The sequence below is a fragment of the Rhizobium sp. 01T437 genome, from assembly GCF_056398505.1.
This window is the reverse complement of sequence record NZ_JBFTPM010000019.1, coordinates 1-115343: the sequence shown is the minus strand read 5'-3', so window position 1 is coordinate 115343 and position 115343 is coordinate 1. Positions and strand designations below refer to the sequence as shown.

102 protein-coding genes (1 of these 102 running past the window's edge) are annotated in these 115343 nt (G+C 60.8%); 57 read left to right on the top strand and 45 right to left on the bottom strand.

The window, feature by feature from the left end:
• On the bottom strand, nt 1-648 hold the 5' portion of the coding sequence (locus AC1DM5_RS28990; protein ID WP_477976313.1) for an IclR family transcriptional regulator. The gene continues 165 nt to the left of window position 1, outside the view; the window shows 648 of its 813 coding nt (coding positions 1-648); the start codon lies at nt 646-648; its stop codon lies beyond the left edge, outside the window.
• Between the two features lie 392 nt (nt 649-1040).
• Between AC1DM5_RS28990 and AC1DM5_RS28985 the strand changes: the two genes are divergently transcribed.
• The 7 genes from AC1DM5_RS28985 (at nt 1041) to AC1DM5_RS28955 (ending at nt 10740) form a co-directional block, all read left to right on the top strand.
• The gene (locus tag AC1DM5_RS28985; RefSeq protein ID WP_477819681.1) at nt 1041-2348 is read left to right on the top strand and encodes an ABC transporter substrate-binding protein; all 1308 of its coding nucleotides are present in this window, start codon (nt 1041-1043) and stop codon (nt 2346-2348) included.
• Nucleotides 2348-3307, top strand: a complete 960-nt coding sequence (locus AC1DM5_RS28980) for a carbohydrate ABC transporter permease (protein ID WP_477976311.1) — start codon at nt 2348-2350, stop codon at nt 3305-3307. Before AC1DM5_RS28985 ends, AC1DM5_RS28980 begins: the two co-directional genes overlap by 1 nt.
• Nucleotides 3304-4125 carry a carbohydrate ABC transporter permease gene (locus AC1DM5_RS28975; RefSeq protein WP_477819679.1) on the top strand — a complete coding sequence of 274 codons (822 nt, stop codon included), beginning with the start codon at nt 3304-3306 and terminating at the stop codon, nt 4123-4125. The genes AC1DM5_RS28980 and AC1DM5_RS28975 overlap by 4 nt, the downstream gene beginning before the upstream one ends.
• A gap of 4 nt (nt 4126-4129) precedes the next feature.
• The gene (locus AC1DM5_RS28970) at nt 4130-6181 is read left to right on the top strand and encodes an alpha-amylase family protein (protein ID WP_477819678.1); all 2052 of its coding nucleotides are present in this window, start codon (nt 4130-4132) and stop codon (nt 6179-6181) included.
• Nucleotides 6182-6321: 140 nt separating this feature from the next.
• Nucleotides 6322-7356, top strand: a complete 1035-nt coding sequence (locus AC1DM5_RS28965; RefSeq protein WP_477819677.1) for a LacI family DNA-binding transcriptional regulator — start codon at nt 6322-6324, stop codon at nt 7354-7356.
• Between the two features lie 37 nt (nt 7357-7393).
• Complete coding sequence (locus tag AC1DM5_RS28960) at nt 7394-8491, top strand: ABC transporter ATP-binding protein (RefSeq protein WP_477819676.1); 1098 nt, start codon at nt 7394-7396, stop codon at nt 8489-8491.
• A gap of 2 nt (nt 8492-8493) precedes the next feature.
• Nucleotides 8494-10740 carry a glycoside hydrolase family 95 protein gene (locus tag AC1DM5_RS28955; protein ID WP_477976309.1) on the top strand — a complete coding sequence of 749 codons (2247 nt, stop codon included), beginning with the start codon at nt 8494-8496 and terminating at the stop codon, nt 10738-10740.
• Nucleotides 10741-10943: 203 nt separating this feature from the next.
• On the opposite strand, the gene AC1DM5_RS28950 is transcribed toward AC1DM5_RS28955, so the two are convergent.
• A complete protein-coding gene (locus AC1DM5_RS28950) occupies nt 10944-12533 on the bottom strand; it encodes a right-handed parallel beta-helix repeat-containing protein (RefSeq protein WP_477819674.1) in 1590 nt (529 codons plus the stop codon).
• A gap of 327 nt (nt 12534-12860) precedes the next feature.
• Here AC1DM5_RS28950 and AC1DM5_RS28945 point away from each other — a divergent pair, with 327 nt between their 5' ends.
• The 8 genes from AC1DM5_RS28945 to AC1DM5_RS28910 all read left to right on the top strand — a co-directional run bounded on the left by AC1DM5_RS28945 (nt 12861) and on the right by AC1DM5_RS28910 (nt 22258).
• Entirely contained in the window at nt 12861-13994 is a 1134-nt protein-coding gene (locus tag AC1DM5_RS28945) for a transporter substrate-binding protein (protein WP_477819673.1), read from the top strand.
• Complete coding sequence (locus AC1DM5_RS28940) at nt 13991-14572, top strand: ANTAR domain-containing response regulator (protein WP_477819672.1); 582 nt, start codon at nt 13991-13993, stop codon at nt 14570-14572. Before AC1DM5_RS28945 ends, AC1DM5_RS28940 begins: the two co-directional genes overlap by 4 nt.
• Nucleotides 14573-15421 carry an ABC transporter permease gene (locus AC1DM5_RS28935; protein WP_477819671.1) on the top strand — a complete coding sequence of 283 codons (849 nt, stop codon included), beginning with the start codon at nt 14573-14575 and terminating at the stop codon, nt 15419-15421.
• Nucleotides 15421-16341, top strand: coding sequence for an ABC transporter permease (locus AC1DM5_RS28930; RefSeq protein WP_477819670.1), 921 nt, complete (start codon nt 15421-15423; stop codon nt 16339-16341). The genes AC1DM5_RS28935 and AC1DM5_RS28930 overlap by 1 nt, the downstream gene beginning before the upstream one ends.
• Before the next feature lie 25 nt (nt 16342-16366).
• Nucleotides 16367-17986, top strand: a complete 1620-nt coding sequence (locus tag AC1DM5_RS28925) for an ABC transporter substrate-binding protein (RefSeq protein ID WP_477819669.1) — start codon at nt 16367-16369, stop codon at nt 17984-17986.
• Nucleotides 17987-18051: 65 nt separating this feature from the next.
• Nucleotides 18052-18996 carry an acetamidase/formamidase family protein gene (locus AC1DM5_RS28920; RefSeq protein WP_477819668.1) on the top strand — a complete coding sequence of 315 codons (945 nt, stop codon included), beginning with the start codon at nt 18052-18054 and terminating at the stop codon, nt 18994-18996.
• Nucleotides 18993-20669: an ABC transporter ATP-binding protein gene (locus tag AC1DM5_RS28915; protein ID WP_477819667.1), complete on the top strand. Its 1677-nt coding sequence runs from the start codon at nt 18993-18995 to the stop codon at nt 20667-20669. Before AC1DM5_RS28920 ends, AC1DM5_RS28915 begins: the two co-directional genes overlap by 4 nt.
• A gap of 512 nt (nt 20670-21181) precedes the next feature.
• Complete coding sequence (locus AC1DM5_RS28910; protein ID WP_477819666.1) at nt 21182-22258, top strand: porin; 1077 nt, start codon at nt 21182-21184, stop codon at nt 22256-22258.
• Nucleotides 22259-22655: 397 nt separating this feature from the next.
• Here AC1DM5_RS28910 and AC1DM5_RS28905 read toward each other — a convergent pair whose 3' ends face one another.
• Nucleotides 22656-23030, bottom strand: a complete 375-nt coding sequence (locus AC1DM5_RS28905; protein WP_477819665.1) for a DoxX family protein — start codon at nt 23028-23030, stop codon at nt 22656-22658.
• Nucleotides 23031-23186: 156 nt separating this feature from the next.
• Entirely contained in the window at nt 23187-23903 is a 717-nt protein-coding gene (locus tag AC1DM5_RS28900; RefSeq protein ID WP_477819664.1) for a GntR family transcriptional regulator, read from the bottom strand.
• 293 nt (nt 23904-24196) lie between these two features.
• Between AC1DM5_RS28900 and AC1DM5_RS28895 the strand changes: the two genes are divergently transcribed.
• Genes AC1DM5_RS28895 through AC1DM5_RS28860 form a run of 8 tightly spaced genes read left to right on the top strand, consistent with a single transcriptional unit; the run spans nt 24197 to nt 31712 of the window.
• Nucleotides 24197-25324, top strand: coding sequence for a BMP family ABC transporter substrate-binding protein (locus tag AC1DM5_RS28895; RefSeq protein ID WP_477819663.1), 1128 nt, complete (start codon nt 24197-24199; stop codon nt 25322-25324).
• A 20-nt stretch (nt 25325-25344) separates the two neighbouring features.
• Complete coding sequence (locus AC1DM5_RS28890) at nt 25345-26475, top strand: ABC transporter permease (RefSeq protein WP_477819662.1); 1131 nt, start codon at nt 25345-25347, stop codon at nt 26473-26475.
• Nucleotides 26475-27401 carry an ABC transporter permease gene (locus tag AC1DM5_RS28885; protein ID WP_477819661.1) on the top strand — a complete coding sequence of 309 codons (927 nt, stop codon included), beginning with the start codon at nt 26475-26477 and terminating at the stop codon, nt 27399-27401. Before AC1DM5_RS28890 ends, AC1DM5_RS28885 begins: the two co-directional genes overlap by 1 nt.
• Before the next feature lie 19 nt (nt 27402-27420).
• Entirely contained in the window at nt 27421-28437 is a 1017-nt protein-coding gene (locus tag AC1DM5_RS28880; RefSeq protein WP_477819660.1) for a formamidase, read from the top strand.
• Between the two features lie 12 nt (nt 28438-28449).
• Nucleotides 28450-29151: a biuret amidohydrolase gene (gene biuH / locus AC1DM5_RS28875; RefSeq protein ID WP_477819659.1), complete on the top strand. Its 702-nt coding sequence runs from the start codon at nt 28450-28452 to the stop codon at nt 29149-29151.
• On the top strand, nt 29148-30698 hold the full coding sequence (locus AC1DM5_RS28870) for an ABC transporter ATP-binding protein (RefSeq protein WP_477976307.1): 1551 nt from the start codon (nt 29148-29150) through the stop codon (nt 30696-30698). The genes biuH and AC1DM5_RS28870 overlap by 4 nt, the downstream gene beginning before the upstream one ends.
• Nucleotides 30698-31366, top strand: coding sequence for a cysteine hydrolase family protein (locus AC1DM5_RS28865; protein ID WP_477819657.1), 669 nt, complete (start codon nt 30698-30700; stop codon nt 31364-31366). Before AC1DM5_RS28870 ends, AC1DM5_RS28865 begins: the two co-directional genes overlap by 1 nt.
• Nucleotides 31359-31712 carry a cupin domain-containing protein gene (locus AC1DM5_RS28860; RefSeq protein ID WP_477819656.1) on the top strand — a complete coding sequence of 118 codons (354 nt, stop codon included), beginning with the start codon at nt 31359-31361 and terminating at the stop codon, nt 31710-31712. The genes AC1DM5_RS28865 and AC1DM5_RS28860 overlap by 8 nt, the downstream gene beginning before the upstream one ends.
• 77 nt (nt 31713-31789) lie before the next feature.
• On the opposite strand, the gene AC1DM5_RS28855 is transcribed toward AC1DM5_RS28860, so the two are convergent.
• The 4 genes from AC1DM5_RS28855 to AC1DM5_RS28840 are packed head-to-tail and all read right to left on the bottom strand — an operon-like array spanning nt 31790 to nt 36646.
• Entirely contained in the window at nt 31790-32788 is a 999-nt protein-coding gene (locus tag AC1DM5_RS28855; protein WP_477819655.1) for a TRAP transporter substrate-binding protein, read from the bottom strand.
• A 17-nt stretch (nt 32789-32805) separates the two neighbouring features.
• Nucleotides 32806-34635, bottom strand: a complete 1830-nt coding sequence (locus tag AC1DM5_RS28850; protein WP_477819654.1) for a TRAP transporter large permease — start codon at nt 34633-34635, stop codon at nt 32806-32808.
• A gap of 24 nt (nt 34636-34659) precedes the next feature.
• Nucleotides 34660-35790 (bottom strand): LLM class flavin-dependent oxidoreductase, encoded by a 1131-nt coding sequence (locus tag AC1DM5_RS28845; RefSeq protein WP_477819653.1) that lies wholly within the window; start codon nt 35788-35790, stop codon nt 34660-34662.
• A 10-nt stretch (nt 35791-35800) separates the two neighbouring features.
• Nucleotides 35801-36646, bottom strand: coding sequence for an ABC transporter substrate-binding protein (locus AC1DM5_RS28840; RefSeq protein WP_477819652.1), 846 nt, complete (start codon nt 36644-36646; stop codon nt 35801-35803).
• Between the two features lie 214 nt (nt 36647-36860).
• On the opposite strand from AC1DM5_RS28840, the gene AC1DM5_RS28835 reads away from it, so the two are divergent.
• Complete coding sequence (locus AC1DM5_RS28835) at nt 36861-37226, top strand: ArsR/SmtB family transcription factor (protein ID WP_477819651.1); 366 nt, start codon at nt 36861-36863, stop codon at nt 37224-37226.
• Nucleotides 37227-37229: 3 nt separating this feature from the next.
• Nucleotides 37230-37868 carry a glutathione S-transferase N-terminal domain-containing protein gene (locus AC1DM5_RS28830; protein ID WP_477819650.1) on the top strand — a complete coding sequence of 213 codons (639 nt, stop codon included), beginning with the start codon at nt 37230-37232 and terminating at the stop codon, nt 37866-37868.
• A 26-nt stretch (nt 37869-37894) separates the two neighbouring features.
• Here the strand turns inward: AC1DM5_RS28830 and AC1DM5_RS28825 are convergent, their stop codons facing one another.
• The 7 genes from AC1DM5_RS28825 to AC1DM5_RS28795 all read right to left on the bottom strand — a co-directional run bounded on the left by AC1DM5_RS28825 (nt 37895) and on the right by AC1DM5_RS28795 (nt 48412).
• Nucleotides 37895-38326 carry a hypothetical protein gene (locus AC1DM5_RS28825; RefSeq protein WP_477819649.1) on the bottom strand — a complete coding sequence of 144 codons (432 nt, stop codon included), beginning with the start codon at nt 38324-38326 and terminating at the stop codon, nt 37895-37897.
• Nucleotides 38327-38448: 122 nt separating this feature from the next.
• Nucleotides 38449-40014: a SpoVR family protein gene (locus AC1DM5_RS28820; RefSeq protein ID WP_477819648.1), complete on the bottom strand. Its 1566-nt coding sequence runs from the start codon at nt 40012-40014 to the stop codon at nt 38449-38451.
• The gene (locus AC1DM5_RS28815) at nt 40011-41288 is read right to left on the bottom strand and encodes a YeaH/YhbH family protein (protein ID WP_477819647.1); all 1278 of its coding nucleotides are present in this window, start codon (nt 41286-41288) and stop codon (nt 40011-40013) included. Before AC1DM5_RS28815 ends, AC1DM5_RS28820 begins: the two co-directional genes overlap by 4 nt.
• 35 nt (nt 41289-41323) lie before the next feature.
• Nucleotides 41324-43267 carry a PrkA family serine protein kinase gene (locus AC1DM5_RS28810; protein ID WP_477819646.1) on the bottom strand — a complete coding sequence of 648 codons (1944 nt, stop codon included), beginning with the start codon at nt 43265-43267 and terminating at the stop codon, nt 41324-41326.
• Nucleotides 43268-43690: 423 nt separating this feature from the next.
• Entirely contained in the window at nt 43691-45040 is a 1350-nt protein-coding gene (locus AC1DM5_RS28805) for an FAD/NAD(P)-binding protein (RefSeq protein ID WP_477819645.1), read from the bottom strand.
• Nucleotides 45041-45170: 130 nt separating this feature from the next.
• Nucleotides 45171-46538, bottom strand: coding sequence for a sigma-54-dependent transcriptional regulator (locus AC1DM5_RS28800; RefSeq protein WP_477819644.1), 1368 nt, complete (start codon nt 46536-46538; stop codon nt 45171-45173).
• Entirely contained in the window at nt 46535-48412 is a 1878-nt protein-coding gene (locus AC1DM5_RS28795) for a sensor histidine kinase (RefSeq protein WP_477819643.1), read from the bottom strand. Before AC1DM5_RS28795 ends, AC1DM5_RS28800 begins: the two co-directional genes overlap by 4 nt.
• A gap of 207 nt (nt 48413-48619) precedes the next feature.
• Here AC1DM5_RS28795 and AC1DM5_RS28790 point away from each other — a divergent pair, with 207 nt between their 5' ends.
• Nucleotides 48620-49954, top strand: a complete 1335-nt coding sequence (locus AC1DM5_RS28790) for a dicarboxylate/amino acid:cation symporter (protein ID WP_477976305.1) — start codon at nt 48620-48622, stop codon at nt 49952-49954.
• A gap of 102 nt (nt 49955-50056) precedes the next feature.
• On the opposite strand, the gene AC1DM5_RS28785 is transcribed toward AC1DM5_RS28790, so the two are convergent.
• From AC1DM5_RS28785 to AC1DM5_RS28770, 4 genes are all read right to left on the bottom strand, one after another.
• A complete protein-coding gene (locus AC1DM5_RS28785; RefSeq protein ID WP_477819641.1) occupies nt 50057-51130 on the bottom strand; it encodes an ABC transporter ATP-binding protein in 1074 nt (357 codons plus the stop codon).
• Between the two features lie 21 nt (nt 51131-51151).
• Nucleotides 51152-51949 (bottom strand): carbohydrate ABC transporter permease, encoded by a 798-nt coding sequence (locus AC1DM5_RS28780; protein ID WP_477819692.1) that lies wholly within the window; start codon nt 51947-51949, stop codon nt 51152-51154.
• 79 nt (nt 51950-52028) lie between these two features.
• Nucleotides 52029-52967 (bottom strand): carbohydrate ABC transporter permease, encoded by a 939-nt coding sequence (locus AC1DM5_RS28775; protein WP_162748019.1) that lies wholly within the window; start codon nt 52965-52967, stop codon nt 52029-52031.
• An 85-nt stretch (nt 52968-53052) separates the two neighbouring features.
• A complete protein-coding gene (locus AC1DM5_RS28770; protein ID WP_477976319.1) occupies nt 53053-54321 on the bottom strand; it encodes an ABC transporter substrate-binding protein in 1269 nt (422 codons plus the stop codon).
• A 258-nt stretch (nt 54322-54579) separates the two neighbouring features.
• On the opposite strand from AC1DM5_RS28770, the gene AC1DM5_RS28765 reads away from it, so the two are divergent.
• The 5 genes from AC1DM5_RS28765 (at nt 54580) to AC1DM5_RS28745 (ending at nt 58209) form a co-directional block, all read left to right on the top strand.
• Nucleotides 54580-55779, top strand: a complete 1200-nt coding sequence (locus tag AC1DM5_RS28765) for an ROK family protein (RefSeq protein WP_113322991.1) — start codon at nt 54580-54582, stop codon at nt 55777-55779.
• 30 nt (nt 55780-55809) lie between these two features.
• Nucleotides 55810-56913, top strand: coding sequence for a Gfo/Idh/MocA family protein (locus AC1DM5_RS28760; protein ID WP_477819640.1), 1104 nt, complete (start codon nt 55810-55812; stop codon nt 56911-56913).
• 19 nt (nt 56914-56932) lie between these two features.
• Nucleotides 56933-57574, top strand: a complete 642-nt coding sequence (locus tag AC1DM5_RS28755) for a ThuA domain-containing protein (protein ID WP_477976303.1) — start codon at nt 56933-56935, stop codon at nt 57572-57574.
• 133 nt (nt 57575-57707) lie between these two features.
• Nucleotides 57708-57860 (top strand): hypothetical protein, encoded by a 153-nt coding sequence (locus AC1DM5_RS28750; RefSeq protein WP_477976301.1) that lies wholly within the window; start codon nt 57708-57710, stop codon nt 57858-57860.
• Nucleotides 57861-57879: 19 nt separating this feature from the next.
• A complete protein-coding gene (locus AC1DM5_RS28745; protein WP_477819638.1) occupies nt 57880-58209 on the top strand; it encodes a DUF6665 family protein in 330 nt (109 codons plus the stop codon).
• Here the strand turns inward: AC1DM5_RS28745 and AC1DM5_RS28740 are convergent.
• Nucleotides 58199-59113: a LysR family transcriptional regulator gene (locus tag AC1DM5_RS28740; RefSeq protein WP_477819637.1), complete on the bottom strand. Its 915-nt coding sequence runs from the start codon at nt 59111-59113 to the stop codon at nt 58199-58201. The two genes, AC1DM5_RS28745 and AC1DM5_RS28740, sit on opposite strands and share 11 nt — an antisense overlap.
• A gap of 174 nt (nt 59114-59287) precedes the next feature.
• Between AC1DM5_RS28740 and AC1DM5_RS28735 the strand changes: the two genes are divergently transcribed.
• A complete protein-coding gene (locus tag AC1DM5_RS28735; protein ID WP_477976299.1) occupies nt 59288-60064 on the top strand; it encodes a class I SAM-dependent methyltransferase in 777 nt (258 codons plus the stop codon).
• On the opposite strand, the gene AC1DM5_RS28730 is transcribed toward AC1DM5_RS28735, so the two are convergent.
• Nucleotides 60061-61389: an LLM class flavin-dependent oxidoreductase gene (locus AC1DM5_RS28730; protein WP_477819635.1), complete on the bottom strand. Its 1329-nt coding sequence runs from the start codon at nt 61387-61389 to the stop codon at nt 60061-60063. The two genes, AC1DM5_RS28735 and AC1DM5_RS28730, sit on opposite strands and share 4 nt — an antisense overlap.
• Before the next feature lie 309 nt (nt 61390-61698).
• On the opposite strand from AC1DM5_RS28730, the gene AC1DM5_RS28725 reads away from it, so the two are divergent.
• Nucleotides 61699-62916: an SfnB family sulfur acquisition oxidoreductase gene (locus AC1DM5_RS28725; RefSeq protein ID WP_477819634.1), complete on the top strand. Its 1218-nt coding sequence runs from the start codon at nt 61699-61701 to the stop codon at nt 62914-62916.
• Nucleotides 62917-62987: 71 nt separating this feature from the next.
• Here the strand turns inward: AC1DM5_RS28725 and AC1DM5_RS28720 are convergent, their stop codons facing one another.
• Both AC1DM5_RS28720 and AC1DM5_RS28715 read right to left on the bottom strand, forming a co-directional pair.
• Nucleotides 62988-64196, bottom strand: a complete 1209-nt coding sequence (locus AC1DM5_RS28720; protein WP_477819633.1) for an acyl-CoA dehydrogenase family protein — start codon at nt 64194-64196, stop codon at nt 62988-62990.
• 77 nt (nt 64197-64273) lie between these two features.
• Nucleotides 64274-65320, bottom strand: coding sequence for a substrate-binding domain-containing protein (locus tag AC1DM5_RS28715; protein WP_477819632.1), 1047 nt, complete (start codon nt 65318-65320; stop codon nt 64274-64276).
• 234 nt (nt 65321-65554) lie between these two features.
• On the opposite strand from AC1DM5_RS28715, the gene AC1DM5_RS28710 reads away from it, so the two are divergent.
• From AC1DM5_RS28710 to AC1DM5_RS28650, 13 genes are all read left to right on the top strand, one after another.
• A complete protein-coding gene (locus tag AC1DM5_RS28710; RefSeq protein ID WP_477819631.1) occupies nt 65555-67039 on the top strand; it encodes a sugar ABC transporter ATP-binding protein in 1485 nt (494 codons plus the stop codon).
• On the top strand, nt 67036-68094 hold the full coding sequence (locus AC1DM5_RS28705; RefSeq protein ID WP_477819630.1) for an ABC transporter permease: 1059 nt from the start codon (nt 67036-67038) through the stop codon (nt 68092-68094). The genes AC1DM5_RS28710 and AC1DM5_RS28705 overlap by 4 nt, the downstream gene beginning before the upstream one ends.
• 115 nt (nt 68095-68209) lie before the next feature.
• Nucleotides 68210-69220, top strand: a complete 1011-nt coding sequence (locus AC1DM5_RS28700; RefSeq protein WP_477819629.1) for a sugar ABC transporter substrate-binding protein — start codon at nt 68210-68212, stop codon at nt 69218-69220.
• Between the two features lie 60 nt (nt 69221-69280).
• On the top strand, nt 69281-70831 hold the full coding sequence (locus AC1DM5_RS28695; protein WP_477819628.1) for a sugar ABC transporter ATP-binding protein: 1551 nt from the start codon (nt 69281-69283) through the stop codon (nt 70829-70831).
• A complete protein-coding gene (locus tag AC1DM5_RS28690) occupies nt 70821-71840 on the top strand; it encodes an ABC transporter permease (protein ID WP_477819627.1) in 1020 nt (339 codons plus the stop codon). Before AC1DM5_RS28695 ends, AC1DM5_RS28690 begins: the two co-directional genes overlap by 11 nt.
• A 1-nt stretch (nt 71841) precedes the next feature.
• The gene (locus tag AC1DM5_RS28685) at nt 71842-72819 is read left to right on the top strand and encodes an ABC transporter permease (RefSeq protein ID WP_477819626.1); all 978 of its coding nucleotides are present in this window, start codon (nt 71842-71844) and stop codon (nt 72817-72819) included.
• Between the two features lie 34 nt (nt 72820-72853).
• On the top strand, nt 72854-74254 hold the full coding sequence (locus AC1DM5_RS28680) for an LLM class flavin-dependent oxidoreductase (protein WP_477976297.1): 1401 nt from the start codon (nt 72854-72856) through the stop codon (nt 74252-74254).
• Nucleotides 74255-74377: 123 nt separating this feature from the next.
• Nucleotides 74378-75988 (top strand): ABC transporter substrate-binding protein, encoded by a 1611-nt coding sequence (locus AC1DM5_RS28675; RefSeq protein ID WP_477819624.1) that lies wholly within the window; start codon nt 74378-74380, stop codon nt 75986-75988.
• A 40-nt stretch (nt 75989-76028) separates the two neighbouring features.
• Nucleotides 76029-77018: an ABC transporter permease gene (locus tag AC1DM5_RS28670; RefSeq protein WP_477819623.1), complete on the top strand. Its 990-nt coding sequence runs from the start codon at nt 76029-76031 to the stop codon at nt 77016-77018.
• Nucleotides 77015-77845, top strand: coding sequence for an ABC transporter permease (locus AC1DM5_RS28665; RefSeq protein WP_477819622.1), 831 nt, complete (start codon nt 77015-77017; stop codon nt 77843-77845). Before AC1DM5_RS28670 ends, AC1DM5_RS28665 begins: the two co-directional genes overlap by 4 nt.
• A complete protein-coding gene (locus AC1DM5_RS28660; RefSeq protein ID WP_477819621.1) occupies nt 77842-78624 on the top strand; it encodes an ABC transporter ATP-binding protein in 783 nt (260 codons plus the stop codon). Before AC1DM5_RS28665 ends, AC1DM5_RS28660 begins: the two co-directional genes overlap by 4 nt.
• Nucleotides 78621-79400, top strand: coding sequence for an ABC transporter ATP-binding protein (locus tag AC1DM5_RS28655; protein WP_477819620.1), 780 nt, complete (start codon nt 78621-78623; stop codon nt 79398-79400). The genes AC1DM5_RS28660 and AC1DM5_RS28655 overlap by 4 nt, the downstream gene beginning before the upstream one ends.
• A gap of 11 nt (nt 79401-79411) precedes the next feature.
• Complete coding sequence (locus tag AC1DM5_RS28650) at nt 79412-80506, top strand: pyridoxal-phosphate-dependent aminotransferase family protein (protein WP_477819619.1); 1095 nt, start codon at nt 79412-79414, stop codon at nt 80504-80506.
• Nucleotides 80507-80510: 4 nt separating this feature from the next.
• On the opposite strand, the gene AC1DM5_RS28645 is transcribed toward AC1DM5_RS28650, so the two are convergent.
• Nucleotides 80511-80678, bottom strand: coding sequence for a hypothetical protein (locus tag AC1DM5_RS28645; protein ID WP_477819618.1), 168 nt, complete (start codon nt 80676-80678; stop codon nt 80511-80513).
• 260 nt (nt 80679-80938) lie between these two features.
• On the opposite strand from AC1DM5_RS28645, the gene AC1DM5_RS28640 reads away from it, so the two are divergent.
• Nucleotides 80939-81793, top strand: coding sequence for a glycerophosphodiester phosphodiesterase (locus AC1DM5_RS28640; protein WP_477819617.1), 855 nt, complete (start codon nt 80939-80941; stop codon nt 81791-81793).
• On the opposite strand, the gene AC1DM5_RS28635 is transcribed toward AC1DM5_RS28640, so the two are convergent.
• The 13 genes from AC1DM5_RS28635 to AC1DM5_RS28575 form a co-directional block, all read right to left on the bottom strand.
• Complete coding sequence (locus tag AC1DM5_RS28635) at nt 81794-82609, bottom strand: inositol monophosphatase family protein (RefSeq protein WP_477819616.1); 816 nt, start codon at nt 82607-82609, stop codon at nt 81794-81796. It lies immediately after the preceding gene.
• Nucleotides 82609-83616, bottom strand: a complete 1008-nt coding sequence (locus AC1DM5_RS28630) for a LacI family DNA-binding transcriptional regulator (RefSeq protein WP_477819615.1) — start codon at nt 83614-83616, stop codon at nt 82609-82611. The genes AC1DM5_RS28635 and AC1DM5_RS28630 overlap by 1 nt, the downstream gene beginning before the upstream one ends.
• On the bottom strand, nt 83600-84373 hold the full coding sequence (locus AC1DM5_RS28625) for a glycerophosphodiester phosphodiesterase (protein WP_477819614.1): 774 nt from the start codon (nt 84371-84373) through the stop codon (nt 83600-83602). Before AC1DM5_RS28625 ends, AC1DM5_RS28630 begins: the two co-directional genes overlap by 17 nt.
• 3 nt (nt 84374-84376) lie before the next feature.
• Nucleotides 84377-85426 (bottom strand): ABC transporter ATP-binding protein, encoded by a 1050-nt coding sequence (locus tag AC1DM5_RS28620; protein WP_477819613.1) that lies wholly within the window; start codon nt 85424-85426, stop codon nt 84377-84379.
• Complete coding sequence (locus AC1DM5_RS28615; RefSeq protein WP_477819612.1) at nt 85426-86268, bottom strand: carbohydrate ABC transporter permease; 843 nt, start codon at nt 86266-86268, stop codon at nt 85426-85428. Before AC1DM5_RS28615 ends, AC1DM5_RS28620 begins: the two co-directional genes overlap by 1 nt.
• A 3-nt stretch (nt 86269-86271) precedes the next feature.
• A complete protein-coding gene (locus tag AC1DM5_RS28610; protein ID WP_477819611.1) occupies nt 86272-87573 on the bottom strand; it encodes a carbohydrate ABC transporter permease in 1302 nt (433 codons plus the stop codon).
• 69 nt (nt 87574-87642) lie between these two features.
• Nucleotides 87643-88989 (bottom strand): extracellular solute-binding protein, encoded by a 1347-nt coding sequence (locus AC1DM5_RS28605; RefSeq protein WP_477819610.1) that lies wholly within the window; start codon nt 88987-88989, stop codon nt 87643-87645.
• A gap of 868 nt (nt 88990-89857) precedes the next feature.
• Nucleotides 89858-90688, bottom strand: coding sequence for a sugar phosphate isomerase/epimerase family protein (locus AC1DM5_RS28600; RefSeq protein WP_477819609.1), 831 nt, complete (start codon nt 90686-90688; stop codon nt 89858-89860).
• Nucleotides 90685-91890: an NAD(P)/FAD-dependent oxidoreductase gene (locus tag AC1DM5_RS28595; protein ID WP_477819608.1), complete on the bottom strand. Its 1206-nt coding sequence runs from the start codon at nt 91888-91890 to the stop codon at nt 90685-90687. The genes AC1DM5_RS28600 and AC1DM5_RS28595 overlap by 4 nt, the downstream gene beginning before the upstream one ends.
• Before the next feature lie 60 nt (nt 91891-91950).
• Nucleotides 91951-92898, bottom strand: a complete 948-nt coding sequence (locus tag AC1DM5_RS28590; protein WP_477819607.1) for a substrate-binding domain-containing protein — start codon at nt 92896-92898, stop codon at nt 91951-91953.
• 72 nt (nt 92899-92970) lie between these two features.
• Nucleotides 92971-93282, bottom strand: coding sequence for a MocE family 2Fe-2S type ferredoxin (locus tag AC1DM5_RS28585; RefSeq protein WP_477976295.1), 312 nt, complete (start codon nt 93280-93282; stop codon nt 92971-92973).
• Nucleotides 93279-94313, bottom strand: coding sequence for a sterol desaturase family protein (locus AC1DM5_RS28580; RefSeq protein ID WP_477819605.1), 1035 nt, complete (start codon nt 94311-94313; stop codon nt 93279-93281). The genes AC1DM5_RS28585 and AC1DM5_RS28580 overlap by 4 nt, the downstream gene beginning before the upstream one ends.
• Before the next feature lie 169 nt (nt 94314-94482).
• Nucleotides 94483-95484 (bottom strand): LacI family DNA-binding transcriptional regulator, encoded by a 1002-nt coding sequence (locus AC1DM5_RS28575; protein WP_477819604.1) that lies wholly within the window; start codon nt 95482-95484, stop codon nt 94483-94485.
• A 225-nt stretch (nt 95485-95709) separates the two neighbouring features.
• Here AC1DM5_RS28575 and AC1DM5_RS28570 point away from each other — a divergent pair, with 225 nt between their 5' ends.
• Together AC1DM5_RS28570 and AC1DM5_RS28565 are read left to right on the top strand one after the other, a co-directional pair.
• The gene (locus AC1DM5_RS28570; protein ID WP_477819603.1) at nt 95710-96168 is read left to right on the top strand and encodes a YbaK/EbsC family protein; all 459 of its coding nucleotides are present in this window, start codon (nt 95710-95712) and stop codon (nt 96166-96168) included.
• A gap of 80 nt (nt 96169-96248) precedes the next feature.
• On the top strand, nt 96249-97262 hold the full coding sequence (locus AC1DM5_RS28565) for a Tim44 domain-containing protein (RefSeq protein ID WP_477819602.1): 1014 nt from the start codon (nt 96249-96251) through the stop codon (nt 97260-97262).
• Here the strand turns inward: AC1DM5_RS28565 and AC1DM5_RS28560 are convergent.
• On the bottom strand, nt 97259-98290 hold the full coding sequence (locus AC1DM5_RS28560) for a hydroxyacid dehydrogenase (RefSeq protein WP_477976293.1): 1032 nt from the start codon (nt 98288-98290) through the stop codon (nt 97259-97261). The two genes, AC1DM5_RS28565 and AC1DM5_RS28560, sit on opposite strands and share 4 nt — an antisense overlap.
• A gap of 245 nt (nt 98291-98535) precedes the next feature.
• Between AC1DM5_RS28560 and AC1DM5_RS28555 the strand changes: the two genes are divergently transcribed.
• The 7 genes from AC1DM5_RS28555 (at nt 98536) to cydX (ending at nt 106311) form a co-directional block, all read left to right on the top strand.
• Complete coding sequence (locus AC1DM5_RS28555) at nt 98536-99135, top strand: HupE/UreJ family protein (protein ID WP_477819600.1); 600 nt, start codon at nt 98536-98538, stop codon at nt 99133-99135.
• Nucleotides 99136-99384: 249 nt separating this feature from the next.
• A complete protein-coding gene (locus AC1DM5_RS28550) occupies nt 99385-99960 on the top strand; it encodes a GbsR/MarR family transcriptional regulator (RefSeq protein ID WP_007815869.1) in 576 nt (191 codons plus the stop codon).
• Between the two features lie 4 nt (nt 99961-99964).
• On the top strand, nt 99965-101671 hold the full coding sequence (gene cydD, locus AC1DM5_RS28545) for a thiol reductant ABC exporter subunit CydD (RefSeq protein ID WP_477976291.1): 1707 nt from the start codon (nt 99965-99967) through the stop codon (nt 101669-101671).
• On the top strand, nt 101668-103359 hold the full coding sequence (locus tag AC1DM5_RS28540) for an amino acid ABC transporter ATP-binding/permease protein (RefSeq protein ID WP_477976289.1): 1692 nt from the start codon (nt 101668-101670) through the stop codon (nt 103357-103359). The genes cydD and AC1DM5_RS28540 overlap by 4 nt, the downstream gene beginning before the upstream one ends.
• A 78-nt stretch (nt 103360-103437) precedes the next feature.
• The gene (locus tag AC1DM5_RS28535) at nt 103438-105015 is read left to right on the top strand and encodes a cytochrome ubiquinol oxidase subunit I (protein ID WP_477976287.1); all 1578 of its coding nucleotides are present in this window, start codon (nt 103438-103440) and stop codon (nt 105013-105015) included.
• Between the two features lie 6 nt (nt 105016-105021).
• A complete protein-coding gene (gene cydB / locus AC1DM5_RS28530; RefSeq protein ID WP_477819596.1) occupies nt 105022-106176 on the top strand; it encodes a cytochrome d ubiquinol oxidase subunit II in 1155 nt (384 codons plus the stop codon).
• Between the two features lie 12 nt (nt 106177-106188).
• Nucleotides 106189-106311 carry a cytochrome bd-I oxidase subunit CydX gene (gene cydX, locus AC1DM5_RS28525; RefSeq protein ID WP_007815879.1) on the top strand — a complete coding sequence of 41 codons (123 nt, stop codon included), beginning with the start codon at nt 106189-106191 and terminating at the stop codon, nt 106309-106311.
• 61 nt (nt 106312-106372) lie between these two features.
• On the opposite strand, the gene AC1DM5_RS28520 is transcribed toward cydX, so the two are convergent.
• From AC1DM5_RS28520 to AC1DM5_RS28510, 3 genes are read right to left on the bottom strand one after another with little or no spacing between them, the layout of a single operon-like run.
• Entirely contained in the window at nt 106373-106783 is a 411-nt protein-coding gene (locus AC1DM5_RS28520) for a VOC family protein (RefSeq protein WP_113319651.1), read from the bottom strand.
• 10 nt (nt 106784-106793) lie between these two features.
• Complete coding sequence (locus AC1DM5_RS28515; protein ID WP_477976285.1) at nt 106794-107891, bottom strand: Gfo/Idh/MocA family protein; 1098 nt, start codon at nt 107889-107891, stop codon at nt 106794-106796.
• Between the two features lie 10 nt (nt 107892-107901).
• Nucleotides 107902-108912, bottom strand: a complete 1011-nt coding sequence (locus AC1DM5_RS28510) for a Gfo/Idh/MocA family protein (RefSeq protein WP_477976283.1) — start codon at nt 108910-108912, stop codon at nt 107902-107904.
• A 368-nt stretch (nt 108913-109280) separates the two neighbouring features.
• On the opposite strand from AC1DM5_RS28510, the gene AC1DM5_RS28505 reads away from it, so the two are divergent.
• Nucleotides 109281-110441, top strand: coding sequence for a fumarylacetoacetate hydrolase family protein (locus tag AC1DM5_RS28505; protein WP_477819594.1), 1161 nt, complete (start codon nt 109281-109283; stop codon nt 110439-110441).
• 1 nt (nt 110442) lies between these two features.
• On the opposite strand, the gene scpA is transcribed toward AC1DM5_RS28505, so the two are convergent.
• From scpA to tauA, 4 genes are all read right to left on the bottom strand, one after another.
• Entirely contained in the window at nt 110443-112578 is a 2136-nt protein-coding gene (gene scpA / locus AC1DM5_RS28500; protein ID WP_477819593.1) for a methylmalonyl-CoA mutase, read from the bottom strand.
• 99 nt (nt 112579-112677) lie between these two features.
• Nucleotides 112678-113508 (bottom strand): ABC transporter permease subunit, encoded by an 831-nt coding sequence (locus AC1DM5_RS28495; protein WP_477819592.1) that lies wholly within the window; start codon nt 113506-113508, stop codon nt 112678-112680.
• Entirely contained in the window at nt 113505-114299 is a 795-nt protein-coding gene (locus AC1DM5_RS28490; RefSeq protein ID WP_477976281.1) for a taurine ABC transporter ATP-binding protein, read from the bottom strand. Before AC1DM5_RS28490 ends, AC1DM5_RS28495 begins: the two co-directional genes overlap by 4 nt.
• A 64-nt stretch (nt 114300-114363) precedes the next feature.
• Nucleotides 114364-115314 carry a taurine ABC transporter substrate-binding protein gene (gene tauA / locus AC1DM5_RS28485; protein WP_477976317.1) on the bottom strand — a complete coding sequence of 317 codons (951 nt, stop codon included), beginning with the start codon at nt 115312-115314 and terminating at the stop codon, nt 114364-114366.
• Nucleotides 115315-115343 lie beyond the last annotated feature (29 nt).

The window sequence follows — 115343 nt, the reverse complement described above, 5'->3', positions numbered from 1 at the left end:
ATAGACAGCAGAGGCCACACAACGCAGGCCGGAAACCAGCTCCTCATCATCGATAGCATAACCATCCGTCCGGATTCTTTCGAGATCGGCGCGAAGTGCCGATTGCCTGGTGAGCGTATTGGCCGTGAAGCGCCGGCTTCCCTCCCGTGACAGGATCGTCTCCAGATCTTCCTGCGAATAGGTTGCCAGGATCGCCTTGCCCATGGCTGAGGCCGTCATCGGCACCCTACTGCCGACCCGGGTGACGCTGCGGGTGATATCGCGGCTCTCAACTCGATCGACACAGACCACCTCGCCGTCCTGAACGAAGCCGAGATTGGCAGTTTCGCGCGTCTGATCGCGTAAGCGCCTGAGATAGGGGAGCGCGGTCGCAACAAGGTTGCTCTGACGGGTGAACACGGAACCGATGGCAAACGCCTGCCGGCCGATATGCCACATGCGATCATTCGGATTGTACTGGATGAATTGCCACTGCTCCAGCGTCGTCAGAATGCGATGGACCGTCGAGGGCGCCAGACCCGTACGGGTGGCTAGATCGACCAGACGGTTGCCGTCCTCGTCCATTCCCATCGCTTCGAGCAGCATCATGGCGCGGTCGATCGATTGAACGCGCCCGTGAAGACTTTTCTCCTCCACACGCTCTCCCATGCGTCTCCTCCATTGCGATTATTCAGCATCTCTTGGCGCCGTCGATGCCTATGGTAACGCTACCATGCGTAAGCGTCAACGCAGGAAAGATGAACGCATCGACCGAAAAATGATTGTTCACGAGATCGTGCGCCACGCCGACGCTAGGTCGAGCAAGGCCACCGCAATCCTGCGGAGACGACCTGGATTCTTAGCCCCTTTTTGCGAACACCTCGCTTTAGAAAGCCGGTTTTAAATCATCATACATGCTTGAATTTATGATTTTATTATAATGGCTTAAGCGCACGTCGTTTATTTATCGATAAAAACACTTGTTCGAGGCAAAATAGATGATAACGTTTCAATTAAATTGAATGCCGGATGGCAGCAGTCAACGTTTGGGAGGACTTGACATGACCGACAGCAATAAATTTATGCCTGAAATCCGCCGCCGCACGCTGCTCGCAGGAGCAGGCAGCACCGCCTTGCTGGCCATATCAGGCGCAGCACGGGCTCAGGATCCAATCAGCGGCGAACTCGTCGTTCTGAACTGGCTCGGTGGTTCAGAACTCGACATGATGCATTCGATCCAGAAGGCCTTTCTGGCGAAATATCCCAATGTCACGATCCGCGAAGTCGCCATCACCGGCCAAGGTGACATGCGCGGCGGCATCCGCACCGCGCTGATGGGCGGCGAGGTCGTCGACGTGCTCTTCAACACATGGCCGGCCTTCCGCAAGGAACTCGCCGACGCCGGCATGCTCCGGCCGATCGACGACCCGTGGAAATCCTTCGGTTGGGACAAGCTCATCAGCCAGTCGTGGAAGGATCTCGGATCTATCGGCGACAAGACCTACGGTCTGACCTACACCTTCGGTGACCGCTCCGGCATCTGGTACAAGAAGGAGCATCTCGCCAAGGCCGGCATTGCCGAACCGCCGAAGACCTGGGACGAGTTTGTCGCCTCTTTCGCGAAACTCACCAAGGCCGGCTATGCGGCCCCGGTCGCGATCCCCGGCAAATACTGGGCGCATGCCGAATGGTTCGAAACGCTATTGCTCAGGACCGCAGGCGTCGAGACGGCGACGAAGCTTGCCGCCCATGAAATTCCGTGGACCGATCCCGCTGTGAAGACGGCGCTGACAAAATACGCCGAGATGCTAACGGGCGGCTGTTGCGGCGCGCCGAACATCATGCTTGCCAATGACTGGGACGGTGAGGCCGACCAGGTCTTCCAGGCCAACGCCAAGAACTATCTGCTGATCGGCATGTGGATGAACAATCGCGCCAAGAACGACTACAAGCTGGTCGAAGGCAAGGATTACGGTCTCTTCCAGTTCCCGTCTCTCGGCATGGGCCATGACGATACATCGAGCGTCGACGCCAAGGAGCTGCTGGTGACGACGAATGGCCCCAATCCGAAGGCCGCTGACGCCTTCCTCGATTTCTGGACGAGTGCCGAGGCCGCCAACATTCTCGCCAAGGCCGGTTATGCTTCGCCAAGCAGCAACGTCGATGCTTCGCTCTATGGCGAGGTACAGAAAGTGGCGACGCAGGCCGTTGCGAGCTCGAAGCTGCAATTTGTGCTCGGCGACCTGCTGCCCGGCGATCTCGTCGACGAGTATCGCGTGCAGTTGCAGAAATTCCTGCAGGATCCGTCTGGCGCCAATATCGACACGGTTCTTGCGGCTATCGAAACCAAGGCCCAGGGTTCCTACTGATGGCTAGCACCTCCGCTTCCCCGGTGCGGGAAGCGGCGGGCGTGATGCAGGGTTCTCCGCTGGCGGCTGGCATCAAAGGCCGTCGGCGTCTGCTCAGGGACACGCCCGCCGCACTGATCCTGATTGCGCCGGTTCTCGTGTTGTTTGCGATTGCCGTGATCTACCCGCTGGTGGAGACGATCCGGCTGAGCTTCTGGGATATCCAGGGGCTGAGAAAGCCTGTTTTCATCGGCTTCGGAAATTACGCGCGGCTGTTTGCCGATGCGGCATTTCGCAACACGCTGCTGACGACCTTAATCTTCACCATCGGCACGACTGTCATCTCAGTGGCGATCGGCTGGATTCTGGCAATGCTGTGCGCTTTTGCGCCGCAGCAGACCCTGCCCTTCCGAGTGATGATCTTCGCGGCTTTCGGCATTTCGGAAGCGGTTTCCGGCTATATGTGGATCGGCATTTACAGGGCGGATGCCGGCGGCCTGCTCAATTCGCTGATCCAACTCCTGGGCTTTCCGGGCTTTGCACATGCCTGGTTGGGGGATGCCAACACGGCCCTCTGGGCTCTGATCGTCGCGGCTTCCTGGAGCGGCGTCGGTCTGCCCCTCATGCTGATCTTTGCGGCCATCCAGGCGATCCCGAAATCTGTGCTCGAAGCCGCCTATATGGATGGCGCCAAGCCGGTCTCGACCATGCGGCATATCATGATGCCGCTGTCGATGCCGGGCGTGCGCGTCGCCGTCTTCATCAACCTGCTCACGGCACTGCGCGCCTTCGACATCATCTATATCCTGACCGGCGGCGGCCCCGTGCGCTCGGCGGAAACAGTCGGTTACTTCATGTACCGGGAATCCATGACCCAGTTCAAACTGGGCTATGGGGCGGCCGCGACCGTCATCCTGCTGCTGGCGGTCCTTATCATCTCCATCCCCGCCATCATCCAACGAACGGCAGGTGCGAAATGATCGGCAAGGCTCCTCGTTGGATTATCGTCGTCGTCGGCATCGTCGCCTTCATCTGGGTGATCCCGATCATGGGCATTGTCGTCACCTCGTTCCGCCCGCCCGAGGGTGTCTCGCTCGGCTGGTGGCGCTTCGATCATTTCGATCTCACGCTCGATGCCTGGCGCCGCGTCTGGGACAAATATCCGCTCGCAGACTCCATGTGGGTCACGATGAAGACAGCTGGCATTGCGACGGCACTCACCATGCTGCTGACACCGGCGGCAGCCTATGCCTTCCACTTCCTGACATTCCCGTTCCGCCGGGTGCTGCTGATCATCATCATCAATGCATTCGTGTTGCCACAGCAGGTCGTCATCATTCCGCTCTTCACGCTCTGGCGCGACATGGGGCTGATCGACAACATCCTGTCGGTGCTGATCCCCTATGTCGGGCTCTCCTTCGCCTGGTCGATCTTCCTCGTTAAAAACTTCTTCGAGGATTTCCCGCGCGAACTGGTAGAGGCTGCCAAGATCGACGGCTGCGGGCCGCTGGCGACCTTCCGCCACGTGGTGTTGCCGAATAGCCTTTCGCCGATCTTTGCCGTCGGCATCCTGCAGTTCCTTTGGACATGGAATGCCCTGCTGCTGCCCATGCTCTTCCTGCGCAGCGATGTGCCTCTTCCCGTACTGCTTGCCCGCATTTCCGGCAGCTACGAGATCAACTGGGACCTGAGATCGGTGGCGGCCATCATCACCACCCTCGTTCCCCTGCTCGTCTTCCTCATTTTCCAACGTCAGTTCGCCGCCGGCTCGCAAACCCGCACCGGCGCAAAGGAATAGGACCATGCCCAAGACCACAAACAAGCCGCTGCGCTACCGCCAGATCCATCTCGATTTCCATACGTCAGAGCATATTCCCGGCATCGGCGCCGATTTCGATCCGGATGCCTTCGTCTCGACGCTGAAGGCAGCACATGTCGATTCCATCACCATCTTCGCCAAGTGCCATCATGGCTGGTCCTACTATCCGACCAAGGTCGGCAAGCCGCATCCGCAGCTTGCCCGCCCGGATCTGCTCGGCGACATGGTGAAGGCGCTGTCTGCCGCCGATATCGAAAGCCCGATCTACATCTCCGTGCAGTGGGACGAGCTGACGGCGCGCGAACATCCCGAATGGCGGGCCATGAGCGCCTCGAACCGCTATCATCACGACAGGCCAGCAGACCCTTCAGCCGGCAAGCAACTGAGCCCAGCATGGCACACGCTCTGCCTCAATCATGCGGGCCTGCGGCACTACATCCTTGAACAGGCGCGCGAAGTTGCCCAGAACTATCCGACACAGGGGCTCTTCTTCGATATCATCCTGACACCGGATTGCGTCTGCCCGGCCTGCATCGAGCGCATGCAATGCGAGGGCCTTGACCCGGAAGATCCGGCCGACCGCCTGAAGAATGACGAGGCGGTCAACGAGCAGTTCCGTCGCGAGACCAGCGAGGCATTGTTCTCAGAGTTTCCGGGCCTGCGCGTGTTCTACAATTGCGGCCATATTCATAAGCAGGGGCCGGAACGCTTTTCGACCTATTCGCATCTCGAGCTCGAAAGCCTGCCGACCGGCGGCTGGGGCTACGACCATTTCCCATCGAGCGCCCGTTATGCGGCCACGCTCGGCATGGATTTCCTCGCTCATACCGGCAAGTTCCACACATCCTGGGGCGAATTCGGCGGCTTCAAGCATCCGGACGCGCTGGAATATGAATGCGCCCAGATGATCGCGCTCGGCTCCAAATGCCTGGTCGGCGACCAGCTTCATCCGAACGGAGCAATAAACCCCGACACCTATGCGTCGATCGCACCGGCCTATCATCGCGTCGAAAAGCTCGAACCCTTCCTGGAAGGCGCAAAGCAGATCTCCGAGATCGCCATCCTCTCGGCCGAACATATGAACCCCAAGGGGTCACGCAACCATCCAAGCGATGATGGTGCGGCGCAGATGCTGCAGGAGCTGAAGCGCCCCTTCGATGTCCTCGATATATCCGGCCGCTTCGAACAATACCGCCTGCTGGTTCTGCCGGACGAAATCCCCGTCGATGCGACGCTCGCTGCACGGCTGAAGTCCTATCTGGCCGGCGGTGGCAAGATCATCGCCTCCTGGCATTCGGGGCTCGATGAGAGCGGTAAATTCGCGATCGACCTCGGCATCGAAAGAGGCGTGGCACCCGTCGCTTTCAAGCCGAGCTATGTAAGGGCTGGCAAAGATCTCGACGCCTCCATGCCGGAAACGGCTTTTGTTTTCTACGATGACGCTGAAACCGTCCGCTCAGCCGGTGCGACTGTCCTGGCGGGTATTTTCCCATCCTACTTCAATCGCTCGTACAAACATTTCTGCTCGCACCAGCATGCGCCCGACGACACAAATGCCGAGATGGTCGGCGCTGCTGTGACCGAGCATAAGGGGGCGGCCTATATAGCCTACCCGATCTTCCGGCTCTACCGTGCGATGGGTCAGCCGCTCTACAAATATGTCGTTCGCGGTCTTATCGACCGGCTCGTTCCCAATCCGGCGATGGTCACCGACCTGCCCTCCTCCGGGCGGGCGACGTTGACGCGTCAGATCGAGCACGATCGCCATATCCTGCATCTCCTCTACGGTCCGCCGCAGATCCGCGGCAAAGACGTGCGCGGCGATGACGGCTCGACGCGTGTGATGGAAATGATCGAGGACATTCCGGCGATCGGCCCTGTCAATGCCACAGTGCGTCTGCCGGCAAAACCGAAACGCGTCTTCGATGCTATGACCGGCGAGGATCTCGCCTGGAATGCCGGCGACGACGGCGCCATCAACATTACCGTGCCACGCCTGCACATCCACAGCGCAGTAGTGTTCGAAGGCGCCTGATGCAGGTTGAGGTAAGGGAACCGTCGGACTTTGCTCTTGCCGCCCGCAATACTGGTGGGCGGCGGGGCGCTGGGCTATACGACGGAAAGGCGCCTGACCAGGCGCCATTTCCCATGAATGAGTGCAGGAGCCCACTCGAAATGCGACAGACGGACCAGACGGCCGCAAGAAGGCGCGGAGCCACGATCATCGACGTTGCCAGGGTGGCAAACGTCGCAGTCGGCACCGTGTCCCGCTATCTCAACGGCCAGACGATCCGCCGGTCCAACCGCGAGCAAATCGAGCAGGCGATCCAGGATCTCGGCTATCGGCGCAATGCCGCCGCCGCCTCGATCCGCACCGACCTCACCCATATGATCGGCTTCCTGGTGCCGACCTTCGACGAATTCCATGCCCGCATGCTGGAGCATCTCGCCCATTCGGTGCGCCCAACCGGACGCGCACTTCTGACTTATTGCCATGGCGGCGATCCGCGGGTGGTCGCAGAAGCCTTGGATTTCTTCGCCGCGCAGCGTGTCGATGCGCTGGTCATGGACGGCACAGCGGAGGTTTACGACCGCGTCGACGACCTGATTCATCACGACATTCCGATCATCTTCTACAACAACGACGTCCGCGGGCTGGCGGCGGACCGGGTCATGGTGGAGAACCACCGCGCAAGCTATCGCATCGTCAGCCACCTTATCGATCTCGGTCACAGCCGCATCGGCATTTTGACAGGCGACCCGCGCAATTCTTCAGGTATCGAGCGGCTGGCGGGCTATGAGCAGGCGCTGCGCGACCGGGGCATCACAATCGATCCGACGCTCGCGGCGCGTGGAAACTGGCGCATGGATGGCGGTTATGAGGCGACCAAGCGATTGATGTCGCTCGAAAATCCACCCACCGCGATCTTTTCCGCCAATTACGGCATGGCAGTCGGAGGGCTGAGTTGGTTGAAGGAGAACGGCCGGCATGTGCCCGAGGATATTTCGCTCGCCAGCTTCGACGACGTGGCAATCTTCCGGCTCTACGAAGCCGGCATTACGGCCGTCGCCCAACCAGTGGCAAGCATTGCAGAAACCATCACAGACATTCTCGTGGAACGCCTGACGGAACCGTCAGGCGGAGCGACGCGCAGCGTCGTCCTTGAATGCGACATCATCCTGCGAGGCTCGACGCGACGGATCACCTGACGCGCTCTGCCCGCCAAGCGGTAAAAGGGAGGAAGCTTTGGCCAGCGTAGAATTGCACGATATCGACAAATCCTATGGCAGCTTTCAAGCAATAGAGGGCCTCAATCTGAGCGTCGATGACGGTTCATTCACGGTCTTCGTCGGTCCCTCCGGCTGTGGAAAATCGACGCTGCTGCGTATGATCGCCGGCCTTGAGAAGATCACCGCCGGCGACCTCGCGATCGACGGGCGGCGCATGAACGAGGCCGATCCGATCGAACGCGGCGTCGCCATGGTCTTCCAGAACTACGCGCTTTATCCGCATATGACGGTGGAGCAGAATATCGGCTTCTCGCTGCGCATGGCCGGCATGGGCAAGGCCGATATCGACAGGAGCGTTGCCGCCGCCGCTGCAACCTTGCAGATCGAGTCGCTGCTCAAGCGCAAACCCGCACAGCTCTCCGGAGGCCAGCGTCAGCGCGTCGCGATCGGCCGGGCGATCGTGCGCAACCCTGCCGTCTTCCTGTTCGACGAGCCCTTGTCGAACCTCGATGCGGAACTCCGCGTCTCCATGCGCGTCGAGATCGCGAAGCTGCACCGGCGCATCGGCGCGACGATGATCTATGTCACGCATGACCAGACGGAAGCGATGACACTTGCCGATAAGATCGTCGTCATGCGCGCCGGCAAGATCGAGCAGGCCGGCACGCCGGACACGCTCTATGCCGATCCCGACAATTTCTTCGTCGCCGGCTTCATCGGCTCGCCACGGATGAATTTCCTCGATGGCAAGCTCGGCGCGGATGGGGTGATCAAGCTCGATTGCGGCGCGGTTTTTAGAGCCGGCATCGTCGGCCCGGGCAAGGAAATGCCGGTCAAGGTCGGCATCCGCCCGGAACATTTCACCGGACAGGACGAAGGCGGTGGCGCGATCGACGTCAAGGTCGACGTGGTGGAGAACCTCGGCGGAACCCGGTTCATCTACGGAACTCTCGCTTCGGGCCAATCCGTGATCATCGAGGACCGCTCGGAAAGGACCCTGCGCCCGGGCGAAACGGTCGCCGCCGGCTTTTCCGCGAGAAAGGCGCTGCTCTTCAGTGTCGACGGCCTGCGGATCCGCGATATCAGGCCGGCAAACAACATCCCGGCGGAATGACGATGGCGGACGATCTTCTCTGGTACGATGCCCCTGCCCGGCTCTGGACGGATGCGCTGCCGCTCGGCAATGGTCGGCTCGGCGCCATGGTCTTCGGCGACCCCGTTTCCGAGAGGCTGCAGATCAACGAGTCCACCTTCTGGGCCGGCGGGCCTTACCGGCCGGCCAATCCCGATGCCCATGGCCACTTGGAGAAAATACGGGAACTGATCTTCGCCGGGCACTATGCGGAAGCGGAAGCAGTGGCCGAAGAACATCTGATGGCGCGGCCGATCAAGCAGATGTCCTATCAGCCGATCGGCGATCTCCATATCGATTTCCTCCATTCGCAAACTGTCGGCAGCTACCGTCGCACGCTCGATCTCGACACGGCGATCGCCACGACCTCCTATGTTGCCGACGGCATCACCTTCTTTCGCGAGGCTTTTGTTTCGGCGGTTGATGGCGTGCTTGTCCTGCGCCTTTCAGCGGATCGGCCCGGAGCCATCAGATGCCGGATATCGCTCGACAGCCCGCAACAGGGGCAACTCGTCGACCCGGACGCTGCAGGACTGACCTTCTCCGGCACCGGCAAGGCGGAATGGGGCATTGCCGCCGCCCTTCGCTTTGCCTTCGGCATTCAGGTGATCAATACAGGAGGGAGTTCGATCTCCTCCGACGGCATCATCTCCGTAGACAGTGCCGACGAGCTTGTGATTCTGCTCGATGCCGCCACGAGTTTCCGTCGTTTTGACGATGTTTCCGGCGATCCGGATGGCACTATCACCGGGCGTCTTTCGAAAGCCGGCGGCCGCAGCATCGAGGCCATGCGCCGTGACCATATCACCGAGCATCAAAGGCTGTTCCGCACTTTCGCGATCGATCTCGGCACGACGCAGGCAGCCTCGCAGCCGACCGATCGCCGGATTGCGGGCTTTGCCGACGGAGAGGATCCCGGGCTTGGGGCACTCTATGTGCAATTCGGCCGCTACCTGATGATCGCCTCGTCCCGCCCGGGCACGCAGCCTGCAAACCTGCAGGGCATCTGGAACGAGGAGGTCGATCCGCCCTGGGGCAGCAAATATACAGCCAACATCAATCTGCAGATGAATTACTGGCTGCCGACGCCGGCCAATCTGCCCCAATGCATCGAGCCGCTCGTCGAGATGGCGGAGGAACTTGCTGAAGCCGGACGCGAGACGGCACAGATACACTATCGCGCCCGCGGCTGGGTCATGCACCACAATACCGATCTCTGGCGCGCGACCGGGCCGATCGACGGCGCCAAATGGGGCCTCTGGCCGACCGGTGGCGCCTGGCTCATGACACAGTTGCTTGATCTCAGCGATTACCTCGACGACGCCGATGGTCTGCGCAGGCGGCTTTTCCCGGTTGCCAAGGCTGCGGCAGAGTTTGTCTTCGATGTGCTGGTGTCGCTTCCGGGCACAAACTATCTCGTGACAAACCCYTCGCTTTCACCCGAGAATGTCCACCCGCACGGCGCCTCGATCTGCGCCGGGCCTGCCATGGACAGCCAGATTATCCGGGATTTCCTCAATCTGCTTCGTCCCGTCGCCACTTCCATCGGCGGCGAGGATGAGTTCGTCTCGGAGATCGATCGCGTCCTGCCGCGCCTTCCGCCCGACAGGATCGGATCGGCGGGCCAGCTCCAGGAATGGCTTGAAGACTGGGACTTGCAAGCGCCGGAAATGCACCACCGGCATGTCTCGCATCTCTACGGCCTCTATCCGAGCTGGCAGATCGACATGGACAACACGCCTGCACTTGCGGCCGCTGCCCGTCGCTCGCTGGAAATCCGCGGTGACGGCGCGACGGGCTGGGGCATCGGCTGGCGCATCAATCTCTGGGCACGGCTTCGTGACGGCGATCACGCGCTCGATGTGGTCAAACTGCTGATCAGTCCTGAGCGGACCTATACCAATCTGTTCGACGCCCATCCTCCCTTCCAGATCGACGGCAATTTCGGTGGGGCCGCCGGCATTCTGGAAATGCTGGTGCAGTCTCGCCCAGGCGAAATTCACCTGCTACCGGCCCTGCCCAAAGCGTGGCCGCGCGGCTCATTGCGCGGTTTGCGGGTGCGCGGCGGCATGCTTCTCGACCTCGACTGGGAGAATAGCAGGCCGGTGAAGATTGCGATTTCGGCAGCACGGGATATTCGCACGGCCGTCCGTTTTGCGGACGGCCGGTTCAGCGTCGCCCTTGCCGCTGGACAGACTTTCATGGCGAGCAAAGACGATCTCTTCGCATAGAGGTCGGGCCTCTATGCGAACTCAGCTTTTAACGGCCTACATTGGCGATCAGACGATAGCGGCTTGATCGAGTGCATCATTTGCCCGCACGATATTCAGCCAGTGCGCGTTGAACTTTTGACGGCCGCAGACGCTTGATCGCAAGCGTTCGTATTGCCGCTGTCCTTGCTCTTCCCTTCCTAAGACTGATCTCCCTCAAAATATCATGCTGGTGTAGGCCATATGACTGCGAATAACGGATCAAAGGCATCGATCCGGCCGGTTTCTTGCCAGGCGCCAACACAATAGTTGGATGGCGCCAACAGAAGGCGCGATTTATCCGGCAACTCGATGGAGAAGGCTATTGCCGCCGGAGCCTTGGTTATCTTCAATCCGGAAGGCAGACCGATGGTCTGATCCTGGAATTGGACGTCCGCGTACCTGGCATTTTTGCCGATATCATAATGCGCCTGCCGCAATCGATCGGGAAAATCCCGGTGCGAGATCACATCGCCGTCAAAGACGATGCCAAGAGATCCCCAGGAACGTGTGAAGCACCCCCCCTCAAAGCGGATGAGGTCATCCAGTTCGGTCAAGGGATAGGAGTCGAAGCTCCAGCCTGATCCGAAGGGAGAACAAGCCTCCCACTTGAACTTATCGGCGTCAGTCGCATAGCCAATAAGGTTGTTGCGATGCTCCAGCTTCGCAAATCTCTTCTTCTTGGCAATCGGCGCGCGAAGGAGCCAGGTATTGTTGAAGACGTAATGCGGTCCATCCGCAATATGCGTCTCGGGAAACTTGAAAAGCACGCCCTTGGTATGCTTGTCGTCTTCGGGTCCGGGAATGTGAACGTTCCAGCCAAGATTGCCGTAGACATAGAAGTAGCCGGAGCGCTGCATTTCGAAGGAAAACGGCATGTAGCAATCGACGAATTGGTTCCGGCGGATCGTCCAGTTCCATGCGAAATTCTCCGGTTCGACGGCGTTATCCTTTATCCGCACGAACCAGTTATCTTCGATGAGAACGTTCCGAGCGAAGGCTTCCTTGGTGGACTCCGATGCCTGATTGAAGAAATGGACGCCATTGAATGCGTCTGTGATGACGTTGTCGCGGATGATGACATATCCGGCAATGGTCCAGGCGCGGAAGAAGTCGCCGTCATAGGCGCGTGCATCGCCAACGGGGTCAACGGGACCATCTTCGTCGCCCGATCCGTGCACCTGCTTCCAGGGGATATCGCTCCAAAGCCTGCAATCTCCTAGGGATAAGTCGGCACGAACATAGCCATCGTCCCGGATCGACAGGACGTCGTCTTCACCGTGGCTTTTCGTATCCTGCACCCAGCTGCATTTTTCGATGAGCAGATGACGCGTGTAGGGACCGGCCGCACCGATCGCAATGCACCCTCCCCTGAAATCGACGCGGCGTATGAAAATGTGTTGGCAGTTGTCGAGGTATATTGCTGTCGGCCAACAGTTCCTGAAAACCAGTTCGTCGATGATAACCCATTGGCAATCCCGCAATGTCAAAGCCGCATTGTCAGCCATGAAATAGATGCCGGGAAACGAACCGCCTTTCTGGTGAGCCGCGGCCAGTTTGTTCGCAGTTTCCCGATAGGCGTCGAAGTCCATATCAGAGCCGAGGATTGCTCCCGGACCGGTGATGTATATAGGGCAATCCTCAGAGCCTCGTTTACCTGTTATCGTTATTGGATCGGGATAACGGCCCTTTTTCAGGTAGAGTTCGCCACCCGGTTCCAGCCGGTTGAGCTTCCTATGAATATCTTCGGCATTGACCTTTATTTGCGCTTTCATTCAATGCCGCCCCAATAAAAACACCTCATCGATACTATCGCCCGAGTTGATATTTTTGCCAACACTCCCAAACGGTACCCGGCACGGCGCGAGAGCTACATCTTCAGGCCTTCCGCCTCAGTTGTGATCTTACCGCATCGTCCCGGATTTCGCCTGCCGCGCGCTTGACAAAACCGGACTGCCTGTATTTTATTCAAGCCTGCGGATTAGGCAGAGAGCGCCTCCGCATTCTTACATGACTTCGATAGTCGCTGGGCAGTTTCGCCCCATGATGGCCCCGTCGCGGATGGGACGCCCTCATGGGGTTTTTGGTTTTTTGGCTTGCAGATGAACGACGCGTTAAAAATTGGCATTCTTTACTCCACCACCGGCCCTTACGGCTCGATGGGGCGCGACGCGCGCGACGGCGCGAAATTCGCGATCGCCGAATTTGCTGCGGCGAGTGACCGGCCCGTTGAGCCCATCTTCTTCGATCCGCAGGCCGATCTTGCCGCCTATCTTGAAGGCGCGCGCCATCTGCTGCGCGCCGGCTGCCGTCATATCGTCGGCACCATTACCTCGGCCGCCCGCAAGGAAGTCATCCCGCTCATTGAAAAACATGACGGGCTGCTCTGGTATATGTGCCCCTACGAAGGGTTCGAGGCGAACGAAAACGTCATCTATGTCGGCGGCTGCCCGAACCAGCATCTGCTGCCGCTCTTCGAATATCTGATCCCCCGCTACGGCAACCGGCCCTATCTCGTCGGCGCCAACTACGTCTGGGGCTGGGAGATGAACCGGCTCGCCCGCGAACTCACCACCAATGCCGGCGGCGAGGTTTTGGGTGAGCGTTACCTGCCGCTCGAGGAAACCGCAGTCGAGCGCATCGTCGCGGATATCGAGCAGCGTCGCCCGAGCTTCATCCTCAACAATCTTATCGGCCCGTCGAGTTATGCCTTTCACGAGGCGATCCGCCAGCTTGCCGATCGCGACGCGGCCTTCCGGCCCGAGAATTGCCCTGTTGTCAGCTGCGACCTGATGGAATGCGAGCTCGACGATATCGCCCCGGGCGCCGCCACCGGCCAGCTTTGTGCGGCATCCTATTTCGACAGCGTCGCGACATCGGAAAACGCCGAATTCAAGCAGCGGATCGTCGCCCATTTTGGCGCCGAGCGCCGTATCTCCAGCGTCTTTGCGAGCGCCTATACGGCCGTGCGTCTCTGCGTCGATGCGATCGTGGCGGCCGGCGGAGACGAGCCTTCCGCGGTGCGCCAGGAATTGTACGGCAAGAGCTGGGCGACGCCCTTCGGTGCGCTCAACATCGACCGCGAGACGAATCACGCCGCCCTGCCCTTCCATCTCGGCCGCATCAATCCTCAGAACGGCTTCGATGTGATCGCCTCGCGCCCGCCGCTTGCCGCCGATCCCTATCTGACGGGCCGCAACAAACCGGCTTCGCCCAAATTGCGGGTGGTGTCATGAAGGAAACACCCAATTTCACTGGCTGGCATGCTGTCGTCCTGCACCGCGAGGACGGCAATACGGAAAAGCTGATCCGTCAGTTGCGTCTTCTCGGCCTTTCGGCAACGCTGCAATGGGCGCCTCTTTCGGCCGCAGGCGTACCCGATCTCGTCATCGTCGATGCCGACCAGGGCTTTGACGATCTCCTGCCCTGGAGTGGTGCCGCTCCGACATGCCCGGTCGTCGCACTGCTCGGCTCGGAAGCGCCGGGCCGTATCGCCTGGGCGCTCGGCCAGAGTGCCGGCGCTGTTATCGCCAAGCCGATTGCCGCCTCCGCCGTCTATCCGGCCCTCGTCATGGCCGTCTCCATTCATCAGGAGCGCAAGGGTGTCACCGAGCGCCTGCAATATCTCGAAGAGCGCGTGCGCCTGCGCCCGCTCGTCCATGCCGCCGTCGAGAAGCTGATGAAGGCGCATGGGGTCGATGAGGAGCGCGCCTATTCGATCCTGCGCAACTGCGCCATGCGCCGCCGCCTGCCGATGGAACAAATCGCCGCCTTCATTATCGGCGGCATAGAACCCCTGCCGGAGGCGGGTTGAATGCGTGTATTGAAAGCCATTTTGCGGCAGCCGACCGCTCTCTTCGGCCTTGTTGTCGTGCTTGTTGTAATCGGCCTTGCCGTGGCCGCACCCTGGATCGCGCCCTTCAATCCCGATGAGCAGATGTTCGACGGATTGTCGCTGGAAGGTGCGCCTTTGCCGCCCGGCGGCCCCTATCTGCTCGGCACCGATACGCTCGGTCGCGATCTCTTTTCGCGCATGCTCTTCGGCGCACGCACCTCGCTCGTCATCGGCCTCGTCGCCAATGGTATCGCGGTCGCGATCGGCCTCCTCATCGGTATCCTCGCCGGCTACCTGCGCGGCATCGTCGGCAATATACTGATGCGCTTCACCGATCTGATGATGGCTTTCCCGGCGTTGCTGCTGGCAATCGTGCTTGCTGCCTTGCTGCGACCGAGCCTCTGGATCGTCGCCATGGTGATCGCGCTCGTCAACTGGGTGCAGGTCGCCCGCATCGTCTATACCGAGACGCGCGGGTTGGTGGAGCGTGATTTCATCATGGCCGAGCGCTCGCTCGGTGCCGGCCATATGCGCGTGCTTTTCCTGCATATCCTGCCGCATCTCGTGCCGACGGCGATCGTGTGGGGCACACTCGGCATCGCCACCACCGTGTTGCTCGAAGCAACGCTCTCCTTCCTCGGCATCGGCGTGCAGCCGCCGCAGCCTTCCTGGGGCAATATCATTTTCGAAAGCCAGAGTTACTTCCAGGCCGCTCCGTGGCTCGTCTTCTTCCCTGGCGCAATCATCTTGCTGACGGCACTGTCCTTCAATCTTGTCGGAGATGCGCTGCGCGACATCCTTGATCCGACCCAGCGTGGGAGAGGTTGATGATCTTCCTCATCCTTCGCCGGCTCGTTCAGGCCGCCCTCATTCTTCTCGGTGTTGCCGCCATTACCTTCGTGCTGCTCTACGCGCTGCCTGCCGACCCGGCGCGCATGATCGCCGGCCGCAGCGCCACGGCGCAGACGGTTGCCAATATCCGCCACGAACTCGGCCTCGACCAACCGCTGCTCGCCCAGTTCAGCACCTATCTCTCCAATCTGCTGCACGGCAATCTCGGCCGTTCCTATGCCCAGAAGACCGAGGTCTGGACGCTGATCGCCGCCCGTCTGCCGGCAACGCTCGTCCTGATGCTGGCCGGCATCCTGGTGGAAGTTGCTCTCGGGCTGACGCTCGGCACGATCGCCGCCGTGCGCCGCGGCGGTTTCGTCGACCGGCTAGTCATGACGGCTTCCTTCGTCGGCGTTTCGGCACCGCAATTCGTCGTCGCCCTGCTGCTTCTTTATGTATTTGCCGTAACGCTCGGATGGCTACCCATGAGCGGCTACGGCACGTTCGCCCATGTTGTGCTGCCAGCCTCCACCCTCGGCGTCCTTGGCGCCGGCTGGTATGCACGCATGGTCCGATCAGCCATGATCGATGTGCTCAATCAGGACTACGTGCGCACGGCGCGGGCCAAGGGCCTGTCGTCGCGCCGCATCATCTTCCGCCACGCGCTGCCGAACGCCATTCTGCCAATCATCGCCATGATCGGCATCGATATCGGCCAGTTTATGGGCGGCGTGGTCGTGGTCGAGGCCGTCTATGGCTGGCCGGGCATCGGCCAGCTCGCCTGGCAGGCCATCCAGCAGGTCGACATACCCATCATCATGGGCGTCACGCTGACCTCAGCGCTTGCCATCGTCATCGGCAATCTGCTCGCCGATCTGGTGGCGCCGCTCATCGATCCACGCATCCGTACACGTTGACAGCAACCAAAGAAGGGGAACCCGAATGTTCAAACGCTGGCTTCGACATACAACCATGGCGACGATGGTGGCGCTTGCCCCCCTCGCCGCCAAGGCGCAGGAAACGCCAAAGCAGGGCGGCGATATCGTCGTTACCTATAAGGACGACATCACCACGCTCGACCCGGCCATCGGTTACGATTGGGTCAACTGGTCGATGATCAAGAGCCTCTATTCGCGCCTCATGGACTATGCGCCCGGCACGCCTAACCCGGTGCCGTCGCTCGCTGAAAGCTTCACGGTGTCGCCTGACGGACTCACCTATACATTCAAGCTGCACAAGGGCGTGAAATTTTCGAATGGCCGTGAAGTCGTCGCTTCCGACGTGAAATATTCGATCGAACGCGCCGTCAACCCGAAGACACAGGGTCCGGGCGCCGGCTTCTTCGGCGCTATCCAGGGCTTCGAGGACGAGACCGGCGGCAAGACCGAGACGCTTTCTGGTATCGAGACGCCCGACGAGAGCACTGTCATCTTCCATCTGTCGCGTCCCGACGCGACCTTCCTGCACGTACTCGCTATCAACTTCGCTTCGGTCGTGCCGAAGGAAGCCGTCGAGGCCGCCGCCGGCGATTTCGGCAAGAAGCCCGTCGGTTCCGGCACCTTCATCCTGAAGGACTGGACGATCGGCCAGCAGCTCGTTTTCGAGCGCAACAAGGATTATTTCGTCAAGGGCGTGCCTTATCTTGACAGCTTCAAGGTCGAGGTCGGCCAGGAGCCGCTGGTGGCACTGCTGCGCCTGCAGAAGGGTGAAGTCGATATTGCCGGCGACGGCATCCCGCCGGCAAAATTCCTTGAGATCAAGAACTCTGCCGACGGTGCACAGATGATCGTCGATGGCGAGCAACTGCATACCGGCTACATCACGCTCAACACCAAGGTGAAGCCCTTCGACAACGTCAAGGTTCGCCAGGCCATTAACATGGCCGTCAACAAGGATCGCATCGTGCGCATCCTGAACGGCCGCGCAACGCTTGCCAATCAGCCGCTGCCGCCGCTGATGCCGGGTTACGACAAATCCTTCACCGGCTATGCGTATGACGTTGCCAAGGCCAAGGCGCTGCTTGTCGAAGCGGGCTTCCCAGGCGGCTTCGAAACGGTGCTCTACTCCACCAATACCGATCCACAGCCGCGCATCGCCCAAGCGATCCAGCAGGATCTCGCAGCCATCGGTGTCAAGGCGGAAGTTCGTGCTCTCGCACAGGCTAACGTTATTGCGGCCGGCGGCACGGAAGGCGAAGCGCCGATGATCTGGTCGGGCGGCATGGCCTGGATCGCCGACTTCCCGGATCCGTCCAACTTCTATGGCCCGATCCTCGGCTGCGCCGGCGCTGTTCAGGGCGGCTGGAACTGGTCCTGGTATTGCAATGCCGATCTCGACAAGCGCGCGGTTGCCGCCGACTCCATGTCCGATCCGGCAAAGTCTGCCGAGCGCACCGCCGCCTGGGGCAAGGTCTTCACCGACATCATGGCCGATGCCCCGTGGGTTCCCGTCATCAACGAACGCCGCGTCGTTGCCAAGTCGCTGCGCATGGGCGGTGCCGACAATATCTACATCGACCCCACCCGCGTCATCAACTACGACGCGATCTACGTGAAGCAGTAAGCCCTAGGAAATAACGCCTTCCCGGTCCGACCGGGAAGGCCTCATAAAATCGAGGGAGACACCTTATGTGCATTGCCTGCACCCACACCATTCACCGCGCCCAGCATAATTTCGGCTGGAACAAGGATTTCGCACCGGCTGTCGTCGCCAAGCCCGGCGAGACCATCCATTTCGAATGCCTGGATTCCTCCGGCGGCCAGCTCGGCAGCGACGCGACGCTGGATACGCTGAACAATCTCGATTTCGGCAAGATCAACCCGGTTTCCGGCCCGATCTACGTGGAGGGCGCACAGCCCGGCGACGCGCTGAAGGTGACGCTGCGCAAGTTCATTCCCTCGGGCACCGGCTGGACAGCCAATATTCCAGGCTTCGGCCTGCTCGCCGACCAGTTCAAGGAACCGGCCCTGCATGTCTGGTCCTACGACGCCAACAGCATGACGCCGGCCCTCTACGGCCCCGGCGGTCGCGTGCCGCTCAAACCCTTTGCAGGCACAATCGGCGTTGCCCCGGCAGAACCCGGCACGCATTCCGTCGTGCCGCCGCGCCGCGTCGGCGGCAATATGGATATTCGCGACCTGACCGCCGGTGTCACTCTCTATCTGCCGATCGAGGTCGAAGGCGCGCTCTTCTCCATCGGCGACACGCATGCCGCCCAGGGGGATGGCGAAGTCTGCGGTACGGCGATCGAGAGCCAGATGAATGTCGAGGCGACGATCGAGCTCGTCAAGGATGCGCGCCTCCAGACGCCGCGTTTCACGACGACCGAGCCTGTCACCCGCCATCTCGACGGCGCCGGCTATGAAGTCACCACCGGCATTGGCCCCGACCTGATGACGGGCGCGCGCGAAAGCGTCATGCGCATGATCGATCTTCTGACTGCGGAGCATGGCATGAGCGCCGTCGACGCCTATCTGCTCTGCTCGGTCTGCGGCGATCTACGCATCAGCGAAATCGTCGATATGCCGAACTGGGTCGTTTCCTTCTACTTCCCGAGGATCGTATTCGCGTGATTGAAGCAATGCCCGCCGCGCCCATCCTCAGCGTCCGCAATCTCAATGTCGATGCGCGAACGCCGGAGGGCCGTAAACCGGTTCTGAAAGATATCAGCTTTGACCTCTCGAGCGGCGAAACGCTTTGCCTCGCCGGAGAATCCGGTTCGGGCAAATCGGTGACGTCATTGTCGATCATGGGATTGCTGCCGAAGGCTTCGCTCCAGGTGGCCTCCGGGAACATCTTGCTCGGCGATCGCGATCTGCTGAAACTCTCCGACCGGGCCATGCGCAGCGTGCGCGGCGGCGATATCGCCATGGTCTTCCAGGAGCCGATGACCTCGCTCAATCCAGTCATGTCGATCGGCGCTCAGTTGACCGAGGCGATCCGCGAGCATCAGGGCAGCGAGAATGCCGAGGCGATCGCGCTGCAGATGCTCGATGCCGTGCAGATCATCGATCCGGCAAAACGTTTGAAGCAATATCCGCATGAGCTTTCGGGCGGTATGCGCCAGCGCGTGATGATCGCCATGGCGCTATCCTGTCGTCCCAAGGTGCTGATTGCGGATGAGCCGACCACGGCGCTCGACGTGACGGTGCAGGCGCAGATCCTCAAACTGATGCGCGAACTAAAGTCGGAATTCGGCACATCCATTATTCTTATCACCCATGACATGGGCGTCGTCGCCGAAATGGCGGATCGCGTCATTATCATGCAGAACGGCGGCATCGTCGAAGAAGGTCCGGCAGTCGGCATTTTCCGCGCGCCACGCCAGACTTATACGCAGCAATTGCTCTCGGCCGTGCCGCGCCTTGGCGCTTTTGCCGGCACCGACGCTCCGCCGCGCATCACATCACGCAGAGTCGAGACCCTGCATCCCGACCGCACCCCGGTCCTAAATGTACGCGGCCTCAACGTCACCTATGGCGGGGCAGCGAGCTTTCTCTTCAAGGGCAAGGCGCCTGCTGCGGCCGTCAGCGACGTTTCCTTCGATATCCTGCCGGGCGAAACGCTTGGCCTCGTCGGCGAAAGCGGATCGGGAAAATCGACAACCGGCAAGGCGGTGCTCGGCCTTATCCCCTTTACCGGCGATGTGATCATCGATGGCCGCACCATTGCCGGGCTCAGCCATCGCGAGATGCAGCCCATACGCCGCACGGCGCAGATGATCTTCCAGGACCCCTATGCCTCGCTCGACCCGCGCATGGCAGTCGGCTCCGCGATTGCCGAGCCGCTGGTCATCCATGGCATCGCCAACAAGGCCGAGCGGCAGGACAGGGTTGCGGAACTTCTGCGCCGTGTCGGCCTGACGGCGGATGCCGCCACGCGCTATCCGCACGAATTTTCCGGCGGCCAGCGCCAGCGCATCTGCATTGCGCGTGCACTGACGCTCGAGCCGAAGCTGATCGTTGCCGATGAGAGCGTTGCGGCGCTCGACGTATCCGTGCGCGCTCGCGTGCTCGACCTGATGCTGGAACTGCAGGAAAGCATGGGGCTCTCCTACCTTTTCATCTCGCATGACATGGCGGTTGTCGAACGCATGTCCCATAAGGTCGCCGTCATGCGCGGCGGCAAGATTGTCGAAACCGGCACCCGCCGCCAGATCTTCGAACACCCGGCAGAGGATTACACCAAGGCCCTGATGGCTGCCGTTCCGATCCCCGATCCGGAAGCGCGGCGCGCACAGGTCTGAGATTCCTAGATCAGGAGCAGAAGCGCCTCCTTTGGAGCCGTGTACGCTTCCGCGAGGCTTGCCCTCGGCCGCCACGAATCACCGCTTAAAATCGACTTGCGGCATGATCGAACGGCGGCCGCGCCTGCCAGCTAAATCCCACTCGCCAGCCACATTTTCTTTCGACAGCCCGTTCAGATGGGCAAATACAGGCTCGCGGCTGCTGGATTTTAGATAAATTCAGCATTCACCGACAACTCCCCGCGCCCCTTTGCGCGTGGCCAATCCGGCTAAGTCGTCCTAATATAGCAATATTTCGTCATTCTATTTTACCTCTTGTTAATACCCGCGTAAGGACTGTTGTACATCTGTCACACACATCAAGGTTTAGTTAGAATTCTCTACAAAATGAGAGCATTCGTTGTTGAGCCCTCTCCCCTTTCGGTTATTTTAGGTCTTACCGAATTAATCGGGTTTTATCAGAGGGGACGTTCTTTCGTGGAACGCACTCGAACTTAGGAGATTGGCTTTCCATGAACATTCGTATGATGTTGCTTGGTTCTGCAGCTGCCCTCATCGCTGCACCGGCATTCGCAGCAGACGCAATCGTTGCTGCCGAGCCGGAACCGGTTGAATACGTTCGCGTCTGCGACGCCTACGGCACCGGCTACTTCTACATCCCTGGCACGGAAACCTGCCTGAAGATCGAAGGTTACATCCGTTTCCAGGTTAACGTCGGCCCGAACGCCGGCGGCACCCCCGCCACCAACGACTCGAGCTGGGATGCTGTAACCCGTGGTCAGGTTCAGTTCACGGCCAAGAGCGACACCGAATACGGTCCGCTCACCGGCGTGATCGTTCTCCAGGCCAATGCTGACAACGCAACGGTCAACTCGACGAAGCTCGACTCCGCTTACCTCGACATCGCGGGCTTCCGCGCTGGTCTCTTCTACTCCTGGTGGGACGATGGTCTCTCCGGCGAGACGGACGATATCGGTTCTGTCGTAACGCTGCATAACTCCATCCGTTATCAGTACGAAACCGGTACCTTCTACGCTGGCCTCAGCGTCGACGAACTGGAAGACGGCGTCTACCAGGGTGACGTGGATCCCGTCACGGGCGACCTCGTTGCGAACGATGGTCCGAACAATGTCGGCGTTGCCTTCGGCATCGGCGGCACGGCTGGCGCCTTCAGCTACCAGGTCACCGGCGGCTGGGACTTCGACAACGAAGACGGCGCAATCCGCGCTATGGGTACGGTTGAAGTCGGCCCGGGCACATTCGGCCTCGCTGCTGTCTACTCCAGCGGCCCGAACTCCTACTACTCGACGGCTGAATGGGCAGTTGCTGCCGAATACGCCATCAAGGCAACTGACAAGCTGAAGATCACTCCTGGTGTTCAGTACTATGGCAACTACATCGGCAGTGCCAACGCGTTCGGCACCGTTCCGGACGACTTCAGCGGTACCGGCGATGCCTGGAAGGCTGGCGTAACGATCGACTACCAGATCGTCGACAACTTCTACGCCAAGGCTTCCGTCCAGTGGCTGGATCCGGAAGATGGCGACGACACCACGACGGGTTACTTCCGCCTGCAGCGTTCGTTCTAATCTGAACATTGAAGACCCCGGGATCGTATCTCGGGGTTTTTCATCACAGGCTTCTGGTTTGGTGACCTCCAATTCAGAAGAAAGAGGTCGGTCCGGTTCCCTGCCGGGTCGGCCTCACCCATCGATACAGAAATCCACTCCTGTAGATGGTTCTGGCTCGCCCTCATCCGAGGGCGAGCTTTTTCCCTTGAGGGGACTGGATTGTCCGACGGACGGGGTCTCTGTCGGCGGCTGAGAGTCTGAAGAACCCAGCCGCCGATTTTCCTTCGAGAAAAAATGCAGCCGATAAACGCAACGGTGGTTCTGGTCGCAGATCGCGATCGCGCGCCTGTTCTTGTACAAGGACGGCGGCGATTGCCTGCCCGCTTTCATACTCCGGGATGAGATCGCTACGCGCTTAAACCATATTCAGCGGTATCAACTGGCGCAGTCTTGGGTCGCGCAGATACAGGCCACTCCAGGCGGCAATGCCGAGAAGCAGGCAGATGATCTGGGGAGGCGTAAAAAACTCACCCAGGCGGAAGTGCGTGCAGATAGCGCCACCGAGAAAACCGGTTACCAGTATCGCACCAAGGAAGGCTGTTTTCGGAACAGCATAAAGGATCGCGCAGATCGCAATGATAATGCCGAGCGCCGGGGCAAGATTGACAGGGAAACCGGTTGCTTCCATTTCCGCCCCTATGAAATCAGGTGCAAAAAGGTTGGTGGCCGCATCAGCAAGAAGCAGAACAACAACTGTCGCTGACAGAATTCGCCCAATCCAGATCGACACTATCGCTGCCTCTTCAATTGCCGGTCACAACCCGGCTTATGGTGTGGTCTGGATGTTGTCAATTCGGCAGCAACCGCTCCGCGTTCGATTACGTCTGCAGTTCCAAGCGTTACGCTCATGATTGCAGCCTTGCGCAGTCTGTGCTGGCCGTGGCAACTATTTCTCTCTCGCCGAGGCAAAAACGACGCTGGCATCGCTGACGATTTCCACATGCGAATAGGCGGCCTTTGCAGCGGCTGCACCATCTGCCCGCATGATCGCAGTCACGATCATGTCGTGCTCGTCATAGGATTTCGCAAGCCGACCCGGCAGCCGGAACTGCGCCCGGCGGAAAGGCGCAAGCCGGGCCCGGCTCTGGGTTACCAGCTCATAGATATGCTCGTTATGCGCACCGCGATAGAGCCGCGTGTGGAACTCGGTATTGTGAACAGCATAGTCCTCTTCCGCACCCTGATGCACGAGGCGAGCGGAAGCGCGATGTTCGATTTCCAGCATGCGCCGCTCGTCAACCGTCATCCGCTCGGCGGCTAAACGCGCGCAGACACCTTCGAGCTCCGCCATCGCCTCGAACATCGAATGCAGATAGGTCTCGGTTACGTTGGTGACGAGAGCGCTGCGGTTCGGCTCGCGATCAACGAGCCCCATTGCGCCGAGTTCGCGAAGCGCCTCGCGCACCGGCGTGCGCGACACTTCGAAACGGGCCGCCAACGAGATCTCGTCAAGCTTGTCGCCCGGCAGCATCTGCCCGGTCACGATCATATCGGCAATAGCCCGAACCATCTGCTCGACAGTCGTTCCTGCCCTGATGATCTCTCTGCGCCTGACCTGCTTCAAGGAATGATTCTGCCCATTGACTAATGCATACACATGCATTGTTGACGCCGCAAAGTCAAATATAGCAGCAAATCATTGTTTTAATAACGAAAAGCAACGGCCCATACGCCGCGACATAGTACACAGAAGCATCTGACGCCGAAATTAGCTGATTTTATAGACTCTGCATAGTTTTTGATCTTGCATGGCTAAAAATTGCATACACTTTTCTACAGTGTTTTGCAGACCCCTGAATATTACCAATGTATTCAATGGAATAAAATCTGGCACGGCCATTGCATACACTTTTCCGTAACCGATTGAACCGGCAAAACGCCGCAAGGGAGCATTCGATGACCAAACTCCTTTCCATGAACCGCCGCCATTTCCTCCAGGCTTCTGCTGCCACCGCCGTGGTCGGCGCAACTCCCGGCTTCCTCTTCTCGCGCGCTCTTGCGCAGACTGCGCTGACCGTCGGCTTCATCTATGTCGGCCCGAAGGATGACTATGGCTACAACCAGTCGCACGCCGAGGGCGCTGCCGTCGTCAAGGCACTGCCGGGCATTACCGTCGTCGAGGAAGAGAATGTGCCGGAGACGGTCGATGTCCAGAAGACGATGGAATCGATGATCAACCTCGATGGCGCCACCCTGCTCTTCCCGACCTCCTTTGGATATTTCGACCCGCATATGCTGGCCATGGCCGCCAAATATCCGGATATCCAGTTCCGCCACTGCGGCGGCCTCTGGCAGGAAGGCAAGAACCCGGCCAATACCGGCTCCTATTTCGGCTATATTTTCCAGGGCCAGTATCTGAATGGCATTGCCGCCGGCCACGCGACGAAAAGCAAGAAGCTCGGCTTCGTCGCCGCCAAGCCGATCCCGCAGGTTCTGCAGAACATCAACGCCTTCCTGCTCGGCGCCCGCACTGTCGATCCGACCATCACCTGCCAGGTAATCTTCACCGGTGAATGGTCGCTCGCCGTCAAGGAAGCGGAAGCAACCAACGCGCTGGTCGATCAGGGCGCTGACGTCATCACCTGCCACGTTGACAGCCCGAAGGTCGTCGTCGAGACGGCCGCTGGCCGCGGCGCCTTCGTCTGCGGTTATCACGCCAACCAGAGCCCGCTTGCTCCCGAGAAGTACCTCACCGGCGCCGAATGGGCCTGGGGCAATGTCTACGGCGATTTCGTCAAGAAGGCCCAGGCTGGTGAAAAGCTCGGCAATTTCGTTCGTGGGGGTCTGAAGGACGGTTTCGTCAAGATGAGCGCTCTCGGCCCAGGCGTCCCCGAGGCAGGCAGCAAGGCTTTCGAAGCGACCCATGCCGAGATGATGAAGGGCGGCTTCTCGGTCTTCAAGGGGCCGCTGAAGGACAACAAGGGTAACGCCGTCGTCACAGCCGACAAGAGCTACGCCGAAGACGCGATCGAGCTCGAGAGCATGAACTATCTGGTTGAGGGTGTCGTCGGGTCCACGGCGTAAACCGAAAAGGGAGAAGCGCCATGACTGCCCAGGCCAATGATCCCGCAATCTCAGTCGCTTCCGAAAAGCCGGTGTCCCTGCGCCCCGTCCTCGAATGGATCGCGCGACGCGCCGAACCTGTCGTCATCGGCCTTGCGGCCATCCTGATCGGTCTTGCGCTCTTCTCCCTATTCATCCTGGCGATTGGCAAATCGCCGGCGATGCTCTTTCAGCTTATGTATACCGGCGGCTTCGGCAGCTGGTTTTCGGTGCAAAACAGCTTAAGCCGTGCCGCACCCCTTCTCCTGACGGCACTCTGCGTCGCCCTGCCCGCCCGCCTCGGCCTCGTCATCATCGGCGGGGAAGGAGCGGTCGTGCTGGGCGGCGTTGCCGCCGCGGCCATGGCAATACCGCTTGCCGGCACTGCACCTGTGTTCCTGACCCTCATTCTCATGGGCATTGCCGCCATGGTGGTCGGCGGCATCTGGATCGGCCTAGCCGGTTTCCTGCGTCACTATCGCGGCGTCAACGAGACGATCTCGTCTCTGCTGCTTTCCTATATCGCCATCGCCCTGATGAACCAGTTCGTTGAGGGTCCGCTACGTGATCCCGCCAGCCTCAACAAACCTTCGACCACGCCGCTGCCGCCAGAATATATGCTTGGCAACATCCCGGGCATGGACGTGCATTGGGGCCTCGTCATCGGTATCGTCGCCTGTATCCTCTCCTGGATCCTGATCGAGGTGACGAGCTTCGGCTTTGCCGCCCGCATCGCCGGCGGCAATGTGCGCGCCGCCCAGATCCAGGGGCTTCCGGTAGGCCGCCTGATCGTCGGCTTCACCGCGATTGCCGGCAGCTTTGCGGGCCTCGCCGGCATGGTCGAAGTCGCCGCCGTCCAGGGCAGCGCCAATGCATCGCTTGCCGCAGGTTACGGCTACACCGGCATCCTCGTCGCCTTCCTCGCTCGTCACAATCCGCTGGCGATCATTCCGGTGGCGGTCCTGCTCGGCGGCATCGATGCTTCCGGCGGCCTCATCCAGCGCCGCATGGGCCTGCCCGATGCCACCGTTCTGGTGCTGCAGGGCACGCTCTTCATCGTCATCCTCTTCTGCGAGACCTTTTACGGCCGCTTCAAGATCTTCAATCCCGACCTCTGGAAAAGGAGCCTCTGATGGAAGAGACAGGCATCGGCATCTGGGGCGTGCCTCTCGGCATCCTCGCAGGCGCAATCCGCGTTTCCACGCCCTTCATCTTCGTCAGCCTCGGCGAGACGATCACCGAGCGCTCCGGCCGCATCAATCTCGGCCTTGAAGGTACGCTCGTCTTCGGTGCGATGACGGCCTATGCCGTCGCCGTCATGACCAATTCGCCCTGGCTGGGCGTGCTCGCAGCCATGGCGACGGGTGCGGTTTTCGGCCTCGTGCATGGCTGGATCTGCAAATGGCCGAAGGTCAACGATATCGCGATCGGCATCGCCATGATGCAGTTCGGGCTCGGGCTCGCCTTCTTTCTCGGCAAGCCCTTCATCCAGCCGGCAGCGCCGCATCTACCGGCCATTCCGCTGGGTTTCTGGTCCAGCCTGCCGCAGATCCAGGCGGCGCTAAACATCAATGTGCTCTTTTTGCTTGGCGCGACACTCGCCTTCATACTCTGGTGGGCCTTCAAGAACACCCGCGTCGGCCTGATCCTGCGCGTCGTCGGGGACAGCACCGATGCAGCGCGCGCCATGGGCATCAATCCGGATCGTGTACGCCTGCTGGCAACAGCTGTCGGCGGTTCGCTGGCAGCAATCGGCGGCGCCTATCTCTCACTCTATTATCCGGGCTCCTGGAACGAGGGCATTTCTTCCGGCCAGGGGCTGATGGCCGTGGCACTCGTCATCTTCGCCCGCTGGAACCCGATCGGCTGCTTCCTCGCCGCCCTGCTCTTCGGGGGTGCCGGCGCACTAGGGCCGGCGCTGCAATCCGTCGGCGTCACGCAGGGATACTATCTCTTCTACGCCGCTCCTTACGTGCTGACGCTGGTCATCATGATCGCGACGTCCTCGCCGACACGTTCGCTCGCCGGTGCACCCGGCGCGCTTTCCCTGACGAAGTAAGCATGAAAGGAGCCAAGCCATGAACGGTCTCGGCGGATTGAACAAGTCGGAACATGGCGTCGGCATCGGCCTTGTGCAGCTGCAGCTTCCCGTCACCGTCACAAGGGAAGACCTTACGCACCAGACGCGGCTGATCGTCGATCTCGTCGGCAAGGCGCGGCGTAACCAGCCGGGCATGGATCTGGTCGTCTTTCCGGAATATGCCCTTCACGGCCTGTCGATGGATATCAATCCGGAGATCATGTGCACGCTCGACGGGCCGGAGGTCACAGCCTTCAAGAAGGCCTGCAGGGAGAATGCGATCTGGGGCTGCTTCTCGATCATGGAGCTGAACCCTGATGGCATGCCCTATAATTCCGGCATCGTCATCGACGACAGGGGCGAGCTGAAGCTCTATTATCGCAAGATGCACCCCTGGGTGCCCGTCGAACCCTGGGAGCCCGGCAACTTCGGCATTCCCGTCATCGACGGGCCGATGGGCGCGAAGCTCGCGCTCATCATTTGCCATGACGGCATGTTCCCGGAGATGGCCCGCGAATGCGCCTATAAGGGCGCGGAAATCATGATCCGCACGGCCGGCTACACGGCGCCAATCCGCGAAAGCTGGAAATTCACCAACCAGTCGAACGCCTTCTGCAATCTCATGGTCACGGCCAGCGTCTGCATGTGCGGCTCGGACGGCACCTTCGATTCGATGGGCGAAGGCATGATCTGCAATTTCGACGGCTCGATCATCGCCCACGGTACGTCCGGCCGCGTCAACGAGATCATCACCGCCGAGGTGCGTCCCGATCTCGTGCGCGAGGCCCGCCTCGGCTGGGGCGTAGAAAACAACATCTACCAGTTCGGTCATCGCGGCTATGTGGCTGTGGCCGGCGGCGCTGATGATGCGCCCTATACCTACATGCACGACCTCATCGCCGGCAAATACCGCCTTCCCTGGGAAGATCAGGTGAAGGTCACGGATGGCACATCCTGCGGCTTCGACAAGCCGGCGCGCCGCTACGGCGAAACATTCAAACTCGCGGGTGAATAGGAGAAGAAGACGATGGACGCCATGGTCGAAACCAAAGGATATTATATCGACGCCGATCCCTATGCCTGGCCCTATAATGGCGCCCTGCGGCCGGATAATACCGCGCTCATCATCATCGACATGCAGACGGATTTCTGCGGTAAGGGCGGCTATGTCGACCACATGGGCTACGACCTGTCGCTGGTTCAGGCGCCGATCGAGCCGATCAAGAAGGTGCTCGCCGCCATGCGCGCCAAAGGCTACCACATCATCCACACCCGCGAAGGCCATCGCCCTGATCTTGCCGACCTGCCGGCCAACAAGCGCTGGCGCTCACAGCGCATCGGCGCTGGTATCGGCGATCCGGGCCCGTGCGGGCGCATTCTGACCCGTGGCGAACCCGGCTGGGACATCATTCCAGAACTCTATCCGATCGAAGGCGAGGCGATCATCGACAAGCCCGGCAAGGGTTCCTTCTGCGCGACCGATCTGGAGCTGATCCTCAACCAGAAGCGCATCGAGAATATCATCCTGACCGGCATCACCACCGACGTCTGCGTCTCCACCACCATGCGCGAGGCAAATGACCGCGGCTATGAATGCCTGCTTCTGGAAGACTGCTGCGGCGCGACCGACTACGGCAACCACCTCGCCGCCATCAAGATGGTCAAGATGCAGGGCGGCGTCTTCGGCTCCGTCTCCAATTCTGAAACCCTTGTGAGCCAGCTGCCATGAGTACGGTCCGCGACACTCCCCTCCCGCAAGCCGGCAAGGCCGTCGGCATCGACACGATCGACATGACGATGCGCTTCGGCAGTTTCACCGCGCTCGACCATGTCTCGATAAAGGTGCCATCGGGCAGCTTCCATGCGCTGCTCGGTGAAAACGGCGCCGGCAAGTCGACGCTCGTCAAATGCATCATGGGCTTCTACCACGCCACATCGGGCGCGCTTTCCGTCGATGGCCGCGAAGTGGCGATCGCGTCGCCGAAGGACGCCGCGACCTACGGGCTCGGCATGGTCTACCAGCATTTCACGCTGGTCCCTTCGCTGACGGGTGCCGAAAACCTCGTCATCAGCCGCGCCGAAGTGCCCGCCATCATCAACTGGGCGAAGGAGCGTAAGGATCTTGCTGCCTTCATGGAGCGTATGCCCTTCAAGATCCCGCTCGACCGGCCGGTGAGCGAGCTTGCCGCCGGCGAAAAACAGAAGCTGGAGATCGTCAAGCAGCTCTATCTCGGCCGCTCCTTCCTGGTGCTTGACGAGCCGACCTCGGTACTGACGCCTGCCGAAGCCGATGAGATGCTCGGCCTCGTGCGCGCCATGACGCAACGTGGCGAACTGACCGTGCTGATGATCTCCCACAAATTCCACGAGGTCACGAAATTCGCCGATGCCGTCTCCATCCTGCGGCGCGGCAAGCTGGTCGGTACCGGCAGGGTGGGCGAACTCTCCACCGCCGACATGGCGGCGATGATGATCGGCGACGTCAAGCTGGCCGAACTCGACACCCGCGTTCCGATCTCCGACAATGCGAGGTCGGTGCTGACGGTCGAGCAGGTCAAGGCGCCGGATCGTTCAGGCCTCAAGACAATCGAGATCGACAATCTCACGGTCCGCTCCGGCGAGATCGTCGGCATTGCCGGCATATCGGGCAACGGCCAGAAGGAGCTGACGGAAATCCTCGCCGGCCAGCGGCCGACCGATACCGGCCGCGTCAGCGTCAAGGGCGAGACCTATGGCGCGACACGTCCGGAGACCCGCAAAAACAATGTCCGCTTCATCCCCGAGGAGCCGCTGCAGAATGCCTGCGCACCGCGCATGACGGTCAGCGAAAATCTCGCCTTCCGCACTTTCGATCTGAAGGCTGATGGCAAGGATGCGATCTGGCTGAACAAGGGCAAGATGAAGAGACGCGCCAGCGACCTGATTTCCGATTTCAAGGTGAAGACGGCCTCCTCCTCGTCGCCGATCGCAGCGCTTTCGGGCGGCAATGTGCAGCGTGCCGTGCTCGCCCGCGAACTGACCGGCGAGGTCGATCTGCTGATCGTCTCCAACCCCTGTTTCGGCCTCGATTTCTCGGCCGTCGCCGAGATCCGTGCCCGCATCATGAAAGCCCGCAATTCCGGCGCAGCCGTGCTGTTGCTGTCGGAAGATCTCGATGAACTACTCGAAATGTCCGACCGCATCATGGTGATTTCCGAAGGCAAGCTGGTCTACGAGACACCGGCGCGGTCTGCCGATATCGGCGTCATCGGCGCACATATGGCGGGGCATCACTGATGGCAGCGATCAAGGCAGAACCCTTCGCGTTCCCGGCGAAGCACGACCAGCTCGCGCTTATCGTCATCGACATGCAGCGCGACTTTGCTGAGCCCGGCGGTTTCGGCGCCAGCCTCGGCAATGATGTCAGCCGCATCACCAGGATCGTGCCGGATGTCAAACGTCTCATTCAGGGCTTCCGCAATGCCGGTCTGCCGGTCATCCATACGATGGAATGCCACCGGCCCGATCTCTCGGACTTGCCGCCGGCAAAACGTGACCGCGGTAATCCAGCGCTTCGCATCGGCGATAAAGGACCGATGGGACGTATCCTGATCGCAGGCGAGCCCGGCACGGCAATCCTTCCGGAACTTGCGCCGCTCAAGGGCGAAGTGGTGATCGAAAAGCCCGGCAAGGGCGCCTTCTATGCCACCGAGCTTGGCGACGTGCTGCAGGAGAAGGGCATAAAACAACTCGTCTTCGCCGGTGTGACAACGGAAGTCTGTGTTCAGACGACAATGCGCGAGGCGAATGATCGCGGCTATGAATGCCTGCTCGCCGAGGAGGCGACGGAAAGCTATTTCCCCGAATTCAAAGCGGCTGCCATTGCCATGATCCGTGCCCAGGGCGCGATCGTCGGCTGGACTGCCCATGTCGACGATATCCTGGAGAGCATCGCCCATGCCTGAAACCACCCGAGAACTCTTGACGTCTGGCGGCTGGAAGGAGCTGGAATTCGGCGCCTTTCGCGACGAGGTAACGATCCATTGGATCCGCCCCTTCGAAGACGATCAGCCCGGCGTGGCGCTGCTGAAATACGAGGCCGGCGCCCGCGTGCCCCGTCATCGCCATGAGGGGCTGGAAACCATCCTCGTCCTCGACGGTGTGCAATCGGACGAAGCGGGCGATTACGGTCGCGGCAGCTATATCGTCAATGCTCCCGGCACCGAACATTCGGTCTGGAGCGATACCGGCTGCGTGGTTCTGATTCAGTGGGACCGGCCAGTGAGAATACTGGAAGAGGAAGCAGCGTAAATTCAAAAATACCTGCTTCGTCAGCCCAGCGACTGAGTGAGGCTGGCTGACAGGCCAGCCTCACGTTCACAGCTGTCTCAGGCCGATTGGACGGCCTTGATGCGGTCGAGGCCACCAACGACAGGGGCGAAATCGTCCCACACGCCCTGAGCGCCCTTCTGCCATTCGTCGAAGGCTTCGGGCTTCAGCAGCTTGCCGCCATTCTTCAGCGAGATTTCGACCGATGCGACCTCGTCATCGACAATCAGCTGGTTGAAATAAGCTGCACCTTCCGTGGAGGCCTGCTGGAAAACAGCCTTCTGCTCGTCGTTCAGACCGCCCCAGAAGGTCGAGGAATAATAGATGATGCCCGACGCCCAGATATGGCCGGTCTCGGTCATGTAAGGCACGACTTCATAGAGCTTGAAGCCGGCATAGGCCGATTTGGTGAGGTCCATCGCGTCGGCAACACCGGTTGCCAGTGCATTATAGGTCTCGGTGATCGGGATGCCGATCGGCGTCGTGCCGAAGGCGCTCCAGAGCTTGGTGTGCAGCGGGCTCTGGATGACGCGGATGCGCTTGCCCTTCAGCTGTTCCGGACGCGTCACCGGCTCCTTGGTGAGCAGATGACGGGCGCCGTAATTGATGAAATCGCCGACGACGAAATTCTGCGCCTGCAGCTTAGTCTTCAGATCGGCGCCGACATCGCCGCTGACGGTACGGCGGACATGGTCGGCATCGCGGAACAGAAAGGGAAGGTCAAGGATCTGCAGCTCAGGCGCCCAGCCAGACAGCGAGGAAACCGTCGAAAGGCTGGCATGGATGGAGCCGAGGCGAACACCTTCCGCCACTTCCTTTTCGCCGCCGAGCGCACCGCTCTTGACGATGTTGAACTTGAACTGGCCCGGCAGCTTGGCTTCGACCAGCTCGCTGATCTTTACCCAGATCTTCGTCTCCGGCTTATCGTCGCCGAGCAGCGAGGCGATCGTGATCGTCGTCGTGCGGGCAGCCGCCGTGCGAACGAAAGCCGGGGCGGCAAGGGCAGTGCCGGCAATTGCGGCGGTCTTCAGGAAATTGCGTCGGTTGAAGTTGTCCATGAATAAGGTCCTGTCGGTTAGAAGATGATCGCCCAGGCGCAAAGGATTGCGAGGGAAACGAGAAGTGCAAGCAGATAGGGAACGACCGCCTTGAACAGGGCGGAGGCTGGAATGCGGGTCACGCCGCTGACGACGAAGATCAGCATGCCGAGCGGCGGCGTCAGGCCGTGGATCATCAGGTTGACGACGATGATGACGCCGAAATGGATCGGATCGATGCCTGCGGCGACGGCGGCCGGCAGCAGGATCGGCCCGAAGAGCAGGATCGCCGCGCCGATGTCGAGAACAAGGCCAACAACCAGCAGGATGACGTTGGACAGAAGGATTACGGCTAGCGCGCTGCCGCCGAGCACCGTCGTCAGATGAGAGATCAGGCCCGAGACATCATCGACAGCCAGGAGGAAGGCGAAGGGACCAGCCGTGCCAATCAACAGGCCGATCGCCGCGGCTTCGACGGCGGCCTGGCGGAAGGCAGCGTAAAGCGAATACACGCCAAGCCGTGCACCGACGCCCAGCAGGAAGGTGTAGAAGGCGGCCAGGGCGGCGGCCTCCGTCGTCGTGACGATGCCGATGCGGATGCCGACGACGACGATGACGCCGAGACCGAAAGCCGGAATTGCCTGGACAGCCGATTGCCAGCGCTGCGCCGATGTGGCCCGTGGCAGAGGCGCCTGATCGCGGACCGTCAGATGAATGGCGACGGCAAGGCAGATCGCCATCAGCCCGCCGGCGAAGAAGCCTCCTACCAGCAGCGAGCCAACCGAAAGATTGGTAGCAGTCGCGAGGATCAGGAAGGCGATCGAGGGCGGGATGACATTGTCGAGCACCGAGGTCGCCGCGATGATCGCCGCGGCTTTTGCCGGCGGGTAGCCGTGACGAACAAGTTCCGGCTGGAAGGTGGATGCGCCGAAAGCTGCATTGGCAACCGAGGAGCCGGAGGCACCCGAAAAGAGCACGCTCGTCAGCAGCGTCGTCTGGGCAAGACCGGCGCGGCGATGGCCGACCATGGCGGCAGCGAAGCGCACGAGCTGGTTTGCAACACCCGATGCCGTCAGCAGACCGCCGGCAAGCAGGAAGAAGGGGATGGCCAGCAGCAGGAATTTCGAGATGCCGGTTACGGTCGATGAAACGATCGCCGGTTCCGGCAAGCTGCTGCCGAAAGCGATCACCACATAGGCGGCGGCCAGGAAGGCATGCGGCAAGGGCGCTGCAAGCACGAGGCCAATGGCGGCAATCAGGCCAAGGAAGATGCTGGGCGGCCAGTCGAGCTCGATGGAGACGAAGGGAATGCCGGCATAGAGTGCCGCGCCGACTGCGAAGGAGAGCAGGCCCGGCCAGAGCTTTCCTTCGGTTATGCGCTGCAGCAGAAGAACGACGAGGATGAGAGCGCCGCCGGCACCGAGAAAGCCGAAGCGGATCCATTCCGGCACGCCGAGCGTCGGAGAGATGCCGCCAAGCATGGTCATGATCTCGCTGCCGCCGAAACTCAGGATGAGACCGGAAAGCACAGTGAACACATCCGCCGCCACCTGCGTTGCCGGGTAGAGGCGCTCCGGCATCATCTTGACGAAGACGTCGAGACGCATGGCAAGCGCACTGTTGAGACTGAGCGGCGCGCCGAGCGCGATCAGTAGTACGTGCAGCCAGATGCCGAGATCTTCAGCGCCGATGAAGCCGGCGGCGAAGAAATAGCGCATGCAGACCGTCACCAGCACCATGACGAGCAGCACGGCAAGCACTGACGCGGCGGCAACGCCAAGGATGCCTTCGATCGCCTTGAGGATGCGGGCGGCGAGCCCGTCCCCTGTCGTCTCTTGTTCGGCTGGATCGAATTCGCTTGCTGCCACGGAACTTGCTTTCTCGCCGGAGGATCAGGCGCTCTTGACGGTGGAAAGGTCGCGATCGAAGAGCGTCGACCAAGTATAGTTGCGCGCCTTCGACACTTCCCTGCTGACATCGAGACGCGGCAGAACCTTTTCGCCGAAACGATAGGCTTCCTCAAGCAGCGGCATGCCGGAAAGAATGAAGGTTTCGACGCCGGCCTTCTGATAGGCCTCCAGCGTGCGCAGCACCGTATCGGGCGAGCCGACGATTGCCGTCCCGGGACCGGGCCGTACCAGGCCGATGCCGGCCCAAAGATTGGGAGCGACTTCGAGATCGCGCAGGTTGGCCGGCTTCAAGCCGCCATGCAGCGCCGTCATTCGCTGCTGGCCGACGGAATCACTGCGGGCAACGAAACGCTGGTTGGCGGCAATCGCCGCATCGTCCATGCGGCCGTAAAGGTCGGCTGCGGCTTCCCACGCCTTCTCGTCCGTTTCACGCACGATCACATAAAGGCGGATGCCATATTCGAGCTCACGTTCGTATTGGGCGGCACGCGCCTTTACTGCGTCGACCTTGCCTTTGATCTGCTCCGGCGTTTCACCCCAGGAAAGGTAGGTATCGACGTGCTTTGCCGCGACATCGAGCGCCTTGTCGGAGGAACCGCCGAACCAGAGCGGCGGCGGGGTTATACTTTCGCCGACCGGAAGGGCGAGCTTGGCGCCGTCAGTGGAGAAATACTTGCCTTGATAGGTGACGCTCTTGCCGGCGAAGAGCCGATGCCAGAGCTGTAGATATTCATCCGCCATGTCGTAACGTTCGTCATGCGGCAGCATCATGCCATAGGCGCCGAGCATTTTGGCATCGCCTGAGACGACGTTGATCAGCAGGCGGTCGCGAGCAAATTCCTGAAAGGTCGCGGCCATTTTGGCCAGCAGCGTCGGTGCGACGAGGCCCGGATGGATGGCGACGAGGAACCGCAGCCGCTCGGTATAGGAAAGCAGTGCACTTGCCAGCACCCAGACATCGTGAGCGCCGGTCGCAAAGAGTGCGCCTGTATAACCAAGATGGTCATAGGCCTGGGCGAGCTGCTTGTAATAACCGTAATCGACCTGACGCGAGCCTTCCGGCTGCCACGGATAGGGGCCGTCAGGAGCACACATATACCAGAAGACGTTCATTCCCGGCTCCTCACTTCGTTGCTTCCAGCGGTCCGCCAATGGCGACCGCGCGATCAAAATGGCCGTGGCGGAAGAGCGTGTCGGCTTCTTCCTCCTGCTCGGCCAGCACTGCTGCATCGATCGGCACCACCGAGAAATCGCGTGAGCGCACTACCCTCTCCCAAGCCTCGGCGTCGGTACCGCTATGGTCGTTTTCCGCCAGAAGATGAGCTGCCCTTACAGGATCGGCGGCGATCTCGCTGCCGACACGGACAAGCTCCGAGGCAATGCCGGCGATTTCGCTTGGGGAAAGTCCGATGCGCGCAAGGCTCCAGAATAGCGACCGGTTGGGGATGGTGGCGCCACAGCGGACGATGAGACGAAGATCCGTCCGGCCGATCGCCTTCTCCAGCCGCGGCGACATGGCAACCCAGGCATCGACCCTGCCCTCCAGCAGTTCCGTCAGGGAATCCCGCGTGCCGCTTTCGATGCGCTCGACGTCACCAAGCGCGAGATCCTCACCCTCCAGGCTGCGAGCGAGCAGATAGGTGTGAAACGAACCGTCGATCAGCGAGATTTTTCGGCCGGCAAGATCAGCTACCGAGCCGATATCACTGTCGGCGCGCACGAAGATCGCGCCATTGGCTGGCCGCGGCGCCGATGCAGCGACATATTCGACATGAAGGCCACGCGCATCCGCCTCGATCGGCGGCGTCGAGCCGGTTCCGCCGACATGGATCGCGCCGCCTTCCAGCAGCGAGGCCGTGTCACGGCCTTCAGCATAGGGAACGAAGATCGGATCGAGCCCGGCAAAGGCACCCGGCCATACGCTGGCGAGCCGCAAGTGGAGATTGTTGGGATGAACGCCGATTCTCATCTTCATTCCGGTCAGGATGGTCATTGCGATCAATTTACTTTTTTATAAATTGAAAGCGAGGAAAGCCGTCCCGAGGACCAACGGGATACCAGATCAAAAACCTATTAAATCTACCAATAATAAAATCTTTTATCGCAACCGCACTCCCGGAGGCATCGAGCATTGAAATCTCCGAGCGCTCACTTTACTTTTTTGTAGAACAAAAGAGGTGGCCATGACCAAGCCCGTATCATCGAGGGTCTGCCGCAGTGTCGGCGAGGCGAGTGAGCTTCTGAAGCTGGTCGCCAATGCGAACCGGCTGGCAATCGTCTGCTATCTGATCGAAACGAAAGCATCGGTGTCCGCGCTGGAAGACGAACTCGGCATCCGCCAGCCGACGCTTTCACAACAACTTGCGGAATTGCGTGAGGCAAACGTCATCGAAGGGCACCGCGACGGCAAGGCGATCGTCTATCGTGTCGTCGATCCGAGGATTAAGACCATCGTCCACGCGCTGCGGGACATGTTCTCCGGCCTCGACGACGTTACCGGCCGCTTCGGAATGGCAAAACTGCCGGTCGATGAAGTGATGTTCGACTGACCTATGATCGACTTCTATACCTGGATCACGCCGAACGGCCTGAAGATATCGATCGCGCTCGAGGAATTCGGGCTGCCCTATAAGGCCCACACGATCGATATCACCAAAGGCGATCAGTTTTCCGCCGACTATGTCGCGATCAATCCGGGCAGCAAAATCCCAGCCATCGTYGATCACGAAACCGGTATTACCCTCGCCGAATCCGGGGCCATTCTTCTCTATCTCGCCGAAAAGACGGGACGGTTCCTGCCGCGGGAAGGTGCTGCCCGCCATCACACGATCGAATGGCTGATGTGGCAGATGGGCGGCTTCGGGCCGACGCTCGGCCATGCCCATTATTTCCTGACTTACAATGAAGGTCGCGCGCCCTTCGCCGAAGAGCTTTTCCGCAAGGATACAATAAGGCTCTATGAAACACTTGACGCAAGACTTGAAGGCGGAGAGCACCTTGTCGGCGACTATTCAATCGCCGACATGGCCGTCTGGCCCTGGGTTTCGCGTTTCGTGCGCCACAAGATCGACCTCAGCGACTTCCCGAATGTCCGCCGCTGGTATCTGCAGCTTGCCGCCCGGCCGCAGGTGAAGCGCGGCTACGAAGTGCCACATTTCACCACCCCGGTTCCGCTGCCGCCAGGTGTCTAATCATTGGTTTCGGATAGGCAGTCGGCCTATCGCGTAAACATCAGCCGCATGCGCGCCAGAATGCCCTTCATGCCCGGTATGGAGGTCGCTCTCAGATGGCGGGCGATGACACCCGCATCGACCCGTGCTCCGAAATGGCAGGAGCAGACGAGCCCGTGCAGTTGCCGATCGTTAAGATCGAAGAAGCTCTGGGCGTCCCCATAAGTATCGCCTTCGAGACCGGCGGCACGCAGAACCGGATCGTCATAGGCTACGGATATGGGTGACCCGGTGATCCTCATCAGTGTCCGCTGGTCGCGGGGTAGATATTCGGTTTCCCGAAGGGTAACGAGCGAACGCGCAGGATCGACTTCCAGAAGCTCAGCCCACCGGTCCAACCGCTCGGCGCGAGACAGTTGTGGCGTGGTACGGCTGACCCTGGCTATAGCCTTAAGCTGATCGACTGCGTATTGTTCCATGACGGCCTCCTATTTGGAAAAATAGACTGCACGCCCCCTCGGAAAGGTTGATCCCAACTACGCTGCCTGTCCAATCACGTTTGAAGAATCGTGTCTCTTAAATGCAGGCAGAATCCCGCCACTCAGGCGAATTCGCTCTGTCGCGAAAATATCCGCGGATGGGCGACGTGCTTTCGGACGACACTCTCCTTGCTGTCGAGTTCTTCCAGCAGAACGTCATAGCTCCAGAGATCGGCAAGGTGCTGCAGGACGAGCTTCAGATCCTCCTCTTCCAGGAACTCGTCATTGGTGGCTCGGTGCTGCAACAGCAATCTACGGTCACCTGCGAGATCGACGTCGACGATCTCAATAGCCGGGTCGGTATGGCCGATATCGTAGCCGCGGGAGAGTTGCCGGCGGATACGCCGATACCCGCGCTCGTCATGGATCGCGGAAACCAGGATACCCTCCTGAACCTCCGGATCGTCGTGGAGCTGGAACATGCGCCACCGGCGCATGAGGCTTGGGCTCAGGAACTGGCTGACAAAACTCTCGTCGCGGTAGTTGGCCCAGATATCACGCAGGACCGCCATCGGATCGCCCCGTCCGGCAATGTCAGGAAACCAGTCGCGGTCTTCGCCGGTAGGCTCCGTCACGATGCGCTCGATATCCTGCATCATCGCAAAGCCCAACGCATAGGGGTTGAAACCGGAGAAACGCCGATCATCGTACATCGGCTGGAACACGACATTGGTGTGCGATTTCAGAAACTCGAAATAGTTGCCGTCGCTGAGCTGCCCGCGCTCGTGCAGGCGCTGCATGATGTTGTAGTGGACGTAGGTGGCGGTCCCCTCGTTCATCACCTTGGTCTGGCGCTGGGGATGGAAATACTGGGCGACGTGGCGCACGATGCGCAAGATCTCGCGCTGCCAGGAATGCAGCCGGGGTGCGGATTTTTCGAGGAAGTAAAGTATATTGTCCTGCGGCAAGCCGAGGGCGGCACGCCGGCGCTCGAGATCGCGATCGGACTTGTTGCGCTTGAGGCCGACAGGCACGGTGCGCCAGAGATCGTTGAAGATCTTCTCCTCGTGCGCACGGCGCTCCTGCAGCCGCTTTTCTTCCTGCCGCAGGTCAACCGTCGTCTTGCCGGCATAGCGGTGCACACCGTGCGACATCAGCGCATGTGCGGCATCGAGCGTGCGTTCGACGGCCACTTCGCCATATCGTTCTTCGCAACGAGAAATGTAGCTCTTGGCGAAGTCGAGATAATCAAGAATGCCTTCGGCGTCGGTCCAGAGCTTGAACAGATAGTTGTTCTTGAAGAAGTGGTTATGGCCGAAGGCAGCATGCGCAATGACCAGCGTCTGCATGGTCGCCGTATTCTCCTCCATGAGATAGGAGATACAGGGCGAACTGTTGATGACGATCTCATAGGCGAGGTCGCGCATGCCGCGACGGTAAAAGGCTTCGTGATGGGCAAAATGCTTCCCGAAGGACCAGTGGCGATAGAAGAGCGGCATGCCCGTCGAGGAATAGGCATCGAGCATCTGCTCCGATGTAATGACCTCGATCTGGTTCGGATAGACATCGAGGCCCAGTTCCCCAAGCGCGATGTGTTCACAGGCATCATGAATGCGCTGCAGGGTCGGAAAATCCCAGTCAGCCCCTTCAAAGAGAAGCTTTTCCTTATGCCGCGTGCTGGTCTTCATGGCGTAGCCCCTGCCTTGGCAGCCTTCTTCTGAAACAGGTCATGGAAAACAGGGAATATCTCGTTCTTGCGGCAGACCTTGCGTATGGCAAGAGGCAGTGCTGCGGAGCGGATCTCCTGATAGAGCGTCCAGAGCGGTGACCTCGACATCGAGGAATCCCCGTCTTCCTCACCGACTTCGATATAGGCGAAGTACTGGCAGACCGGCAGGATTTCCTGCTGCAGCAGCTGGCCGGTCAGAGCGCCGTCGGAATAGGAATTGTCGCCATCGGAGGCCTGCGCCGCATAGATGTTCCATTCCGTCGGATCGAACCGCGCGGCAACGATCGAGCGCATGACCGCCAGCGCACTGGAAACCAGCGTGCCGCCTGTCGCCGGGCTATAGAAGAAAGTCTCCTCATCGACTTCCTCCGCCTTTTCAGTATGGCGGATGAAGACGATCTCCACCTTCTCATAACGCTGCGACAGGAAGAGATAGAGGAGCAGGTAGAAGCGCTTGGCGAGATCCTTCATATGCTCGCTCATGGAACCGGACACGTCCATGAGGCAGAACATCACCGCCTTGACCACGGGCTTCGGTGTGTTTTCAAAGCGCCGATAGCGGACGTCGAGCGGGTCGATATAGGGGATGCGCTTGCTTTTGAGCGTCAGGGTCCTCAGCCTGTCTTCAAGAACAAGGCGCTCTTCGGCATTGTCGCATTCGTCGATCTGCTTCTGGAGCGCCTCTATTTCCTCTACCTTCGGGCGATGAAGCGCCAGGCGCCGCATCATGGCAAGGCGTGTCGTGCGCCCGACGGCGATGTTGGAGGGGGAGCCGGAGACAGAAAAACCGGCCCTTTGCGGTGTCACCTCCTCGGTCTCGCTCAGTCGCCGCTTGGCGAGATCAGGCAATTCCAGATCTTCGAGGAAGATGTTGAGGAACTCCTCCCGGGTCAGGACGAAGCGGAAGCCATCTTCGCCGTCGCCCTCTCCCGCCTCGGACGAACGGCCGCCGCCCGATGCCGGCGGACGCTTGATGAAATCACCCTCGACGAATTTCTGATTGCCGGGAAGAATGCGATCCTGAATTCCCCCTCCGCCCCGGTGAAGGCCCGGTTCGGCCATGCCGCCGATCGGAAGAGTAACTTCGCCGCCATCAAGCACATCGCGGATGGAGCGGTTTTGCAAAGATCGTTTAACCGCTTGTGCTACGGCGTCCTTGGCACGCCGTAGAAACCGTTGTCTATTTTCTAAACTTTTACCGCGCGGATTAAGCCGCCGGTCAATGATGTGCATGTTTGCTCCTAATGGGTACTCGCCGGACAGCCTACCTAACTCGCCTGTTTGACGCGCATGTACCATTCCACCAGCCGGCGAACCTGCCGTTCGGTATATTCCCGCGCGACCATGCGCGAGACGAACTCACTGTGTTTCTTTTCAGTCTCGCTATCCTTCTTCGATCCGAAGGAGATGACCGGCAGCAAATCCTCGACCTGCGAAAACATCCGCTTTTCGATCACTTCCCGGATTTTTTCATAACTGGTCCAGGATGGGTTCTTACCGCCATTGTGGGCGCGCGATCTGAGGCAGAACTTGACGATCTCGTTGCGGAAATCCTTGGGATTGGCGATGCCCGCGGGTTTTTCGATCTTCGTCAGCTCCTGGTTCAGAAGTTCGCGGTCGAGCAACTGTCCTGTATCGGGGTCCTTGAAATCGACGTCCTCGATCCAGGCATCCGCGTAATCGACGTAACGGTCGAACAGATTCTGACCGTAATCGGAGTAGGATTCCAGATAGGCCTTCTGGATCTCGTTGCCGATGAATTCCGCATAACGCGGCGCCAGTTCTGCCTTGATGAACTCCATATAGCGCTTTTCCGTCTCCTCGGAAAACTGCTCGCGGCGGATAGCCTGTTCCAGAACATACATCAGATGAACGGGGTCGGCGCCGATATCCGTTGTGTCGTGGTTGAAGGTCGACGCAAGGACTTTAAAGGCGAAACGTGTCGATATTCCGTCCATGCCCTCATCGACGCCTGCGGCATCGTGATATTCCTGTACGCTTCTGGCGCGCGGATCGGTTTCCTTCAGGCTTTCGCCGTCATAGGCGCGCATCTTTGAAAAGAGATTGGAATTCTCGTGCTTGCGAAGCCGTGACAGGACGGAGAAGCGGGCCAGCATCTCCAGCGTCGCTGGCGCGCAGGCCGCATCTGCAAGCTCCGAGCCTTCGATCAACTTCTCGTAGATTTTCTGCTCCTCCATGACCCGGAGGCAATAGGGAACCTTGATGACGCAGATGCGGTCGATAAAGGCTTCATTGTTCTTGTTGGCCTTGAAAGTCTGCCATTCCGCTTCGTTCGAATGGGCAAGGATGATACCCGAGAACGGGATCGCACCGATATTCTCGGTGCCCATGTAGTTGCTTTCCTGCGTCGCCGTCAGCAACGGGTGCAGCATCTTGATCGGCGCCTTGAACATCTCGACGAATTCCAGAATGCCCTGATTGGCGCGATTGAGACCGCCGGAATAGCTGTAGGCGTCTGGATCGTTCTGCGAATAGTGCTCGAGCTTACGGATATCGACCTTGCCGACCAGCGATGAGACGTCCTGGTTGTTCTCGTCACCCGGTTCGGTCTTGGCGATCGCGATCTGGCGAAGCCTGGACGGCTGGATTTTCACGACGCGGAAGCGAGAGATGTCGCCGTCGAACTCGTCGAGGCGCTTCAGGCACCATGGGCTCATCAGGCCGCTGAGGCGACGGGTAGGGATACCGTATTCTTCGAGCAGCAACGGCCCCATGGCCAGAGGATCGAAGAGATTGAGGGGGCTTTCGAAGACCGGGCTCAAGTCGTCGCCTGCCTTCAGCACATAGATGGGATTGACCTCCATGAGCTGCTTCAGGCGCTCCGCAAGCGAAGACTTGCCACCGCCGACGGGACCGAGCAGGTAGAGGATCTGCTTACGCTCTTCCAGGCCTTGGGCTGCATGCCGGAAGAAGGACACGATCCGCTCGATCGTCTCTTCCATACCGAAAAATCCCGCAAAGGCCGGATAGGTTCGGATCGTCCTGTTCATGAAGACCCGCCCGAGCCGCGAATCCTTGGCTGTATCAATGATCTCAGGTTCGCCGATTGCCGCCAGCAGCCGCTCGGTGGCGTTGGCATAAGCCATCGGATCCTTCTTGCATAAGGACAGATAGTCCGCGATAGACATATCCGTCTCGCGGCGAGACTCGTAGTTACGGGTGAACGCATCAAATAGGGAGTTGTTCAGCATAGGCCCTCCTATAAAGGTCTGCCTCAGCGATTTTCGCCTTCGCTAAGTAAGATGGTGCGCCAATGTTTCGAAAGATCAAGGTCCTCCTAGACGGAAATAAGACATGGCTGGCATTCCAGCATCGCTACACAAAAAATTGCGCGTAACCTGCCGATTTGATCCTCGAAAGTTGACCGCCTCTATAGATTTGCGGCAGCACCGGGAGTATTATTCGCGCGCGGTATGAAAGAGAACGCCGCGCACCTTCACGCCATGGCGCGAATATGTGTTGGTGCCCCTTAAAGGGCTGCCTGATTCGATGGAGCGAGGATTTCTCGCCGTCCGAATGTGAAATTTGCCTTCAAGAACCGTCCGTGAGAAAAGCAAGGCCAGATCGAAACAGGCCAGCAGCGCAACCCATGCGGTCAAGGCTCGGGGTCCTTCTCACATTGCTATTTGCGCAGCGACCTGTTCTGCCTGAGCCCTGATATCGGGAACGGCGGTAATCTCCCAGAATTGACCGGCTGTCAGCGCGCCGACCGCATAAAGGTTCGATTGCGCCGCGCCTTCTGAATTCAGCACGCGCGAATCCCGGTTTACCGAGATTCCGAGCCCAAGCGAATCTGCAACGACAAAGCCCCGCCGGCGCATTTCCTGCAGAAGCGGTGAATGCGCCAGCCCCGCCCGTTCCATCCCCGTGCAATTGACGATCCAATCGACTGTGAGAGCAATCGTCTCACGGCGTCCTCTTTTGCGGTATTCGATGCCGATCCCGTCACCGGCATCCTTGAGTGTTTTGAGATAGCCGGCGTGGAAATTGACGACACCCTGCTGCTGCAATTGCTCGAACCGGTCGTAGATGTCGGGCGCCACGCGATGGCGATGGACGTTCCACCATGGCAGGGCATGCCGCAGGAAACGCGACCGCTCCGCCGGAGCGAGGTTCTGCCAGATCGCCTGGGTCCTGGGCCGCAGCCCATCCATGACGCTTCGCCAGTCGGTCCCCGATCTCACCTGTCGCCTGATACCGTGCAGGATCTGGCTGAGTGTCGCCCCCTTTGCATCGATGTCGATGGCGGCAGGTGATTTCGGATCGCGGGCATGTCCGTGCGGCGCGAGCCCGCGACGGGAGAGAACATCGATGCGGCCGCGGTGCCCATGCGACCGAAGCCCAAGAACCTGATCGATCATGGTAAGGCCCGAGCCCAGGATACAGACCCGATCCTGCGGGCCGACATGTGTCAGCCAGGAAAGGCGCCAGGGATTTTCGATCACATGCGAACGCATGGCGCTCCCGGGATCTCCGGTATCGACCGGCAATTTCGCATTTCCCAACCCAAGACAGAGGACGACGTGGCGGCCGGCGATTTCGCCGCCATGCTCCAGCAGAAAGCCGAGGGCGCCCGGATAGCGCTCGACGCAGCCGGTGGCCTTGGTCTTCATGAAATCGACGCGGCATCGGTCGTCGCGAGGCCGCAGCAGATCTGCGAGCGTATCCCTGACATAGAGCCCATAATCGCTCCGTGACGCGAAATCGGCATCCCGCGACGGACGGTTCTTGCGGCTCAGCCATTCCACGAAATCGGCCGGCCTGTCCGTGAAGAGGCTCATGCGCGCCGCTGGGACATTCAGCCGGTGGAGATGCATTTCAGTGCGATAGGCCGTGCCTCTGCCGAAGCCCGGATCATCGCCGATGACGGCGATGGACGCCGTCTGCGGAAGTTTCCGGACAAGATTGCAGACGACTGCGATCGCAGAAAAGCCGGAGCCGACGACAACAACATCATAAATCAAGCGTTCGTTCCATGATTCACCGGGTGAGGCATCGATGGAACTAGAGCGGCTTGACGACTTGTCACGGCCCCGGACTCTCAACCAAGGTGTTATATCCGGATCCGTTTCGGCACTGCCGGTAACCGACGTGTCAGCTCTCCGCCTTTGAAGAGCTGAACGCGGCTCGCTCGATGCCATGACGCTGCAGCTTGTCATAGAAGGTCTTGCGCGGAATGCCGAGAGTTTCGATCGTACGGCGCACATCGCCATCGTTCTGGATCAGCGTTTCGCGGATGATATCGGCCTCATAGCGGTCGATCCTCGCCGGCAGAGGCAGGAGACTATCTTTGTTCTCCACCCCGTTTTGCCCCGGTTCCACCGGTGCCGCGTCAAGACCGAGCACGAAGCGCTCAGCGAAATGCGAGAGCTCGCGCACATTGCCCGGCCAGTCATGACTTTTCAGGTGCCGGCGCAGTTCGGGCGAAGCCACGGGAACCGGACGTTTGAAGCGATTGGCGGCTCGTTCGGTAAAGTGGGCGAAGAGAAGCGGGATATCGTCGCGCCGGTCGCGCAGTGGCGGGATGCTGATCGTGACGACATTGAGGCGATAATAAAGGTCCTCGCGGAAATCGCCGCGCTCACGCGGATCGCCGAGATCGATCTTGGCAGCGGCCACGACACGCAGGTCGACGGGCCGCACCTCGTTGGTACCGAGCGGCATGACTTCCCGCATTTCCAAGACGCGCAGCATCTGCACCTGCGCGGAAGGCGGCATGCTTTCGATTTCATCGAGGAAGAGTGTCCCACCGCTCGAATGTTCGATGCGGCCGATGCGCTTCTTCTGCGCGCCGGTGAAGGCGCCGGCCTCATGGCCAAAGAGTTCGCTCTCGATCACGGTTTCCGGCAGGGCGCCGCAATTCAGCGCCACAAAGTTTCCCTTCGAGCGACGGCTCCAGCGATGCAGCAGGCTTGCCACCACTTCCTTGCCGCTGCCGGTCTCGCCGGTCACCAGCACATCGACATCCGTGTCGGCGATCTGCCGGAGCGTTCGCCGCAGGCGCTCCATGGCCGGCGTCTGGCCGATCAGCGGCAGGTCGCCTTGTGCCTGCTCGGCCGCCTCGCGCAGCGACCGGTTGTCGAGCACGAGCCGGCGCTTTTCGGCGGCACGATGCACGCTTTGCACCAACCTGTCGGCCGCGAAAGGCTTGGTGATAAAGTCATAGGCCCCGTCCTGGATCGCCTTGACGGCCATCGGGATGTCACCGTGCCCTGTGATCAGGATCACGGGCAGGCCTTCATCGAGCCGGCGGATCCGATCGAAGAGCTGCAATCCGTCGACATGCGGCATGCGAATATCGGAAACGACGACACCCGAGAACTCCGCGTTCAGATCCTTCAGCGCTTCCGTAGCTGCGGAAAAGGTTGAAACAGAAAAGCCGGCAAGCTCCAGCGTCTGTTTCGTCGCCTTCAGGAGATCCTTGTCGTCATCGACAAGCAAGACCGGGATTGCTTCACTCATGCCTGTGCCTTCTGCAGATAAACGGTAAAGCGGGTGCCGCTCTCGTTGCTTTCGACCTCGATACGGCCGCCATAATCGGCAACGATATCCTTTGAAATGACGAGTCCGAGGCCCAGCCCTTTTTCTTTCGAGGTGTTGAAAGGCGAAAAGAGCGAGCCAAGGATGTTCTCCGATATGCCGGGGCCGTTATCTGCCACAGTCACCGCCACCTCCCTGTCCGTCTCCTCGCAGAAGACCTCAACCTTCGCGCCCTCCCTGCCCTCCAGCGCTTCCAGCGCGTTCTGGAAGAGGTTGATCAGCACCTGCTCCAGCCGGATGCGGTTGCCGCTCACCTTCAGATCGGCCGCAGGTAACCTGATATCGAGTGCATCCAATCGGCCGGCAAAACGGCTGCGCAGCAATACGACCGCGCCTTCGATGACGGCGCGCAGTTCGATCGGTTCCGCCGCAGTGCGGCCTTTGCGGGCAAAGGCCTTCAACTCCTCGGTGATGGTGCCGATGCGCTCCGTCAGGTTGGCGATCGCATCGAGATTATCGTCGGCCGATCCCGGCTGCTGGCGTTTGAGGAAGGTTCGGGCATTGTCGGCATAGGCGCGGATGGTCGCGACCGGCTGGTTGATCTCATGCGCCACGCCTGCGGCAACCTGCCCCAAGATCGCCAGGCGGTTCGCCTGCACCAGCTCCTGCTGCACCACCTGCAGCCGCGCATCGGTCGCGCGGTGGTCCGATATCTCCTCCTGCAGACGGTCACGGGCGCGGCTCAGGTCCTGCGTGCGCTCCAGCACCCGGCGCTCCAGCTCCTCGCGGGCGGCGCGCTCGGTCGCGATACGCATGACGACGATCTGGCGGCGGCGCAGCAGGAAGGTCATGATCGCCAACACCGGAATGAGGGCCGCCAATGTCAGCAGCCGCCATTCGCGCACCGAAGACGCGATCGGCGCTTCGGTCGGCACGAGATATTCGAGTTGCCAGGCTGTCGATGGCACCTCCGTGCGCAATCGCAGGAACTCGCCTTCCCCGGCGCCCGGCATGATGGCATGGACGATTGCGGCTCCAGGCCTCAGCGCCTGCCGTTCCTCGATCGGCAAGGGCAGCAATGGCGCCTCGCCGAATTGCAAGCTGCTCCTGATCGCCGCAAGGCTTTCCTGCGGCAGAGGCTTCGCCGTCATAAAACGCCAGGACGGCAGGCTGGTGATGAGCACAACGCCGTGCTCGTCGATGACATAGGCCGGCCGGACCGCATCGCGCCAATCGGATTCCAGCTGATCGAACTCCATCTTGACGACAACGACGCCAAGCGGAGCCGCAGCATCCCCGACCCACCGGGAAATATAGAGGCCCGGCCGGTTGCTGACATTGCCAAGCGCGAAATGCTCTGCCGTGCCCGTTTCCATCGCACGGCGGAAATAATCGCGGAAGGAATAGTCGTTGCCGACAAAACTCAGGGGCTCCTGCCAGTTGCTGGAAGCGATCGCGATGCCGTTCTTGCCGGTTACATAGAGAACAGAGGCGCGGGTGCCGGCGACAAGGCTCTGGAGCTTGCGGTCAAGCCCCATGACGGCTTCTCCCTGCCCCGAGGCCAAAGCGTCTCGCACCTGCTGGTCATCGGCAAGGAGCAGCGGCAGAGCCCGTGGCCCTTCGAGAACGGCACGCAGCAACGCCACCTTGAGATTGGCGTCAGTCTGCCCCTGATCCTCCAGCGCTGCAATTGCCTGCAGACGGCCATAGATGCCAGCGCCGTAAAGGGCCGTTCCGATGAGGATCGCAGCGAGCGCCGCAAAGATCAGCCAGACGGACCGGGAGCGCCGGCCAAGCTGTTCAGGCGTCAGTAAACGTTCATTTGCTGTCTTCTGGAGCATGACCGCATTGTGCATCTTTTCGCACGGCCAGCAAATCACTTTGTGCGAAAAATCGCACTATCGCTTCTGCTTCAGCCCGTCGCATTCAATAATATCAATGAATTAGGCAATCGAAGGAAACTGGCACGCGCGTTGCAAAATAAGTCGTCACCAGTCGGGAGGCTGTTTGACCATCATGACTTGGCCGTCGCCCTATTGGCGTCCGGCATAGTGGAGGACACCATGGATATCGCAATGAACGCCGCTACAGAGCGCGGCAAAACTCCCTTTTACCGGCACCTCTACGTGCAGGTTCTCGCCGCCATCGCCGCCGGCATTCTGCTCGGCCACTTCTACCCTGCTCTCGGCGCTTCGCTGCAGCCGCTCGGGGACGCTTTCATCAAGCTCGTGCGCATGGTGATCGCGCCCGTCATCTTCCTGACTGTCACGACCGGCATAGCCGGCATGGCCGATCTCAAGAAGTTCGGCCGCGTGGTCGGCAAGGCGCTCGGCTACTTCCTCGTCTTCTCGACGCTGGCGCTTGTCGTTGGCCTTGTCGTTTCCAACGTGCTGCAGCCAGGCGCCGGCATGCATATCGATCCGGCGACGCTCGATACGAAGGCGGTCACCAATTATGCCGCCCAGGCCCATGATGCGACGATCGTCGGCTTCCTGATGAACATCATCCCGGACACGATCGTCGGCGCCTTTGCCAAAGGCGACATCCTGCAGGTGCTGTTCTTCTCGGTCGTCTTCGGCATTGCCCTCGGCTCCGTCGGCGAGCGTGGCAAGCCCGTGCTGGATTTCTTCCAGGTTCTGACCGCTCCGGTCTTCCGCCTCGTCGCAATCCTGATGAAATTCGCCCCGATCGGCGCCTTCGGCGCCATGGCCTTCACCATCGGCAAATATGGTATCGGCGCGATCGCCAACCTCACCTTCCTGATCGGCACCTTCTATCTGACGTCGCTGCTCTTCGTGCTGATCGTGCTCGGCGCAGTCGCCCGCTACAACGGCTTTTCCATCCTGGCGCTGCTCCGCTATATCAAGGAAGAACTGCTGCTGGTGCTCGGGACTTCGTCCTCGGAAGCCGCCCTGCCTGGCCTGATGAACAAGATGGAACGCGCCGGCTGCAAGCGCTCGGTCGTCGGCCTCGTCATTCCGACCGGCTATTCGTTCAATCTCGACGGCACCAACATCTATATGACGCTGGCTGCACTCTTCATCGCTCAGGCGACGGATACGCATCTGAGCTTCGGCGACCAGATCCTGCTGCTTCTGGTGGCGATGTTGAGCTCCAAGGGTGCCGCCGGCATTACCGGCGCCGGCTTCATCACGCTTGCCGCCACACTCTCAGTCGTCCCCTCCGTTCCGATCGCCGGCATGGCGCTCATCCTCGGCATCGACCGCTTCATGTCGGAATGCCGGGCATTGACGAACCTTGTCGGCAATGCCGTCGCGACTATCGTCGTCGCCCGTTGGGAAAACGAACTCGACCAGACCCGCTTTGCCGCCGCAATGGCCGGCGATTTGCGCGAAGACAGCGACGTGCTTGTTCCAGTGGCGCAGCCCGCCGAATAAACACTGACAAAACAAATCCGCCGCCAGTCATACGATTGGCGGCGGATTTCATTTGATGTCGACGAGCCGGCACACGTCCGAATCGTCAGCGATCTCTCAGATTTAAAGCGCCAGCCCCGTGCCGCGGTCGAAAATATGGACCTGATCGCTGGCGATATTGGCCTCGAAACGGGCGCCGTAGCGGGCGGCATAGTCCCCATCCACCACGGCCGTGACCGGCTGACCAGCGAGATCGAAGACGACATGAGTCTGAGCGCCGGTCGGCTCGACAAGAAGGGTCTGTCCGGCAAGCGCATTTCCATCCCTGCCGCCCGGCGTCAGATGCTCGGGACGCAGGCCGACTGTCACCGCCTGGCCGGGACGGACCTTGCGGTCCGGCGCAATGCGGATTGCGGTTCCATCTGAAAGACGGGCTGCAGGCGCGCCACCCTCGCCTTCGACAATACCTTCGATGAGGTTCATCGCCGGAGAGCCGATAAAGGCTGCGACGAAGAGATTGGCCGGCTTCTTGTAAAGTTCGAGCGGCGTGCCCTCCTGCTCGATATTGCCCTGGTTCAGGACAACGATGCGGTCGGCGAGCGTCATGGCCTCGATCTGGTCATGCGTGACGTAGATGGACGTCGTCTTGACCTTCTGATGCAACGTCTTGATTTCCGAGCGCATCTGCACACGCAGCTTGGCATCGAGGTTCGATAGCGGCTCGTCGAACAGGAAGACGGCCGGGTTGCGCACGATGGCGCGACCCATGGCGACGCGCTGGCGCTGGCCGCCCGAAAGCTGCGCGGGCTTACGCTCCATGAGCTTCGTCAGATCCAGCATGCGGGCGGCCTCAGCCACACGCTGCTCGATCTGCGGCTTGGGAAGACCTGATAGTTTCAGATTGAAACCCATGTTCTCGGCGACAGTCATATGCGGATAGAGTGCATAGGACTGGAAGACCATGGCAATGTTGCGCTCGCGGGGGGTCAGTTCGTTGACGACGGCGTTGTCGATGATGACCTCACCGCCGCTGATTTCCTCGAGACCAGCGATCATGCGCAGGAGCGTGGACTTGCCGCAGCCGGACGGGCCGACGAGGGCAACGAACTGCCCATCCTCGATCGACAGCGAGATATTATGGATCACATCGAGCGATCCATAGGCCTTGCGAATATTCTTGAGTTCGACAGACGCCATGTGCGTGTCTCCGATGCGGGCTCAGGACTTCACCGCACCAGCGGTCAGGCCGGCGATGATGTGCTTCTGGGCGAGGAAAAAGACGATGATGGTCGGCAGGATGGTCAGCGTGATGAAGGCGAGGATGAGGTGCCAGTCAGTGGCAAACTCCCCTCTGTAGACCATGATGCCGAGCGGCCAGGGATAGAGACTCTCCGAATTGAGCATGATCAGCGGCACGATATAGCTGTTCCAGCTACCTACGAAGGAAATGATGCCGACGGTCGCGACTATCGGGCGCGAGAGCGGCAGCGAGATATGCCAAAAGAAGCGCATATAGCCGCAGCCATCGACGAAAGCCGCGTCGAAGAGCTCGGACGGCAAGTTCCGGAAATAATTGCGGAACAGCATGATACTCATGCCGAGCCCGAAGGCCACCTGCGGCAGCACCACGCCCCAATAGGTGTTGAGAAGGCCGAGATCGCGGATGCGGATGTAGAGCGGCAGGATCGCGGTCGCAGCCGGAAACATCAGCCCGATCAGGAAATAGTTCACCAGATAGGTCGAGCCGAAGAAGCGGATATGGGCAAAACAGAAGGCCGCCATGGCGCCGAGCGTCAGCGTCAGGAAGACGGTGAGCAGCGCGATCAGCAATGAATTGCCCATCTGCAGCCAGTAGCGATGGCTGACGATGATGTCGATATAGTTGCTCCACTGCCATTCCGTCGGCAGACCGAAGGGATTGCCCCGAAGGTCGGAAAGCGTCTTGAAGCCGCCAAGCGCGGTGCTGATGAGCGGGATGACGACAAGGCCGGCGATGATCAGCAGCGAGACATACATATAAATCTGCGTGCCGGTACGGACCTTGCGACCGACGCTATTTGCCGTTGTGGCATCGATGGGTGGTGCGGTTGAGATATCAGTCATTGCGCATGAATATCCGCTTGTAGCTGAAGGCGAGCGTGACGCAGATCACGAACAGCACGACGCCGACGGCGCTGCCGAATCCGACCTGCATGCGGGTCACCCCGAAATTGTAAAGGAAGGTCACCATGGTCTGCGTCGAGTTCGACGGACCGCCGCCGGTCAGCGGCATGATCATGTCGAAGAGCTGCAGAGAGCCGACGACGCCGAAGAAGACGGAGAGGCGAACGGTGGAGCCCAGAAGCGGCAGCGTTACGTGCCGGAACTTCTGCCAGCCGGTCGCGCCATCGATATCGGCCGCTTCCAGCACGCTCTTGTCGATCGCCTGAAGGCCGGCAATGAAGAGCATCATGTGAAAGCCGAAGTACTTCCAGACGATGACGCCGAGAATGGCGTACATGGCGACGTTGCGATCGGCGAGCCAGAAGGGTGGCTCAACGCCGATCATATGCGAGATGCCTGCGACCAGGCCGAAATCGCCGTCATAGACGAAACGCCAGATCATGCCGGCGGCAACGTCGGCCAGAACATAGGGCAGGAAGAAGATGAGGCGGAAGAACAGCGCCCCCTTGATCTTGGTGGAGACCATCGTCGCGAGCCATAGCGCCAGCGGGATCTGCACACAGAGCGAGATTAGGACGATCAGGCCGTTATTGATGAGCGCCTGAGTAAAGGCACCGTTGCGGAAAATGAGCTGGTAATTGCGGAAGCCGATCCATTGCGTCGGGTCGCCGTAGCCATTCCAGTTATAGAAGGAATACCATGCGGCTTCGCCCATCGGTACGATGACGAGCAGCGTGAAAAGCATCAATGCCGGCGGCAGAAAAAGGATCAGCACCGGCCATTTGCTGTGGGCCAGCGAACGCTTGTGCCGGCGCGGGGCTACTTTGGCGCTCGTCCCTGCCACATTTGCTGACATGAAAGTATCACTCATCGGTCTCTGGGACTCCTCGGGCGAATTCGCGACTGCGCCGCGAGTGAGAAGGAGCCGGCGCTCGGTTCGAGCGCCGGCGGATTTTTTACTTCGCTTCGAGCGAGTAGGCGTCCTGGATCTGCTGGGCGGCGTCGGCCGGTGAAGTCGAGCCGGAGACGATGTCCATCGTCATGTCGTTGACGACACCGCCGACATTCGGGCCGAGATCCTGATCGAGGAAGTTCTGGTGCCAGGTTTCCTGATCGAGAGCGACCGCGCTGTCCTTCAGAAGCACGTTCTTAACGCCATCGGCTGCGCCCTTGGCGACGGGGATGATGCTCGTCTTCTGAGCCAGCAACTTCTGATTTTCCGGGTTGCCAAGGAACTTCAGGAACTCTTCGGTTTCCGGAGGCGCATTCTTGGTGACGACCCAACCGTTCAGACGGCCGAGGTAATCGGTCGCGACACCGGGAGCGCCTTCGACGACCGGGAACGGGAAGCGGCCGATATTGTCGTCCGGCTGACCCTTTCCGCTGGTCGAGCTCGCTCGCGAGGTGTCGTTGGTGTTTTCAAAGCCGAGCAGCATGGCCGCGCGTCCGTCGCCGAAAGCAGCAAGGGCATCGTTCCAGGTGGCGCCAAGATAGCCGTTCTGGAAGGGTTCGAGCTTGCCGAGTTCGGCGAGATGCTCGCCGGCCTTCACGAAGGCTTCACCGGCAAAACCATCACCCTCGCCAGCCTTGGCCTTTTCGAAGCCGTCATGGCCGGCTTCGCGCATGGCGAGATAACCCCAATAGAAATGGATCGGCCACTTATCACCACCACCGCCGGCGATCGGCACGATGCCTGCGGCCTTCAGCGTCTTCACGGCGCTGAGGAAATCGCCCCAGGTCTTGATCTTGTTGGCATCGACATTGGCCTTCTTGAACAATTCCTTGTTGTAGAAGAAGGAGACGAGGCCAGTCTTGAAGGGGGCTGCCCAGACCTTGCCGTCGAAGGTCATGCCGTCGATCGTCGCAGCACTGGTGCCGCTGCGCCATGCGCCGCCATCGGCGTCAAGTGCGGCATCGATCGGCCGCAGCATGCCGGTCTCGGCCTGCGCCTTCAGCACGCCGCCACCCCAGGTGTAAAAGAAGCTCGGAGCCTCGTTCGACTGCAGCAGCGTCGGAAGCTTGGCCTTGAAGGCCTGGTTTTCAAGGAACTGCAGCTCGACCTTGACGCCGGGGTGGYTCGCTTCGAAGTCCTTGGCGAGCTTGTTCCACACCTCGAGGGTGCCCGGAACCTGCTCCAGGTGGAGCCAGCGGATGGTCGTATCGGCGGCAGCCGTTACCGTTGATGCACAGTAACCGGCAACAGCGATTGCGATCGCCGACAGCATGTTGATGCGATGAGTTTTGGTAGTCAGCACTTGGCACTCCTCCCGAGGCGCTTTATTTCTGTATCCGGATTAAATAATCGCAACCTTTGCCTTTCTGTCAATACCCTGCCTGAAAAAGCGGCAGAAGATGCGAAAAATGATGCAATTATGGAAATTCCTGTTGCGCGATTGTGAAAATCAGATCTACAACAAGGCGAATTTAATTTGCCTCTCGAAAAAAATCGCGAGGCCTATGACAGTTTAGGTGCGCACGAGACGATGAAGACTGCCGATCCTGAATTGATGCGTGCCATCAACCGCTTGAACGTGCTGGATACGATCCGGCGCCACGGCCCGATCTCTCGCATCCAGATCAGCGAACGCACCGAATTGTCCACGACGACAGTTTCGGCCATTACCGCTTCGCTTCTYGACGACGGGCTCATTTTGCCCATTCACGAGGGTGATATCCGCAACGAGGCAGTGCGTGGCAGGCCGCGCGTCATGCTGGAGGTCAATCCGGATGCCGCCCGCGTAGTTGGCGCCAAGATTGCCGCCAGCCGCATGATCTTCGTGGTTACCAATTTCCGCGGCGACGTGCTCTCCAAGCTCGCCCTGCCGATCCGCATCGACCGGCAGCCGATTGCCGTGATTGCCGACCTCATCGAGGATGGCGTGCGGCGCTGCGTCGTCGATATCGGCCTCTCGCTCGATGATATCGACAGCATCTGCCTGGCACTCCCTGGCGTCATCGAGCACCGTACCGGCCATATCCGTTCAAGCCCCATATTCCGCGAAGTCAACATTGATTTTGCTGCGGAAATGTCGGCCCGCCTGTCGACGCCGACCATCATCGAGAGCGACGCACATGCCATCACGCTTGGCCATCACTGGTTCGGCAAGGCCCGCGATCTCGAAGACATGGTGCTGATCTCGCTGGAGCAAACACTCGGTCTCGGCGTGCTGCACGACAACCAGCTTTTCCGCGGCGCCGGTGGCCTCAGCCACAATCTCGGCGATCTCGTCCTCGGCATGGGTCAGCAGGGCGTGGTGCGTCTTTCCAGCCAGGCCGGTGAAAGCGCCATTCTCGGCGAACAACAGGCGGATGGCCGCTTTGCCGAAGCGGTACGTCTCGGCCGCGGCATGACCCATGTTCAGGCGCTGATCCAGGCCGATGACGACCGTCTGATCGGCGCGGCCATGCGTGCCGGCGAGGCGGTGGGGCTGACGATTGCCAATATCGTCACGCTGTTTGCGCCACCGCGCGTTATTCTCGTCGGCTCCTCGCTTGCACTGGGTGAACCCTTCCTCAACAGTCTGCGGGATGCCTATGCGCTGGCTATCCCGCCATCGCTGCAAGGCGTCAGCGAACTTGTCTTCGACGATTCGACCGACGATTTCTGGGCTCAGGGCGCGGCCGCCGTCGCCCTTTACGAACTCTACGAATCGCCCTGGAGCACGACAGGACCGGCGCTCTGACGCGCAAAATCAGTATTTATGGAGGATATGATGGAAAAAGTCGGTATCGGCATCATTGGATGCGGCAATATTTCGGGCGCCTATCTGAAAGCGATGACATCGGCATTCCCGATCCTAGAGATCCGCGGACTGGCCGACCTCAACCGCGAGCTTGCAGATGCAAAAGCCAATGAATTCAACCTTCAGGCCAGGTCTGTCGAAGAGCTTCTGGTTGATCCGAAGGTCGAGATCATCGTCAACCTGACCATTCCGAAGGCCCATGTTGCCGTCGGCCTGCAGGCACTGGACGCCGGCAAGCATACCTATTCGGAAAAGCCGTTGGGGATTAATTTCGCGGAAGGGAAAAAATTGGCGGATGCCGCCAAAGCCAAGGGTCTGCGTATTGGCGCTGCCCCTGACACCTTCCTCGGCGGCGGTCACCAGACCGCCCGCGCCCTGATCGACGAGGGTGTCATCGGCATTCCGGTTGGCGGCACCGCGACCTTCATGTGCCCGGGCCATGAGCGCTGGCATCCCAATCCGGCCTTCTATTATGAAGTCGGCGGCGGCCCGATGCTCGACATGGGTCCCTATTACATCACCGACCTCGTCAATCTGCTAGGGCCGGTCGCCATGGTCGCCGGTTTTGCGGTCACGCCGCGCAATGAGCGCATCATCACCAGCGAGCCGCGTAATGGCGAGCGTATTCCGGTTCATATCCCGACGCATGTTGCCGGCGTTATGGCTTTCGCCAATGGCGCCGTCGTGCAGATCGGCATGAGCTTCGATGTGGCCGGCCACAAGCATGTGCCGCTCGAAGTCTACGGCACCGAGGGCACGCTGATCGTGCCGGATCCGAACCGTTTCGCCGGCCCGGTCGAATATCTGAAGAAGGGTGGTCAGTTCGAAGACCAGCCCGTGACCTTGCCCTATGCCGACGGCAACTACCGCTCGCTTGGCGTCGCCGATCTCGCCCATGCCATACGGTCAAACCGGCCGCATCGCGCAAACGGCGATCTGGCACTGCATGTGCTCGAGGTGATGGAAGCCTTCCAGAAGGCATCCGACACCGGCAGCACGGTAACGCTCACCACAACAACGGAGCGCCCTGCTCCGCTTTCTCTATCCCTCGTCGACGGACTGCTCGGCAAGTAACATTCAGGAGGAATACACGATGCGTGAAGCACTGATCGTCTGGGGCGGCTGGGCAGGCCACGAACCGGAACAATGCGCCGCAATCATCAAGGACATACTCGAGGAAGACGGCTTCAAGGTCTATGTGGAGCACAGCACGGAGGCCTYCGCCGATCCGTCGATCCACGATCTGAGCCTGATCGTTCCCGTCATCACCATGTCGAAGATCGAGAAGGAAGAGGTCAAGAACCTCGCTGCCGCGATCGAAAGCGGCGTCGGGATTGCCGGCTATCACGGCGGCGCCGGCGACAGCTTCCGCGAATCGACCGACTACCAGTTCATCATCGGCGGCCAATGGGTTGCCCATCCTGGCAATATCATCAACTACACCGTCAACATCACCCGGCCGGACGACCCGCTGATGGAGGGGATCACCGACTTCCCTTATAATTCCGAGCAATATTACATGCATGTCGACCCCTCGAACGAGGTGCTGGCGACGACGACCTTCACCGGCGAACATGCCTACTGGATCGACGGCGTGACGATGCCTGTCGTCTGGAAGCGGAAATATGGCAAGGGTCGCGTCTTCTATTCCTCGCTCGGCCATGTCGCCAAGGAATTCGACGTGCCGCAGATGAAGACGATCTTCCGCCGCGGCGCCAATTGGGCAGCGCGCTGAACGGTTCGACGTTGGGGCTGCCGGTGTCTCGCCGGCAACCCCACATGAAAAGTGCATATTTGGGCACGACACGGGTGCCAAATCCGTCGATATGCGTTACTGCTGTCGAAAGAACGAACCAGACAGCAAGACAATGAGCGATAACGTTATCAAGTTTCGCAAGCCGAAACCCCCGCCGAAAGCCCCCAATCCCATGCTCCGCAAGCTCGTGATCATCGCCGCGGTGATCGTCGTGTTTGCATTGGCCTGGGTCTATGTCCATGTCACCGGCGTGCAGCCGCAATAATCCAGCGAGGGATCGTCCGATGAGCGTTCGCCCGCCGCAATCCTTCAGGCAGTCTTTTTCGGCCGAAGGCGGGGTGAATGTACTCGAATACGAGCTCATGTCGGAGCGCGCCAGTTCGCTCGGACGCAACGGTCTCAAAGTCGAATCGGCTCTCTCAGCCCTGAAGGCCTGGAATCCCGATCGCCATAGTGCCGAGCAGCGCGAAACGCTGATCAACGAGGCGTCCGACGCCGTTTGGGCGCTCTTCGTCCAGCGCGAGATCTGCGGGCTGCGCAACAACAAGGATATTGTGCAGCGTTACGCCATTCCCGGCGAAGTGCTGGCGCGGGTCGGCGTCGTCAGGAAATAGCGGCGGTCTGGCTCTGTGTCGCAGGCGCCGGATGCGAGAGGACGAATGCGCGTGCCTCTTTTTCCAGCCATTCGCAAAAGAGCGTGGATTTGCGGTTTCGCCTCGCCCGGCGCAAGGCCACGTATTCATGGCCGCTTTCCAGAAATCCATGCGGCGCAACCAGCCGGCCGAAGCGAACATCATCCGTCACATAAGGCCAGGGCACGACGCAGACGCCAAGCCCGGCATTGGCCGCCTCCAGCATGAAATAGAAATGCTCGTATTCGACACGGCCACCTGCTTCGACGGCGATGACCGAGCGAGCAAGCCAGTCACCCCAGGCGCGTAGACGGCTACGGGTATGAAGGCGAGCGGCACCTGTGAAGCGCTCACCGACAATTTCCGCCAATACCGGCGAAAGCACGGGACCGGTCTGCTCGGGAAAGAGCGGGATGACATCCGCACCGGCTGGCCAGGGTGCTGTTCCAACGCGGATAGCGACATCGAAGCTGTCGCGGGCAAAATCCACCGGACGTGAAGAGGCGGTTAGGCGCACATCGATATCGGGATATTCCGCCTGAAACCGGTAGAGCCTTGGGATCAGCCAGCGCATGGTGAAGGTTCCGGGGCAGGATACATCGAGCGCACCATCTTCGGTATCGGCCACCGCGCGGACGGACGTGTCGATCTGGTCGAAGGCGGCATTCAGGCCTGACAGAAGCGTCGTGCCGGCCTCGGTCAGACGCAGCCGGTTCTTCGGGCCTTCAAAGAGGGGAACGCCGAGCACATTTTCGAGATGCTGGATCTGGCGGCTGACGGCGCTATGGGTGACGTTCAGTTCGCTTGCGGCGAGCGTCATGCGACCGAGACGACCGGCGGCCTCGAAAGCGCGGAGCGCATTGAGGGAAGGGATGCGGCGAGCCATGTGCGTTTTCCGAACAATATTTGTTCGATCATATCGGTTTTCAGACTGCATTCCATGGTGTTTCTTGCGGTCGTCGAATTATCGAATGCCTTTTCAGGAACAACAGATGCCGGACCGCAACGCGTTCCGACAAATGCGAAGCTTTGCCTTTCGAAGCAATTATGGAGAGTGATCGTGAACAGCAGACACAGTGACGGAAGTGCGGGCGATGCCAATTACGGCGTGATCGGCACGAATTACACCAGGTATCGCCAGCCCGACCCGCATATCGCGGAATTCATTCGTGCTGCGCTCGGCAATGCCGAAACCGTGCTGAATGTCGGCGCCGGCGCCGGCTCCTACGAGCCGGTCGACCGGAAGGTGACCCCGGTCGAACCTTCTGCCTCCATGCGGGCGCAGCGCCCGTCGCATCTGCCGGAGGCGATCGATGCGACGGCAGAGAAACTCCCCTTCGCGGACCAATCCCTCGATGCGAGCATGGCGACCTTCACCGTGCATCAATGGTCGGATCTCAAGGCTGGCCTCGCGGAAATGCGCCGCGTTTCGCGCGGCCCGGTGCTGGTCCTGAGCTGCGATCCCAATGAGCTGGAACGCTCGTGGCTGTTCAACTATGCGCCGGAGATGATCGCCGTCGAGGCAAGCCGCTATCCGGCCATGGAGACCATCGCCGATCATCTGGGCGGCACAATCGAGATATTGCCCGTGCCGATCCCGCTTGCCTGCATCGACGGTTTCGGCGAGGCCTATTACGGTCGGCCGGAGCTTATGCTCGATCCCGGCGCCCGGTTGGCAAATTCGGCCTGGAGCTTCGTCGATCCATCGATTGGCGAACGTTTCGTGGCCGAACTCGGCCGCGATCTCCGGGATGGCACGTGGGATGCGCGCTATGGGCATCTGCGCACGCAACCCTTCTTCGAAGGCTCGCTGCGCCTGATCGTTGCCCGCCCCTAGCTAAAGAAGCGGTTCTCCGGTCGCGGCAGGCCGAGATGGTCGCGCAGCGTCGTGCCTTCGTATTCCTTACGGAACAAGCCACGGCGCTGCAGTTCAGGCACCAGGCGCGTGGTAACGTCATCAAGCCCCTGCGGCAGGTAAGGGAAGACGACATTGAAGCCGTCAGAGCCCTCTTCGTCCAGCCAACGCTCCATTTCGTCGGCAATGCTTTCAGGCGTGCCGACGAAGGCAAGGCCGGAATAGCCGCCGTAGCGCTGTGCGAGCTGGCGGACGGTGAGGTTTTCCTCCTGCGCCAGTTTGATGACCTGAGCACGGCCTGTCTTGCTGGCATTGGTATCGGGAATATCCTTGGGCAACGGCGCATCCGGGTCGAAACCCGAGGCATCATGGCCAAGCGCGATCGACAGCGAGGCGATGGCGCTATCGTAGTGAACGAGGCTGTCGAGAGCGAGACGTTTGGCACGCGCCTCCTCCATACTGTCGCCGATGACGACGAAGGCAGCAGGCAGAAGCTTCAGATGGTCTCGGTTGCGGCCAATCGCCTGCATCCGTCCCTTGATATCGGCATAGAGCGCCTTGCCGCCATCGAGATCACGCGGCGAACAGAAGACCACTTCGGCAGTTTCGGCCGCAAGCTGGCGGCCGGGATCCGACTGGCCGGCCTGCACGATGACGGGCCAGCCCTGAACCGGCCGGGCGATATTCAACGGCCCGCGCACGCTCAGTTCCTCGCCCTTGTGGTTCAGCACATGCATTTTTTCGGGATCGAAATAAATGCCGCTTTCGCGATCGCGGATGAAGGCGTCGTCGGCAAAGCTGTCCCAGAGGCCGGTGACGACATCGTAGAACTCGCGTGCCCGCTTGTAGCGCTCGCCATGTTCCACGTGCTCGTCGAGGCCGAAATTGAGCGCGGCATCGGGGTTGGATGTGGTGACGATATTCCAGGCCGCGCGGCCATTACTGATGTGATCCAACGAGGCGAAGCGGCGGGCAACGTGATAGGGCTCGTCGAAGGTCGTCGAGGCCGTTGCGGCGAGCCCGATCTTCTCGGTGACGGCGGCCAGAGCCGAGAGCAGCGTGAAAGGCTCGAAGGAGGTGACGGTGTGGCTGCGCTTCAGCGCCTCCACCGGCATGTTGAGCACGGCCAGATGATCGGCCATGAAGAAGGCGTCGAACTTCGCGGCTTCCAGCTTCTGCGCGAAGGACTTGATGTGGGCGAAGTTGAAATTGGCATCCGGATAGGACCCGGGATAGCGCCATGCGCCGGTATGCAGGCTGACGGGGCGCATGAAGGCGCCGAGGCGCAACTGCCGTGAACGGGTCATGTTTTTCCTCATGGATCGGGGCGAAGCGGCCGCCTGCCCTCTGCTGAACGCTGATGCCGGAATGACGTATGCTTGCGGTTACGTAGGGGTTCGCAAGCCGTTATTCGAGATTGGCTCGCCTTTTTCCCGCAGCGATTTCGACGGCAAACGGTCAATTCCAAGTGAGATGGATGGAGACAAACGTTAGCCGTCCGCCTGCGCCCTGGATAAGCAAGCGATTTCCATTTTCTATCACATCTATAGAATTTATAATCTTACCTGCCGCTCCGATTTCTTTCACCCATATCACGGTCAGAACTGGAGAAATCGATGACGACCGTGCTTAGGCAGCAAGACCAGATCCGGCCCGTGGCCGCCCGCATTGCCAGCGACGAGGAGGCACTTGAGGCGGCCCGCAGGCTTGCCGCTCAATTTGCCTCCACGGCCGCCGCACGAGACGCGGAGCGCCGGTTGCCTTTCGCCGAACTCGACGCGGTGGCGCAATCCGGCCTGCTGGCGATTGCCGTTCCCGCGCAATATGGCGGGCTTGATGTTTCGAATGCCGTGCTGGCCGAAGTGACCGCGATTCTGGCAGAAGCCGATGGCTCGATCGGCCAGATCCCGCAGAACCATTTCTACATTCTGGAAGCTCTGCGCACCGATGGCAGCGAGGAGCAGAAGCGGTATTTCTTCGGCCGGGCGCTTGCCGGCGATCGTTTCGGCAATGCGCTTTCGGAGCGCGGCACGAAGACGGTCGGCCACTACAATACCCGCATCGTCAGGGACGGTCCCGGCTACCGCATCAACGGCCAGAAATATTACTCGACCGGCGTGCTGTTTGCCGATTGGGTCACGGTCTTCGCGCTGGATGAGGAAGACCGGCTTGTCATGGCTTTCGTGCCAAAGGGCACCGAGGGTGTCGAGATCGTCGACGACTGGGACGGCTTTGGCCAGCGCACGACCGGCAGCGGCACGACGATCCTCAACAATGTCTACGTCCATGCCGATTCCGTCGTCCTGCATCACAAGGGTTTCGAGCGCCCAACGACGATCGGCTCGGTCGGCCAGATCGTCCATGCCGGCATCGATCTCGGCATCGCGCGCGCCGCTTTCGCCGAGATGCTCGAATTCGTACGCACCAAGTCACGCCCCTGGATGGATAGCGGTGTGGAGCGCGCCGCCGAGGATCCGCTGACGATCTCGAAGATCGGGCAGATCGCCATTCGGCTGGAAGCTGCGGCAGCACTCCTCGAACGCGCCGGCCGCAAGGTCGATGCGGCGCAGATCGAGACGACGGAAAAGACCGTCGTCGAAGCCTCGCTTGCGGTCGCGGCCGCCAAGGTGCTGACGACCGAGGTCGCCATCGAGGCCACCAACACGCTCTTCGAGCTTGCCGGAACCTCTGCCGTCAAGAGCGACCTCAATCTCGACCGGCACTGGCGCAACGCACGCACCCACACGCTGCACGATCCCGTACGCTGGAAGTACCACGTCGTCGGCAATTACCACCTGAACGGCGTGATCCCACCGAAGAACGGCGCGCTCTGAACCCTCTCCTCAACTAAAAACCCCACTTCCGTCACCGGAAATGGGGTTCTTTTTTGCTTATGTTCCTGAGTTCAGCTGTAAAGGCTCACTTCAGGGATTTTGTCGTTCAGCACGAATTCGCCGACTTCCTTGGCCTTGTAGAAGACCGGATCGTGCAGCGTGTGGGTGCGCACATTGCGCCAGAAACGATCAAAGCGATATTTCTCCGCCGTCGAGCGCGCGCCGGTCAGCTCGAAGACACGCGAGGTGATATCCAGCGAGACATGGCTTGCATGCACCTTGGCGGCGTAGGCTTCCGCAGCCGCCTCGCCGCGCTCGCGGGCCGTGACAGCATGGCCCTTGGCAAGACCTGCCTGAACGGCGGCGGCTGCCGTATCGGCCAGGGCAGCAGAGGCTTTCAGTGCGGCGGTGAACTCTCCGACCCGCTCCAGGATATAGGGATCATCTGCAGCGCGCTCGACGCCCGAGGTGATCCACGGGCGCGTCGTCGTGCGCACGTAGTCGACGGCAGCCTGGAGCGCGCCTTCTGCGCTGCCGAGATAGAAGTTGACGAAGACGAGCTGGATGAGCGGCGTATTGAAGGTGGAAAGCACCGGCGGGGCGGCATCGGGAGCAGCCGGGGCACCGACGAAATCCTCCTCGTAAACAGGGAAATCGTGAAACTCTACGCTGCCGCTGTCGGAGAGCCGCTGGCCGAAATTGTCCCAGTCGTCATTGGCCTGATAGCCCGGCCGATTGGTCGGCACCGCGAAGCCGACGATCTTGTCGTCGAGTGTCGCGTTGGCATTGATGTAATCGGAGACATGAGCGGCGGTGGAGAAGGACTTACGCCCGTTCAGCACATAACCGTTACCGCGACGGGTGAGCACGAGGCCCGGATCGCGCGGATTGACGGCAGCACCCCAATAGAGGTTTTTCGCCACGGTTTCGGTACCCAGCGCATGCGCACGGGCTTCTTCAAGCGCCCAATAAATGTACTGGCTGTTGACGAAGTGATAGCCAAGCAGCTGGCCGATGGAACTTTCGCCACGCGCAAGGATACGCACCAGCCGCAAGCCATCCACCCAATCAAGGCCGCCGCCGCCGATATTCTGATCATGAAGGGCGTTCAGCAGGCCGGCATTTTTCAGCTTGACGATTTCGGCAAGCGGCGGACGGCCGTCGCGGTCGAGTTCGGCGGCGCGGCTCGATAGATCCGCCGAGATATCCTCGGCGCGGGCAAAGAGATCCTCTCGCGTCGTGCTGCGATTGGTCGCGAAGACGACATTGGACTGGCTCATGGGTCGAAACTCCGATTTCTTAAAAAATGGGCCGGCGGGGGCCGCACAACCCCCGCCGGAAGATCGAGGCAGGCAGCTTAGAAAAGCTTGTCCGGGATCCAGCTTGCGGTTGCCGCGTCGCTTGTGCTGAAGGCCGGGATTTTCTGCGCCAGATCCTCGATCGTCTTGACGCCGGCGGCGCGCAGGCTTTCCTGCGTGAGCAGCGTCGGCTTGACTGTGATTTGATGGGGAACGTCCTGCCCGGCAATTTGCAGAGCCGCGGCGCGGACGGAGACCGCACCAACGACAGCCGGATTGGTGGCGACGGTCGCAACCCAAGGGCTGCCCTCTTCGGTGATTTCCTGAATGTCAGCGGTCGAGACATCGGCCGAATAGATCTTCAGCTTGCTTGCGATGCCGAGATCGTTGGCGGCAAGCTTCACGCCGCGGGCAAACTCGTCATAGGGGGCGAAGACGACACTGATATCGGGATTGGCGGTCAGCGCGGCCTTGGCCTGATCAGCCGTCGAGATCGCGGTCGTGTCGCTGACGTTACCGACGCGGGCCTTTTCAACGACGCCGGAATTCTCGGACTTGAACTTCTCCCAGACCTCGTTGCGGCGGTCGAGCGGCGCGAAACCGGCGACATAGACATAACCGGCCCTGAAGCTCTTGCCGTTGTCCTTGACGACCTGTTCAAGCCCGAGCTGAGCGAGTTCATGGTCGCTCTGTTCCACCTGCGGTACCTTGGGATTGTTGAGATTGACGTCGAAGGCGACGACCTTGATGCCCTTGTCCAGCGCCTGCTGGACGACATCGCCGAGCGATTCCGGCAGGCCGTGATCGACGACGATGCCGGCCACGCCAAGATTGATCGCCTGCAGGATCTGCTCACGCTGTTCGGCGGCGTCCTGCCGACCGGGGAACACACGCAGGTCGATATCGAGCGCTTTGGCCTGGGCCTCCGCACCAGCCTGATAGGCCTGGAAGAAGTCACCCGCCGAGATGTAGCTGATCAGCGCCACCTTGACGCCGCCCTTGTCGAAGGGGGCCGGTGCACCGTTGAGACCAGCGGCAAACGAGGTCTGATAGAGAGAAAAAGAAATTGCGGCTGCAGAGAGCGCCAGCCGTGCGAGGGATTTCATCGTCGCGGTCCTTCCGGTCAATCGGGAGCGTCGTCTGACAGGTTGGCAGCTCCCTGCGACGCATGAAATTATTAGATATAAACTCTATGTTTTTAGTAGATTTAATGATCCGATTTTTGCCGGTTCAGGAGATTCTTTGTTCCCATCGCCATGCGACCGGGGCAAGGCTTGCCTCGAAGTTCGGGCATCTGTCAGGCCAATATCGCCGCTTAAAAGCAGACCCGGATTTGCCCGATGCCACTCCTTTATGCCGACAATATCACCCGCAGTTTCGGGTCCACGCGCGCGCTTTCCGGCGCCCATTTCTCTATCGAGCGGGGTGAGATCGTCGCGCTGATGGGGGCCAATGGCGCCGGCAAATCGACGCTGGTGAAGATAATCTCGGGCGTGCTTGCGGCCGATGGCGGAACAATCAGCCTTAACGGCCGGCCCTTTTCGCCGAAAACGCCATCCGAGGCGGCAAAAGCCGGCGTCGTGACCGTGCATCAATCGACGGATCTTGTCGGAGCGGCGGGGTTGACGGTTGCCGACGCCCTGCTGCTGCATCGCTTCGCAGAGGGCAGCACACCCTTCTTTCTCTCCCGCGCAAGCGTGCGACGCGAAGCGCGTGCCATGCTCGATGCCGCCGGATTCTCGCTGCCGCTCGACCGGGATTTCGGCGATCTGACCGCCGCCGACCGGCAGCTGGTTGCGATCGCCCGGGCGCTTGGCAACAAGGCCGAGCTGCTGATCCTCGACGAACCGACCGCAAGCCTTTCGGCGGACGAGAGCCGGCGCCTGTTTGACATCCTGCTCACCTTGCGGGCGCAAGGCCTTGCCATCCTTTATATCTCCCACCGGACCGCCGATCTCGTAGCGATCGCCGATCGAGCGCTCGTCATGCGCGGTGGCCGTATAGTCGGCAGCTTCAACCGGCCGATCGACTTTTCCAGCGCCATTGAAACGATGATCGGCCGCAGGCTTGAAGCGGCACGGCCGGACGCTCGACCGGCAACAGGCCCGGCCGTTTTCGAAATGCGCGGCATCCGCCTCCTTCCGTCAAGCAAGCCCTTCGACCTGACCCTGCATGAAGGCGAGGTCGTTGCCATCACCGGCGTGCTGGGCGCCGGCAAAAGCCGTCTGCTATCTGCGATCTTCGGCGTTCGAGACTTGGCTGACGGCACGATGCAGCTGGACGGCAAGCCTTACCGGCCGAAATCGCCGGGCGACGCGATTGCCGCCGGCGTCGCCATGGCAGCCGAGGATCGCCATCGCTCTTCGCTGATGCCGGCCGCGTGGCCCGGCAATTCGCTCGCGGCCACCATCAGCCTGCCGCATCTTGCCAAATGGTATCCGAGCGGTCTGCTTTTCGGTGGCCGCGAGCGGCGTGAGGCAGAGCAGGCCATTTCCCGGCTGGGCATCAAGGCCGCCGGTCCGCTCGCTTCGATCTGGTCACTGTCGGGCGGCAATCAGCAGAAGACGGTCATCGCCCGCTGGGAAGCGGAGCCGAGCCGGCTGCTGCTGCTCGACGAACCGTTCCAGGGTGTCGATGTCGGCGCCCGCCATGACATCATCCAGGCGATCCGGGCACGCACCGACCGCGCAACGCTGATCGCCACATCCGATCCCGAAGAAGCCTATGAGGTCGCCGATCGCATCCTGACGATCGACCACCACAGCTTGCTGCCCGATCTCGTCGACATCGCCTCTTCTTCAGCTTCACAGGAAATTTCCGCATGACGACCATCGACGAAGAGGCCCTGCCAAGGACCAGTGCGGTCCCTCAGAGCCATAATGAGGATAGCCGCGCTCTGGCACTCGGCAGCTTTCTGCGCGCCGGTGCGGTGTTCATCCTGCTCGGGCTGATGGTGATCGGTTTCACCATCGCCCAACCGGCCTTCATCAACATTGGCAACCTGATGAGCATCCTGCAGGCTGTATCGGTCGTTGCGATCCTCGGCGCCGGTGTGACGGTGACGCTTGCCGTCGGCGGCTTTGATCTCTCGATCGGTGCGGTGGCCGCCTCCAGCGTCATGGCCGCGAGCTATGCGATGATCGTCTGGCATCTCGATGTTTTCGCCACCGTGCCGCTAGTCCTTGCCTTCGGTGCAGCGGTCGGGCTCGTCAATGCCCTCCTGATCGTGCGACTGCGCGTACCCGATCTGCTAGCGACGCTTGCCATGATGTTCCTGCTCTCGGGCCTGCAGCTCATCCCTACGGCCGGGCGGTCGATCTCAGCCGGCCTTGTCCTGCCCGACGGCTCCAAGGCGACGGGTGCCTATGATCCAGCTTTCCTGTTGATCGGCCGCTACAGCCTATTTGCCACCCTGCCTGTCTCCGTCGTGCTGATGGCCGTCGTCGCCATCGTGCTTTTCGTGCTGACCGAGCGTACCCGCATCGGTCGGCTGCTCTTTGCGACCGGCGGCAATGAGGTAGCGACGCGGCTTGCCGGCGCCTCCACGACACGGCTGAAGACGCTCGCCTATGTCATCTCGGGAACCTTGGCCGCTCTTGGTGGCATCGTGATCGCCGCCCGTGTCGGGCGCGGCGATGTCTCCTCCGGCGGCTCGCTGCTGATGGACTCGGTCGCTGCCGCCCTCATCGGCTTTGCCGTCCTCAACCTGCGCCGACCCAACGTCCTTGGCACCATTGCCGGCGCCGTCTTCGTCGGCGTGCTGCTCAATGGCCTGACGATGCTGAACGCACCCTATTACACGCAGGATTTCGTCAAGGGCGCTGTACTCGTTGGAGCGCTTGCCCTGACCTACGGGCTCGGCCGCAACAGCGATCGCTGAAGGCAGGATTTGGCTTCGGAAAATTTCCTGCGGCCGCGTGCTTTTGGAATAACGTACCTCTTATACTACTTAAATCTATATACTTTACAGACTATCGAATTGAGAGGGTATCGTTATGAATGAAGGACTTGGAGGCGGCTTCGGACGCCGTGAAATCTTGAAGCTCGCGGCTGTCGCCAGCGCGACCTTTGCAGGCGCCAGCATGCTGACCGCACCCGCCGCAAGGGCCGACGACGAGGGGCTTTCCCTGAAGGGCAAGCGTATCGCCATCAGCGCCACCGGCACGGACCACTATTTCGATCTGCAGGTCTATAATGCCCAGATCGAAGAGGTGAAGCGGCTTGGCGGCGAGCCGATCGCCGTTGATGCAGGCCGTAACGACGGCAAGCTGATCGCCCAGCTTCAGACGCTTGTCGCCCAGAAGCCGGATGCGATCGTCCAGATCCTCGGCACGCTCAGCGTCATCGATCCCTGGCTGAAGAAGGCCCGTGACGCCGGCATTCCGGTTCTGACCGTCGATGTAGGCTCGACCAATTCGATCAACAACACGACGTCGGACAATTGGGGGATCGGCAAGGATCTCGCCCTGCAGCTCGTCTCCGATATCGGCGGAGAAGGCAATATCGTCGTCTTCAACGGCTTCTACGGCGTCACACCCTGCGCGATCCGCTACGACCAGCTCGTCAACGTCATCAAGTATTTCCCGAAGGTGAAGATCATCCAACCGGAACTGCGCGACGTCATCCCGAATACGGTTCAGGACGCCTTCACGCAGATCACCGCGATCCTCAATAAATATCCGGAGAAGGGCTCGATCAAGGCCGTCTGGTCGGCCTGGGATATTCCGCAGCTCGGCGCCACGCAGGCGATCGCCGCCGCCGGCCGCAACGAGATCCGCACCTATGGCGTCGATGGCAGCCCAGAGGTTCTCCAGCTCGTTGCCGACAAGAACTCCCCTGCTGGCGCCGATGCTGCCCAGCAGCCCGCCGAAATCGGCCGTGTCGCAGTCCGCAACGTTGCCAAGCTGCTCGCCGGCCAGACGCTGCCGCGCGAGACCTACGTTCCGGCGCTGCTCGCCAACAAGGAAAACGTCTCCGAGATCATCAAGAAGCTCGGCATCGGCTGATATCAAGGCGGACCTTGCGGTTAGCGCCGCAGGGTCTGCATGTCCCTGGAAAGCGGCATCATGACTGAACCCGTTCCGACGCAAGCGACCGACAGTAACGATGTCATCATTCGCTTCGATCACATCATCAAGCGCTTCGGCGGTGCCCAGGCGCTCGCCGACACATCGCTCGCCATACGCCGCGGCACCGTCCACGGCCTCGTCGGACAGAACGGCGCCGGCAAGTCGACGCTGATCAAGTTGCTTGCAGGGCTGCATGTCGCAGACGAGGGCACGATCGAAATCGAGGGTAAAGCCTACGATCGGCTGACACCGCATCTCAATGAAGAGCTCGGCATCCATTTCATCCATCAGGACAGGCTGCTGGTGCCGACATTCACCGTCGGCGAGGCCTTGTTCCTCGGCCGTGAGACGCGGCTTGCGAAAACTCCCTTCCTCGATCGCCGGGCGATGCAGAAGCGTGCGAGCGAGCTCCTTGCCAACTATTTCGGGATCAATCTGCCGAAGAGCGCCCTTATCGGCGAGCTCTCGACCGCCGAAAGGCAGATCGTCCAGATCACCCGCGCACTGCTCCATCAGCCGAAAGTTCTCGTCTTCGATGAGCCGACCGCAGCCCTGGTGCGGCGCGAGGCCGAGATCCTCTTTCGCCTCATCCGCCGACTGCGCGACGAAGGCGTGACCACCATCTACATCTCGCATTACCTCAACGAGATCGAAGAACTCTGCGATCACGTCACCGTGCTGCGCAATGGCCGGGATGTGGCATCACTCCCGATTGGCGAAACCTCGGCCAAGGCGATCGCCAGCCTGATGATCGAGCGCGATATTGCCGAGATGTTTCCCAAGCGCCAGGTCGATCTCGGTGAAACAATCCTGAATATCCGCGGGCTTTCAGCGCCCAACCGGTTTGACGATGTCAGTTTCAGCCTGCGGCGTGGCGAGGTGCTCGGCATCACCGGTCTGCTCGGCTCCGGCGCCAAAGACCTGATCCGCACACTCTTCGGTCTGGAACGGGCCGCAAGCGGCGAGATTGAAATAGAGGGTCGAGCAGCACAGCCGCGCAGCCCGGCAAAGGCCGTCGACCGTCGGCTTGCACTTGTTCCCGAGGATCGGCGCGGACACGGCGTCGGCCTCGATCTCAGCGTGACCGAAAACGTCACGCTCCCGAGTCTTGCTCGTTACAGCCGTTTCGGTTTCCTCAATCGCAAGCGTGAACGCTCCGATACCGAGGACTTGATCAAGCGGCTGCAGATCAAGACGGCCGGGCGCGATGCACTGGTCCGCACACTCTCGGGCGGAAATCAGCAGAAGGTGGCGATCGCCAAATGGCTGAGCCGCCAGTCGGAAATCTACCTGTTGGATGAACCGACCGTCGGCGTCGATATCGGCTCGAAGGTGGAGATCTATGCGCTGATCGCCGAACTTGCGGCACGTGGCGCCGGCGTCATCGTCCTCTCTTCCGACCTGCCGGAACTCGTCGGCATCACGGACCGGATCCTGGTTTTCTTCCGCGGCCGGCTGATCCGAGAGCTAGACTCTTCCAAAACCACAACGGATGAAGTGCTGTCGATCTCGACCGGCGCTTCGGAAGGATTGCGCCATGTCGGCTGACGTTCACTTCGCGCCTCTTCCCGCCGTTTCCTCGGACCCCGTGCCGCACTCGAAGGGCACAGCAGCGGTCGCGGTGCTCCGCTTCGGCTCGCTGCTTGCCTTCGCGGCCATCCTCGTCGTGTTCTCGCTGACGGCGCCCTACTTCCTGTCGGTCGGCAATATCGGCAATGTTCTCGGCCAGTCCGCCATTTCGGGCGTGCTGGCGATCGGCTTGACCATAGTCTTGATCGCCGGGGGCTCGAATGTCGTCACCGGCGGTATCGACCTGTCGCTGGCAGCCAATATGGGCCTGAGTGCAGCGGTCTATGCGACGTCGATCCAGCTCGGCTACGGCGACGCAACAGCGGCGGCCGCGGCCTTGCTGACAGGGCTTGCGATCGGCGCGGTTAACGCTGTCGCCGTCGTGCTCGCGGGCATCGTCCCGCTGCTGGCAACGCTCGCAGTGATGAATGTCGTCGCCGGCCTCGAACTCGTCCTGACGCAGAATACCGTCGTGCCCGCCTCGACCGATTTTCTCACCGCGATTTCGGCTTCCGATAGTTTCGGCATTCCCATTCTCGCCTATGTGCTGATCGGCTTCACAGCGATTGCCACCGCCATCGTGCAATATACGCCGATCGGTCTGAGGCTTTACGCCGTCGGCGAGTTTCCGGATGCGGCGCGCGCCGCTGGCCTGCCGCTCAAGCGGCTGCTTGCCGGGGCCTTCATAGCCAGCGGCCTCTGCGGTGGTTTTGCCGGCATTCTCTCGGTTTCCTATCTCAGTGGCAGCACGACCGGTTCGGGCGAAGCGCTGCTGCCCGTCGTCGTCATCGCGTTGCTCGGCTCGGTCTTTTCGCGTCGGCTGGTGCCGACTGTTCCGGGAACACTGATATCGGCACTGTTCATCGGTTTCCTCACCAACGGCTTCCAGCTCCTGACCCTGCCGAGCACACTCGTCAGCGGCGTGCAGGGGCTTCTCATCCTGATCGTCGTGTCGGCGACAACATTGCTGCGCAAGCGGGAGATCTGACATGTCCGCCTCGACTTCAGCCGGACGCTCGCTCGCCGGCCTCGCACGCTTTGGCCTGATCGTGGCGCTCATCGTGGTTTTCTCTGTCTTCTCGATCCTGGCGCCAACCTTCTTCACGCCTGGCAACTTGCAGAGCATACTCGTCAACAATTTCACGCTGCTCGCCATCGTCTCGATCGCCATGACCTTCGCCGTGTCCGCGGGCGGCATCGATCTGTCGGTCGGCACGGCCGTCGATTTCGCTAGCTTCGCCTTCGTCTCCCTCGTTCTGGCGGGCCAGCCGGTGGCGCTCGCGTTGCTCGCCGGCCTTGCAGCCGGCGCACTGGTCGGCGCGTTCAATGCTGTTCTTGTGTCCGTGATCGGCGTTGCACCATTTCTGGCGACACTCGGCACCCTGTTTATAGGCCGTAGCATCCAGCAATTGCTGACCAATGGCGGAAATCCGGTCTATCTCCCGCCCTCGGGCGTGCCGGATGCCTTCCGCTTCGTCGGTCATGGTACGATCGCCAATGTGCCCGTTCCGCTGGTGATTGCCGCGATCGTCATTGCCGGCGCAGCAGCCGTGTTCGCCTGGACGCGTTTCGGGCGGGTGGTGGTCTCGATCGGCATTCAGCCGAGCGTCGTGCGCTATTCCGGCATCGGACTTGGCGTCCCTGTTGCCGCCACCTTCATTCTCGCCGGGCTGATTGCCGCCGTTGCCGGCCTTATCCTGACGGCGACTGTGACGGTCTACGTCCCCTCCTCCGGCAACGCATTCCTGCTGAACGCCATCGGCGCGACCTTCATCGGCACGACGCTGTCGCCACTCGGCCGGCCCAATATCCTCGGCACCGTCCTCGGTGTCCTGCTCCTCAGCATCGTTGCCAACGGCCTGCTGCTGACGGGCCTGAACTTCTACTGGCAGCAGGTCGCTACCGGCACGCTCATCTTTGCCGTGCTCGCCTTCAGCTTCATCAACAGAAAAACAGTCGGCGCCTGAACCGCACCCCGCCGACCGACGCAGGAAGAATGACATGACCCGTGAAATCAGGCTCAACGCCTTCGATATGAATTGCGTCGGACACCAGTCGCCAGGGCTTTGGCGGCATCCGCGCGACAAGTCCTGGACTTACAAGGACCTAGACTATTGGGTGCATCTGGCAAAGACGCTGGAGCGCGGCAAGTTCGACGGTCTCTTCATCGCCGATGTGCTCGGCGTCTATGACGTCCTGAACGGCAATGTCGATGCCGCATTGCGTCATTCGGCGCAGGTACCGGTCAACGATCCGCTGCAGCTCATCCCGACCATGGCCTATGAGACCGAGCATCTCGGCTTCGGTCTGACGGCTTCTCTCTCCTTCGAACACCCCTATACATTCGCGCGGCGCATCTCGACCCTCGACCACCTGACCAAGGGACGTGTCGGCTGGAACATCGTCACCTCCTATCTGAACAGCGGCGCGCTCAATATCGGCCAGCCGGCACAGACCAACCATGACGATCGCTATGATCTCGCGGACGAATATCTCGAGGTCTGCTACAAACTCTGGGAAGGAAGCTGGGAGGACGATGCTGTCGTGCGCGACCGCGAAACGGGCATCTTCACCCATCCGGAAAAGGTCCATCCGATCAACCATTTGGGAAAGTATTTTAACGTTCCCGGCATTCACCTGAGCGAGCCCTCACCGCAGCGCACGCCCGTTCTCTATCAGGCTGGCGCTTCCAGCCGTGGTAAGGATTTTGCCGGCGCGCATGCCGAATGCATCTTCGTGGCTGCACCCTCCAAGACGGTTCTGAAGCGCTATGTCGCCAATGTCCGCCAGGCAGCCGAACGGCTGGGGCGTAACCCGCGCGAAATCCTCGCCTTCAACCTGCAGACCGTCGTGCTCGGCGAAACGGATGCCGAGGCGCAGCGCAAATTCAACGAATATCGCGAGTACGCTTCCTTCGAAGGCGCGTTGACGCTGATATCAGGCTGGACGGGCATCGACTTCGGCCAATTCGGCCCGGACGAGGTGTTGCGCCACCGCTATACGAATGCCGTACAATCGGCCGTTGAAACCTTCACGACCATCGATCCGAACAAGGAATGGACGGTGCGCGAAATGGCGGATTGGGTCGGCGTCGGCGGTTTCGGCCCGGTCTTCGTCGGCTCACCGTCGACAGTCGCCGATCTGATGCAGGAATGGGTCGAGGATACCGATGTCGACGGCTTCAACCTTGCCTATGCAGTGACGCCCGAAAGCTTCGAGGACACTGTCGACCTGCTGGTGCCAGAATTGCAGAAGCGCGGCGTCTACAAGACCGAATACCGGCAGGGTACGCTGCGCGAAAAGCTCGGTGGTGCGGGGCCGAGGCTGGTTGCGCCCCATCCGGGAGCGGCCTATCGCAATCTTGGCGCGGAAGCGCCACGGCTCGCTGTCGGCCGCCGTTGAAAAATAATGGCTGGGTGACAAAAAATATCTCGCCTGGCCATCCTGTTCGAATTTAATTCCTGTCACACTTACGGTTTCAGCTCGAATATAGATCATTGAATTTTTAAGGGATCAGGAGGGGGCATGACTATTGCGGATATCTCTCGGCGTGGCCTGCTGAAGGGCACGGCGCTGCTGCTCGGAACGACGGCGCTGTCGCGTATTGCGCTGGCGCAGGATGTGCCGGCCGGCGGGCGCCTGATCGTCGCGGCCGACTCCGAGCCGAAGAACCTCAATCCTGCCATCGTCGCCTCGAACGGCGTTTTCTTCATTTCAAGCAAGGTGATCGAACCGTTGGCGGAAGCTTCCTATGAAGGTTCGGATGGTCTGGCACCGCGTCTTGCAACGTCCTGGGAAGGCTCGCCGGACGGGCTTTCCGTCACCTTCAAGCTACGCGAAAACGCCACTTGGCATGATGGCAAGCCGTTTACCTCGGCGGACGTCGCCTTCTCGGCGCTCAACGTCTGGAAGCCGCTTCAGAATCTCGGCCGCCTGGTCTTTGCCAATCTGCAGGCGGTCGACACGCCCGACGACCATACGGCGATCTTCCGCTTCTCGAAGCCGACGCCCTTCCAGCTTATCCGCAATGCGCTCCCCGCTGTCACCAGCGTCGTTCCCAAGCATATTTTCGAGGGCACGGACATCGCCAAGAACCCGGCCAACAATACGCTTGTCGGCACCGGTCCCTTCAAATTCGCCGAATATAAGCCCGGCGAATATTACCGGCTGACGCGCAACGAGAGTTATTGGCAAAAGGGCGAGCCGAAGCTCAACGAAATCGTCTATCGCGTGCTGCCCGACCGGGAATCAGCCGGGGCCGCGCTGGAAGCGGAAGAGATCCACCTCGCCGCATTCTCGGCCGTACCGCTCGCCGATCTCGACCGTATCTCCAAGGTCGACGGCATCAAGGTGATCTCCAAGGGCTATGAGGCGCTAACCTATCAGCTCGTCATCGAGATCAACCATCGCCGCAAGGAGCTCTCCGATCTGAGAGTTCGTCAGGCGATTGCCCATGCGATCGACAAGAAGTTCGTCGTCGACACGATCTTCCTCGGCTATGCGACGGAAGCAACCGGCCCCGTTCCGAAGAATTCGAAAGAATTCTACACCGCCGATGTCGCCAACTACAATTTCGACGTGAAGGCGGCAAACGAGCTGCTGGACCAGGGCGGCTATACCAAAGGCCCTGACGGCAATCGGTTTCAGCTCAAGCTGCGCCCTGCACCCTATTTCAACGAGACACGCCAGTTCGGCGATTATCTGCGCCAGGCGCTTGCTGCCGTCGGCATCGATGCCGTCATCGTCAATGCCGATGCGGCGGCCCACCAGAAGGCCGTCTATACCGACCACGACTTCGATATCGCCGTCGGCCCGCCGGTCTTCCGCGGCGATCCGGCAATTTCCACGACTATCCTCGTGCAGTCCGGAACACCTGACGGCGTGCCCTTCTCCAACCAGGGCGGTTATGTCAGCGCCGAGCTCGATAAGATCATCAAGCAGGCGTCCGAGACCGTTGATACGGCCGCACGCACCGACCTCTATTACAAGTTCCAGCAGCTTGTGGTGGCCGAGCTGCCGTTGATCAACGTCGCCGAATGGGGCTTCATCACGGTCGCCAGAGACACTGTGCTGAATATTTCCGACAATCCGCGCTGGGCGGTTTCGAACTGGGGCGATACCGCGCTGCAATCGTGATAGGGTCGAAGGCGCAATTGCTGCAGAGGCCTCGTCCGGCGTGAAACGTGCACTTCTCCTCCTGAGACGCAGGATCATCAGCAGCATTCCCGTGCTGCTGATCGTCGTGATCTTCAGCTTCTTCCTGCTGGAATCCGCCTCCGGCGATGCCGTCGATGCCTATCTCGGCTCAATCGGTGGTGGCGACGCGGCGCTCATCAAGTCGCTGCGGGAGAGTTACGGCCTCGACCAATCGGTCTTCGCCCGCCTTTGGCTCTATTTGTCGTCGCTCGCCCGCCTCGACCTCGGCTGGTCGGTGGCCTTTAACCGTCCGGTGCGGGATCTGATTGCCGAACGGCTGCCCAACACGCTGCTCCTGATGGGAAGTGCAACGGCACTTTCCTTCGGGCTCGGTTCGGCGCTCGGCATTCTGGCCGGCGCAAGGCCTGGCAGCCTCCGTGACCGCTTCCTCTCGATCGGCTCGCTGATCGTCTATGCCATTCCGAGCTTCTGGCTGGGACTGGTGCTCAGTATCTTCTTTTCGGTCAAGCTGCGTTGGCTACCGATTGCCGGAATCGAGACGATTGCCTCCGGCAAATCAGGGCTTTCCCGTGCGCTCGATATCGCACAGCATCTGGCCCTGCCGGTTGGCGCACTCGCCTTCATCTATCTCGCGCTGTTCCTGCGCGTCATGCGCTCTGGCATGGCGGAGGCCTGGAAGCTTGATTTCGTGCTCTTTGCCCGGGCCAAAGGCCTGTCGCGCAGCCGCATCGTACTTCGCCATGTGGCACGCAATGCGCTGCTGCCGCTCGTCACCATGCTCGGCCTCCAGTCCGCGGCCATGCTCGGCGGCAGCGTCGTCATAGAGAGCGTCTTTGCCATTCCGGGTTTCGGCAGACTGGCGCAGGAGGCCGTCAACGGCCGAGATGCGCCATTGCTGATGGGCATTATCCTCACCAGCGCCGTCCTTGTCATCTGCGTCAATTTCATCGTTGATCTGGTCTATGCGACGCTCGATCCGCGCATCGGCGCATCCGGGGGCCGGGCATGACACTGCTGCGCCGTCTCCCTCAAACTCCGGAAGGTGCGATCGGGCTTGCAATCCTTTCAGCTTTGCTCGTCGCCGGCCTATTGGCGCCGATCATCTCGCCAGGAGATCCACTACGAATTGCCGGCCGGGCGCTCCTTACGCCGTTCACCGATCCGAACCTGCCGCTCGGCACCGACCGGCTAGGGCGCGATGTGCTCGCAGGGTTGCTCTATGGTGCGCGCACCTCGCTCGCCGTCGGTATCGCCGCTGCCCTGTCCGCCATGGTGCTTGGGCTTTTTGTCGGCATGGCTGCCGGTTTTGCCGGTGGTGTCATCGATGAAGCACTGATGCGCGTCGTCGATGCTTTCCAGATCGTTCCGAGCTTCCTGCTGGCGCTCGCCTTTGTCAGCATCATCGGCGTCTCGACGCCGATCATCGTCTTCGCCATTGCGCTCGGGACCTGGGCCGATCCTGCGCGGCTGACACGGGCGCAGGTGCTGTCCATCCGCGAACGGGATTATGTGGCTGCCGCACACGTGATCGGCATGCACCCGGCCGAGATCGCCTTCAAGGAAATTCTGCCGAATGCGCTGCCTCCGGTTCTGGCGCTGTCGGCCACTATTGTCGCAGGCGCGATCCTCACTGAAGCCGCACTTTCCTTCCTCGGTCTCGGCAATCCCAATCTCGCCACGTGGGGATCAATGATCGCTGAGGGCCGCAGCGTGCTGCGTTCGGCCGCCTACCTTTCCGTGCTGCCCGGTCTGGCGCTGGCAATAACGGTGCTCGGCGTTCATCTCTTTAGCGAGGGCCTGAGCAAGGCGCTTGGCAATGAGAAGAGATTGCGATGAGTGATTTCTTCTGCAGCGTGAGAGGGCTTTCCGTCCATTACGAGCGCGATGCGGCTCTGGAATCCATCGACCTCGACGTCCTCAGAGGCGAAAGGCTGGCCCTCATCGGCGAAAGCGGCTCCGGCAAAAGCACATTTGCCCGAGCGCTTGCCGGACTTCTGCCGAAGAGCGCCAGGATCAAAGGCGACATAACATGGCCGGCGCTTGGTCATGCGCCGCTTCCCGGCCGCGATTTCGGTTTCGTCTTTCAGGACCCCGGTACCAGCCTCAATCCGGTGCTGACTATCGGCGAGCAGGTCGCCGAAGCTGCCCGACAGCACCTGGGCTTGGACTGGCGGCGAGCCTATGCCCGTGCCGAAGAGCTTCTCGAGCGGGTGCGCATACCACAGCCCTCGAGCGCCATGCGCGCCTTTCCGCATCAGCTTTCCGGCGGCCAAAGGCAGCGTGTGGCAATTGCGGCTGTGATTGCGGCCAAGCCAACCTTTCTGATCGCCGATGAGGCGACCAGCGCGCTCGACGTCGTCGTTCAGGCCGAGATCGCCAACCTTCTTGACGGGCTGGTGCGCGAAGAAGATATGACCCTGCTCTTCATCACCCATGATATCGCACTTGCCTCCGGTTTCGCCGATCGCATCGCCGTCTTCCGGAATGGAGAACTGGTCGAGGCCGGCCCTATCAGATCGGTCCTGTCGTCGCCGGCCGATAGCTATACCGCGGCCCTCATCGCAAGCCATCGCGATCTGTCCACGCCGCCCTTGATTGCGGAGGCAGCGTCATGAGCGGGCTTCTGACTGTTGAGGCTCTATCCAAGGCCTATTCCTCCACCGGCCGACATGTTGCCGCACTCGACCATGTTTCACTGACGATTGCAGCCGGTGAAACCCTGGGCTTGGTTGGAGCGTCGGGCAGTGGAAAATCGACGTTGTCGCACGTCCTTCTGCGTCTGCTGGAGCCCGATTCCGGCTTCATCCGCTTCGAAGGACAAGATTGGTTCGCGCTTCGCGGTGCCGAGCTGCGGCACATGCGTGCGCGCATGCAAATGGTGTTTCAGGACCCGCTCGCAGCCTTCAATCCGCTGGCCTCTGTCGCCTCGGTTCTCGACGACCCGCTGCGGATCCATGCCATTGCGAACAGGGAACAGCGGCCGGGCGAAATCGCTACCCTGCTGGAACGCGTCGGCTTGCCCTCGGCCTTTGCCTCCCGCCCTGTTCGCACACTCTCGGGCGGACAACGCCAGCGCGTAGCCATCGCCCGCGCCATCTCAACGCGACCGTCACTGCTGGTGCTCGATGAAGCCGTTTCCGCGCTCGACGTGACCGTTCGCGGCCGTATTCTCGAATTGCTGGTCGAGTTGCAGCGCGAGCGCGGCCTTGCCTATCTCTTCATATCCCATGACCTCGCGGTGGTGCGCGCGGTTTCGCATCGTATCGCGGTCATGGATGCCGGCCGCATCGTCGAGGAGGGACCGGCAGCGGATATCGTCAATGCACCGCGATCCGATGCAGCGCGCCGGCTCGTCGCGGCCGTGCCGCGCCTTGTAACCGAACCCGTTTGAAGGAGCTGCACATGACCGAAGTCGCCTGGAACCCGTTCTATGGTGCGCCGGTCTATCCGGCCGAACGTTACACCGCCCTCGCCCGCCGCATCGGCACGATCCTGAAGACGGACAACGACCTTCTGCTGGTACAGGCCGAGGCGGTGGTTGCGCTCGAAGCCGTTGCGACCAGTCTTGCCAGACCTGGCTTTTCCGCACTGAACATCGTCACCAGCGCCTACGGCGGCTGGTTTGGACAATGGCTGCGGCGCGGCGGCGCCGACGTCATCGATATCGTCGCTCAGCCCGGCCTGCCCATCGAGGCCGGAGCAATCGCCGTCGCGCTGGATGCCAATCCCGATGTCAACGTACTGGCGCTCGTCCACGCGGAATCGGCAAGCGGTATCCTCAATCCATTGCCCGAGATCATCGCTCTCGCAAAGGCGCGAGGCATTGTGACGATAGTCGATGCCGTTGCTTCCGTCGGCGGCCACGCGCTCGATGTCAACGCGTTGGGCATCGATATCGCCGTGGTCGGCCCACAGAAAGCACTCGGCGGGCCGGCCGGCGTTTCGGCTCTGTCAGTCAGCCAGCATGCCTGGGAACTGGTCCTCCATGACGGTGCGCCGCGTGATTCCATACTGTCGCTGGCCGACCTGAAGGCTTGGGTGGATGCCGGCTGCGGTGCGTTGCCGGGAACGCCGGCACCGCTGGAATTCTTTGCACTGGAAGCTGCCCTCGACCGGGTCGAGGCGGAAGGCCTCGGGCAGATCGTCGCCCGCCATGAGAGAGCCGCTTTGGCAAGCCGGGCCGGCCTTGCAGCGCTGGGTGCCAGCCTTTGGGTGCCGGCCGAACAGGCCTCGAACCTCGTGACAACGGTCTCCCTACCGTCAGGAATTGAACCCACCTCTGTGGTTGGTTTTGCGGCAGGGTTGGGCGTCGAACTGACGCCCGGTGTCGGGACGGGCTCATCGCACCTCATGCGTATCAACCACACAGGGGCACGGGCAGCCTTCCAGACCGTGCTCGCAAATGTCGTGGCCTATGGCGCCGCGCTTCGGCAGGCTGGCTTCCCTGCGAATATCGGCGCCGCATCGGAAGCTATCGCGATGACTTATAACAGCTGATCGCTCAGTACCAAGAGTTCGGCGTCGGCTGCCAGAAGAAGAGTTCTTCCTCCCGCAGGCTACGCAGACGGCTTTCGGAATCCTCTTCCGTCGCGCGGGCGGGTATTTCGAACACCGGTTGGTCACGGTTTCGGAAAAGCTTCGCAAAGAAAGTTTTGAATGCCGCAAACATACGTCACCTCCTGGAAAACCGAGCCACGATTTTCGCACGGATCGCTGAGCCAGGAAATATTGTCTACAAAATTACTATTCTAATTTGCGCAATTGTGCCGCACGCAGATGCCACCGGAAGACTGGCTCACGAAAAAAGGCTTTGTTCGGTAAAAGAGGAGGCCGCGGCCGCGAGATCAAGCCCAATCTGCCGCCGCCCCTTGAGAATCGAGCCTTTCCGATGCACGAAGAAGCCGAGACGAATAGGTCGAGGATGATGGAATGACCGATACACGCGGACTTCAGATAGTGTTCGAGAACCATGCGATCCTGCTGAAATGGCACCGGCTGCGCCGGCGTATGGCCGACCCGCTGTTTTCGGCCGAGGTGATGGCTGAAGGCTTCAAGGCCGGCGCTTCGATGGAGCTCGACCTCCGGGTGCGCGCCGATGGTGGTTTCGTCGTGCTGCATGATAAGGAGCTGGAAGGCGAGACGACCGGGCGCGGTCTCGTTGCCCAAAAGAGCCTTGCGGATCTGCGCGACCTGCACATGAAGGACGGCAATCGTCCGCTCCTATACAGCGAGGATCTGGCAGCCATGCTGCAATCGGCCCATCCGGACGCGCTGCTGCAGTTCGATATGAAAGACGATTACGAGGCGATCGGCGAAAAGGGCATCGCCCATCTTGCAGAACACCTGCAGCAGATTTCCGCCTCCGTCATCGTAAGCGCTGGAAGTCCGGAGCTGATCCTGGCCGTCAAGGAGAAGCTGCCGCATCTGCGCCGCGGCATCGACCCCACCAACAAGCTCGGCGATATCTACAAAGCCGATGGCTGGAAAGCGGTCGAAAAGGAACTGCTTGCAGATCTGCGCGGCCCGACGGAGCCAGAAACAATTTACCTTTACTGGCCGATGTTGCTCGATGCGGCAAAGGCCGGCCTCGATATAATCGCGCTCTGCCACAGCGAGGCCAAGCTGGTCGACGCCTGGACCTTCACGCTGAAGGATCGCGACGGCGGCTTCAGCGATACGGAGTGGACGAACTTCTCGGCACTGGTCGCTTTGAAGCCGGATCAGATCACCACAGACGAAGCCCTGGCGACCGAGCGGGCGTGGCTGAAGCGCATGGCGGGCTGATCAGCCCGCCAGACCTTCGAACTCGACGAGGAAGGCGAATTCTTCTGCCAGTCCAGGCGAATGGGCGATAACAGGACCGCCATCCTCCAGCAGCGTATCGACAGGTGGAATGGCGACCTTCGCGCCGGCCTCCGAGGCGATCAGCGCGCCGGCAAGCATATCCCAGGCATTCAGGTGCCGTTCGTAGAAGAGGTCTGAAACACCTTCCGCCACGCGCACGAGATCGACTGCGGCTGCACCCATGCGGCGATAATCCATGCCGCGCTCGTAGAGCCGCTTGGAGAGCGCCGCATAGTCGTCAAAGCTCGTCTTGCGCGAATGGCCGAGCACGACGATGGCATTGGCGGGATCGGTCGTCGGAGCGGCGTGGATCGGCTGGCTCTCCTTGAAAGCGCCGCGGCCGCGGATCGCGGAGAAAACCTGGTCGTTGGCCGCATCATAGACCACGCCGATCTCCACCTTGCCACCAACGACGAAGGCGATGGAGACGCCCCAGTGACGGAAGCCTCTGATATAATTGGTCGTGCCGTCGATCGGATCGACGACCCAGGTGCCAGCCGCGCCCGACTGCCCGCCGGTTTCCTCGCCCATGAATGTGTCGTCTGGAAAGCGCACCAGCAGCCCTTCGCGGATCGACTGCTCTGCCTGCCTGTCTGCGACGGTAACGAAATCCTGCAATCCCTTGTTTTCGACATGCAGCGTGCCTGGGTGTCCTTCACGCCTGAAGCGCGCAGCCTCGCGTCCAACCTTGCGGGCCACGTCGATTGCGACCTCCGCCCGCGCGGTTAGAGCAGAGGCATCGAATGCGGAATTCATCAAGCAGTCCTTCTTTTAATCAGCGTCACGGGGGTAAATTCGACGCGGGCGGTCATATCCGGTTCGGACATGCGGGCCATCAGCAGATCGACCGTTTGTTCGGCCTGGAAATCACAGGGCTGGCGGATGGTCGTAAGGTCATAGGCCGACCAGCTGGCCTGCGGAATGTCATCATGGCCGATGATGCGCAGCGGCGGCTCATCGTCGCGGCCAAGCCCCTTCATGATGCGGTCGATCACGCCGCAGGCCATATAGTCGTTGGCGCAGAACAGACCGTCGATACCGAGCGAAACAAGATCGGCGGCTGCGTCGTGGCCGCTCTTATAGTCGTTGATTTTCAATTCAATCATGCGCGGCTCAAGGCCGAGCTGCCGACAGGCCACCATGAAGGCTTCACTGCGCCGCCTTGCAGTATAGGAGATAGCGGGCGCCGCCATGACCGCCGGCGCCCTGACGCCGCTTTCGATCAGATGCGTGGCAGCGAGATGGCCTGCCATGCGATCATCGGAAATGATGCGGTCGACGAAGGGAATATCGTCGCCCTTGTTGATCAGCACGATCGGCACACCTTCGGCTGCGCATTGTTCGCAGATCTCCGTCGGCGGCGCGTCCGATGTGACGATGACGCCGGAGACGGCATAGTGCAGAAGCTGGCCAATGACGGTCGAGGTGTCTGCCTCCTTCGAGGTCGGCAACAGGATCGGGCGGAAATTGCGGGCGATCAGCACCCGCGCCAGATGCTCGATCTGCAGCGTGCGGAACGGGTTGTCGAGGCCGGCGGCGACAAGGCCGACGAGATCGGAACGCTTGTTGGTGAGGCTGCGAGCCAGATAGTTCACCCGGTAGCCGAGATCCTTGGCCGCCTGATAGACCTTCTCGCGCGTCTTCGGCGAAACGCTGGCATCCGGGGTGAAAGCGCGCGAAACGGCAGCGCGCGAGACGCCCGCCACACGCGCCACGTCGAAGGACGTGACCTTCCTCGGTCCCTTGTTATCCTTGTCTGCCATGCTTCTCATCCCCAGCGGCCGGGCGCATCAGATCGGGCAGGTCCGTACAGATGCCGAGTACCGGAAGCTTCATGATGTCGGTCAAAATGGCTGGCCGTTCCTCGTGCCACAGCACGATCTCACGGCTTTCGCCGAAAGATCGCTGCATCAGCTCTTCGGTAACGAGATCCTGTGGGCGCTCGCCGGCCCTTTCCCAGCAAAGGTGCAGGATATCGGCGCCGGCTTCGTCGCCAGCTGCGTGCGGATCGTGGCCAACACGGACCAGTACCGAGAGCGGGTATTCGCAGCCCGCGTCGCGAAGCTCGCGCACTTGCGCGGTATCGAAAGAGCCGAGGCAGGCAAAGCGCTGGTTCTTCTCAATAAGATGCTTCCAGCAGCGAAGCCCCGTGCCCGGCGCCTTGAGCTCGATATAGAGGCCTGTATTGGTCCGCCGCCCAAGGGCTGCGACCGCCTCGAAGGTCGGAACGTTGACGCCTTCGAGTGCAGCAAGCTCGGCTGCCGTCATCTCGGAAATTCGGCGGTCGATGCCGAAGACGCGTTCGAGATGATCGTCGTGGGAAATGACAACCACACCGTCCTTGGTGAGTTGCGTGTCGAGCTCCCACATTTCCGCGCCGAGTTCGGCAGCGCGCTGGAAGGCTTCGAGGGTATTCTCCCGCTCATGACCACTTGCGCCGCGATGGCCGATGCAGAAAGGCAGATATCCCTTGTTCGAGGGCCAACCGTAACGTTCAAAGAAAGACGAGAAGTCACGCATCGCTCAGAGCCTCCGACCTTCTTTGTCGAAGACGAACACGCCTCGGCTGTCGATCGCCCACTTCACCTCGTCGCCGACGGCGATGTCATTGCGGACCGGCTGAATGGACCGCAGCAGCGAGCCGCCGGCAAGCTGCACGTCGTAAAGGTTCTCGCGGCCCTGCGTTTCAGCAAAGGTGACCCTGCCGGAAACGGCGATGTCACCGGCCGGATTGAAATGTTCGGGACGCACACCGAGCGTCAGCTTGGCACCCTCAGCGGCCTGGACCGATACCGGCACGCGGATCTCGCTTTCCGGCATGGCAAAAGCGCCGTCCTTCATCACGCCACGCAGGAAGGTGATCGGCGGATTACCAAGGAAGCCGGCGACGAAGGCAGTGCGCGGGTCGCTATACATCTCGGCCGGCGTCGCGATCTGCACGATCTCGCCTTCCTTCATGATGGCGATACGGTCGCACATGCTCATCGCTTCCACCTGATCATGGGTGACGAGGATGGCGGTGATGCCCGTCTCCCGCTGGATGCGGCGAATTTCCGAACGCATTTCGAGGCGAAGCTTGGCATCGAGATTGGCAAGCGGCTCGTCGAGCAGCAGGACATCCGGCTTGCGGATCAGCGCACGGGCAAGGGCCACGCGCTGCTGCTGGCCGCCGGAAAGCTGGGCTGGCCGGCGCTCCATCAGATTGCCGATCTGCACCAGGCCGGAAATGCGCTCAACCTCCTTGCGGGTGTCCGCGGCGTTGACGCCCTTCACCTTCAACGGAAAGCCGATGTTTTCCGCGACCGTCATGTGCGGGTAAAGCGCGTAGGACTGGAAGACCACGCCGACATTGCGCATCTGGCTCGGCAGGTCGGTGACGTCCCGGTCGCCGAAGAGAATGCGGCCGCCGGTCGGGCGATGGATGCCGCAGATGGCAAACAGTGTCGTCGACTTGCCGCAGCCCGAGGGGCCGAGCAGTGCCAGCATCTCGCCGCTGCCGACTTCGAGCGTCATATTCTCGATGACCTTGGTGGAGCCGAAGCTCTTCGAAAAATTGTCGAGGAGGATGCGCATCAGCCTTTGCTCCCGCCGCCATAGATGTTCATGAGATATTTGTGGAAGAGTGCGTAGGCGATCAGAACCGGGATGACGTAGAAGACGCCGACCGCCTTGAACATGTTGAAATCATAGTTGTTATCGTCGCCGAGGAAGCCGGCGAGATAAACCGAGAGCACCTGCACCTGATTGCCGGGCGCCAGCACCTGCGGCAGGATGAATTCGCCCCAACCCGACAGGAACGAGAAGAGGCCGAGCGCCATGATGCCCGGGCCGACCTGCGGCAGAACGAGGCTGCGCCAGACACGGAAACGCGAAGCGCCATCGACGACGCCAGCCATCTCGATTTCCCAGGGCACGGTGTCGTAAAAGCCCTTCATCAGCCAGATGCCGAGCGGCAGGTCGATCGCCGCCTTGACCAGGATGACGCCGATCAGGGAATTATAAAGGCCGATCATCTGCAGCACGATGAAAATGGCGATGATGAGCGTGACCGACGGGAAGGCGTGCAGCACCATGACACCGGCAAGGAAGAAGCCGCGCGCAGGTACATTGAGCCGCGAGAGCACATAGCCCGCCATCGACGAGACGATGACGACCACGCTCGTCGTGGAGGTGGCGAAAAGCAGCGTATTAAGCGTCACGATCCAGATGTTCGGTTTGCCTTCGGTCGTCTGCCAGAGGAAGCGCCAGTGCTGGATGGTGAAGCTGGAGGGTATGAGCGAGCCGGCCTCTTTCACCGTCACCGTGTCGATGAAGAAATAGGCGTACATCAAAAGCAGCGGCAGGCTGACGACGGCGAGCGCGGCAATGACCGGCCAACTGCTGAAATTCGCGGAAGGTTGCGCTTTTTCGGCCATGGGTCAGTCCTCGATCAGCGGCTTGGAGACAAGCGTGCCGTAGTTGAAGATGCGCAGATAGATCAGCGACAATGTCACGCCGATGACCACAAGCACGAGGGCCATGGCAGCACCGAGACCGTATTCCAGGTTGCCGGCGTAGTTGTTGAGCGCCGTATGGTAGGCAGCGAGCGCCCAGATTTCGGTAGCCCTGCCGGGGCCGCCGTTCGTCGAAAGCAGGATTTCGTTGAAGGAGGCAAGCAGCGAGAGCGTCTGGTAGCAGGTGACGAAGAGGATCGGCCAGCGCATCTGTGGCAGGATGATGTAGCGAATCTGCTGCCAGCGTGACGCGCCGTCGACCTCGCTCGCATAGAACTGGCTCTTCGGAATAGCCTTCATCGCAGACGAGAAGACCAGCATGCCCATGGAGGCGCCGATGAAGCCATTGATCATGACAACGAAGACCCAGGCGTTATAGGCATTGTCGAGCAGGTAATTCTTCGGCGGATAGCCGAAATTGCCCATCAGCGTGGAAATGAAGCCGGTGTCCCAGGCAAGCCATTTCCAGAGCATGACATAGATGACGACCGGCGTGATGCGCGGCAGCAGCCAGACACCCCGGAAGAAGGAAGCCGATGCTGCCGGCATATAATGCGTCCAGATGGCGAGCAGCAGCGCATAACCGACATTGAAGATAACCAGCACCAGCGCGACGTAGAGCACAGTATTCAGCAGCACGCGCGCCATATCCGGCGAGGAGGCCATGCGTGAGAAATTGTCCGACGTCCAGACCCAGCCGGTATAGGCGGCCTTGGCGACCTGTTCCTTCTGGTCAACCGTCAGCTTGAAGCCGAGCGTATCGAGGGCGGAGAAAAGCTCATCCTTGCTGTCGAAGCGGGCGTTGACGACCGAGCGGTTGAACTGGTCGGAGATCTGCTTGACCTCGCGCGTCGAGGGACGCTCGTTCAGGTCCTTGATCATGCGCTCGATTTCACGGCGCGACGGGAAGACCTCGTTCATATGCTTTTCGCGCAGTTCCGAGACGATGGCTGACGAGAGGCTCAGGCCTTCGACGGCCTTGAGGCCGGCTTCGTCGATCGTGTAGCGCGGCTCGCTCAGCTGATCGGCGATATCGGGCATGGTCGACTTGAGCGTGATCAGCGAATTCGGCGCGACCTGGTAGACCCCGCCGGAAATGCCGGTCGCCGTCGTCATGTTCGTCATAGAGAAGACGGCGGTCAGAACGACCGGTAGAAGGAAGAACAGAATGATCATGATCGCCGCAGGTGCGATCATCACCAGCCCAAGCGTTCTGGACGATTTCATGGAAGTCCCCTCATGGACGACGCTCCGGAAGGCGGCGTTGCGGCCGCCTTCCGGCAGAGTGCGTCGATCTTAGCGGATGACGATCTTGTCGCCGAGCGTGCTCTTCAGCTCGCTCTCGGCATCGTTGACGGCGGCATCGACAGTCTTGGCGCCGGTCCAGGATGCTTCAAGGTTCTTCCACATGATGTTCCAGTAGGTGCCGAAGTCGGAGTTGTTCGGCATCGCATTGGCGTAGGGTAGCAGGCGCTCGGTGGCCTCGCGGGCCCAGCGATTGGCGGCGTAGAAATCAACGGCCGCTTCGGACTTGGAGACACCGAGATGCGCCGACTTGATAGCGTGCAGCGCGTTGGTGCGCGGCTCTGAAGCGATGGTGATCAGTTGGGCGGCGATCTGCGTGTCCTCGTCGCTGTGACCCGATGTCAGCAGATAAACGAGGGGGTGCGTCAGCGTGTTGGCCTTGCCGCCTTCACCAGCCGGAATCAGCGTGAAGGCGATGTTGCCGAAGAAGTCCTTCAGGCCTTCCTGGTTGACGAGGCGGGCATAGTGCCAGGTGCCGGCGTCCCAGATGCCGGCCTTACCGGTGGCAACTTCCTTCCACCACTGGTCGCCCGGCATGCCGATATGGTTCTTCTTAGTCACGCCGGTCGAAACCGCGTCGGCGAAGAACTGGTAGGTGCGCTTCATGGCAGCCTTGTCGAAAACGAGCTTGCCGTTTTCTTCCATGACGCCGCCGAAGGAGGTGTAGAACTGCCAGTAGTCAGGGCCGTTGCTGGTGCGCGGATAGAAGCCGTAGCCGGGCTGCACGAGGCCCTTGTCCTGCATCTTCTTGGCGTCTTCGAGGAGGTTCTTCATCGTGTACTTGCCATCCATGACGCTCTTCGGCAGCGCATCGAGGTCGGCGTCGCTGTAGCCGATAGCCTTCATGTAGGGCTTCCAGAACAGCATCGGGCGGGATTCGGCGTCCTGCGGGATGCCATAGACCGAGCCGTTGTAGGAGGCGATCTGCATCAGGTTTTCGTAGATGTCGTTGAGCGGCCAGGAATCGAGGTCGACATAGTCTTCGACCGGAACGATGAGGCCGGCCTGCGACCACGGAGCGATGTCTTCATGGCCGCTGACGACGATGTTCGGAGCCTTCTTGGCTTCGGCAGCAAGCGTCAGAGCCTGCTTGAAATCGTCCCAACCGGAGTAAGGGGTCTTTTCAACAATGATCTTCAGATCTTCGCCCTTCAGAGCAGCTTCGCGCTGAAGCTGCTGGGCAGCGATATCAATGTCATCAAGACGGTACACGTCGTTCGGACCGGTACCGCCGGCCCAGACGCTGATGTGAACGTCCTTGGCAAGCGCAAATGCAGAGGTCGAGGCCAGGATTGCGGCAACAACGGTAAGGGATTTCAATGTCGGCAAAATGGTCATCTTCTTCGTCTCCCTAGAAGAGCAGTGTGAGGCCTCTTGACGGGTCATCACTGGTGTTGATGGCCGTTCCGATTGCCCCACGAAAACGTGGCGTATCCCGCTCTAGGGGGCGAACGTAACGACCGAATGACAAAATTGAGCACGTGTGCAAAATTATTATGACGATGTTCTCGACGCGGTCAATCGCAGATGGAAAGGCTAGTTCGGTTGCCAGTGGAATCGGCATCGAAAGGTACCGGGCAACGTCCAGAGCCGCGACATAGGCCCGCCAGGATCACGCCGTCGACCACTCCGAAGAGTTCGAAATTCGCGCTCTTGCCTGTATTTTCGTAATCGGCTAATAATCGCGCCGGAGCAACTCGACAATGGAGGCGTGCAATGACAGATATTTCTTCGTCCAACGCCTCTTTGGCATAGGCCTTCGAAGCTCCTAACCCTCGATCATATCCGAGACCTTTCAAGCTTCACCATCCAAAGATTGCACTCATTTCGCTCGCAGCGTCTGGGCACGGTAACGTCCGCGCGCATGGCGCTGCGCACTCTCAGCTTGAAAGAGGGGCGGTTTGGAATTCTGACCGCTGATAATTATGACCAATCAACACGCCGGCGAGAGCCTGGCGGCATCCATGGGCGAGCTTTGCTCGCGATTTAGCTTCAGAGAGATTCTCGTCGCAACCATCATTGCCCGGTGGAGACGTCGTCGCATGGTGAACGGCTTCGACACCTTCCCATCCTGGCTGCGCCGTGACCTCGCTTTGTCCGATGAATAGATCGGACCCCTCGCTGATGTTGCCAGGGGAATATCCGGCAGGAATGGTTTCGAGACGAGATCATCCCTGCCGGTTTGCGGCTAAAAGCGCCATAGCGATCAAATCCCCGCCCAGAGATCACGAAGCATCTGTCGAAGCAGTAGTGCCTCTGCCCATCGATCGGTGGTGTCGTTCCCGTCGCGCCCGGTGATCGCATAGGGCTGCGGCCCCAGCTCACAGGTGAAGACCAGCTCGGCATTCGAGGCGGCGCGACTGCGCCAATCGCGCATGCCGTGGTCCCACCATTGAAGGAAGAAGTCGACCCAGCGCCGATGGTGAGGAAAAGAGATTTCGATCTGCACCTGTTCGCACGATGCGACCCTGCCATGAAAGGCATGAGCATTGCGGAGAATGCGATGGATCATGGCATGGGTTTCGGCATCGACCGGATCGGCAAACTCGCGTGCGACCGTAAAATGCGAGAGGTCGGCGAGCAGCGGTAGATCCGGCCTCTTCTCCAGCAGGTCGAGCGTAAAGAATAGATCCGTCGTCATCCGGTTGCGGTGGGTTTCGATGAAGACGGGAACGCCGGCATCCTCGGCAAGCTGCATCCAGCCATCCAGGATCGGCAGGCAATCCTCAACGCGGCGCAGGCGGATATCGGGCTGCAGGTCGATATGGCTGATGGGAAATTCCGACGCAAGCGCGAGCGGCAGGCGCAAATCCTCGACTGTGCGGGGAAAACAGACGCCTTCGATCTTCAATCCGGTGCCGGCGATCGCGTCATTCAGCCTGATAACGTCGGCGCGGTTCGTATAGTGGGCGCTGATGCCGTCGAAACCGGCCTCCGCGATCATAGCGATGTTCTCATCGAGACTGCGCTCATATCCGTCCGTATGCCGGCGCTCCATGGCCCAGAGCGATTGGAAGATCAGCAGCTTCTGCATCATGCCGCCCTTGCGCTCTTCAGGAGCGCCTTGATGTTCATGTTCGGATCGGCGAGAGCGGCGGGATCGGGATGAACGCCGGCTGCAATCAGCATCTCGGCAAGCTTGATATCCTTGGCGAGACCGTTGCCGACACCAAGTCCGGCTGCGGCGACGAGACGCCCGCCTTCCAGATAGAATTCAAGCTCGTCGTTGCCAAGCGAACGGACCACGCTTTGATGCTCCGGCTGCGGCAGGCCAGCCACCTGGAGGCCGAGGTCATATTGATCGGACCAGAACCAGGGAATCGCGGCGAAAGCCTCTTTTGCACCGATCATGTTGCGCGCCGCAACCTCGGCCTGGGCTCTCGCATTCCGCCAGCTTTCAAACCGGGTGTGACCTCCACCGGCCTGGCTCACTGCTGCGCAGTCGCCTGCCGCGAAGATATTTGGCGCGCTGGTGCGAAGATGGGCGTCCGCCAGGATGCCATTGCCTGTCGCCAGCCCGGCTTCCTGCGCCAAATTGATCTCCGGCGTAACACCGATAGCGCTGACGACGAGCTGCGCTCGAACCATGCTGCCGTCCGTCAGAAGGACGCCATCATCGTCGATGGCGATAACACCCCGATCAAGGTGGAAGCCGACGCCTTCTGCTATGTGCCTGGCATACAGCTTTTCGGCAAATCGCGGCGGAACGGCGCGTCCCAGAATTTTCGGCGCCGCTTCAATGACACTGACCGCGACACCCTTTCCGCGAAGGACGGATGCGAGCTCCATACCGATCAGGCCACCGCCGATAATGGCGACGCTTCGGCCTGGTCGGGCATCGGCGAAAATCGCCTCGGCATCGGCATGGGTGCGGAAGTCGAGCCCGCGCTCGGCGCCCGGACAAGCAAGCCTTCTTGGGCGCGCGCCGGTGGCCAGCAACAGCTTTTCATAGGTCAGGACCCGACCGTCGCTCAAGATGGCGGTGGCAGCATCGACGTCCAGCTTCGAGACTGACGCCCCCTTCAGATAGTCGATACCTGCGGCTGCCAGCACATCTTCGGCACAGATCAACTTCATCTGCACTGCGCCATCCATCGGCTTCGACAAAGGCGGCCGCTCGTATGGCAGATGCGGTTCGGCGCCCGCCAAGGTTATCGATCCGGAATATCCCGCTTCCCGCAAAGCGAATGCCGCGCGTGTTCCGCATTCTCCCGCACCGATGATGACAATGCCGCTCATAAAGCTCTCCGTAAAAAGAGAGGCCGGCGCTCGTGAGGAGGAGACGCCGGCCAGGGAGGATCAGTTCTGGTGGGCGTAATCTGCCATGTTGGTCGGCGTGACGAGTTCGAACGGCACCATGATGACCTGCTTGTCCACGCTGTGGCCACGGGCAAGAGCGACCGCCGCATCCATCGCACCTGCAGACTGCCCCTTGGCATTCTGGAATACCGTCACGTCAAGATCGCCGGCTGCCATGGCAGCGAGACCATCCTGTGTCGCGTCGATGCCAACGACCACGACACTTTCCATCGGAACACCTGCGGCCTTCAGCGCCTGGATCGCACCGATCGCCATTTCATCATTATTGGCAAAGACCGCATCGATCGGCCTGCCGGCGGTGATCCAGTTGGTGGTCAGGTCCATGGCATTCGTGCGCGTCCAGGCAGCAGATTGCTCGTCGGCGATGGTCACGCCCTTGCAATCGCCGGCCGCGAGCGTTTCCTTGACCGAAGAGGTGCGGTCGCGTGAGGCCTGATGCGCAAGGTCTCCCATCAGGATATAGGCCTGCGCATCGCCGGCCTTTCCATTCTTCTTCAGGATCTGACAGGCGGCTTCGGCGCCCAGCCGTCCGGAATCAGTTTCCTTCGAGCCGACATAGGCTTGGTTCTTGGGAAGCTTGTCGACATTGTCAGGCTGCAGATTGAGATAGACGAGCGGAATGCCGGCCTTTTCGGCTGCCGCGCTGATACCGGGCGCGGCTGACGTATCGGCCAGTGTGACGATGATCGCATCCACACCCGCGGCGATGAAATTGTTCACCTGATTGAGCTGCTTGGAGACATCGGTCTGTGCATCCTCGATCTGCAGTGTGACGCCACCAACCTGAGATGCCCTTGCGCTCAAGCCTTCGCGCAGCAACGTCTGAAAATTGTTGTCGAAGCTCTGCATCGAGACGCCGATGGTTTCGGCCGAGGCAGCACTTGCCGTCAGGGCGGCCAGGATGGCCGCCACGCAAAAAGACTTCATGATTTCCTCCCATTGGGTGCCGGGCCACCCGACGCATTCCGGAGGCCGTTCAGGCCTGCTGATATTGCAGGCTCAGGCGAGAGCCACGCGAACTTCCCCGTCGATGACCTCGGCGGGATAGGTCTTCAGATTCTCGCAGGCAGGAAGCCGGAGGGCTTCGCCGGTGCGGTAGTCGAATGCGCCGGAATGTTTGGGACATTCCACTTCGAAATCCATGACCAGCCCGTCGGCGAGATGGATTGCCTCGTGGGTGCAGAGGCCGTTGGTGCAATAGACGCTGTCATCCGGGCCGCGGTAGATGGCGTAGGTGCGGCGGCCATGATCGAAACGGATGGCGCCTTCCTGTTCGATGTCATCGAGTTTGCAGGCGGTGATCCAGCTCATTCGGCGGCTCCCCTGACTTCCATGCCAGCCTTGCGGGCGGCGAGCTTTTCCTTGCGACGGCGGTAGCGCTCCTGCATGCGGGCTTCGCCTTCCGGCGAGCCGTCGTGCCAGGTGCCGAACCATTTATCGAGCGGGATCAGCGCATCGCCGTAATTCACCTCAAAGTACTTGTGGTGCAGGTAATGCGCGTAGGCATGGCTATCGACCAGCTTGTCCTCACCCACCTCGACCTTGTCGAAGCCCACGTGACCCGGAATGGCGCCGAAGCCCGCATAGTGCAGCTGATAGAGCATGAGGATCGGATTGGACGGCAGGATCAGGTGATAGAAGGCCGTCCCGAGATAGAGCAGATGCTCAACCGGATGCATCGACAATGACGACCAGGGCGACGGGTTGACCGAGTTATGGTGGACCGAATGCACCCACTTGTAGAGCAACGGCGTATGGATGAGCCGATGGATACAGAAGAAGTGGAATTCGTGGATGATCGGCACGACCAGCACGACGAGGGCGAGCGTCCAGGGATGTTCGGCAAAACTAAGCCACGGAGCGTAACCATTGGCATAGGCCCACAACATGCCCGCCTCGATCGCCGTCCAGATCGTCACCCCCGACAGGAAGGTGCGCAGCATATTGTCGAAGTTCTGGCTTTCGAACCAGAAAGCCTTGTTCTTCTGCTCGGCCGGGAATTTGCCGTTATACTTGAAGCGGGTTTCCTGGCGCTTCAGCACATAGAGATGCAGCTCGAAAGCGCCGTAGAACAGCAGGACGCAGATTGTGTTGACTGTGTACAGCCAGGCAATCCAGCCGATGCCAAGCGTCTGCATCGTCTCGATCGACGGGATGACCCAGGCCCAGTAGGCGACCGCCGAAGCGGCGAAGATCGCATTCCACGGAAAGAAATAATGCGGCAGCCATTTCAGGATGGCCATCAACCGCGGCGGAAACACAAACAGCGGCGCGGTCTCAACCGGCTGGTTCGGCGCCCAGTCGCCGCGCTTGTTGCGCGTGCCGAATTTCAGATCGTCCATTGCACTCTCCTTCAGGCGCACGAAAATCGTGTCCGCACAGGTTCTGTTGAAGGAGAGCGCCTGGTGCGCCCCATCCGGTGTCGCTCCTCTCGACGCTCCGGCTCTCCTCCCTGTTTTGAAACTAACAGGGGATCGTCGCGGCGCCGATACCATTCTTGATCAAATTAGATCAAAGCCCTTCCTTGGTGATGGTGATGAAACGGATGGGCGCACGATCCGGCTCGATATCGGTCAGCCCGATACGGCGCAGGACGAGATCGAGCGATCGTCTGGCCTGCGCTTCCGGCGCCTGATCCAACACCACATCCATGATGTCGTCCTGCAGGGCTTTGCGCGTGTAATCGGTCAGTTCGTGACCGACGAAGAAGATATTGCGCTCACGCGCCTGGCGGCGGAGCACATCGATCAGGGCGGAATTGGCGCCTCCGGCATTATAGAGGCCGGCGAGATCGGGGTAGGTCTTCAATGCCGAGGCCAATAGCTCGGCGCTGTAATGTTCTTCATCGAGACCGAAGCCCAGCCATTGGAAGCTGGTGGCGCCGGGATGCTCCAGAAAATAATCGGAAAACCCACGGATACGATCACGATGAACCTGATAAATCGGGTGACAGATTGCAATAACCGGGCCTTGCCGGCGGGCCATGCGGCCAATGAAGAGCGCAGCCGTCCGGCCGGCGGCATAATTGTCGATGCCGACGAATTCGCCTGCGCGATCAGAAGCGCGGGTAACGACGTGGACCACCGGCAAGCCTTGCGCGATGACCTTCTCTACCGCTGCCCTGATCACCGGGCTGCTGGGCACTGCAAGAATGAGGCCCGCGCGCTGAAGGTCCGTCGAGAGAATGCGCCGGGCAATCTCCTCCGGCTTCATCTCTTCAGTGAAACTCCGATGCACGACGACCAACGGATCCAGCGTCGCCGCGATCCGCTCGAAGGCTATGGACAACCGCTGATAAAAGGTCGTCTCGGGGCGCACCATCAGCACTTCTATGCGCAGCAGACCGCGATGGGTATCAGGAAGCGTGCGCGGGTACTCCAGGCTGCGCGCAGCAACGATCACTTTCTCGACCAGTTCGGGACGAACACCGCCGCGGCCGTTCAAGACGCGTTCAACGGTTGCCGTCCCCACGCCCGCCTGGCGAGCGATGTCCCGATAGTTCGGCTTGCCCACTATGTTATCCTCGCCGCAAAACTGCCAGTTTTTCCAGCAATATCCATGACTTAGAAATCGGGAACAATCCAGATTGCTTGTCCGAACGCATGGAAATGATCTATCGGGAACTAAGCGATTGAATTTTCTGAAATTTAAATATTAAGTTGGGCCGCAAATGCGTGAATTTCCATGTCCGCATCATCATGCGGCCCAGACCGGTTGTCCTCTGACAAGTATCATCCCATGAGCCTCGAATCCGTCCGCGCCTTCTTAACCGCCAACGCCCCCGACATTGCCGTCATCGAAACGGCCGGCAGCTCTTCGACAGTCACCCTCGCCGCAGAAGCGCATGGCGTCGAGCCGGCACAAATCGCCAAGACGATCTGCCTTCGCGTCGGTGATCGCATCATGCTGATCGTGGCGAGCGGCATGGCACGTCTTGATAACAGGAAGTTCAAGGACACCTTTGGCGGCAAGGGGCGCATGCTCGACGCGGAGGAAGTGCTGGCCGTGACGAGCCACCCGGTCGGCGGCGTCTGCCCCTTTGGCTTGCCGGCACCCTTGCCGATCTACTGCGACATGTCGCTGAAGCAGTTCGACGAGGTCGTTCCGGCCGCCGGCTCGACCAATTCCGCGGTGCGCATCACCACCGAAAGATTGGCGGAAATCACTCGAGCCGAATGGGTCGACGTCTGCCAGTAGCAGCGCACAACTTCACAGCGCAGAAAGAATACCTATATTAGGTCCGACATGCCATTCAGCGCATGATAGGAGATGAAAGAATGCCCACTGCCGTTTCGCGTTTTGCCAGGATCGCGGCGATTGCCGTTCTTGCGAGCGCTACCGTCTTTGCTTCGATCGGTGATGCCGATGCGCGCCGCGCTGGTGGATTCGGCGGATTCGGAAGCCGCGGCACGCGTACCTTCAGYGCGCCTCCGGTCACGCAGACAGCTCCTGCCCCGGTTGCGCCCATCGAGCGCTCGATGACGCCGCGCCCGCAGACAACTACGCCCTATAACACGCAACAACCCGGCTATGCCCAGCAGCGCCCCGGCTTCTTTGGTGGCTTCGGCCGTTCGATGATCGGCGGCCTGATTGCTGGCGGTCTGCTCGGTATGCTGCTTGGCCACGGTTTCGGCGGCGGCTTCGGTTTCCTCGGCTTGCTCCTGCAGATCGCGCTGATCTTCGGAGCGATCACCCTTGCCATGCGCTTCTTCGCCAATCGCCGCCAGCCGTCCTACGGCGCAGGCGGCCAGAGCTATGGCGGACCGCAGTCCTATGGCATGTCGCCGGCCAATGGCGGTTCGTCCTTCCATATTCCGGCGATCGGTTCGGGCTCCAGCGGCCAACAGCAGCGCAACGCACGCCCGAGCGATGAGATCGGCCTTGCCCAGGCCGACCTCGATCAGTTCGAGGAGTTGCTGACCAAGATTCAGACCGCTTATGGCGCGGAGGATTACGGTGCGCTGCGCCGCCTGACGACGCCGGAAGCCATGTCCTACCTTGCCGAGGAGCTTGGCGAGAACGCCACCAACGGCGTCCGCAACCAGGTTACCGACGTCAAGCTGCTGCAGGGCGATATCGCTGAGGCCTGGCGTGAAGACGGTCTGGAGTATGCGACGCTTGCAATGCGCTACTCCTCGATCGACGCCATGGTCGAGCGTAACAGTGGCCGCCTCGTCTCGGGCGACGACCGCCGCCCGAGCGAAAGTACGGAGGTCTGGACCTTCGTGCGCAAGTCCGGCGCCGACTGGAAGCTTGCCGCCATCCAGGGCACCGGCCAGCGCGCTGCTTAATTGACTGAAACGGGTTTGGAGCGCATGCGGGACACCGTTTCGCGCTCCGCCCGCTTGCAGCGCATCGGCGGCAGGCCGCGGTCCATCAGATCCATATCCTCAAGCACCATGTCGCCCATCTTCTGGAAGGCGCTATCGAGTGCACCCGCCCGATGGGCCGAACGGATGAAGCCCTTGAGGCTCCGCACCGGATGGTCTGACGGCAACGGCTCCTGCGGATAGACATCGCTTGCCGCAACGATATGGCCGGAGGCGACGGCGGCCATCAGCGCGTCGAAATCCACGACGTCAGCGCGACTGAGCAGGATGAAGGCGGCACCCTTGCGCATGCTGGCAAACGCATCCGCACCAAGGAAGCCCCTGTTCTCGCTGGTGACCGATGCTACGACGAAAACGAAGTCGCTCTGCGTCAGTACTTCGTTCAGGGTCGCGGGCTGCACACCATTTTCCTCCAGGATCGAGCGAGGCATCCAGGGATCGAAAACCCTGATCCTGGCGCGAAAGCCCGACAGAACCCGCCGCAGCGCCTTGCCCAGGTCGCCGAAACCGACAATGCCGATCTCGGAACCTGATATTAGCCGGGCGCTTATATTGCCCTCACCGCCCCAGAGTTCATTGCCTTCCCTGAAAGCCACATCGGCATCGACGATGCCGCGGGCGAGGCTTAACGCAAAACCGAGGCCGATCTCCGCCACAGGCTCGGCAAAGACCTGCCCGGTCGTCACCACATGAATGCCGCACTGGAAGAGGATCTCGTAGGGCATGTTGTTGAGGAGATTGCTCTCGACATTGAGGATCGAGCGGAGCTGCGGCATACGACCAAGCGTTTCCGCCGAAAGCGGTGGCTGGCCGATGATGTAGCGCGCCTTGCCGATGACATCATCGCCGAGGCTAGCGATGTTTTCGGGATCGGCCTCGACGATCTCATATTTGGCGTTGAGTTCGGCGCGTGCCCTGTCGCTGAAGATCAGGTCGAGCGTACGCGGCTCCGGCGCGCTGATCGCCAGCGGCCTTTCGGTATTCGTCATGGGGTCCTCCTCGAGATGCGGCGGCTCACACCTCCGCAACATGATTGATAATCCGGTTGAACGCCCCTTGTGAAGCCGCCTTTCAAAAAGGCAATTGCCTATGATATAAGCAATTGAAATTCCTATCTATTCTTATGCTTTTCGTTGACGATAAAAACTCGCTGGACTAGCTTGGGGAAGCGACTTGAAACCGTGCCTGAGGGGTCGGCGGCCGCAGGATCTAAAAGCTCGGAGGGAATTCCATAATGAAATCAATCTTCAAGAGCGGCGTCCTTACGCTCGCCGCCGCAGCGCTCCCGGCAGTCGCCTACGCTCATACCGGCGTCGGCGAGACGGCCGGCCTTGTCCATGGTTTCAGCCATCCTGTCTCCGGCCTCGATCATATCCTTGCCATGGTCATGGTCGGCGTTCTCGCCTTCCAGCTTGGCGGTCGCGCTGTCTGGGCCGTGCCTGCGACCTTCGTGCTCGTCATGGCCTTCGGTGGCGCGCTCGGTATGGCTGGTATCAATGTGCCTTTCGTCGAGACCGGCATTGCGCTTTCCGTCATCGTGCTCGGTGCTGTCGTCGCGCTGAACATCCGTGCCTCGACGGCAGTCGCGATGGCGATTGTCGGCCTGTTTGCAGTGTTCCACGGCCACGCGCATGGGGCCGAGATGCCCGAGAATGCCGGTGGCGCTGCCTATGCCGCGGGCTTCATGATTGCAACGGCCCTGCTGCATGCGATCGGCCTCGGCGTCGGCTTCCTTATTGCCCGCTTCGATGAACGGCAGGGTGCCTTCGTCGTGCGTACCGCAAGCGGCCTTGCGGCAGTTGCCGGCGTCGGCCTCCTGACCGGCCTGATCTGAGGCTCACGCCTCTCCAATAAATTTATCGGGCATTTGGCGCCCGGCAGACACGTGTCTGCCGGGCGTTTTATGTTTGCGAGATTTGACTCAAGTCAATTCCAGGCACGCAACACCGGTCTATGAAGAAACAGACTACCGAAGCATGTATCCAAATTGACGCAGGTCAAGCTGGGCAATTGCGGCATAAACGCGAAAGTCTGTATAGTGATTTCAGGAATTTCTGAAATCACAGACATAACGGAAATAACAATGAACCTTCCGCCTCTCGTTCAGTCCTTTGTCCTGCACTTTGGCGAAATGGGCTCCCGCTGGGGCATCAATCGCACGGTCGGCCAGATCTATGCCTTGCTCTACGTCTCGCCCTCGCCGCTTTGCGCAGAGGAGATCGTCGATGCGCTCGGCATATCGCGCTCGAATGTCTCCATGAGTCTTCGCGAATTGCAGGCCTGGAACCTGGTGCTTCTGCGCCATAAGCCGGATGACCGGCGCGACTTCTTCACCACACCCGACGATGTCTGGCTGATCCTCAGAACGCTTGCCGAAGAGCGCAAGAAGCGCGAGGTCGATCCCACATTGTCGGTATTGCGCGAGATCCTTATGCAGCGCCCTGCGAGCGAGGCCGAACGCCATGCGCAGGAGCGCATGAGCGAAATGCACACGCTGATCGAACAGCTGACGCATTGGTATGAAGACGTAAAACAACTTGAAACAGAAAGGCTTGCGACGTTACTCTCGCTAGGTGCAAAGGTGACCAAACTGCTGGAGGCCAAGGACAGAGTCGTTTCGCTTGGCCGCCGCCGTCCCAATCCTGCGAACAAGAGTTAGCGCCATGAGCAGTGCTTTCTTCGACGCGAGAGATCAGCAAGAGGCGGAAGCGCCAGCTGCCGAGGCCCGGACACGCAAGCCGTCCAAGACCAAAAGCCGCCTACGCGGCGCCGCGATGCTGCAAGCCTTTGCGGCTGCACTCTGGATTCCCCAGGCGGGCCTGCTCGCCTGGTCCGTCGGCCGGCTCGCCGATGGTGGAAGCCCTGCCGATATCCTCTGGTCCGCGGTCTTCATCCTGTTGCTCGGCATCGTCAAAAGCTGTCTCGATGCGACTGGCGGCCGCCTTGCTTTTCGCGCAGCACGCGCTGAACTCAGTGAAAAACGCGCCACCGCCATCCGCCTGCTTGCCCGTCTTTCGCCTGTTGACGCCGGGCGCCCTGCGTCCGGTGAGGCCGCCAGCGTTCTCGGCGAACAGGCTGAGCTGATCGTGCCCTATCTCTCCCGTTTCCAGCCGGCGCGGATGAAGGCAAGCCTCGTGCCGCTCATCATCCTTGGCTGCATCTTTCCTATCTCCTGGATCGCCGCGCTCGTGCTGCTGTTTGCAGCGCCGCTCATTCCGATCTTCATGGCGCTGATTGGCTGGCGCGCGCAGGCTGCGAGCGAAAAGCAACTCGTCGCAACGGGCGGCCTCAACGCTTTCCTGCTCGACCGCCTGCGCGGTCTTGCGACGATCCGCTCTTTGAACGCGGTCGATGCCACGGCGCACAGGCTTCGCGCGGAAGCAGAATCGCTTCGCACGCGCACCATGACAGTGCTGAAGATCGCTTTCCTGTCTTCGGCCGTGCTCGAACTCTTTTCAGCACTCGGCGTGGCGATGACTGCCGTCTATGTCGGCTTCAGCCTGCTCGGCGAAATCCGCTTTGGCGCCTGGTCGGGCGGCCTTGACCTTTCGCAAGGCCTGTTCATCCTGCTGCTGGCACCAGCCTTTTTCGAGCCGCTGCGTGAACTCTCCGCCGTCTGGCATGACCGTGCCTCGGGCGAGGCCGCGCTGAAGGCGCTGGATAGGCTCGCTGCCGAAGGCATGGCGCTTCCCGATCGCGAAGAGGCGGGAGCCTTTACCGCGAACGAGGCCCTCAATATCCACCTGGAAAATATCAGCTTTCGCTATCAGCCGGATCATGCGCCGGTCCTTGATGGCTTCAATCTCGATATTGCCGCCGGCGAACACGTAGCGCTGCTTGGCGCCAGCGGTACCGGCAAATCAACACTGTTGTCGCTGATCGCCGGTCTGGCGCCCTGCAATGAGGGTCAGGTTCTGATTGGCGGCACAGCGATAGATCGCGGCAAAATGGCCTGGATCGGCCAGAAGCCGCATATTTTCGCAGCCACCGTTGCCGGCAATATTGCGCTGGGACGGCCCGGCATCACCAAGGCAGAAGTCTCCAAGGCGCTCGATCTCGCAGGGCTTGGCAGTGCCGCGAATGCCTATGGACATCGCCCGCTCGGTGAAAGCGGCATCGGTCTTTCGGGCGGCGAGGCGCTGCGCCTTGCGATCGCGCGGGCTGCCTGCGATCCCGATATCCGAATCATCCTCGCTGACGAGCCGACCGCGCATCTCGATGCCGAGACGGCCGCCGAGATCACCGAGAGCCTGCTTGCTCTTGCGGAGGGCCGCACGCTGATCGTGGCAACGCACGACCCGCTGCTGGCCGCACGCATGCACCACGCCATCCGCCTTGATACGGAGCGTCTTCAGGAGGCTGCCGAATGACCAACTTCCTTAGAGATATCAGGCCGGTCCTGCGCCTGTTCATGCAGACGCGTCGCAAGGAACTCCTGCTCGGCGCCGCACTGTCGGCGGCGACCGTTTCGGCTGGTATCGCCCTGCTCGGCCTATCCGGCTGGTTCATTACCGCAACCGCGCTTGCAGGTCTCTCGGTAACCGTTGCGGCGACCTTTGACGTCTTTGCGCCATCGGCCAGCATCCGTTTCCTTGCCATCCTGCGCACGGCTGCACGCTATGGCGAAAGACTGACGACCCACAACGCGACGCTCGCCGTGCTCGCCGCCCTTCGTGAGCGCCTGTTCCGTGGCTGGGCCTCCGCCGGTGCGGCGCGCGCGCTTCTCAACCGTCCGGCCCGGCTGCTCTTCCGGCTGACCGCCGATATCGACGCGTTGGATTCGCTCTATCTTCGCGTCCTGGTGCCGGCAGCCGTAGCAGTCGGCACGGCACTTGTTGCCAGTGTGACACTCGGGCTGATGCATCCGCTGTTCGGCCTGCTCTTCGGATCCTGCCTCGTTCTGGTGGGGCTTGGCCTGCCGCTCGCGGCCGGCCGGCTGGCGCTGAAGCACGCCCGCCGCCGCGCTTACGGCATCGAAACCATCCGGTCGCGGACCATCGATCTCGTCGCTGGGCAGACCGATCTTCTCATGGCAAACCGCCTTGCCGCACAGCAGCAGGCAATCGCTGCCGCAGACGCCTATACCGCAAGCGCCGACGACCGGTTGAACCGGATCGAGACCGGCGTGAGCTTCGGCTTCGGGCTCGTCTCGACCGCCCTGCTGGTCGCGGCATTGCTGACATCAGCGACGCTAATGCAGACAGGCACCATCACCGCACCCGTTGCGGCACTCGGCGTGCTCGTCGCCTTTGCCGCAACAGAACCCTTTGCCGCATTGCGCCGCGGCGCGATGGAATTCGGCAGGACCATGCTGGCGGCCAAGCGCATCGCACCCCGTCTTTCGGCCGTTCAAGCGGATTTCACGCCCGAGGCTCCGGCCCATGAGCTTGCCTTCGCGCTGCAGAATGTGGCCGTCGCCCATGATGGAGCGGCTCTGCCGGCCTTGCGGGACGTAACGCTCGAACTTCGCCGCGGCGAGCACATGGCCTTGGTCGGCAGCAGCGGCGCCGGCAAATCGACCCTGCTGTTGCTACTATCAGGCGAACTGCCGCCAAGTGTCGGCATGGCTGCAGCGCTCGACGCAACGCTGCTCACCCAGCGCACCGAGCTTTTCCAGGACACGCTGCGCGGCAACCTGCTGCTCGCGGCGCCCGATGCTGATGATGACCAACTGCGAGACGCGCTCGCCGCCGCAGGCCTGCTTGCCGATGTCGATGCGCTACCATCAGGCCTCGATACCGCGCTCGGTGAAGGCGGCATGGGGCTTTCCGGCGGCCAGTCGCGCCGGCTGGCACTCGCCCGCCTCTTCCTGCGCGACACGCCGCTCTGGCTGCTCGACGAGCCGACCGAGGGGATCGACGGCCGCACCGCCAGCGATGTGCTGCATCGCCTCGCGCTTAGAGCGGAAGGCCGGACGCTTGTCATTGCCACACATATTCGCCGCGAAGCGGCGCTCGCAGACTTGATCGCCGTCATCGAGGACGGCCGCATCTCAGAAGTTTCGCGCCGTGGAGAGGCGGCGTTCGAAAAGACGCTCGACCGGCTTCGGCCGGACTGAGCGAACAGGCATGCTCCGCACGGCCAGCCGGCAATGCGGAAACTTCTTGATACCCCGTGGGACCGTGGGAGTAACACAATGGAACTAGACATCGTAGCGCTATCGCGCTTCCAATTTGCGCTGACTGCGCTTTATCACTTTCTGTTCGTGCCCTTGACGCTCGGCCTTTCCGTGCTGCTTGCCATCATGGAGACGACCTATGTCATGACCGGCCGCCAGATCTGGCGGCAGATGACGAAATTCTGGGGCACGCTATTCGGCATCAATTTCGTGCTGGGTGTCGCAACCGGTATCGTCATGGAATTCCAGTTCGGCATGAACTGGAGCTATTACAGCTATTATGTCGGCGATATCTTCGGCGCACCGCTGGCAATCGAGGGCCTGATGGCCTTCTTCCTCGAAGCGACCTTTGTCGGCCTTTTCTTCTTCGGCTGGGACAAGCTGTCGAAGGTCGGCCATCTGGTCGCCACCTGGGCGGTGGCGCTCGGCTCGAATTTCTCCGCGCTCTGGATCCTCATCGCCAATGGCTGGATGCAGAACCCGGTCGGTTCCGCGCTCAATCCGCAGACGATGCGCATGGAGATCGTCAGCTTCTTCGACGTGGTCTTCAACCCTGTCGCCCAGGCGAAATTCGTCCACACGGTTTCGGCGGGATACGTCTGCGCCTCGATCTTCGTGCTCGGGGTTTCGGCCTGGTACATGCTGAAGGGCCGACATATCGAGCTTGGCAAGCGCTCGATGACGGTCGCTGCCTCCTTCGGCCTCGCTTCAGCGCTGTCGGTGGTCGTGCTCGGTGACGAAAGCGGCTATCTCGCCACCGAGAACCAGAAGATGAAGCTCGCCGCAATCGAAGCGATGTGGAAGACGGAGCCGGCACCGGCTGCCTTCACCGCCTTCGGCTTCCCCGATCAGGAAGCACGCGAGACACATTTCGCCATCCATATCCCCTGGGTCATGGGCCTGATCGGCACACGCTCGCTGACGACCGAAATTCCCGGTATCGACAAGCTGGAACAGCAGGCCGAGATCCGCATCCGCGACGGCATCAAGGCCTACGATGCGCTGATGCAGATCCGTTCCGCACCGGCCCAGGATCAGGTCGCCCAGGAAGTCCGCAGTTCCTTCGAGGATCTAGGCCACGACCTTGGCTATGGCTTGCTCCTGAAGCGCTATGTCGACGATCCGCGTCAGGCGACCGACGAACAGATTGCCCAGGCGGCACGGGACACCATCCCGCATGTGCCGACGCTCTTCTGGTCGTTCCGCATCATGGTCGGCCTCGGCATGTTCTTCATCGTTCTGACGGCAACCTTCTTCTGGCTGTCGGCCCGCCGGCATCTGGACAAGTATCCGCTGCTGCTGCGCATCGCGGTCTTTGCCATCCCACTGCCCTGGATCGCGATCGAGGCTGGATGGGTGGTTGCCGAAATCGGCCGTCAGCCCTGGGTGATCRAAGGCGTGCTGCCGACGGCGGTTGCCGTCTCCAATCACGGCGCTTGGGCGGTGCTGCTCACCATCATCGGGTTTGCCGCACTCTACACGACGCTGATCATCATCGAGATGAGCCTGATGCTCAGGGCGATCCGCCAGGGGCCGGAACCGGACCACGAACCGGAAGCCAAGCTCATTTCCGAAACCCTCGTTCCCGCGGAGTGACCTGTCATGATCCTTCACGAACTCATCGATTATGGAACCCTGCGCCTCATCTGGTGGGTGCTGCTCGGCGTGCTCCTGATCGCCTTCGCCGTCACCGACGGCTTCGACCTCGGCGTCGGAACGCTCCTGCCCTTCGTCGCCAAGACCGATGCGGAACGCCGTGTCGCCATCAACACGATCGGCGCCACCTGGGAAGGCAATCAGGTCTGGCTCATCCTCGCAGGCGGCGCGATCTTCGCCGCCTGGCCGCCGCTCTACGCGGTCTCCTTCTCGGGCTTCTATCTGGCGATGTTCGCGATCCTCTTCGCCCTCATCCTTCGCCCGGTCGGTTTCAAGTACCGCTCCAAGCGGGACAGTGCACGCTGGCGCAACGGCTGGGACTGGGCACTCTTCATCGGTGGTTTCGTGCCGTCGCTGATCTTCGGCGTTGCCGTCGGCAACGTGCTGCAGGGCGTTCCCTTCCGCTTCGCGGACGATATGCGGATCTTCTACGAGGGCTCGTTCTTCGCGCTTCTGAACCCATACGCCCTTCTCTGCGGGCTGCTCTCCGTCGCCATGCTCGTCATGCATGGCAGCGCATGGCTCGTGCTAAAGGCAACGGGGCCGGTTGCCGATCGCGCCCGGCGCTTCGGCAGCATCGCAGCGCTTGTGGTCATCGTGCTCTTTGCGATCGGCGGCCTGTGGCTCTGGGCCGGCGTCAGCGGTTATCGCATCACCAGCGATATCAGCCCGGTCGGCCCGTCGAACCCGCTTCTGAAGACGGTGGCGCTGGAAAGCGGTGCATGGCTTGCCAATTACGGCACCCATCCCTGGATGATCGCCGCTCCGGTACTCGGCTTCCTGGGTGCGGTTGCCGCCTTCCTTGCCATGCGAGCACGGCTGGAAGTCATGACCCTGCTCTTCAGCGACCTCTCGATAACAGGCATCATCTCGACGGTTGGCCTGTCGATGTTCCCATTCATCCTGCCCTCTTCGCTCGATCCGAGGTCGAGCCTGACGGTCTGGGATGCATCGTCGAGCCACCAGACGCTCTTCATCATGCTGGTGGTTACGGTCATCTTCCTGCCGATCATCTTTGCCTACACCGCCTGGGTCTACAAGGTGCTGTGGGGCAAGGTCGACGAGAAGAGCATCACCGACAAAAACAGCCACGCTTACTGAGGAGACGAAACGATGTGGTATTTCGCATGGATACTCGGCCTGCCGCTGGCAGCCGCCTTCGCCGTCCTCAACGCCATATGGTACGAGCTGGTGGATGACGAAGCCAAGAAAAAGGCATCGGGCGAACGCCGATAAAGAATTGAAGGGCGCGGCCCAAACCGCGCCCTTTTTCTTTCAGCTCATCGCCGCACAGCTGTCAGCCAAGCCGGTTCTGCGACCGCTCCGCAAGCTCGACAATGATGCCATCGGGATCGCGGACAAAGGCGATCCTGTTCAGCATCTCCGAGTGGACGGCAAAGCGCGGCCGTTCCTTGATTTCGACGCCTGCCGCTTCCAGCTGCGCGAAGGTTTCTTCGACATTCTCGAAATGGAAGGTGATGTGCTTGACGCCTGCCGTTCCTTCGGGAAGATCAACCGCTCTTGCAGCACCCCCGGGCGGTGCGAAAACTTCCAGCATGCCGCCGCCAGCGTCAAGGAAGGCAACCTGCATACCATCAGGCATCTGCTTGCGCAGCTGCAACTTTAGCCCGAGCAGACCGCAATAGAACTCGATGGCACGATCCATATTGCTGACGGTCATACCGATATGTTCGAATGATTTCAGCATCTTCACTACCTCAGCCGCCGGCCGCAACGCGCTGATCTTCTTCCGGCAGCCAAGACCGATAGAGCGGATGATCGGCCGTGATCGGCATCGGCGTCGGTTGGCCGGTACGCTGCGAATAATAGGCGGCTGTTACGAGCTCCAGCGAATTGCGCGCATCCTGCAGGGTGACCGGCGGATCCTTGCCCTCCATAAGGGCCTGATGGAACAGCTCGAACTGGCGCGTATAACCGTCTTCCTTGGCTTCGTAGCCGGCAAGTGCTGCGTCGATGCGGGCCTGATGTTCCTCGGTCCCAGCGATGAAGGTCCAGGGATCGCGGCCCATCGTGTAGGGTTCCTGAATGCTCTCGGCGACGAGATCCCTGAAGCAGAAACGCAGTCTGGAGATCTCCTTGCGTGAGCCGAGCGTCATGGACAGCGTAGCGAGGGAGCCGTTCTGCATCTTCACCGATAGCGCGGCGGTATCTTCCACCTCGATCGGATTGACCAGCGTCGCGCCATAGGAAAACACCTCGGCGCATGGACCGTGTACATAGTTCAGCATGTCATGGGCATGGATCGCATGGCCGAGCAGGCCGCCGCCGAGTTCCGTCGCCCATTTTCCGCGCCAGGGCACGGCGTAATAGTCCGGCCCGCGCCACCAATGGGTCTCGATGGTGGTGAGGAAGGGCTTGCCGGCCAGGCCGCGCTCGATCAAAAGCTTCAGCTTCTGCAGGCCGCTGCCGTAACGGTACTGGAAGATCGGCATCAGCTTGCGGCCGTTCGAACGCGCCAGGATGCGCGCCATTTCATCCACTTCGGCGATCGAGCCGAAGAGCGGCTTTTCGCAGATCACATGCTTGCCGCTTTCGATCGCCTTTTTGCAAAGCTCGAAATGCGAGCTCGGCGGCGTGGCGATATCGATGATATCGAGATCGTCGCGTGTGAAGAGCGAATCCGTATCCTGGGTATATTCAGGAATCTTGTGCTCCTCACAGAGCGGCTGGCCGCGATCCGCGTCGAGAGAGCAGAGAACGGGAACCTCGAAAAGATCGCGGTTCCAGCCGAAGCCTGTCAGATGCCGTTCGGCAATGCCCGCGCCGATGACGCCCACGCGCAGTTTCCGTGTCATGATGTTTTCCTCAGCGGGTGCCGATGCGGGCGGCCTTGGTCTGTGCTTCGATTGAAAGGCGGCAGACCTCGTAAACGTGGTTCTGCGTCATCGCCGTTTCGGTGYGATCGCTTACATCGGCGGCAAAGGCGTCGAAATAGTCGAGCTTCTCGCCGCTGCAATCGATATGCGTCATCTCCTTGCCGTTGACGAGGAAGAGATGATCCTTGCCGGGCCGACCGGCGATATCGATATATTTGCGCAGCTCGATATAACCCTCGGTGCCGAGAATGGTCAGGCGTCCGTCGCCCCAGGTGGGCAGCGCCTCCGGCGTGAACCAGTCGACACGGACATAACCGCTTGCCTTGTCGGAACGCAGCAGCACTTCGCCGAAATCCTGGAAATCAGGCTTTTCCGGCATGCCGAAATTACCAACAGAGCTTGCGACCACCTCACCCGTCGTCGAGCCTGTGTAGAACAGGAACTGGTCGACCTGATGCGAGGCGATATCGACGATGATGCCGCCAAAGGCTTCCGGATCGAAGAACCAGTCCGGCCGTGTCGGCAGCTGCAGCCGGTGTGGCCCCATGCCGAGCGTCTGGATGACCTTACCGATCGCGCCCTCCTTCACCAGCTTGCCCGCCTTGACGGCGGAGCGCACGCAATGGCGCTCGGAAAAGCAGATGGAGAAGATCTTGCCGGTCTCGGCAACGGTACGTTTGACCTCTTCCAGCTGGGCAAAGGTCGTGACACCCGGCTTGTCGGTCATCACATCCTTGCCAGCCTTCATGGCGCGGATGGCAAGGCCGGCGCGGTCGCGCGGAATGGCAGCAATGCAGATGACGTCGATCGAGGGGTCGGCGAAGATCTTCTCGCGATCGATCTGAGGCGCATCCGGATAGGTCTTCTCGAACATTTCGCGGATTGCAGGCACAGTCGTTTGCGGACAATAGCCGACGAATTCGGCACCCGCGGCCAGCAGTCCCTTCACATGATCGAACGTGTGCCCATGGTCGATCCCGACGACGGCAAATCTCAGCATCGCAGTATTTCCTCCCGCGAAATTTCCGGAATCGGCAGCCGCCGACCCTTCTCCATGGTGCAAAACAGACAGCGAAAGAGAAGCCCTGTCAAGGCGAGATCAGCGGCAAAACTCTTTTGCCGCATTGGTAAATATATGAAATAGAACGGTTATTTTGTATCTAAATAGTTATAAGTTATGATGAAATGCCGCTTGGGTGCTCCATTGCGTCGCGGGCGCAAGCCGCCGATGCGAACCGCTTTTCGTCCGTTGAGACTTGCTCTTGCCTGATGAATATGCTCGATTTTCGGGAGCCGTCGGGTAGGAGGACGGCAGCTATCCCTTTCTGCAGGAGCGCTCCCCGCTCCGCCCTGTGACGGAAGATCACCATGTCCCATTCTCCCCTCGATGCTACCGCTTCGGGCGGCCTGTTTGTCGGCCGCGCCTGGAATCCTGATGTTGCCGGACCGAGCATCGTGACGCTTCGCGACGGCGCACTTGTCGATATCACCTCCGCCGAAGCGCCGACGCTGAGCGCGCTGCTGGAACGAGCCGATGCGGCAGAGTTCGTCCGGGCCGCCACCGGCAGGGTGCTCGGCACGCTGGAGGCGATTGCCGCCAACAGCACAGGCAAGCCCGATGCGAGCAAGGCCTATCTCCTGGCGCCGGCGGACCTGCAGGCAATCAAGGCCTGCGGCGTAACCTTCGCCCAGTCGATGATCGAACGCGTCATCGAGGAGAAGGCGGCTGGTAATCCGGATCGCGCAGCCTCCATCCGCGAACGTGTCAGCACTCTGATCGGCGGCAGCCTGACGAATATCAAGGCCGGCTCGCCGGAAGCCGCCAAGGTCAAGCAGGCGCTGATCGAGGAAGGCATCTGGTCGCAATATCTGGAAGTCGGTATCGGCCCTGACGCCGAAGTCTTCACCAAGTCGCCGGTGCTTTCGTCCGTCGGCTGGGGTTCGGATGTCGGGTTGCACCCGATCTCGACATGGAACAATCCGGAGCCGGAAATTGTCCTGGCCGTCAACAGCCGCGGCGAGATCAAGGGCGCGACACTCGGCAATGACGTGAACCTGCGCGACGTCGAGGGCCGCTCGGCGCTGCTGCTCGGCAAAGCGAAAGATAACAACGCCTCCTGCTCCATCGGCCCCTTCATCCGTCTGTTTGACGCGAGCTACAGCCTTGACGACGTGCGCAAGGCCGAGCTGGACCTCAAGGTCACCGGCCAGGACGGTTTCGTGCTGCATGGCAAGAGCTCCATGTCGCAGATCAGCCGCGACCCGACCGATCTCGTCAAGCAGACCGTCGGTGCCCACCATCAATACCCTGACGGATTCATGCTATTCCTCGGCACGCTCTTTGCGCCGACACAGGACCGCGATGCGAAGAACCAGGGCTTCACCCACAAGATCGGCGACGTCGTGGAAATCTCGTCGGCCGGTCTCGGCGCGCTGGTCAACACCGTCAGGCTGTCCACCGAATGCCCACCCTGGACCTTCGGCATCTCGGCGCTGATGAGCAACCTCGCAAAGCGCGGATTGCTCTAAACTACTGGTTTCGCCTGATACCCTGCAAGAGGTCGAGAACGGAGTTCGCGGCCTCAAGCACATTGGTACCCGGACCGAACACGGCGGCAACGCCGTGTTCGTGCAGGAATTCATAATCCTGCCGGGGAATGACACCGCCGCAGACAACGATGATATCGCCGCCGCCCTGCTCCTTCAGCCGGTCGATCAGCTGCGGCAATAGCGTCCGATGGCCGGCCGCCAGCGACGAAACGCCGACGACATTGACCTTTTCGCCGAGCGCCATGCCGGCCGCCTCTTCCGGCGTCTGGAACAGCGGTCCGGCGAGCACGTCGAAGCCGACATCGCCGAAAGCCGAGGCGATGACCTTGGCGCCGCGGTCATGTCCGTCCTGGCCGAGCTTGGCGACCATGATCTTCGGCTTTCTGCCCATCGCCTCAGTCACTTCCGCCATACGCACCTTGAGCACGTCAAGCTCGGGCTCGTCCCGGTAGGCCGCACCATAGATGCCGCGGATAACCTTGGGCGTGGCGAAATGATCGCCGAAAACCTCGCGCATTGCATCGGAGATTTCGCCGACGGTGGCACGCGCCCGCGCTGCATCAACGGCGGCTGCAAGCAGATTCCCGTTGCCGCTGCGAGCAATCTCCAGAAGTGCCGCTAGCGCCTCCTTGACCTTCACGCTATCACGGCGGCGCTTGGTCTCCTCGATCCGGCGAATCTGCGCAGCACGCACCGCGCTATTGTCGATCTCGAGAATGTCGATCGGCTGTTCGGTCTCGAGCCGGTATTTGTTGACACCGACGATGATCTCGTCGCCCTTGTCGACCGCGGCCTGGCGGCGGGCGGCGGCTTCTTCAATCAGTCGCTTCGGCAGGCCTTCATTGACGGCCTTCGTCATGCCGCCCAGCGCCTCGACCTCTTCGATCAGCGCCCATGCCTTGTCGGCCAGTTCCTTGGTCAGGCTCTCGACATAATAAGAGCCGGCTAGGGGATCGACGACGTTGGTAATGCCGGTTTCATGCTGCAGAATGAGCTGCGTATTGCGAGCAATACGCGCGGAAAACTCCGTCGGCAGCGCGATCGCCTCGTCGAAGGAGTTGGTGTGCAGCGACTGCGTGCCGCCGAGCACGGCCGACATCGCCTCGAAAGCGGTGCGGATGATGTTGTTATAGGGATCCTGCTCCTGCAGCGACACACCCGAGGTCTGGCAATGGGTACGCAGCATCAGCGAGGCGGCCTTCCTTGGCTCAAACTCCTCCATGATGCGGGTCCAGAGCAGGCGGGCAGCGCGGAGCTTCGCCGCCTCCATGAAGAAATTCATGCCGATCGCGAAGAAAAAGGAGAGTCGGCCGGCGAAATCATCGACGTTCAGCCCCTTGGCGATCGCCGCCCGCACATATTCGCGCCCGTCGGCAAGCGTGAAGGCAAGCTCCTGCACCAGCGTCGCGCCCGCCTCCTGCATGTGATAGCCGGAGATCGAGATCGAATTGAATTTCGGCATCTCTTTCGCCGTATATTCGATGATATCGGCAACGATGCGCATCGAGGGTTCCGGCGGGTAGATATAGGTGTTGCGGACCATGAACTCCTTGAGGATGTCGTTCTGGATGGTCCCGGAAAGCTCCGCCTTCGAAACACCCTGCTCCTCGCCGGCGACGATGAAATTCGCAAGAATCGGGATGACCGCACCGTTCATGGTCATGGAAACGGACATGTCCTGCAGCGGAATGCCGTCGAACAGGATCTTCATGTCCTCGACGCTATCGATGGCCACCCCCGCCTTGCCGACATCGCCAACGACCCGTGGATGATCGCTGTCATAGCCGCGATGGGTAGCGAGATCGAAGGCCACGGAGAGGCCCCTCTGACCCGCGGCGAGATTGCGGCGGTAGAAGGCGTTGGATTCCTCGGCGGTCGAGAAGCCGGCATATTGCCGGATCGTCCAGGGCCGGCCGGTATACATGGTGGCGCGTGGACCGCGAGTGAAGGGCGCAAATCCCGGCAGACTGTCCGCGTCGCTGCCATCGAGATCGGCGGCCGTGTAGAGCGGTTTGACGTCGATGCCTTCGGGCGTGTGCCAGGTCAGCGTATCCGGTGCTGCGCGCAGCTCCTTTTCCGCCAGCGCCTCCCAGTCCGACAGCGTCTTCTTCGTCATATCATCCTCCGCATCGTCTGCGCGCCACGCTACCACCATGCGGTGGCGCGGCGCGATACAGCCTTAGGATAATTTGATCGGCAAGGCGATGATAGACGTTCAGCGATGGGCGGCCCAGGGCACGAAGAGCCGCTCGATCAGCCGCGCCAGGATCTCCAGCAGGAAGGCAATCGCGGCAATGACGATGATCCCGCCAATGACGATATCGGTCACCAGAAACTGCGCCGCCGACTGGATCATGAAGCCGAGGCCTTGACTTGCCGCAACGAGCTCGGCCGCAACCAGCGTCGACCAGCCGGCGCCCAGCGCAATGCGCGTGCCCGTCAGGATCGACGGAATGGCACCCGGAAGGATCACATGCAGCAGGACCTGCAACCGGCTCGCCCCGAAGGAGCGGGCAGCGTTGACGAAATCGCCGGGAGCGGATTTGACGCCTGCTGCCGTCGACAGGATGATCGGCGGCAGCATGGCGAGCGAGATGACAGTAACCTTCGACGCCTCTCCGATGCCGACCCAGATGATGATCAGCGGCAGATAGGCAAGCGGCGGCAGGGGCCGCAAGAATTCGACGATCGGATCGAGAATGCCCTTGCCGATACGGCTCGTGGCGATCGCAAGACCTGCCGGCACGCCGATGATGAGCGAGACGGCGAGCGCTGCGAAGATGCGCAGCAGGCTTGCGAGCGTATGTTCGGCGAGTGTGGAATCGACGAAGCCGTTGATCGCGACATTGGCGAGCGATTTCGCCACGACCAGCGGCGACGGCAGGAAGACCGGCGAGACGGCGCCATAGGCCGAAGCAAGGCTCCAGCCGGCAATAATGACGGCAATTGTCGCAAGCGAGATCGGCAGCGTGCCGCGGCGTTTCGGCCGTGCCTCTGCCGGTTGATCCGACACCGCGGTTGTGAGTGCTTCCGCCTCGACGCTCATGCGGCAATCTCCTCTTCATCCGCGTGGATGAGTGCGGTCAGCTCGTCGTGCAGATTTTTAAACGCAGTGAGCGCTTTGATCTCCTTGACGCTTTTGCCTTCGAGGAGAGCCTCGCCAAACTCGGTCCTGATGTCGGCGACGATACGGCCGGGATTGGGCGCCAGCACGATGACGCGTGTCGCAAGCAACAGCGCCTCATCAATGCTGTGGGTGATCAGCAGGGCACCGGTTTTGCTTTCCGCCCAGACATCCAGCAGGAATTTCTGCATGCGGCTGCGTGTGAGCGCGTCGAGCGCACCGAGCGGTTCATCAAGCAACAGGAAGCGAGGGCCGGAGGCCAGGGCGCGAGCGATGCCGACGCGCTGGCGCATGCCGCCTGAGAGTTCCCAGATATTCTTGTGACCCGCGCCATCGAGCCCGACTTTGACCAGCAGTTCTTCCGCGCGGCGCTGTCTCTCCCCTTTCGAGATACCTTGAAGCTTCAGTGGAAAGGCCACGTTGCCGGCGGCGGTCAGCCATGGATAGAGCGCGTCGTCCTGAAATACCACGGCCCGGTCTACACCTGGCCCATCGATCTCTTTACCGTCGACCAGCACGCGCCCATCGCTCGGCTCAGTGAAACCGGCAGCAATATTGAGAAGGCTAGTCTTGCCGGAGCCCGAACGGCCGATGACGACCACGAATTCGTCCGAAGCGATATGCAGGTTGACGCCATCAAGCACACGTCTCTTCCGACGACTGCCTGCCTCGGCATAATCGAGCGCCAGAGACTGTAGTGAAAGCGTGCTCATATGGGCATCACCTGTTTGAGAAAAAAACGGCGCAGCCGAAGCCGCGCCGGGACCCTTGGGAGGATCAAAGACCTGCCTTGGCTGCTTCCTTGACCCAGCGGTCGGAAACATAGGGGCTGTAGTCCTTTAGAACGGCGGGGATCTTGCCCTGCTCGAGGAGGAAGGCCGACGCTTCAGCAACGGCCTTCGTCGTACCGCCACCGAGGAGATCGGCGCTGGCCTGTTCCTTCAGGCTCGGGAAAGTGTAGCCCTTGAGAAGAGCCGGCACTTCATCGGTCTTGGCACCGGTGAGCTTGGCAATCTTTTCGGCCTCCGGTGATTTCGCATTCCAGCTATCCGGATTGGCGAGGTAGGAGGCATAAGCCGCACCCGTGACCTTCACGAAGCCGGTGACGACTTCAGGATGGGCCTCGGCAAATTTCTTGCTGACGATCCAGGCGTCAAAGGTCGGGCCGCCCCACTTGGCGACATCAGCAGACGTCGCGAGCACGCTGCCGCTCTTCTTCAGCTGCGCCAGGACCGGGTCCCAGACATAGGCGCCATCGATGTCACCACGCTCCCAGGCAGCAGCGATTTCCGGCGGACGCAGGTTGAGGATCTGCACCGACTTCGGATCGACCTTCCAATGCTTCAGCGCCGTCAACAGGCTGTAATGCGCGGTCGAAACGAAGGGCGTGGCGATCTTCTTACCCTTCAAATCTTCTGGCTTGGTGATGTTCTTGACGGCGAGCGCTTCGGCGTCGCTTATGAGACCGACGACATAGATCGTCTCGATCGGCAGTTCGCGRCTGGCAGCAGCGGCAAGCGGCGATGAGCCGACATAACCGATATCGATGGAACCGGAAGCGATGGCGGTGATGACATCGGCGCCGCTATCGAATTTCTGCCAGTTGATCTTGGCCTTGGTCTCCTTTTCATAGGTACCGTCGGCCTGCGGCACGCGTGACGGCTCGACGATCGGCTGGTAGCCGATATTCAGCGTGACGTCGGCAGCGTCGGCCGCATAGGTGGTCAAGGTGAGGACTAGGTGGTCAAGGTGAGGAC

What these genes read in the sequence shown, in the direction of transcription:
- AC1DM5_RS28985 (WP_477819681.1), top strand. Translation starts at nt 1,041, where the DNA reads ATGACCGACAGCAATAAATTTATGCCTGAAATCCGCCGCCGCACGCTG.
- AC1DM5_RS28980 (WP_477976311.1), top strand. Translation starts at nt 2,348, where the DNA reads ATGGCTAGCACCTCCGCTTCCCCGGTGCGGGAAGCGGCGGGCGTGATG.
- AC1DM5_RS28975 (WP_477819679.1), top strand. Translation starts at nt 3,304, where the DNA reads ATGATCGGCAAGGCTCCTCGTTGGATTATCGTCGTCGTCGGCATCGTC.
- AC1DM5_RS28970 (WP_477819678.1), top strand. Translation starts at nt 4,130, where the DNA reads ATGCCCAAGACCACAAACAAGCCGCTGCGCTACCGCCAGATCCATCTC.
- AC1DM5_RS28965 (WP_477819677.1), top strand. Translation starts at nt 6,322, where the DNA reads ATGCGACAGACGGACCAGACGGCCGCAAGAAGGCGCGGAGCCACGATC.
- AC1DM5_RS28950 (WP_477819674.1), bottom strand. Translation starts at nt 12,533, where the DNA reads ATGAAAGCGCAAATAAAGGTCAATGCCGAAGATATTCATAGGAAGCTC.
- AC1DM5_RS28945 (WP_477819673.1), top strand. Translation starts at nt 12,861, where the DNA reads ATGAACGACGCGTTAAAAATTGGCATTCTTTACTCCACCACCGGCCCT.
- AC1DM5_RS28940 (WP_477819672.1), top strand. Translation starts at nt 13,991, where the DNA reads ATGAAGGAAACACCCAATTTCACTGGCTGGCATGCTGTCGTCCTGCAC.
- AC1DM5_RS28935 (WP_477819671.1), top strand. Translation starts at nt 14,573, where the DNA reads ATGCGTGTATTGAAAGCCATTTTGCGGCAGCCGACCGCTCTCTTCGGC.
- AC1DM5_RS28930 (WP_477819670.1), top strand. Translation starts at nt 15,421, where the DNA reads ATGATCTTCCTCATCCTTCGCCGGCTCGTTCAGGCCGCCCTCATTCTT.
- AC1DM5_RS28925 (WP_477819669.1), top strand. Translation starts at nt 16,367, where the DNA reads ATGTTCAAACGCTGGCTTCGACATACAACCATGGCGACGATGGTGGCG.
- AC1DM5_RS28920 (WP_477819668.1), top strand. Translation starts at nt 18,052, where the DNA reads ATGTGCATTGCCTGCACCCACACCATTCACCGCGCCCAGCATAATTTC.
- AC1DM5_RS28910 (WP_477819666.1), top strand. Translation starts at nt 21,182, where the DNA reads ATGAACATTCGTATGATGTTGCTTGGTTCTGCAGCTGCCCTCATCGCT.
- AC1DM5_RS28900 (WP_477819664.1), bottom strand. Translation starts at nt 23,903, where the DNA reads ATGCATGTGTATGCATTAGTCAATGGGCAGAATCATTCCTTGAAGCAG.
- AC1DM5_RS28895 (WP_477819663.1), top strand. Translation starts at nt 24,197, where the DNA reads ATGACCAAACTCCTTTCCATGAACCGCCGCCATTTCCTCCAGGCTTCT.
- AC1DM5_RS28890 (WP_477819662.1), top strand. Translation starts at nt 25,345, where the DNA reads ATGACTGCCCAGGCCAATGATCCCGCAATCTCAGTCGCTTCCGAAAAG.
- AC1DM5_RS28885 (WP_477819661.1), top strand. Translation starts at nt 26,475, where the DNA reads ATGGAAGAGACAGGCATCGGCATCTGGGGCGTGCCTCTCGGCATCCTC.
- AC1DM5_RS28880 (WP_477819660.1), top strand. Translation starts at nt 27,421, where the DNA reads ATGAACGGTCTCGGCGGATTGAACAAGTCGGAACATGGCGTCGGCATC.
- biuH (WP_477819659.1), top strand. Translation starts at nt 28,450, where the DNA reads ATGGACGCCATGGTCGAAACCAAAGGATATTATATCGACGCCGATCCC.
- AC1DM5_RS28870 (WP_477976307.1), top strand. Translation starts at nt 29,148, where the DNA reads ATGAGTACGGTCCGCGACACTCCCCTCCCGCAAGCCGGCAAGGCCGTC.
- AC1DM5_RS28865 (WP_477819657.1), top strand. Translation starts at nt 30,698, where the DNA reads ATGGCAGCGATCAAGGCAGAACCCTTCGCGTTCCCGGCGAAGCACGAC.
- AC1DM5_RS28860 (WP_477819656.1), top strand. Translation starts at nt 31,359, where the DNA reads ATGCCTGAAACCACCCGAGAACTCTTGACGTCTGGCGGCTGGAAGGAG.
- AC1DM5_RS28855 (WP_477819655.1), bottom strand. Translation starts at nt 32,788, where the DNA reads ATGGACAACTTCAACCGACGCAATTTCCTGAAGACCGCCGCAATTGCC.
- AC1DM5_RS28845 (WP_477819653.1), bottom strand. Translation starts at nt 35,790, where the DNA reads ATGAACGTCTTCTGGTATATGTGTGCTCCTGACGGCCCCTATCCGTGG.
- AC1DM5_RS28840 (WP_477819652.1), bottom strand. Translation starts at nt 36,646, where the DNA reads ATGAGAATCGGCGTTCATCCCAACAATCTCCACTTGCGGCTCGCCAGC.
- AC1DM5_RS28835 (WP_477819651.1), top strand. Translation starts at nt 36,861, where the DNA reads ATGACCAAGCCCGTATCATCGAGGGTCTGCCGCAGTGTCGGCGAGGCG.
- AC1DM5_RS28825 (WP_477819649.1), bottom strand. Translation starts at nt 38,326, where the DNA reads ATGGAACAATACGCAGTCGATCAGCTTAAGGCTATAGCCAGGGTCAGC.
- AC1DM5_RS28820 (WP_477819648.1), bottom strand. Translation starts at nt 40,014, where the DNA reads ATGAAGACCAGCACGCGGCATAAGGAAAAGCTTCTCTTTGAAGGGGCT.
- AC1DM5_RS28815 (WP_477819647.1), bottom strand. Translation starts at nt 41,288, where the DNA reads ATGCACATCATTGACCGGCGGCTTAATCCGCGCGGTAAAAGTTTAGAA.
- AC1DM5_RS28810 (WP_477819646.1), bottom strand. Translation starts at nt 43,267, where the DNA reads ATGCTGAACAACTCCCTATTTGATGCGTTCACCCGTAACTACGAGTCT.
- AC1DM5_RS28800 (WP_477819644.1), bottom strand. Translation starts at nt 46,538, where the DNA reads ATGAGTGAAGCAATCCCGGTCTTGCTTGTCGATGACGACAAGGATCTC.
- AC1DM5_RS28795 (WP_477819643.1), bottom strand. Translation starts at nt 48,412, where the DNA reads ATGCACAATGCGGTCATGCTCCAGAAGACAGCAAATGAACGTTTACTG.
- AC1DM5_RS28790 (WP_477976305.1), top strand. Translation starts at nt 48,620, where the DNA reads ATGGATATCGCAATGAACGCCGCTACAGAGCGCGGCAAAACTCCCTTT.
- AC1DM5_RS28785 (WP_477819641.1), bottom strand. Translation starts at nt 51,130, where the DNA reads ATGGCGTCTGTCGAACTCAAGAATATTCGCAAGGCCTATGGATCGCTC.
- AC1DM5_RS28780 (WP_477819692.1), bottom strand. Translation starts at nt 51,949, where the DNA reads ATGTATGTCTCGCTGCTGATCATCGCCGGCCTTGTCGTCATCCCGCTC.
- AC1DM5_RS28775 (WP_162748019.1), bottom strand. Translation starts at nt 52,967, where the DNA reads ATGAGTGATACTTTCATGTCAGCAAATGTGGCAGGGACGAGCGCCAAA.
- AC1DM5_RS28760 (WP_477819640.1), top strand. Translation starts at nt 55,810, where the DNA reads ATGGAAAAAGTCGGTATCGGCATCATTGGATGCGGCAATATTTCGGGC.
- AC1DM5_RS28750 (WP_477976301.1), top strand. Translation starts at nt 57,708, where the DNA reads ATGAGCGATAACGTTATCAAGTTTCGCAAGCCGAAACCCCCGCCGAAA.
- AC1DM5_RS28745 (WP_477819638.1), top strand. Translation starts at nt 57,880, where the DNA reads ATGAGCGTTCGCCCGCCGCAATCCTTCAGGCAGTCTTTTTCGGCCGAA.
- AC1DM5_RS28740 (WP_477819637.1), bottom strand. Translation starts at nt 59,113, where the DNA reads ATGGCTCGCCGCATCCCTTCCCTCAATGCGCTCCGCGCTTTCGAGGCC.
- AC1DM5_RS28730 (WP_477819635.1), bottom strand. Translation starts at nt 61,389, where the DNA reads ATGACCCGTTCACGGCAGTTGCGCCTCGGCGCCTTCATGCGCCCCGTC.
- AC1DM5_RS28725 (WP_477819634.1), top strand. Translation starts at nt 61,699, where the DNA reads ATGACGACCGTGCTTAGGCAGCAAGACCAGATCCGGCCCGTGGCCGCC.
- AC1DM5_RS28720 (WP_477819633.1), bottom strand. Translation starts at nt 64,196, where the DNA reads ATGAGCCAGTCCAATGTCGTCTTCGCGACCAATCGCAGCACGACGCGA.
- AC1DM5_RS28715 (WP_477819632.1), bottom strand. Translation starts at nt 65,320, where the DNA reads ATGAAATCCCTCGCACGGCTGGCGCTCTCTGCAGCCGCAATTTCTTTT.
- AC1DM5_RS28710 (WP_477819631.1), top strand. Translation starts at nt 65,555, where the DNA reads ATGCCACTCCTTTATGCCGACAATATCACCCGCAGTTTCGGGTCCACG.
- AC1DM5_RS28705 (WP_477819630.1), top strand. Translation starts at nt 67,036, where the DNA reads ATGACGACCATCGACGAAGAGGCCCTGCCAAGGACCAGTGCGGTCCCT.
- AC1DM5_RS28700 (WP_477819629.1), top strand. Translation starts at nt 68,210, where the DNA reads ATGAATGAAGGACTTGGAGGCGGCTTCGGACGCCGTGAAATCTTGAAG.
- AC1DM5_RS28695 (WP_477819628.1), top strand. Translation starts at nt 69,281, where the DNA reads ATGACTGAACCCGTTCCGACGCAAGCGACCGACAGTAACGATGTCATC.
- AC1DM5_RS28690 (WP_477819627.1), top strand. Translation starts at nt 70,821, where the DNA reads ATGTCGGCTGACGTTCACTTCGCGCCTCTTCCCGCCGTTTCCTCGGAC.
- AC1DM5_RS28685 (WP_477819626.1), top strand. Translation starts at nt 71,842, where the DNA reads ATGTCCGCCTCGACTTCAGCCGGACGCTCGCTCGCCGGCCTCGCACGC.
- AC1DM5_RS28680 (WP_477976297.1), top strand. Translation starts at nt 72,854, where the DNA reads ATGACCCGTGAAATCAGGCTCAACGCCTTCGATATGAATTGCGTCGGA.
- AC1DM5_RS28675 (WP_477819624.1), top strand. Translation starts at nt 74,378, where the DNA reads ATGACTATTGCGGATATCTCTCGGCGTGGCCTGCTGAAGGGCACGGCG.
- AC1DM5_RS28665 (WP_477819622.1), top strand. Translation starts at nt 77,015, where the DNA reads ATGACACTGCTGCGCCGTCTCCCTCAAACTCCGGAAGGTGCGATCGGG.
- AC1DM5_RS28660 (WP_477819621.1), top strand. Translation starts at nt 77,842, where the DNA reads ATGAGTGATTTCTTCTGCAGCGTGAGAGGGCTTTCCGTCCATTACGAG.
- AC1DM5_RS28655 (WP_477819620.1), top strand. Translation starts at nt 78,621, where the DNA reads ATGAGCGGGCTTCTGACTGTTGAGGCTCTATCCAAGGCCTATTCCTCC.
- AC1DM5_RS28650 (WP_477819619.1), top strand. Translation starts at nt 79,412, where the DNA reads ATGACCGAAGTCGCCTGGAACCCGTTCTATGGTGCGCCGGTCTATCCG.
- AC1DM5_RS28645 (WP_477819618.1), bottom strand. Translation starts at nt 80,678, where the DNA reads ATGTTTGCGGCATTCAAAACTTTCTTTGCGAAGCTTTTCCGAAACCGT.
- AC1DM5_RS28640 (WP_477819617.1), top strand. Translation starts at nt 80,939, where the DNA reads ATGACCGATACACGCGGACTTCAGATAGTGTTCGAGAACCATGCGATC.
- AC1DM5_RS28635 (WP_477819616.1), bottom strand. Translation starts at nt 82,609, where the DNA reads ATGAATTCCGCATTCGATGCCTCTGCTCTAACCGCGCGGGCGGAGGTC.
- AC1DM5_RS28630 (WP_477819615.1), bottom strand. Translation starts at nt 83,616, where the DNA reads ATGGCAGACAAGGATAACAAGGGACCGAGGAAGGTCACGTCCTTCGAC.
- AC1DM5_RS28625 (WP_477819614.1), bottom strand. Translation starts at nt 84,373, where the DNA reads ATGCGTGACTTCTCGTCTTTCTTTGAACGTTACGGTTGGCCCTCGAAC.
- AC1DM5_RS28620 (WP_477819613.1), bottom strand. Translation starts at nt 85,426, where the DNA reads ATGCGCATCCTCCTCGACAATTTTTCGAAGAGCTTCGGCTCCACCAAG.
- AC1DM5_RS28615 (WP_477819612.1), bottom strand. Translation starts at nt 86,268, where the DNA reads ATGGCCGAAAAAGCGCAACCTTCCGCGAATTTCAGCAGTTGGCCGGTC.
- AC1DM5_RS28610 (WP_477819611.1), bottom strand. Translation starts at nt 87,573, where the DNA reads ATGAAATCGTCCAGAACGCTTGGGCTGGTGATGATCGCACCTGCGGCG.
- AC1DM5_RS28605 (WP_477819610.1), bottom strand. Translation starts at nt 88,989, where the DNA reads ATGACCATTTTGCCGACATTGAAATCCCTTACCGTTGTTGCCGCAATC.
- AC1DM5_RS28600 (WP_477819609.1), bottom strand. Translation starts at nt 90,688, where the DNA reads ATGATGCAGAAGCTGCTGATCTTCCAATCGCTCTGGGCCATGGAGCGC.
- AC1DM5_RS28595 (WP_477819608.1), bottom strand. Translation starts at nt 91,890, where the DNA reads ATGAGCGGCATTGTCATCATCGGTGCGGGAGAATGCGGAACACGCGCG.
- AC1DM5_RS28590 (WP_477819607.1), bottom strand. Translation starts at nt 92,898, where the DNA reads ATGAAGTCTTTTTGCGTGGCGGCCATCCTGGCCGCCCTGACGGCAAGT.
- AC1DM5_RS28585 (WP_477976295.1), bottom strand. Translation starts at nt 93,282, where the DNA reads ATGAGCTGGATCACCGCCTGCAAACTCGATGACATCGAACAGGAAGGC.
- AC1DM5_RS28580 (WP_477819605.1), bottom strand. Translation starts at nt 94,313, where the DNA reads ATGGACGATCTGAAATTCGGCACGCGCAACAAGCGCGGCGACTGGGCG.
- AC1DM5_RS28570 (WP_477819603.1), top strand. Translation starts at nt 95,710, where the DNA reads ATGAGCCTCGAATCCGTCCGCGCCTTCTTAACCGCCAACGCCCCCGAC.
- AC1DM5_RS28560 (WP_477976293.1), bottom strand. Translation starts at nt 98,290, where the DNA reads ATGACGAATACCGAAAGGCCGCTGGCGATCAGCGCGCCGGAGCCGCGT.
- AC1DM5_RS28555 (WP_477819600.1), top strand. Translation starts at nt 98,536, where the DNA reads ATGAAATCAATCTTCAAGAGCGGCGTCCTTACGCTCGCCGCCGCAGCG.
- AC1DM5_RS28550 (WP_007815869.1), top strand. Translation starts at nt 99,385, where the DNA reads ATGAACCTTCCGCCTCTCGTTCAGTCCTTTGTCCTGCACTTTGGCGAA.
- cydD (WP_477976291.1), top strand. Translation starts at nt 99,965, where the DNA reads ATGAGCAGTGCTTTCTTCGACGCGAGAGATCAGCAAGAGGCGGAAGCG.
- AC1DM5_RS28540 (WP_477976289.1), top strand. Translation starts at nt 101,668, where the DNA reads ATGACCAACTTCCTTAGAGATATCAGGCCGGTCCTGCGCCTGTTCATG.
- cydB (WP_477819596.1), top strand. Translation starts at nt 105,022, where the DNA reads ATGATCCTTCACGAACTCATCGATTATGGAACCCTGCGCCTCATCTGG.
- cydX (WP_007815879.1), top strand. Translation starts at nt 106,189, where the DNA reads ATGTGGTATTTCGCATGGATACTCGGCCTGCCGCTGGCAGCCGCCTTC.
- AC1DM5_RS28520 (WP_113319651.1), bottom strand. Translation starts at nt 106,783, where the DNA reads ATGCTGAAATCATTCGAACATATCGGTATGACCGTCAGCAATATGGAT.
- AC1DM5_RS28515 (WP_477976285.1), bottom strand. Translation starts at nt 107,891, where the DNA reads ATGACACGGAAACTGCGCGTGGGCGTCATCGGCGCGGGCATTGCCGAA.
- AC1DM5_RS28505 (WP_477819594.1), top strand. Translation starts at nt 109,281, where the DNA reads ATGTCCCATTCTCCCCTCGATGCTACCGCTTCGGGCGGCCTGTTTGTC.
- scpA (WP_477819593.1), bottom strand. Translation starts at nt 112,578, where the DNA reads ATGACGAAGAAGACGCTGTCGGACTGGGAGGCGCTGGCGGAAAAGGAG.
- AC1DM5_RS28495 (WP_477819592.1), bottom strand. Translation starts at nt 113,508, where the DNA reads ATGAGCGTCGAGGCGGAAGCACTCACAACCGCGGTGTCGGATCAACCG.
- AC1DM5_RS28490 (WP_477976281.1), bottom strand. Translation starts at nt 114,299, where the DNA reads ATGAGCACGCTTTCACTACAGTCTCTGGCGCTCGATTATGCCGAGGCA.